The sequence below is a fragment of the Streptomyces sp. NPDC048671 genome, from assembly GCF_055587045.1.
Map to the genome: position 1 here is coordinate 112201 of NZ_JBVJHB010000003.1, position 113234 is coordinate 225434.

Here is a 113234-nt window from a genome sequence, read left to right on the forward strand (position 1 = left end):
GTCAGGGCCGCGCGGCCGGTGCCGACCCGGGTCAGGAACCGGTCGAGGCCGTTGGACGTGGTGCGGAACTGCACGTACATCCGGCTGGCCTTCCAGTTGTTCGTCTCGTAGTACTGGACCTCCACGGCGTCGCCTGGGATCGGTACCTCGAAGATCCGGCGCAGCATCCGGGACGGCCAGCCCTCGCGGAGCCCCTGGGCCGAGGCCTCGGCCGCCTTGTCCTGGCCGGAGCGGCGGCTCTGTCCCGCGGAGATCAGCAGATATCCGGCCGGGATGCCGATGAGCAGCACGATGATGGTCGCCGTGATCAGGCGCCGGCGGATCGTTCTGCGCCGGTCCTGCGGTGGCCGTCCGTCGCCCTGCTCGGGCGGCGGGGACTGACGCGGCACGACGGGGTGCTCGGCTGCGGTCATGGATCTGGGAGTCCCTAGGAAGTGCGGGTGTTGCGCGTATTACGGATGGTGCTCGCCGCCTGGTCGTAGATCTGCGCGTACCGCTCGTACCGCTCGACGCGGCGGCGGTTGGTACGGCGGAACCTGCGGGCCACCAGTCTGGCGAGGTCGGCGGCGCCGACCATACCCGCCTCGGGGCCGAGCTGCGCCTTCGCGATCCGTGCCTCGGGGCGGTAGCCGCGGCCGGTGAGGTGGCGTTTGAAGGCGTCCCTGGCAGGTCCGATCAGCAGGTCGTCGGCGGCGCTGACGCCTCCTCCGATGACGAAGCAGGAGGGGTCGAGCGCGGCGGCCAGATTCGCGATGCCGACGCCGAGCCACTGGCCGATGTCCTGGAGGAGCTCGACGCACATCGCATCGCCCTCGCGGGCCAGTTCGGTGATGAGCGGTCCGGTGATGTCGGGGATGTTGCCCTTGACCCGCTCGATGAGTCCGTGGGCCACCGGGGAGTCCGCCGCGGCCAGCTCCCTGGCCTCCCGGACGAGTGCGTTCCCGGAGCTGTACTGCTCCCAGCAGCCGCGGTTGCCGCAGGGGCAGCGGTGGCCGCCGGGCACCACCTGCATGTGGCCGAACTCACCGGCGACGCCGTACTTGCCGCGCTTGACCTGACCGTCCTCCAGGATCGCGCCGCCGATGCCGGTACCGAGGGTGATCATGACGAGGTGGTCCTCGCCGCGCCCCGCGCCGAAGCGCCATTCGGCCCAGGCGGCGGTGTTGGCGTCGTTGTCGACCATGACCGGGACGACCAGCCGGGAGGCGATGGCGTCGCGCAGGGGTTCGTCGCGCCAGGCGAGGTGCGGGGCGAACAGGACCTTGGAGCGGTCCGCGTCGACCCAGCCGGCCGCGCCGATGCCCACCGCGTGGACGTCGTGCCGGTCGGAGAGGTCCAGGACCAGCTCGACGATGGTGTCCTCGATGACCCTGGGGCTCTTGGACTTGTCCGGCGTCTCGGTGCGCAGGGTCTCCAGGATGTTGCCGTCGGCGTCGACGACACCGGCCATCACCTTCGTCCCCCCGATGTCGATGCCGACGGTGGGGACCCGCGGCGCGGTGAGGTGCGAGCGCCGCTCCCGGGTGCCGACGGTCCGCAGGACGGTGGCGCGGGCGGAGCCGCGGTGTGTGAAGTCGCGGTACGTGCTCATCGTCCCTGGGGGGTCTGGAGTGGCCGGGGTCGAGGTGATCCCGGCGGCGGACGGCGCCCGTCGGCCCCGATTCTGCCACTGCCGGGCGGGCGGAGCCGCCGGACGGGGCGGCGGGGCGGCGGAGCTACGCGGTGCCGCCCTTCGCCGGACCCTCGCCCCGCAGGTCGGGGCCGGGGGTGCGCTCCAGCTCGTGGCTGAGCTCCTCCAGCTCGCTGCCGCCCGCCATCTGCCGGGTGAGCTCGTCGAGCGTGATGCTGCCCCTGGTGTGGCTGCCGGCCATGGCACCCCGCTTGAGCAGCACGAAGCGGTCACCGACGAGATACGCGTGGTGCGGGTTGTGCGTGATGAGGACCACGCCCAGCCCCGCGTCCCTGGCGGCCGCGACGTACTTGAGGACGACGCCGGACTGCTTGACGCCGAGCGCCGCGGTCGGCTCGTCCAGGACGAGCACCTTGGCGCCGAAGTGGACGGCCCGCGCGATGGCCACGCACTGGCGCTCGCCGCCGGACAGGGTGCCGATGGGCTGGTCGACGTCGCGCAGGTCGATCCCCATCCGCAGCAGCGCGGAGCGGGTCGTCTCGCGCATCAGCCGGACGTCGAGGCGCTTGAGGGGGCCCACGCCGGTCGTCGGCTCGGAGCCGAGGAAGAAGTTCCGCCAGACCGGCATCAGGGGGACGACCGCGAGATCCTGGTAGACCGTGGCGATGCCCCGGTTCAGGGCGTCGCGCGGGTTGGCGAGCGTGGTCTCCTCGCCGTCGATGAGGAAGCTTCCGGCGTCGTGCCGGTGCAGCCCCGAGATGATCTTGATGAGGGTGGACTTGCCGGCGCCGTTGTCGCCGAGGACGCAGGAGATCTCGCCCGCCCGCACCTCCAGCGAGACGTCCTGGAGCGCCTTGATGTTGCCGTAGAACTTGCTGACGTGGTCGAGCTCGACCAGCGCCCGCCGGCCGGTGTCCGCCGGCCCGTTCGCTGCCTGGGGGGCCGTCATTTCGTCGCCTCCGCGCGCTTGCGTACCCATGCGTTGAGCAGGGTGGCCAGGAGCAGCATGGCTCCGAGGAAGAATTTGAACCAGTCCGGGTTCCACTCCGCGTACACGATGCCCTTGCTGGTCATGCCGAAGATGAAGGCGCCGATCGCCGAGCCGATCGCGGAGCCGTAGCCGCCGGTGATCAGGCAGCCGCCGATGACGGCCGCGATGATGTAGATCAGCTCGTTGCCGACGCCCTCGCCGGACTGGACCACGTCGTAGCTGAACAGCAGGTGCTGCCCGGAGACCCAGGCGGCGAAGGCCACGCCGAGGTAGAGCCCGATCTTCGTGCGGATCACCGGGACACCGACCGCGCGGGCCGCGTCGGCGCCGCCGCCGACGGCGTAGATCCAGTTGCCGAAGCGGGTGCGGAGCAGGATCCAGGTCGCGATCGCGACGAGGACGGCCCACCACAGGATGGTCACCTTGAGCTCGACACCGCCGACGGTCCAGTACGAGGCGAAGAACTTGCGGGCCGAGTCGAAGCCCTCCATGTTGCCGATGGTCTTCGTCGACACGGTTGTGCTGATCAGCTTGGTGAAGCCCAGGTTCAGGCCGGTCAGCATCAGGAAGGTGCCGAGCGTGATGATGAAGCTGGGCAGTTTCGTACGCGTCAGCATGAAGCCGTTGAACGCGCCGAAGGCCAGGGTGACCAGCAGCGACACGAAGACGCCGACCCAGACGTTGGCCGTCATCTGATAGCTGAACATCGACGAGACCAGTGCCGAGCTGGTGACCATCACACCGGCCGAGAGGTCGAACTCGCCGCCGATCATCAGCAGCGCGACCGGAGCCGCCATGATCCCGATGGTGGAGGCCGCGTAGAGCACCGTGCCGAAGCTGGTGGCGCGCAGGAAGCTGTCGGCGATGATCGCGAAGAAGAGGAAGACGGCCAGGGCGCCGACGACCGAGCCGAGCTCGGGGCGGCCGAGCAGCTTGCGCAGCGGTGAGGTGCGCAGCAGCCGCTCGTCGGCCCCGGCGGGGGCGGGCTGCCCGGGGGCGGCGGTCATCGGGTTCCCCGGTCGGCGTACTCGGCGAGCTGGGCGGCGTCCTTGGAGGTGATGATCTGCGGGCCGGTGAGGACCGGCCGGCCGCCGCCGAGGACGTTGCGGTTGTAGCGGTAGAGCCAGAGCAGGTCGACGGCCTCGTACCCCTGGAGGTAGGGCTGCTGGTCGACGGCGAAGCCGAGGGTCTTGGCCTTGAGCGAGGCTGCGACCTTGGCGTTCAGGTCGAAGGTGTCGATCTCGGCCTTGCTGCCCGCGGTCTGCTTCGCCTTGACGGCGGCGTCCGCGAACGGCGCGCCGAGGGTGACGACCGCGTCGATGTCCTTGTCGGCCTGGAGCTTCGCCTCGATCGAGGCCTGGACGTCCGGCATGTTGGTGCCCTCGACGTACAGGTTCTGCAGCTGGCCGTCGAAGGTCTTCTTCGCCCCGGCGCAGCGCTGCTCATGGCCGACGTTGCCCTGTTCGTGCAGGATGCACAGGGCCTTCTTGCGGCCGCGCCGGTTGAGCTCGTCGCCGACGGCCTCGCCGGCGATGGACTCGTCCTGGCCGATGTGGGTGAGCGCGCCGTACCGCTTGGACTCCGCGGAGCCCGAGTTCACCGTGATCACCGGGATGCCGGCCCGGGTGGCCTTGGCGACGACGTCCTTCATGGCGTCGGGCTTGGCGAGCGTGACGATCAGCCCGTCGACCTTCTTGTCGATGGCGGCCTGGACGAGCTGGGCCTGCTGCTGCGCCTCGTCGTTGTGCGAGTACAGGAAGTTGATGTTGTCCTTGCCGGCCGCCATCTTGGCGCCCTTCTGGACGATGTCCCAGAAGGTGTCGCCGTCGCCCGAGTGGGTGACCATGGCGAAGGTCCAGCGGGGCGTGTTCACCGCGGACCGGCCCTCGGCGGCGGCCTGCGCCGCCCGGTCCTCCGCCCGCTTGCCACCGGTGCTGCTGCATCCCATGAGGGAGGCCCCGAGCACCGCCGCAAGCACGGCACCCATCGCACGTACCCCTGTCCGAACCCTTGCCACGACTCCGTGCCCTTCTCGTGCTGCTCGTTGTGCTGCTGGTGGAGCCGGGGCCCGTGCGGTCCCGGTCCGGCTGGGCAAGTATCCCCGAGCCCTCGGCGCCGTCACCCGGCAGGGCGTGGCGCGTGTGTCGGGTCGGGGCGCGTGCGGCGCCGGGGCGGCCGCGTGCCGCCGTCGTCACCGTACGAGAAGCCGGGAAGCCTCCGACACCGTACGGAAGTCGCGGGGCGCTGTCACCGTACGGGGAGGCGGAAACCGAAGGAGTGGCGCCGGGGCCGGCGGGGCGGGTGCGCGATTCGCCGGTCGCGGCAGCGGGCGGAAGCGGGCCCCGCCCCGACACAGAACGGGCTTTGTCAGGACATATAGTTGACAGCGTTGCCGGTGACCGGCACGTTGGGTCCATGCGCATCGGACTCATCGGCACCGGCCGGATCGGCTCCTTCCACGCGGGCGTGCTGTCCCGCCACCCCTCCGTGGACGCCCTGGTGGTGACGGACACCGACCCCGCCCGCGCGGCCGAGGTCGCGCACCGGACCGGGGCGGGCACGGCCGGCTCCGCCGCGGAGGTGTTCGGCGCGGGCGTGGACGCCGTGGTGATCGCCTCGGCCACCGCCGCGCACGCCGAGCTGATCGGCCGGGCGGCGCGGGCCGGACTGCCCGCGTTCTGCGAGAAGCCCGTCGCCCTCGACCTGGCGGGCACGCTGGACGCGCTGCGCGTGACCCAGGAGGCGGGGAGCGTGCTCCAGCTGGGGTTCATGCGCCGGTTCGACGCGGGGTACACGGCGGCGCGCGCCGCCGTGCGCGGCGGGACCCTCGGCCGGCTGCACACCGTCCGGACGGTGACCTCCGATCCGGCGCCGCCGCCCGCGGCCTATCTGCCGCTCTCCGGCGGGCTGTACCGGGACTGCCTGATCCATGACTTCGACATGGTGCGCTGGGTGACGGGCCGTGAGGTGGAGCGGGTGTACGCCACCGGCTCGGACGGCGGGCCGCCGATGTTCCGCGAGGCCGGCGACGTGGACACCGCGGCCGCGCTGCTGACCCTCGACGACGGCACCCTCGTCACGGCGACGGCGACCCGCTGCAACGGCGCCGGGTACGACGTGCGGATGGAGCTCGCCGGTGAGCTGGACCAGATCGCTGTCGGCCTGGACGACCGCACCCCGCTCACCTCCGCCGAGCCGCAGGGCCCCGGCGCCCCGGCCAAGCCCTGGCCGGGGTTCCTGGAGCGCTTCGCCCCGGCGTACGAGGCCGAACTCGACGCATTCGTCCGGCTGGTGCGGGGCGAGGCGGCCAATCCGTGCGACGGCCGGGAGGCCCTGCACGCCCTGCGGGTCGCCGAGGCGTGCGAGGTCTCGCGCCGGGAGCGCCGGACGGTGGAGCTGTCGGAGATCCCCGGGGCCTGAGGGCGTCCCGCGCGCGGCTCACCACCTGACCGGCAGCCCCTCCGGTCCCCGTATGAGCATCCCCGTACGCCAGGTCAGCGTGTCCGCAGCCGCGTCCAGCGCCAGCTCCGGGCAGCGCTCCAGCAGCGATCCGATCGCCACCGCCGCCTCGATGCGGGCCAGCGGCGCACCCAGGCAGTAGTGGATTCCGTGCCCGAAGGCGACATGTCCCCGGGCGTCCCTGGTGATGTCGAACCGGTCCGCGTCCGGGTAGCGGTCCGGGTCGCGGTTGGCGTCGGCCATCGCGATCAGGACCAGCTCGCCGCCGCCCGGGATCACCGTGCCGCCGATGTCGAGCGGGCAGGTGGTGAAGCGGTAGGTGGGTGTCTCGACCGGGCCCGCGTAACGGAGCGTCTCCTCCACCGCGTTGTCGATGAGAGCGGGGTTCGCCCGCAATGCTGCGAGCTGCTCCGGGTGGGTGAGCAGGGCGAGCACCCCGTTGGAGATGAGGTTCACCGTGGTCTCGTGGCCGGCGACGAGCAACAGCCAGGCCATGCCCATCAGTTCCTCGGCGGAGAGCCGGTCGCCCTCCTCGTCGGCCGTGTGGATCAGCGCGCTCATCAGGTCGTCGCCGGGCTGTTCGCGCTTGTCGTCGAGGAGCCCGGCCAGAAAGCCGGACATCTCGGCGGTCGCCGCCCGGCGCTCCGCGGCGTCGATGGAGGACACGGAGATGTTGGACCAGGCCCGGAAGTCCCGGCGGTCCAGGAAGGGCACCCCGAGCAGTTCACAGATGACGGACATCGGCAGCGGGAACGCCAGCGACTCGACGAGATCGGTGCCGCGGCCGGGCCCCGCCAGCATCGTGTCGAGCAGCTCGTCCGTCATCCGCTGTACGCGCGGGACGAGTTGCCGCATCCGGCGCTGGGTGAACTCCCGGGAGACCAGCTTGCGCAGCCGGGTGTGCACGGGTGCGTCCGTGCTGAGCATGGACGTCCCCGAGGCGACCTGGCTCACGCCGAGGGCGGGCGAGGCACTGCTCCACTGCTTGGAGAGCCGCTGGTCCGCGAGCGCGGCGCGGCCCTCCTCGTACCCGACGACGAGCCAGCCGGGTGTGCCCTCCGGGATGCGGATCCGGTGGACGGGGCCGCGGGCCCGTAACTCCGCGTACACGGGGTACGGATCGCGGACGTACCGCTCGCCGAACGCCCCGAGGTCGACGATCGCTTCAGTCGTCATGTCAGGCTCCTTCAGGATGACGCGGCGCTCAGCACGGTGCCCTGGGCGACCGCGCAGAGGCTTTCGGTGCCGTCCTCGCCCACGGCGAACAGATCGCAGCGCGCCACCGCCTGCCGCCGGCCGGTGTGGACGACGGCCGCCCGCGCGACGAGTGCGGTGCCGGTGGCGGGCCGCAGGTACTGGATCGAGAAGCCGCCGGTCAGCACGGCCGGGCCGAGTGTCGTTCCGGCGGCGAAGGTGAGCGCGTTGTCGGCGGCGTAGGCGAGCACCCCGCCGTGCAGGAATCCGTTCTGCTGCTGGAGTTCCTCGCGGCCGTCGATCTCCAGCGTGGCCGCGCCGCCGCCGAACTCGGTGATCCGTGCGCCGACGAGCCCGCTGAACGGCTGGCTGTCGAGCACTTTCTGCGCCGTCTCCAGGTCGAGTACGGTCATGACGTTCCTCTCTGTCTCACCAGCGCACGGGGAGCCGTCGTACCCCGCGGATCAGCATGCCGGGCAGCCAGTCCGGCTCCCCTGCCTCCGGATCGAGTACGAGTCCGGGGCACCGCTCCAGCAGCGACCGGATCGCGATGCGGCCCTCCATCCGGGCCAGCGGCGCGCCCATGCAGAAGTGCACGCCGTGCCCGAAGGCCAGGTGCCCCTGCGCGTCGCGGCGGATGTCGAACCTGTCCGGGTCCGGGTAGCGGCCGGGGTCGCGGCCGCCACCCGCCAGGGCGACCAGGACCGGATCACCGGCCGCGATGGCGGTGGAGCCGATCGTGACGGCCTCCCGGGCGAACCGGAAGGTGGCGGTCTCCACCGGCCCGTCGTAGCGGAGCATCTCCTCGACCGCCCCGTCGATCAGCCCGAAGTCGGACCGCAGGGCGGCCAGTTGCTCCGGGTGATCGAGCAGGGCCCGTACTCCGTTGGAGATCAGGTTGACCGTCGTCTCATGGCCCGCGACGAGCAACAGGAAGGCCATGCCGACCAGTTCGTCGTGCGACAGCGCGTCGCCGTCCTCGTCCCGCGCGGCGATCAGGGCGCTCAGCAGGTCGTCGCCCGGCGAGCGGCGCTTGTCCTCGATCAACTCGGTGAGGTAGCCGCCCATGGCGGCGACCGCGTCGCTCTCCTCCTGCTCACCGACCGGTGAGACGACATTGTTCGAGAGCTTGCGAAAGGCGTCCCGGTCCAGGTCGGGCACGCCGATGAGTTCGCAGATGACGGTCATGGGCAGCGGGAAGGCGAGGGCGTCGATGAGATCCGCCTGCCCGGCGGGCTGCATCGCGTCGAGCAGCCCGTCGGTGATCTGCTGCACGCGGGGCCGCAGCGCCTCGATCCGGCGCGCGGTGAACTCCCGCGCGACCAGCTTGCGCAGCCGGGTGTGGTCGGGTGCGTCCATCTCCAGCATGTTGGCGTTGATCGGGTCGCCCGTAGCCGTCTGGCCGGGCAGCGTCCGCCAGTCCTTGGCGAACCGCTGGTCGGCCAGGACGGCGCGCCCCTCGTCGTACCCGACGACGAGCCACAACCGCTCGAAGTCGTCGGTCCGGACGGTGTGCACCGGGCCCGCGGCACGCATCTTCGCGTAGTACGGGTACGGATTCGCGGTGAAGTCCGCGACCCCGCGGAGATCTGCCTCGACATCGGACATGGGCCCGCCCCTCCCGGTCTGATCGTTGGCCGGCCGCCAGGACCGGCCGGTTCAGCGTATGCCGCTGGGCCCGGTCCCGGCGAAGGGTTCAGGACAGGCCGTGTCCGTCGCCGTCGTCCAGAAGCCCCGCGTCGTGGACCAGCAGGGCGATCTGGACGCGGTTGTTGAAGTCGAACTTGGCGAGAATCCGCGACACCTGGGTCTTCACGGTGGCCACGCTCAGGTAGAGCGCCGCGGCGATCTCGGCGTTGGAGCGGCCGTGCCCGACGGCGACGGCCACCTCCCGTTCCCGTTCGGCGAGCGACGCGAGCAGCCGGCGGGCCCGTTGCACGCGGTCCGCCCGCTCCTCCCGGCCGGGGCCGGCGGCGCGGGCCATGAGCTGGCGGGTGACCGCGGGCGACAGGACCGGGTCACCGGCCGCCACGCGACGCACGGAGTCGACGATCTGTGCGGGCGGGGTGTCCTTGAGTACGAAGCCGGCCGCCCCGGCACGGATCGCGCGCAGCACCTGTTCGTCGGCGTGGAAGGTGGTCAGGACGATGATCTCGGGTGCGTCCGGGCGGCCGCGCAGCACTTCGGTGGCGGTCAGCCCGTCCATGACCGGCATCCGGATGTCCATCAGGACCACGTCCGGCCGGAGCCGTCCGACGAGTCCGGCCGCCTCGCTGCCGTCGGCCCCCTCCCCCACGATGTCGATGTCGTCGGCGCCGCCGAGCATCAGGGTGAGCCCGGCCCGTACGAGCGGGTCGTCGTCGACGATGAGCAGCCGGACGGGCCGGGCCGCGGGAGGGGTGGGAGTCGGGGTGGTCATGACGGCCACGGTAGCCAGGCCCGGACCCCGAACCCGCCACCAGGCTCCGGTCCGTGGTCGAGACGGCCCCCGGCGAGGGTGGCGCGTTCGGTGAGGCCGATGAGTCCCTGGCCGGATCCGGGCACCTGCTCAAAGGGTTCGGTGGGGGCCGGGTTGCGCACCTCGACGGTGATGCCCTGGCCGGGGCCGCCGCTGACCGTGACGGTGACCTCGGCACCCGGCGCGTGCTTCCGCGCGTTGGTCAGGCCCTCCTGGGCGATGCGGTAGACGGTGCGGCCGGTGGCGGCGGGCGCCGCGGCCGGGTCGGCGAGGTGGTTGTCGAGGGTGGCCTCCATCCCGGCCAGGCGGGATTCGGCGATCAGGGCGTCCAGCGTGGCGAGGGTGGGCTGCGGCCGGTCGCCCTCGCTGTCGCGGGGGCTGCGCAGCACCCCGATGATCTCGCGGAGGTCCTGGAGCGCCTCGTGCGCGCTGTCCCGGATGACTCCGGCGGCGCGGGCCACCTCGGCCGGGGGCGCGTCGGGCCGGAATTCCAGGGCTCCGGCGTGGACGCTGAGCAGGGTCAGCCGGTGGGCGAGGACGTCGTGCATCTCTCGGGCGATGTCCTCGCGGGCCAGCCGCTGGGCCTGTTCGGCGCGGAGTCCGGCCTCGGTCTCGGCGCGCCGGGCGCGCTCGCGCAGGGTGACGACGAGCTGGCGTCTGGACCGTACGACCATGCCCCAGCTGAGCACCAGCAGGACCAGCAGGACGCCGATGATCGTGGACGCGATGAAGGAGGTGTCCGGGTCGGGGCGCAGGTAGGGCTGGACGGGGGCCACGGCCAGGGCGCCCGCGCCGACGAGTGCGACGGGGCGGAACGGCCGGTGCACGGCCACACTGAACAGGGACACCAGCAGCGCTCCGGCCGCGACGGGCTCCACGACGGACAGCGCCGTCATCGCCACCGCGAGGCCGACCGGCCACCGGCGCCGGACCCACAGGGTGCAGCAGGCCACGGCGCCGACCAGCGAGTCGACGAAGATGACGCCCTCGGATGTGCTGGGGTCGGCCTCCATCGTGGCGACGGTCGCCAGCCCGAGGCCCGCCGCGCAGAGGAACGCCGTGATGTCGACGATCCAGTCGCGGACGGTACGGCGCGAACGGGCGTCCCGGTCGCCGGGCAGCTCGGGGTCGGCCATCGCCGAGGGCAGCAGCCAGGGGTACTCCGTACGCGTCATATCGACAAAGCTACGCAGTGGATTCGCGGCTTCCGGCGGTCGGGGCCCGGGAGCGACCAAAGTCGCGGAAGGGAAGACTTTCGGCGGAGCGGCGCAGCCGACCGGCCGACGCGGCGGCGGTGTCCGGCCCGCCAGGCTCGCTGCCATGAAGAAACTCTGCGAGACGGTCGGCTTCCTGGTCTTCGTCCAGGGTGCCGCGGGGCTGCTCCACGAATGGTTGGGCTGGTTCCATTTCTTCGGTCTGGTGCAGCGGCTGCCGTTCGTCGGCGGGTACTCGCTGTTCGTCAGCATCGTGCTGGTGGTGACGGGGATCGCCGTCATGGTCGCGTCGGACGCGATCAAGGAGTAGGCGCCCGCGCGCCGGGGCGGCCCGGTCAGGGAGAGGTCGCGGCCACGCTGCGTCGGCCCCAGGCCGTACCCGCCAGCACCAGGACCGCGCCCGCCGCTCCGAGGACGCCGAGGCGTTCACCGCCGATCGCGATGCCGACGGCGGCGGCCCAGAGGGGTTCCGTGCCGAGCAGCAGGCTGACCCGGGACGGCGAGGTGCGGCGTACGGACCACATCTGCACGAAGAACGCGAAGAGCGTGCAGAAGACCGACAGGAAGAGCAGCCCGCCCCACTCACGGACGCCGAATCCGGCGGCGACCGACCACGGCGACGCGCCGGTTCCGGGGACGGCGGCCAGCAGCGCGAAGACGGCGACCGCACTGCCGAGCTGGACGGTCGTCAGCGACAGCGAGTCCGCCGACCGGACGGACCTGATGCGCGCCATCAGAGTTACGTGGAGGGTGCGGGCGAGGGCGGCGACGAGCATCAGCAGATCGCCCGCCGAGGGGCTGGTGAATCCGCCGCCCTGGGTCAGCAGCACCACGCCGGCCACGGAGAGCGCGGCGGCGGCGAGGAAGGTCCCGGTCGGCCGGACGCGGGTCACCGCGGCCTCGGCGAGCGGGGTGAAGATCATGGTGAGGCTGATGATGAGCCCGGCGTTGGTCGCCGAGGTGTGCACGATGCCGTACGTCTCCACCAGGAAGATCCCGCTGAGCACCAGGCCCAGCAGCCCCGCGCCCCGCCACTGGGCCGAGCTCAGCGCCAGCAGGCGGCGCCGTCCGGCGACCACCAGGACGGGCAGCACGACGGCGAATCTGAGCACGAGCACGGCGATGACGGTCTGCGCCGTGGTGATGCCCTTCGCGGCCAGGTAGCTGGAACCCCAGACCACCGCGACCAGCAGGACGGGCAGATCGGTGAGCCACGCCCGGCGCGGCGGCGCGAGGGCGGGTACGGCGACTGAGGACACCGGGATCTCCTGGTTCTCCACCGGCACGATGTGGAGACCTCACTGGCTCGCACGCGGAACGACGGTCACGGTACCGGCCGCCCTCCTGCGCCGGCGAGCCCCGGGACCGGTCCGACGGCAGCCGCCCCGCCGGCCCGGTCCGCGGCGGTCCGGGCCGTTCCCACCGGGCCGGGGCGGATCCGGGAGCTGTACGGGCTCGCGGAGTCGGCACTCGGCCGTTCACCGGACTGGGGCCCGCCGCGCGGCAGTTGACCGCGCCGGCCGCTCACGTACCGTCCGCGACGGAACCGAACGAGGCCGGCCCGGTGGGCCGGTAGGTGTTGATCGCGATGCCGTTGGGGGTCATCCGGGCACCGGTCAGCTCGAAGGCGGTCGGCGGCCCGCCGTCCGTGAACAGCCGCCTGCCGCGGCCGAGCACGACCGGGTGGACCAGCAGGTTGTACTCGTCGATCAGGCCGTGCGGCATCAGGGACCGGGCGAGCTCGCCACTGCCCCAGATCTGCAGCTCGCCCCCTTGTGTGCGCTCCTTGATCCGGGCGACCTCCGCGGCTGCGTCGGTGGAGATCACGGTGGTGTTCTCCCAGTCGGCCTTCCGCAGCGTGGTCGAGACGACGTACTTGGGATACCGGTTGAGCCGGGCGGCGATCGGGTCGCCGGGGTCGGTGATCCCCGGCCAGTACCCCGCGAAGATGTCGTAGGTACGCCTGCCCAGCAGGAAGGCCGCCGAGCGGTCGAACACCTCCGTGATGAACCGCCCCAGGCCCTCGTCCATGACCGGGGCCTGCCAGCCGCCGTACTCGAACCCTCCGCTCGGGTCCTCCTCGGGGGCGCCGGGGGCCTGCATGACGCCGTCGAGCGTCAGAAAGGTGATGAGGGTCAGTTTCGCCATGATCCTGCTCCTTCGGGAATGGCCGCGGATTCCGCTTCCATCTGTTCTGACCCCCGCGCCGGCCGCAACTCATCGGCCGGCATCGGGCCGCCGTAGCGGAGTGGGCGTCCGTTTACCGCCGGTGTCCGGTCCGCCGAAGCGCTTTCCTCGTCGTTGTCGGCCAACCGGCGACACTCACGGCAACGGACAGGACCCCTGATGAACAACACCGGCAGCACCGGCTCGAACCGGGTCGCCCTCGTCACCGGCGGCAGCCGCGGCATCGGTGCGGCGACCGCCCTGCGGCTCGCCCGGGACGGCGCCGATGTGGCACTGACCTACGCGCGGGACGAGGCCGCCGCTCAGGAGACCGTGCGGAAGATCGAGGCGTGCGGCCGCCGCGCGGTCGCCCTGCGCGCCGACTCGGCCGACCCGGAGGCGGCCCCGGCGGCGGTGCACCGGACGGCGGAGACCTTCGGCAGGCTCGACATCCTGGTCAACAACGCGGGTATCGGCGTTCTCGGCCCCATCGACACCTTCACCACCGCCGATGTCGACCGGGTACTCGCCGTCAACGTGCGGGCCGTCTTCCTGGCCTGCCAAGCGGCGGCCGGGGTGATGGAGCGCGGCGGCCGCGTCATCTCCCTGGGGACGGCCCTGAGCCGGTTCGCGGGCGGGCCGGGCGGCACGCTCTACGCGATGAGCAAGTCGGCGCTCTCGGGACTCACCAAACCGCTCGCCCGCGAGCTCGGCCCGCGCGGGATCACCGTCAATCTGATCCAGCCCGGACCGGTGGACACCGACCTCAACCCGGCCGACGGCCCGTTCGCCGCCGGGCAGCGCGCCGCGACCGCGCTGGACCGGTTCGGCACGGCCGGTGAAGTGGCCGCGCTCATCTCCTACTTGGCCGGTGACGAGGCCGCGTACATCACCGGCACGGAGATCGTGGTGGACGGTGGCCACGCCGCCTGAGGTCCATGGCAGGCTTGGGCGGACCATTTCCGTCCGGAGGGGGGCACTCATGTTCGGCGCGTCACGCGGGAAGTACGAACCACCGCTGCACGAGGAGTTCGGATTCAGCATCGCCCGGCGCGGATATGACCGCGATCAGGTCGACGCCTACATCACCCGGCTCCGCGGCGGCTCCCCGCCGGCCGACGCCGTGGGCTTCGAGCTGGTCCGCCGCGGCTACGAACGGAGCCGGGTGGACGAGGTCATCGCCCAGTTGCACCGCGAGGCGGGCCAGGCGAAGTAACGACCTGGTGCGCGACAGGGAGCCCGCTCCTACCGCGCACCAGGTCGTAAGCCGCCGGGCTCTCCCCGCACTGCCCCTCGCCCCTGCCCGGCCTAGGCTGGCCAGGCAGGGCAGACAGCCGTCGGCGAGAGGAAAGATCATGTCCGAGACCCCGGTGCACGACCTGAACGACGGCCGTACCGTTCCCGCGGTCGGGCTCGGCACCTGGCCGCTGGACGACGACGCGGCGGAAGAGGCCGTCGCCGGGGCCCTGGGGCTCGGCTACCGGCTCGTCGACACCGCGCTGAACTACGGCAACGAGACCGGCACCGGGCGCGGGATCGCCCGCAGCGATGTGCCCAGGCAGGACGTCTTCGTCACCACCAAGGTGCCGGGACGCCACCACGGGTACGAGAAGACGCTGGCCTCGTTCGAGGAGTCCCGCCGCAACCTCGGCCTCTCCTATGTGGACCTCTACCTCATCCACTGGCCGCTGCCCCGCGTCGGTCTGTACGTGGACACCTGGAAGGCGATGATCCGGCTCCGCGAGGAGGGCCTCGTACGGTCGATCGGGGTGTCCAACTTCACCGCGGACCACCTCGGCCGGCTGGAACGGGAGACCGGGGTGCTGCCCGCCGTCAACCAGATCGAGATGCATCCGCGGTTGCCGCAGGAGGAACTGCGGGCCGTGCACGCCGCCAAGGGCATCGTCACGGAGAGCTGGAGCCCGCTGGGCCGGGGCCGCGATCTGCTGGCCGATCCCGGGCTCGTGGCCATCGCCGGGGCGCACGGCGTGACGCCGGGGCAGGCGGTGCTGCGCTGGCACACCCAGCTCGGGGCCGTACCGATCCCGAAGTCCGCCGACCCTGGACGCCAGCGCGAGAACCTGGACCTCTTCGGCTTCGAGTTGACGGCGGACGAGCTGGCCCGCATCTCGTCGGGACCGCGGGAGCGGTTCGGCGGGGACCCCGAGACGCACGAGGAGTTCTGAGCGGAACCCCGGCGGGCGGCACCCCGGCAGGCGGCACTGCGGCGGGCGGTACCTCTCAGCGTGTGCGCGGCTGAAGCTCCGCCATCCGGGACCAGCCCTCGCCCGGCACCTCGACGTTGATGATCTCGGGCGTCTGCGCCACCAGGTCCGCCATCCGGTCCATGGCCGCGGCGAAGTGCTCGGACTTCACATGGGCCGCACCCGCCTCGGCGGACGCGAACGCCTCCAGCAGCACGAACTGGTCCGGGTTCTCGACGCTGTGCGACCAGTCGAAGAACACATTGCCCGGCTCCTGCCGGGTGGCGACGGTGAAGTCCTCGACGGCCGGGAGCCACTTGTCGCGGTCCGCGCTGCGGACGGTGAACCTGACGGCGATAAAGATCATGACAACTCCTGCTCGGGACGTGCGGCAACCCGGACGGGGTCCCACATCGGTACCGTATCCCCCGAATACGGACAGGCCTCGGAGGGGTCCGGTCAGCCGCCCGGTCCGCCGAGTCGCCCTTCAGCGGTTCCTTTCGAGGAGGCGGCCGGTGGGCCCGGCCAGGATGCCGTCCGACGCGATCCGTTCGCCGCGCAGCCAGGTGGACCTGACGACACCGCGCAGGGTCCGGCCGGCGTAGGCGGTGACCTGGTTGCGGTGGAACAGTTCGGCCGGGTCGACGGTGAAGGTGGCGTCGGGTGCGAGGACGGCGAAGTCGGCGTCACGGCCGGCCTCGATCGCACCCTTGTCGCGCAGCCCGGCCAGTTCGGCGGGCGCCGCCGACATCCAGCGGGCGACGTCGTCGAGCGAGTGGCCGCGCCTGCGGGCCTCGGTCCAGATGGCGGGCAGTCCGAGCTGGAGGGAGGAGATGCCGCCCCACGCGGAGGCGAAGTCCGGCGTCTTGAGGTCGGTGGTGCAGGGCGAGTGGTCGGAGACGATGCAGTCGATGGTGCCGTCCGCGAGCCCCTCCCACAGCGCGTCCTGGTTGGCTGCCTCGCGGATGGGCGGGCAGCACTTGAACTCGGTCGCGCCGTCCGGGACTTCCTCGGCGGTGAGGGTGAGGAAGTGCGGGCAGGACTCGACCGTGACGCGTACGCCCTCGCGCTTGGCTGCGGCGATCAGCGGCAGTGCGTCGCTGGAGGACAGGTGCAGCACATGGACGCGGGCGTTCAGCCGCTTGGCGTGGGTGATCAGCCCCTCGATCGCGGTGTTCTCGGCGTCGCGCGGCCGGGAGGCGAGGAAGTCGGCGTAGGCGGGGCCGTCGCGCTGCGGTGCGGACGCCAGGTGGTGCGGGTCCTCGGCGTGCACGATCAGGAGCCCGCCGAAACCGGCGATCTCCGCCATCGACCGGGCCAGCTGCTCCTGGTCCAGCTCGGGGAACTCCTCCACGCCGGAGGGCGACAGGAAGCACTTGAAGCCGAAGACCCCGGCCTCGTACAGCGGGCGCAGGTCCTTGACGTTGGACGGGATCGCGCCGCCCCAGAAGCCGGTGTCGATGTGCGCCTTGGGGGCGGCCACCCGCCGCTTGACGCGCAGGTGCTCGACGGTGGTGGTCGGCGGGAGGGAGTTGAGCGGCATGTCGAGCAGGGTGGTGATCCCGCCGGCCGCGGCGGCCCGGGTGGCGGTGTGGAAGCCCTCCCACTCGGTGCGGCCGGGGTCGTTCACATGGACATGGGTGTCCACCAGGCCGGGCAGCAGGACGTCGTCGCCGAAGTCCTCCAGCCGGGCGCCCGCGGGCACCTCCGCGTCGTACGCCAGGACGGCGTCGATCTTCCCGCCGGCGACGGCGACCGCCGCGGGCCGCGTCCCCCCAGGGGTGACGACGCGCGTCGAGCGCAGTACCAGCTTCACGTCCGTACCGGACACCCGTGCTCCCCACTCCAAAAATTCAACGAACTGTTGAATGAGTCTTCACTCGCGAAAGCAACCCGTCAAGACCCCATTTTCCGCGCCGGCCACCCGGCGGACCACCCGGTGGACCACCCGGGACATCGGCTGGATATTTCCACGAAGTAAAAGACTGATTTCGGAGGGCGGAATGTAGAATAAGCCGGACGCGGTGTCGCGGAGCCTCCGGGCCACCGGCGGACACCCGGACAAACGGGCCCTGACCGGCCAGGACCCCGCCCTGGAACAGTGGGCCGGCCGGGAAGCGCCCGGTAGGCTGCTGCCTTGCTCTTCCGCTTCGAAAGGACCGTTGACGTGCCGCCGTCCCACGCCAGCACATCCGACTCCAAGCCCGCCGGATCCAGCGGGGGTGTGCAGTCCCTCGAGCGCGCCTTCGATCTGCTGGAGCGGATGGCCGATGCCGGGGGCGAGGTCGGTCTGAGCGAGCTCTCCGCGAGCAGCGGACTCCCGCTGCCCACCATTCACCGGCTGATGCGCACGCTCGTGGTCTGCGGATACGTACGCCAGCAGCCCAACCGGCGCTATGCGCTCGGCCCGCGGCTGATCCGGCTCGGCGAGTCCGCTTCCCGGCTGCTCGGCACCTGGGCCCGCCCGTATCTCGCGCGGCTGGTCGAGGAGACCGGCGAGACCGCGAACATGGCGCTGCTCGACGGCGACGAGGTCGTGTACGTGGCGCAGGTGCCGTCCAAGCACTCGATGCGCATGTTCACCGAGGTGGGCCGGCGGGTGCTGCCGCACTCCACCGGCGTCGGCAAGGCGCTGCTCGCGCACACCCCGCCGGACGAGGTACGGGCGCTGCTCGCGCGCACCGGGATGCCGGCCGCCACCGAGAAGACGATCACCACTCCCGACGGCTTCCTGGACGCGCTGGACCAGGTCCGCAGGGCCGGTTACGCGGTGGACGACAACGAGCAGGAGATAGGGGTCCGCTGCCTCGCGGTCCCGGTACCCAACTCGCCCACCTCGGCCGCGATCTCGATCTCGGGTCCGGCGGGCCGGGTGACCGAGGCGGCCACCGAGCGGATCGTGCCGATCCTCCAGCAGGCCGCCAAGGAGCTCTCCGAGGCGCTGGCCAGCAGTGGGACGTCCGGCTGAGACGGCTTGCCCGCACGACGGAGGGGTGGGGGGGGGGGGGGGGGCGCGGGGCCCCCCCCCCCCCCGCGGCGGCCCCCATCGGCCCGCGGGGGGGGGGGGCCAGGTGGGGGCGGGCCGGGCGGCGCGGCGGCCCCCCCCCGGGGGGGGGGGGGGGGGGCCGCCCCCCCCCCCCCCCCACCCCTCCGTCGTGGCGGCGCACCGCCGGCCTAGGTGAGTGCCGGGGCGGTCAGCCGGCCGTCCTGCATCGTGACCGTCATGTCCATCCGGTCCAGATGGTTCCTGTCGTGGGTGACCATGACGGTCGCCGTGGACCGCTCCCGGGTCAGCGTGACGAGCAGATCCAGCACGGCCGCGCCCCGTTCGTGGTCCAGTGCGCTGGTCGGTTCGTCGACGAGAAGCACCGCCGGGTCGTTCATCAGGGCCCGCGCGATGTTGATCCGCTGGCGCTGGCCGCCCGAGAGCTGGTGCGGCCTGCGGTCGGCCTTGTCGGCGAGACCGACCGCGTCGAGCAGTTCCAGCGCCCGGGTCCGGGCGGTCCGGGCGGGGGCGCCCGACAGGTGCGCCATGACCTGGAGCTGCTCGGCCGCGGTCAGCGAGGGCAGCAGGTTGGGCTGCTGGAAGACGATGCCGATCCGTTCGCGGCGCAGCGCCGCCTTGTCGGCGCGGCTGAGCCCCGCGGTGTCCGTCCCGGCGACGACGACGGCGCCCTCGTCCGGGGTGACCAGGGTGGCGGCCACGGCCAGCAGGCTCGACTTGCCCGAGCCCGAGGGGCCGACGACCGCGGTGAGGGTGCCCGCGGGCACATCGAGTCCGACCCGGTCCAGGGCGGTGAGCCGCCCGTCGCCGTCGGGGTAGGTGAGCGTGACGTCGGTGAGCGTGAGGGTCATCGGGCACTCCCGAGTGCGGTGAGCGGGTCTACGGCGGTGATCCGCCGGATGGACAGGGCCGCCCCGACTGCGCCGAGGACGATCATGACGGCGGCCGGGAAGAGGACGGTCGACGCCTCCAGAACGAAGGGCACGGCCCCGCCGCTGACCAGGGCGCCGATGCCGGAGGCGAGGGCGGTGCCGATCCCCGTACCGATGGCGAGCATCACCACGGCCTGGCCGAGTGCGTCCCGGAGCAGATAGGGGGTGGAGGCGCCGAGCGCCTTGAGGACGGCGACATCGCCGCTGCGCTGGATCGTCCAGACGGTGAAGAAGGCGCCGATGACCAGGGCGGAGATGGCGAAGAGGAAGCCGCGCATCAGCTGGAGCGAGCCGTTCTCGGCCTGGTAGGAGCCGATGGCGGTGAGGGAGCCGTCCAGGGTGAGCGTGCTGGTGCCGGCCGCGCGGTCGCCCGCCGCCAGATCGGCGCCGTCGGTGGTGGTCAGGGCGACCACGGTGGCGTTGGCCGCGCCGCCCGCGCCGTCGGCCCCGAGCCGCTGCCAGTCGGCCAGCGCGGTCCACACGACCGGCGTGTGGCTGTACGAGGCGTCGCCGGCGACCGAGGCGACGGTGACCTCGTCGCCGCCGAGGCGCAGCCGGTCACCGGTCCTGGCGGAGAGGTCATCGGCGGCCTGCGCGGAGAGCACGACCTTTCCGGGTCCCACCGGAGTGCCGGAGGGGGCGAGGCCGCCGTCCGGCTCGACGCCGAACGCCGAGACGGCCGCCGTCCGCTCCCCCGCCACCGCGGCGGCGTTGAGCGTGCGGATGCCGAGCGGCTGGGCCTTCTCGACACCGGGCTGCCGCGCCCAGCTCTGCCAGGCGGTCTCCTTGACGGTGGAATTGGTGAAGGACACCGACTGGCCGTCGGGCGGGGCGGCGAACGCCAGGTGGTCGGCGCTCAGCCCCGTGACGGCCGAGGTGTTCTCCCGGGCCAGTCCGGCCGTGAGACCGGACAGCAGACCCACGAGCAGCGTGATCAGCACCACGACCGTGCCCATGAGCGCGAACCGGCCCTTGGCGAACCGAAGATCTCTCCATGCAACGAACATGACTCCAGCTTCGGTCCGCGCGGCCGGGGAAACATCGCCCGCCGGCTGGGCCCGACATCAACCTTTTGATTGACCGGCCCCGGGCACCCCGCGCCTACGCTGGACGAATCATGGAAGAACGTGTCCACCCCCCGGTCGCCGCCGCGCTGCGGCTGTGTCTGCACGCCCTGCTGCTGGGACTGCTGGCGCTGGCGGCCGTCAAGGCCGTGAGCGACGGCGATCCGCACGCCACCGCCGTCGTCGTGGTGTCCTGCGTGCTGGCCGCGGTGTACGCGGCGGGTGCGCTCGCCCCTGTCGTACAGCCGGGGACCCGGGCGGGGGCGTGCTGGCTCGCCGTGCTCGGGGCGCTCTGGCTGGTGCTGCTGGCCCTCTCGCCGGACGGGCTGTGGGTGGCCTTCCCGCTGTACTTCCTCCAGCTGCATCTGCTGCCGATGCGCTGGGGCCTGCCCGCGGTCGTGGTCACCGCCGCCGCCGCCATCACCAGTTTCCTGGTGCACGGGCAGACGGTCTCGCCCGGCACCTTCATCGGCCCGCTGCTCGGCGCGGCGGTGGCCGTCGCCACGGTGCTCGGGTACGACGCGCTGTTCCGGGAGAGCGAGCGGCGCCGCGAACTCATCGAGGAGCTCGTCTCGACCCGGGCGGAGCTGGCGGCGGCCGAACGCACCGCCGGTACGCTCGCCGAACGCGAACGGCTGGCACGGGAGATCCACGACACGCTCGCGCAGGGCCTCTCCAGCATTCAGCTGCTGCTGCGCGCCGCCGAACGCACCCTGGAGCCGGACGCGCCCGCCGCCCCCCATGTCCGCCAGGCCCGCGAGGCCGCCCAGGACAATCTCGCCGAGGCCCGCCGCTTCGTCCGCGCCCTGACTCCGCCCGATCTGGAGAACGGCTCCCTCGCCGCCGCCCTGGAACGGCTCTCGGCCCGCACCACGGACTCCGCTCTCACGGTGCAGTTCGCCGTCAGCGGCACCCCGGTCGAGCTGCCCACTCCGTACGAGGTGGCGCTGCTGCGTACCGCGCAGTCGGCGCTGGCCAACACCGTGCGGCACGCCGAGGCGCGGCGGGCCGAGATCACACTGAGCTTCATGGACACCTCGGTGTCGCTGGACGTCGTCGACGACGGTCACGGATTCGCACCGGACACCGTCCCGGCCGGCGGCAGCGGCACCGGTGGCTTCGGGCTGCCCGCCATGCGGTCCCGGGCCCGCTCCCTGGGCGGCACGCTGAGCGTCGAGTCGGCGCCCGGCCAGGGCACGGCCGTCGCCCTCACCCTTCCGCTCCCCGCCGGCCCGAACGGACAGGACTCCGCATGACCACACCGATCAGGCTGCTGCTGGCCGACGACCACCCGGTGGTCCGGGCCGGGCTTCGGGCCGTCCTGGACACCGAGCCGGACTTTCATGTCGCCGCCGAGGCCGCCACCGCCGAGCAGGCCGTCGCGCTGGCCGCGACCGGCGAGTTCGACGTCGTCCTGATGGACCTGCAGTTCGGTGCGGGTCTGCACGGCTCCGAGGCCACCGCCGCGATCACCGCGGTGCCGGACGCGCCACGGGTGCTGATCCTCACCACGTACGACACGGACGCCGACATCCTCGCCGCGGTCGAGGCGGGCGCCGCCGGCTATCTGCTGAAGGACGCCCCGCCCGAGGAACTGGCCGCCGCGGTCCGTACGGCGGCGGCCGGCCGGTCCGCTCTCGCGCCGGCCGTCGCGCACCGGCTGATGGACCGGATGAGGACCCCGGCGGAGGCCCTCACCAAGCGCGAGCTGGAGGTTCTCCAACTGGTGGGCGAGGGCCTGTCCAACCTGCAGATCAGCAAGAAGCTGTTCCTGAGCCAGGCGACGGTGAAGTCCCATCTGGTGCACATCTACGCCAAGCTGGGCGTCGACTCGCGTACGGCCGCGGTCGCGGCGGCGACGGCCCGAAGGCTCATCCGCCGCTGAACCGCGGCCCTCCCCGGGCGCGCGAGCCGGCGGCCGGCCGCTCGGGTTCAGCGGCGCGGCGGTTCCCCGAAGAGGTCCACGGCGACCCGTACGTCCCTGAGCGCCGACGCCAGTGCGCTGACCGAGCCGATCGCCCCCGCGATCAGCAGCAGCGACCGGCGGAGCCGCGGAATCTCGGGCACGCCGCCGACCGCCATCGCGTCCAGTGCCGCCAGCTCGTCCTCGGCGATCGCCCGGTCCGGGAACTCCGCGGGATGTCCGGCCAGCTCCCTCCGGAGCCGGGAGACGGCCGTACGCAATTCCGTCACCCTCGGGTCCTCATTGCTGCTGGTCACCCGAGCCTGCCCCACGCTTTTCAACAAAGCACTCCCCCTCGCACATCCTTGTGCCGGTGTTTCTACCGAGTCCCGAACCGTGGTCAAGTGTCCGGGGGTGCGGGCAAGTTAACGCCATGACAGGTGCCGGGCGCCACTCCACGGACGGAACTCGGTGTGTCCCGGGTGATCACAGCCGGTTGCAGAAACGGTCCGCCTGTGCGGGAGCCGCCCGTCTGAGGTATCCAGTCCGCATGACAAGCACTCCGCTCCCCTCTTCCCCGTCCGCCGCCCCGGTCGTCGCCGGGCTGCTCCTCGCCGCGGGCGGAGGACGCCGGCTGGGCGGCCGCCCCAAGGCACTCCTCGAACACCGCGGCCGCCTCCTCGCCGACCACGCGGTGCGCGCCCTGCGGGACGGCGGCTGCGGCCCGGTCCATGTGGTGCTCGGCGCGGCGGCCGACGAGGTGCGGGCCAGGGCGGAGCTGCCCGGCTGCACCGTGACCGTCAACCCGGAGTGGACCGGGGGCATGGGCTCCTCGCTGCGCGCGGGCCTCGGCGCCCTCGCCGGCACGGGGGCGGACGCGGTGGTCGTCCTGCTGGTCGACCAGCCCGGCATCGGCGCGGAGGCGGTGGCGCGGGTCCGGTCGGCGTACCGCTCCCGGACGAGCCTCGCGGCGGCCTCGTACGCGGGGGAACGCGGCCATCCGGTGCTGTTCGGGGCCGGTCTGTGGGCGGACATCGCGGCGGGCGCGGTGGGCGACCAGGGGGCGCGCGCCTATCTGCGGGCGCACCGCGATGCGATCACGCTCGTCGAGTGTTCCGATGTGGCTCAGGCGTACGACATCGACACGGCGGAGGATCTGTCCCACCTTGAGTGAACACACTGGCACGCTGCGCCAGCAGGGGCCCATTTCTGTCGACCCTGAGAATCTCGACATCAACAAACCATTGAACTTCCACCATGAGGAAACTACTATCCACTGGTCAGAAGCCCTCTGCACCTCAGACGGCGGCCACGGCCAGACCCCGGAGCCATGGCACGCCGTGCCATTTCAGGCGACCCGGCGGCCGTGAGACGCCGTCCGCACCGCCCGCTGAAGGAGTGACAGCTCATGTCCGCACCAGCGCCGTCCTCGCTGGCCATCGTCGATGCCGAGCCCCTGCCCCGGCAGGACGAGGTCCTCACCCCCGCGGCTCTCGCGTTCGTGGCCGAGCTGCACCGCCGGTTCACCCCGCGCCGTGACGAGCTGCTCGCCCGCCGCGGCGAGCGCCGTGCCGAGATCGCCCGCACCTCCACGCTGGACTTCCTGCCGGAGACCGCGGCGATCCGCGCGGACGACTCCTGGAAGGTCGCCCCGGCCCCCGCCGCGCTCAACGACCGCCGGGTGGAGATCACCGGTCCCACCGACCGCAAGATGACCATCAACGCCCTGAACTCGGGCGCCAGGGTCTGGCTCGCCGACTTCGAGGACGCGTCCGCGCCCACGTGGGAGAACGTCATCCTCGGCCAGGTCAACCTGCTCGACGCCTACAACCGCGCGATCGACTTCACGGACCCGAAGTCCGGCAAGTCGTACGCCCTGAAGCCCGCCGACGAACTCGCCACCGTCGTCACCCGCCCCCGCGGCTGGCACCTGGACGAGCGCCACCTCCAGCTCGACGGCACCCCGGTGCCCGGCGCGCTGGTCGACTTCGGCCTCTACTTCTTCCACAACGCGCAGCGCCTCATCGGCCTCGGCAAGGGCCCGTACTTCTACCTGCCGAAGACGGAGTCGCACCTGGAGGCCCGCCTCTGGAACGACATCTTCGTCTTCGCCCAGGACTACACCGGCATCCCGCAGGGCACCGTCCGCGCGACGGTGCTGATCGAGACGATCACCGCCGCGTACGAGATGGAGGAGATCCTGTACGAGCTGCGCGACCACGCCTCCGGGCTGAACGCGGGCCGCTGGGACTACCTCTTCTCCATCATCAAGAACTTCCGTGACGGCGGCCCCAAGTTCGTCCTGCCGGACCGCAACGCGGTGACGATGACCGCCCCGTTCATGCGGGCGTACACCGAACTCCTCGTCCGCACCTGCCACAAGCGCGGCGCCCACGCGATCGGCGGCATGGCGGCCTTCATCCCGTCCCGCCGCGACGCCGAGGTCAACAAGGTCGCCTTCGAGAAGGTCAAGGCCGACAAGGACCGCGAGGCGCACGACGGCTTCGACGGCTCCTGGGTCGCCCACCCCGACCTGGTCCCGATCGCCATGGCCTCCTTCGACGCGGTCCTCGGCGAGAAGCCGAACCAGAAGGAGCGCCTGCGCGAGGACGTCTCGGTGGCCGCCGGCGATCTGATCGCCATCGACACCCTGCACGCCAAGCCCACCCACGACGGCCTGCGCAACGCCGTCGCGGTCGGTATCCGCTACATCGAGGCCTGGCTGCGCGGCATGGGCGCGGTCGCCATCTTCAACCTGATGGAGGACGCGGCCACCGCCGAGATCTCGCGCTCGCAGATCTGGCAGTGGATCAACGCGGACGTGGTCTTCGAGAACGGCGAGCACGCCACGGCGGAGCTGGCCCGCAAGATCGCGGCCGAGGAACTGGCCGCGATCCGCGCCGAGACCGGCGACGAGGCCTTCGCGGCCGGCAAGTGGCAGCAGGCCCACGACCTGCTGCTCCAGGTCTCCCTGGACCAGGACTACGCGGACTTCCTGACGCTGCCCGCGTACGAGCAGCTGCGCTGACGGCTCCAGTGCGCCTCTTCGCCCCCGGTGCCGCACGGCACCGGGGGCGAAGCCCTGTCCTGGCGGGCCCTACTTCAGCCCGGTATCGAGCGCGCCCAGCAGCGTCCCCTGCGGGGTGTCACCCGACATCTCCCAGACCATGACGCCCAGCAGCCCCTTGTCCTTCACATAGGCCGTCTTCTTGCCGATGGACCAGGTGTCGTCGAAGGACCACCACTGGTTCCCGGTGTAGCCGTACGTGGACACGGACTGCTCGTCGTGATGGACCGTCATCGTCGGGTAGGCGCCGATGAGGTTGGCGTATCCGCGGGTGCCGGCCTCCTCGGCGAACTGGCCCGGAGCGGCCCCGCCCGCGGACTGCCATTCGCCCGCCGCACCGCCGTCGGTGACGTTCTGCCAGCCCCGGCCGTAGAACGGGATGCCCAGGGTCAGCTTGCGGGGTTCGACGCCCGCGTCCGTGTACGCCTTGATCGCGGCGTCCGCGCTGAAGTGGAAGTCGTACGGGTCCTGGTCGTCGGTGTAGAGGTTGGCCTGGTGGCCGGTGCGGTTCGGTTCCCAGGAGTCGTCGCTGCCCGAGCCGTGGAAGTCGTAGCCCTGGACGTTGGCCACGTCGAGGGAGTCGAAGACCTTGCCCAGGTCCCAGCCGTCACCGATCTTCTGCGGGTCGGCGGGGGTGAAGGCGGTGAGGAGGCGGTGGCCGCCGCCGAGCGCGTCCAGCTGCTTGCGGAACTCGGCGAGCAGCAGGGTGAGGTTGTCCTTGTCGTCGGGCGAGTAGTGGTTGCCGGGGTGCCCGGTGCCGGTGCCCGGCCACTCCCAGTCGATGTCGAAGCCGTCGAAGATGCCGGCCGCGGTGCCGGGTCCGCCGGCGCCGCCGTACTCGGGCAGGTTGCCCTTGATGTACATGTCGATGCAGGAGGAGACGAACTTCTTGCGGGCCGCGTCGTTGGCCGCCACGTCGGAGAAGTACTTCGAGTACGTCCAGCCGCCGAGCGAGACCACGATCTTCAGGTCCGGGTGGAGCTTCTTCAGTTTCTTCAACTGGTTGAAGTTTCCGCGCAGTTTGCCCCAGCCGTCGTCCGCGACACCGTCCACAGACTGGGCGGCGCTGAACGGGCGGGTGTAGTCGGCGTCGGCGTCACCGGCGCCGGTGCCCTGCTCGGGGTCCTCGGGGTCGGCGGTGGTGCCCTTGGTGACGCCGTTCAGGCAGGTGAGGTTGTTGGGATCGATGTTGGCGAAGGCGTAGTTGACGACGTCGAGCTTGTCGGCGGCCCCGGAGTCCTGGAGGTTCTTCACGAAGTACTGGCGGCCGTAGATGCCCCACTGGACGAAGTAGCCGACCTTCGCGTAGTTGCCGGCGCCGACGATGTCGTCGGTCTTCACCGTGAGGGTGTTACTGGCCGGCGAGGAGTTGTCCGCCGGGTCGCGGGCCTTGACCGTGAAGGTGTACGAGGTCGAGGGGGACAGCCCGCCGATGGTCGCGGTGGTCGTGGTGCCGGAGACCGTGGTGGCCAGGGTGGTGCCCCGGTAGATGTCGTACGCGGCGACCCGCTGATTGTCCGTGGACGCGGTCCAGGCAAGGGTGACGGACGAGGAGTCCGTCGCGGTGGAGTGGAGTGTGCCGGGGGCCGTCGGCGGGGAGGTGTCGGTGGCCGGGTCGACGGTGGTGACGGCCAGCGGGGCGCTCTCGGCGGAGGTGTTGCCCCGGGTGTCCTTGGCCCGGACGGTGAAGGAGTAGGCGGTGGCGGGCGTCAGACCGGTGACCGTGGCGGAGGTCGTCGCGGTGGCCGAACCCACCACCTCGCCGCCCGCCAGGATGTCGTACGAGGCCACGGGGAAGTCGCCCGCCGTGGCGGCCGTCCAGGACAGCGAGGCGGTGCGGGCGGTGACATCGGTCTGCTTCAACGCGCCGGGCGCACCCGGCGGGGCGTCCGCGGAGCCGTCGCACTTGTCGCCGTTGATCCGGCAGCCGGTGGGCGCGGTGATCGGCCCGGTGGCGACGAACCAGAAGCTGTACGGCTCGGTGGTGCTGTGTGCGGCGACCGTGCCGTTGTAGTGGGCGTTGACCGCGGTGATGTGGCTGCCCTGGGTGGTGACGGTGCCGTTGTAGGAGGTGTCGATCGCGACCCCGGCCGGCAGGTCGAATTCGAGGCTCCAGCCGGTGACGGCCGTGTCGGTGTCGTTGTGCAGGATGTATGTCCCCATCCACCAGGAGCCGTTGTCGGCCGAGGTGAAGGTGGCCGTCAGCTTGCCCGCCGCGTGTGCGGGGGTGGCCTGGAGGGACAGCATGGCGAGTAGGAGTCCGAGGGCGGCGACCAGCGCGGTCACCGATCTCCGTCTGAGTGGCATGTGCTCGAACATGGTTCTCCCTTGTGGCGGGGACCCGTGAGGGGGTCCTTGGGGGGAGCGGGTGTCCTTCGTTCCATGGAGCACAGGGGAAACTAATTGGTCTAAACCAACTCGTCAATAGGTACAGACCACTTACGGTTCGCCGGCCGTCCGCACACCGGCCCCGCGGTCACGTCCACACCGCACCCAGCGCAACGAACCCGCAGATCAGCACGGCCAGCGCGGGCGAGATGAAGTCGGCGGCGCCCTGCACGACCGTCGCGCTGATCCGCTGTTCCTCGTCCAGGGTCCGCACCTCGGCCACGACCTCCGCGGCGCCGCGCAGGCCCGTGGTGAGGGTGGGGCCGCCGGGGCGGATGGTTCCCATGTCCGCGATGACCATCGCATCGCAGGCGAAGCGGGCGGGGTCGGTGGGCGGGTAGTCGTCGAAGGCGCTGCCGTACTCCTCCTGGCCCTCCAGGACGATTCTGGGGCCGGTCGGCGGCCTGCCCCCGTACGCCCTCAGCACGCCGAGGTGCACGATCAGGTTCGACTCGTCGTCCGCGATGCCCGGGCGCACAGCCCGCCCTCCACGGGGGTGGGTTCGAAGAGCGGTGAGAGCCACAGGCTCTCGTCGCCGTGTCGACGCGGGAGCCGAGATCCATCGCCCATCCCCTGTTCCTCGTGGAGTCCGTCAATGAGGTTCCGGGATCAAATGGATCATAGGGGGCGGCCCCCCGCACGCCTGAGGGCCGGTCAGCCGTCGAGCACCACCGTCCGCGCGGCGGAGAAGTCCCCCCACTTGCCGTCCGGGAGCTTGGCGCGGATCTTCATCGTGTAGCGGGTGCCGCGCGGGTCGCTGACGGTGAGCCGGTAGCTCGCCCGGCCCGTGGGCGGTTTGCCTCCCCAGACGATCGTGGTGGTCAGCCGGCCGTCCAGGTAGAGCTGGTAGGCCGGGATCTCGCCGCCGGTCACGGGCTGCTCCCAGTCCAGGTCGACGGCGTACTCCTTGCCCTGGGCGGTGCTGGTGATCCGCAGGTCGGTGGGTGCGGTGGCGGCGGGCGCGCCGGGGGCGGACGCGGTGGTGAGGTCGAAGGCGTTGCTGTCCTTCGACGAGGTGTCGGCCGCGTCGCGGGCGCGGACGGTGAAGGTGTAGACCGTGCCGGGCCGTAGCCCCGTCAGCCGCGCGGTGGTCTGCGTGCCGGGCACGCTGTGGATGCGCGAGCCCTCCTGGTAGATGTCGTACGAGGTGACGCCGACGTCGTCCGTGGAGCCGCCCCAGGACAGCGTGGCCGCCCGGCTGCCGTCGGCCTTGCCGCGCAGCTTCACCGGCCGGGTCGGGGCCTCATGGTCGGCGGGGGTCGGGGCCGGCGTGGTGACGGACGCGGCGGCGCTCGGCGCGGAGAGGTTCCCGGCCGCGTCGCGGGCGCGGACGGTGAAGGTGTAGGCGGTCGAGGCGGTCAGCCCGTCGATGTCGATCATCACCCTGGCCGCCGGGACGGTCTTGACCTTCTTGCCCTTGCGGTAGATCTCGTACGCGGTGACGGCCTTGTCGTCGGTGGCCGCCTCCCACATCACATGCGCGGAGGTGGCACTGCTGGCCTGCACGGTCACCCCGTGCGGCACCGTGGGGCTGCTGGTGTCGGCCTCGGCGCCGGAGCCGCCGCAGGCGGTGAGCGCGGCGATGAGCAGGGCGGCTGAGCAGGCCAACGCGGCGGGTGCGTGGGGGCGTTGCACGGTCTTGCCTTCCGTCCGGCAGCAATGGTCCAGACCTGTATCGCACGGTGTGGGGGTCGCCGACAAGAGGACGGAGCGGAACGTTCCGCAATGTGCCGGTGTGCACCGCGCCCGGACCGCGGACCCGGACCGGGAGTCCGGGCACCGGCGCGGCGCCGGGCGATGAGTCCGGGGCGCGCGGGGAGTCTGCACTGTATGGACGAGAACACGAAGACGGACAACGAGACGAAGACCGCTCCCCCGCAGGATCTGGAACCCGCGGCCCGGCAGATCACCGGGCTGCTCGACGCGGTCGATGACACCTGGCTGGCCGCGCCGACCCCGTGTCCCGGTGTCACGGTGAGCGCCCTGCTCGCCCACATCGGCGGGCTCGCCGTGGCCTTCCGCGATGCCGCGCGCAAGGAGCTGGGGCCGACGACGGACACGGCGCCCTCGGTGGCGGAGATGGTGCTGGAGGACGACTGGCGCGGCACACTGCCCAGGGCACTGGACGCCATGGTCGCCGCCTGGCGCTCCCCCGACGCCTGGCAGGGCATGAGCCGGGCGGGCAGCGTGGATCTGCCGGGCGAGGTGGCGGGCATGGTCGGGCTCAACGAGCTGGTGCTGCACGGCTGGGACCTGGCGAGGTCGACCGGGCAGCCGTTCCGGGCCGAGGAGGCACATCTGCACTCCACGCTGGCGCTGCTGGCCGCCCTGGGCGACAGCCCGCCGGCCGGATCACCGTTCGGCCCGCCGGTCCCGGTGCCGGACGACGCGCCGCTGCTGGACCGCGCGGTCGCCCGGAGCGGCCGGCGCCCCGACTGGCGGCCCGGCGGCTGACAGCCCGGCCGCGGGGGCGAGCGACCGCCTGACCAGCGGAGGAAGAACCCCGTGCATGGGCGAGGATCACTCCCGCGGCCTGGCAGGCTGGAGCGGTGAAGCTCAGCACACGTTCCCTGATCTCATCGGCCGCCGCCCTCGTCATGGCCGCGGCCGTGCTCTGCGGATGTTCGGCGGCCGGACCGGACACCGCGTACGGCAAGGAGTCCGCGGCGGCCGGTCTGGAGGATCCGGCGAAGAAGGACATCGCCATGCAACTGGTCTCCAGCGCGGAGAACTCCTCGCTGGACTGGAAGTCCCAGTACAAGTACATCGAGGACATCGACGACGGCCGCGGCTACACCGCGGGCATCATCGGCTTCTGCTCCGGCACCGGCGACATGCGACGCGTCGTCGAGCGGTACGCGAAGGCCCGGCCCGGAAACCCGCTGGAGCGATTCCGGCCGGCGCTGCGGGCGGTGGAGGGCACCGACGCCCACACCGGGCTCGGCCGCCCGTTCACCCGGGCATGGGCGCAGGCGGCCGGCGACGCGGCGTTCCGGTCGGCGCAGGACGCCGAGCGGGACGCGTCGTACTTCGGCCCCGCGGTCAGGCAGGCCAAGGCGGACGGGCTCGGCGCACTGGGCCAGTTCATCTACTACGACGCCTACGTGATGCACGGTTCCGGCGACGCGGACGGCACGGTCGGCTTCCGTACGATGCGCCGGCACGCGCTCGCGAAGGCCCGCGCCCCCTCGCGGGGCGGCGCCGAGGTGACCTATCTCAACGCGTTCCTGGACGCCAGGGTCGCGGCGATGCGCGAGGAGCCCTCGCACACCGACACCAGCAGGGTCGAGACGGCCCAGCGGGTGTTCGTGCGCGAGGGCAAACTCGGCCTGGAGACACCACTGCGGTGGAAGGTGTACGGCGACAGCTACCGGATCGAGGGTCCGTAGCCGGCCGGCCTCTCCGTGCCACGGCCCCGGGACGCCCCCAACTCATCTGCGTCACAGGGGTGTACGGCAGTCGTCCGACTCTGATAGGAAAGCTTCCTAACAGACGAATCGGAACGACGAACTCCTTTGGAGGACTGGTGAACGCTCCCCACAAGCGCACCGCACGTCGCAACACCCGTACCCTGCGTGTCGCGCTCGTCGCACTCGGGCTGACACTCACGGCTGTTCCCGCCACCGCTTTCGCCGGCACCACCCCCGCACCGCCGGCCGTTCACCACCAGGAGGCTGCCACGACCGGGCTCGACGATCCGGCGAAGAAGGACATCGCCATGCAACTGGTCTCCAGCGCGGAGAACTCCTCACTGGACTGGAAGTCCCAGTACCGGTACATCGAGGACATCGACGACGGCCGCGGCTACACCGCGGGCATCATCGGCTTCTGCTCCGGCACCGGCGACATGCTCGACCTCGTGGAGCTGTACACGCAGCGGGATCCGGGCAACCCGCTCGCGGAGTATCTGCCGGCCCTGCGCGATGTGGACGGCACCGACTCGCACGAGGGGCTCGACCCGGGCTTCACCCGGGCCTGGGAGACGGCGGCGGAGGATCCGGCGTTCCAGCAGGCGCAGAACGACGAGCGCGACCGGGTGTACTTCGACCCGGCGGTCAGCCGGGGCAAGAGCGACGGACTGGGCACACTCGGCCAGTTCGCGTACTACGACGCCATCGTCATGCACGGCGACGGCGGCGACAGCACGAGCTTCGGCAGCATCCGTGAGCGGGCCCTCGCGAAGGCGAAGCCGCCGGCCCAGGGCGGCAACGAGGTCACCTACCTCAACGCCTTCCTGGACGCGCGGGTCTGGGCCATGCAGCAGGAGGAGGCCCACTCGGACACCAGCCGGGTGGACACCGCCCAGCGGGTCTTCCTGAAGAACGGCAATCTGAACCTGGACCCGCCGCTGGACTGGAAGGTGTACGGCGACAGCTTCCACATCGGCTGACGGATCCTGGCACGGCTGTGGCGCGTACGGTCCCCCTCACGGGCGGGGCCGTACGCGCCACGGCACTGTGACGAACCGTCAGTGCACGCCCACCGGGGAGGCGTTGACCGGCTCCTGGTCCTCCACCCCCGCGTCAGCCTCGGTGTCCGGCTGCCGGCCCAGGTGGTTGAAGGCCAGGTTGAGGACGATCGCCACGACGCAGCCGGTGGATATCCCGGAGTCGAGCACGACGAGCATGTCCTTGGGGAACGCGTGGTAGAACTCCGGCGCGGCGATCGGTATCAGGCCTATGCCGACGGCGGCGGCCACTATCAGGGCGTTCTCGCCCTTCTCCAGAGCGGCGCTCGCCAGGGTCTGGATGCCGCTCGCGGCGACCGACCCGAAGAGCACGATGCCGGCGCCGCCGAGCACCGGCAGCGGTACCAGCGCGATGACGGAGGCGGCCACCGGGAACAGGCCGAGCAGGATGAGGATGCCGCCGCCCGCGGCGACGACGAAGCGGCTGCGGACCTTGGTCATCGCGACCAGCCCTATGTTCTGGGCGAAGGCGCTGCACATGAAGCCGTTGAACAGCGGGCTGATGGCGCTGCCCAGGGTGTCGGCGCGCAGGCCTCCCTCGATGGTCCGCTCGTCGGCCGGCCGGTCGACGATCTTGCCGAGGGCCAGCATGTCCGCGGTCGACTCGGTCATGCAGACCAGCATGACGATGCACATCGAGACGATCGCGGCGATCTCGAACTGCGGTGCCCCGAAGTGGAACGGGGTGGGGAAGCCGACCGCGTCGGCGTCCTTGATGGCGCCGAAGTCGGTGATGCCGACCGGGATCGCGATGAGTGTGCCGGCGATGAGTCCGAGCAGGATCGCGATCTGCTGGAGGAAGCCGCGGAGCAGTTTCCTCAGCGCGAGGACGATCACCAGGGTGACCGCCGCCATGATGATGTTGGTGGTGGAGCCGTAGTCGCCGGCCGTTGCGTTGCCGCCCTGGGACCAGTTGAAGGCGACCGGCAGCAGCGATACACCGATCAGGGTGATGACCGTGCCGGTGACGACGGGCGGGAAGAAGCGGACCAGTTTGCAGAAGTAGGGGGCGAGGACGAAGCCGAGGAGGCTCGCGACGATGATCGCGCCGAAGATGACGGCGATGCCGTCGTGTCCCCGGTCCTTGCCGATCGCCACCATGGGCGTCACCCCGGCGAACGAGACGCCGTTGACGAACGGCAGCCGGGCGCCGACGCGCCAGAAGCCGATGGTCTGGAGCAGGGTGGCTATGCCCGCGGTGAACAGGCTCGCCCCCATCAGGAAGGCGGTCTCCTTCGGGCTGAGGCCCACGGCGGGACCCACGATCATGGGCGGGGCCACCACACCCGCGTACATCGCGGCCACGTGCTGGAGGCCGCTGGTGAACATCTTCAGTGGGGGAAGTGTCTCGTCGACCGGATGAGTGCCGTCGGACCGGGCCGGCTCCGACGTGTCGTCGGGGCCGGGTGCTGCGTCTGCGTCATTGCGAAACCTGGGCGTGGCTGCCATGGCGGTTCCTCCGGTCGGGTACACGTCTGCGGCGACGTGGGTATCAGGGAGGTGGTGCGTCGGTGCAGGTCGTGCAGCTGGTGCGGCAGCTCGGTTCAGCGGTACGGGAGGCGCGTACGTCTGGGTGCGCGCCTCCCGTACCGGTTGCCGTGGGCCCCGCTCGGGTCCACGGCGGCCGGTCGAGGGCCGTCCCCCTCGGCCGGCCGGTTCAGGGGCGCCGGGCCGTCGGTCGTGTCCGCGAAGTCCCGTCGTACGCCCGGAGCGCCGGACGGGACTTCGCGGACAGGGACCGTCAGGCCCCGGCGGCGGTCTGCGCGAGGCGGCGGGCCTCGTCGCGGGTGGCACGGGCGATGGCGTCCTCGTCCACGGTGATCAGGTGGTCGCCCTCGACGACCGGCTTGCCGTTGACGAGGGAGAGGGTGACCGGGGCCGCGGCGCCGAGGACCAGGGCGATGACCGGGTCGGCGATGGAGGCGTGGGCGAGGGTGTCCAGCTTCCACAGGACCAGGTCGGCGAGCTTGCCGGGCTCCAGTGAGCCGATCTGCTCGGCCCGGCCGAGGACCTGGGCGCCGCCGTACGTGCCCAGGCGCAGGGCCTGACGGGCGGTCAGGGCGCGTTCGCGGTGCGGGCCGAGGCGGTTGATGAGGAGGGCGTTGCGCAGTTCGGTGTGGAGCTCGCCGGACTCGTTGGACGCGGTGCCGTCGACGCCGAGGCCGACCGGGACGCCCGCGGCGAGCATGTCCGGGACCCGGGCGATGCCGGCGGCGAGGCGGGCGTTGGAGGACGGGCAGTGCGCGACGCCGGTGCCGGTGCGGGCGAAGGCGGCGATGTCGGAGTCGTTCATGTGGACGCAGTGCGCCATCCACACGTCGTCACCGAGCCAGCCGGTCGACTCGAAGTAGTCGGTCGGGCCCATGCCGAACAGCTCGTGGCAGAACTTCTCCTCCTCCACGGTCTCCGAGCCGTGGGTGTGCAGCCGCACTCCGCGTCGGCGGGCCAACTCGGCACCCTGTCGCATCAGTTCGGTGGACACGGAGAACGGGGAGCAGGGTGCGACGGCGATCTGGGTCATCGCGTCGAAGGAGGCGTCGTGGTGCGCGTCGATGACCGCCTCGGTGCCGGCCAGGGCGCCGTCGAGGCTCTCCACGGCGAAGTCCGGCGGCAGTCCGCCGTCCTTCTCGCTGCGGTCCATGGAGCCGCGGGCGAGGGTGAACCGTACGCCCGTCTCACGGGCGGCGCCGATGATCGCGCCGGACAGGTCGCCGGAGCCCCGCGGGTACACGTAGTGGTGGTCCATGGCGGTGGTGACACCGCCGCGGGCCATCATGGCGAGCGAGCCCTGCGCGGCGGCGCGGACCATCGGCTCGTCGATGCGCGCCCAGGTCGGGTACAGCGCGACCAGCCACTCGAAGAGGTTGTGGTCGGTGGCCAGGCCACGGGTGATCCACTGGTAGAAGTGGTGGTGCGTGTTGATCAGACCGGGCGTGACGAGATGTCCCGTGCCGTCGATCCGGCGTACGACGTCCTCCAGGCCCTCCGGTGCCCGGCCGGCGCCGACGGACTCGATGCGGTTGCCCGCGACGACGACATGGCCCGAGGCGTACTCGGTGTCGTGGGCGTCGACGGTTGCGATCGAACAGTTCTCGATGACGATGCGTTCCACGCGCTCGGGCGCTGCCTGTGCTGCCATGGTGCTTCCTTCTCTCATCAGCGATGTGGGCACGGCAGGACCCTAGGAGGATTTGAGTGCCACGGCCGTGCGGCTGTGGGTGCCGAGATGGTGGAAGAAGAGATTGAGCAGGACCGCGACGCCCCCTCCGGCCCGGCCGGTCCCCGGCCGCTGTGGACGGACGAGGACGGGCACGGCGCCGCGTCAGAGGTTGGTCATGTCCACCGGGATCCGCGGCTCGATGCCGTCCCGCAGCACGGTGGCCTCGATGAGCCCGTACGGACGGTCGGCCGCGAAGTAGACCTCATTGTCGTTCTTGAGGCCGAACGGCTCCAGGTCCACCAGGAAGTGATGGTTGTTCGGCAGCGAGAAGCGGATCTCGTCGATCTCGCTGCGGCTGTTGATGATGCGCGAACCCATCTGGTACAGGGTCTGCTGGAGGGAGAGGGAGTACGTCTCCGCGAAGGCTTCGAGCATGTGCTTGCGCGCCTGCTCGTAGGACTTCTCCCAGTTCGGCATGCGAGCCTCGTCGCTGGTCCAGTTGTACCGCCACCTGGCGGACACATCGGTGGCCAGGACGCGGTCGTACGCCTCCTTGAGCGTCGTGTACTTGTCCTTGACGTAGCCCCAGAACTCGGAGTTGGTCGAGTTCAGCACCGTGAGTTCCTTGAGGCCGGAGATGACCTCCCACTTCTCACCGTCGTAGGTGATCTGGGTGGTGCGGGTCTCCTGGCCCTTGCGCACGAAGGAGTGCTTCACCTCGTCGGCGCCGATGAACCGGGAGTTGCCGCCGGAGGTCTCGATGCGCTCCCAGGAGTACTCCTCGATGCGGATCCGGGCGGTCTGGATCGGCTCCTGCGACGACACGAAGTGCCGGGCGAGGTGGATGCCGAACTGCTCGGCGGACTCGATGCCGTACTCCTTGGCGAACGCGAACACCGTGTTCTTGGTGGTGTCGGTCGGCAGGACGTTCGCGTTGGAGCCGGAGTAGTGGACGTCGCCCATGTCGCCGGAGAGGGCGACGGAGACGTTCAGGTCCTTGATGTGGTGGGTGTCGCCGTCCCGCGTGATCCTGACGACGCGGTTCTCCGCTTTGCCGTACTGGTTCTGGCCGAGAATCGTGGGCATGTGTCTGCTAGCTCCCTCGGTATACGGAGTAGCCGAACGGGTTGAGCAGCAGTGGTACGTGATAGTGCTCGCCCGGGGCGACGGCGAAAGTGATCGCCACCTCCGGGAAGAACGCACCGCTGTCCCTTACGCGGGGGGCGTCCTGCTGCGCCTCGGCTTGCTTCTTGGCTGTGAAGTACGACTCGGTCTGGAAGTCGAGCCGTACGTGGGTGGTGCCTTCCGGCAGGGCCGGCAGGTCCTTGCAGCGCCCGTCCGCATCGGTCGCGGAGCCGCCGAGCGCCACCCACCGCGCGTCGCTGCCCGTGCGGGCCGCGAGCGTGATGGCGACGTCCGCGGCGGGGCGGCCGATGCTGGTGTCCAGGATGTGGGTGGACACCGATGCGGTGGCGAAGGTGCTCAAGACCTTCACTCTCCTTCTGTGACGAGACGGGTCAGCCTGATGCGGTTGATCTTGCCCAGTTCGGTGCGCACGTGTCCGCGCTCCTGCTCGGGCGAGTTCCCGGACCGGGCCTTCACCGCGTCGCGCATCTGCTCACCGGTGGCCCCGGTGGCGCAGATCAGGAAGACGTGTCCGAACCGCTCCTGGTAGGCCAGGTTGAGTTCGAGCATCTCGGCCCTGAGCTCCTCGGTGGCGCCGGCCATCCCCCGCTGTTCGCGGGAGGAGGTCGGGTCCCCGGGCTTCGGGCGGCCGATGGGCGGGTGACCGGCCATGGCCTCGGCCAGGTCCTCCGCGTCGAGGGCCGCCGTGGCGGCGTCGCTCGCGGAGAACAGGGCTTCCGCCGTGGCGTAGGGGCGCCCGGAGAGGATCGCCCTTCCCCAGGCCGCACTGGCACACACCTCGTGCAGTGCGGCGGCCGCCTCACGGTCCGCCAGGGTGTTGAACCGGGCCGGGCCCGGTGTGGAGCTCGAAGTCACGGGAGCCTCCGTGGCTGTTTTTCGCTGTGCGTCGGTCGGGCTGCGGATAGCTAACGCCCTCCACAACACCACGTCAACACTTTGTTGAAATTACGTTCATGCAAAAGGCCGTCGCCCGATGAACCGGACGACGGCCTTCCATGACGCTGCGCGGACCGCACCCGTCCGCGGGCCCGACTACTCGCTCTTCGGCCCGATATCCCTGTTCAGGTAGTTGTAGACGGTGAACCGGCTGACCCCCAGGGCCCCCGCCACCGTCTCCACTCCATGGCGTACGGAGAAGGCACCGCGTGCCTCCAGGGACCGTACGACCGCCTGCTTGGTCCTGCGGTCCAGCTCGGCGAGCGGCATGCCGTGCCGGCGCTCCATGGCGGCCAGGATGTGATCCAGCGAGTCCGAGAGCTGCGGCAGCCGGACCGCTATGACGTCCAGCCCCTCCCAGGCCAGCACGACGTCGTCGGGCTGCGCCTGCTCGGGGCCGAGCAGCTGGGCGCCCATGGCGTCGACGAGCGGCTTGACCGCGGCGACGAGGGGGTGGTCCGCGGACTCGGTCACTTGGAGTCCTCCCCGATCACGTTGACCTGGAGGGAGACCCGGGTGGCACCTGATGCCAGGGCCTTGCGCAGGAGGGAGCCCACCGCGGTGAGCACCTCGTCGGAGCCGCCCTCGGCCGTATTGCCGAAGGGGCCGACGTCCACGGCGTCCAGGTCGGCCGACTGGACGACCTCACGGGCGACCACCGCGTGGGCGGGCGCCTCGTCGAGATCGAAGGGCTCGGTGGTGAACTCCACTCTCAAGCGCACGGTGCCTCCATGGTGCGTGTCACCGCGGCGGGGAACCCCGCGGCTCGGGCACGACACTAACGGACGGGCGCCACCGCGCGGCCCTCAGAGCGGCAGCACGCAGACCGCCGCCGGGGCGGCGAACGGCGTCCCCACGGACTCCAGTGCGCCGCTCTCCCCGTCCACCCGGAACACCGTGACCGTGCCGGACTTCTGGTTGGCGGCCAGGAGCAGCGCCTCGTCCGGGGAGAAGGCGATGTGCCGGGGGAAGTCGCCGCCCACCGGCACGGTGTCCAGCAGCCGCAGCGTGGCCCCGCCGTCCTCGACGGCGTACCTGGTGAGGCTGTTGTGCCCGCGGTTGGCGAGGTAGGCGAAGCGGCCGTCTCCGGTGACCAGGAACTGGGCGGGGTAGCTGGTGCCGCTGCCCGTTCCGGTGGGCTGCGGGGCGCCCGGGGTCAGCACGCCGGTCGCGGGGTCGTAGCCGCAGACCACGACCGTGTTGTCGACCTCGCAGGCCAGGTACGCGTAGTGGCCGCCGGGGTGGAAGGTGAGCGAGCGCGGTCCGGCGCCGGGGCGCAGCGCGGCGTACGAGAGCTGCTCCAGGGTGCCGCGGTTCTCGTCGAGCCGGTAGGTGTACACCGTGTCGTTGCCCAGGTCGACGGCGAGGATGTGGCCGCCGGGGGCGGTGATGATCTGGTGGGCGTGCGGGCCGTCCTGGCCGGGTCCGGGCGCGGGTGCGGTGTGGGCGACCAGGTCGGTGCGCTCCCCCGGTGTGCCGTCGGCGGCGAGGGGGTGCACGGCAACGCTGCCGGAGGTGTAGTTGGCGCTGAACAGCCACTTTCCGCCGGGATGGACGGAGAGATGGGCGGGTCCGGCGCCACCGGTGTCCCGCGTCGCCAGCACCCGGAAGGTCCCGTCGGCGGCGAGCGCCACCGCGGTGACGCCGCCCTGTTCCTGCTCGTCGACGGCGTAGAGCGTGCCGCCCGAGGGGTGCAGCGCGAGGTAGGAGGGGTTCTCGACGCCGGTGACGACGGTGCGGCCGGCGATGGTCCCGGCCGCCGGGTCGTAGGAGGCGACGCCGATACCGGTGCCTCCCGGTGTGGTCGAGGTGTACGTACCGAGGAAGAGCGTCGCGGTCCCGCGCGCCCGCTCTCCGGTGGTGCGCGGGGTCCGCGCCTGATGTCCGGAGCGGGGAAGCGAGGGGGCGGCGGCGAGGGCACCGCCCGCCAGGAGTGCTCCGAGAAGGGTGCGGCGGCTTGTGGGGGTGGTCATGCGAGGCACCTCGTGGGGTCGGCTGCGTCGGATGTGTCAGCCACAGTGACCTCCCCCGACGGCTGCCGCAAGAGGCGCACCGGCCATTGCGCAGGACGCAACAGCGGCCGCACCGACCGGCCTGACCAGCCTGACCGGCCTGACCGGCCCGAATTCCGGGCACCCCCCTTGACAGCCCGCCCACCCTCCGGGCAATCTTCCGTTAAGCAGAAACTAACTTCCGCAATATGGAAGGAGCGCCGAAACCCTCATGGGCTACCCGGACCAGCGCTTCGATGTAAACCTTTCGATCCTCTTCACGGAACTCCCGCTCCTGGAGCGCCCCGCGGCAGCGGCCGCGGCGGGCTTCACCGCGGTCGAGCTGTGGTGGCCCTGGATCGAGACCCCCACGCCTCCGCAGGCCGAACTCGACGCCCTCAAGAGGGCGCTCGACGACGCGGGCACCGACCTGGTGGGGCTGAACTTCTACGCCGGACAGCTGCCCGGCCCCGACCGCGGCGCGCTCTCCGTGCCCGGCACGGAGTCGGACCGCTTCCGCGCCAATATCGAGGTGGCGGCCGACTTCGCCGCCTCGACCGGCTGCAAGGCGCTCAACGCGCTCTACGGCAACCGCGTCGACGGCGTGGACCCGGCCGCGCAGGACGAACTCGCCCTGGAGAACCTGGTCCTGGCCGCCCGCGCGGCGGACCGGATCGGGGCGATCCTGCTGATCGAGACCTTGAACGCGCCGGAGTCGCCCCACTATCCGCTCGTCAGCGCACCGGCCGGGATCAAGGTCGTCGACCGGATCAACGCGGCGACCGGCCTCGGCAACGCGAAGTTCCTGATGGACCTGTACCACCTGTCGGTGAACGGCGAGGACCTCAGCCAGGTCATCACCGCGTACGCCGGCAGGACCGGTCACGTCCAGATCGCCGACAACCCGGGGCGCGGCGCGCCCGGCACCGGCTCGCTCCCCCTGGAGCAGCTCCTGGACGAGCTGACCAAGGCCGGTTACGACGGCTGGGTCGGCCTGGAGTACAAGCCCGGCGACCGGCCGAGCGCCGATTCCGTCGAGTGGCTCCCGGCCACCGCGCGGGCCGCCCGCCGATAGCGGCGGACTCCCCCTCGTACACACGCTTATCGGAAGGCACCCTCATGAGCAACAACCTCCCCAAGGTCGCGTGGATCGGCCTCGGGATCATGGGCTCGCCCATGTCCGAGAACCTGATCAAGGCCGGTTACGACGTCACCGGTTACACCCTGGAGCAGGACAAGGTCGACCGGCTGGCCGCGGCCGGCGGCACCGGCGCCTCCTCGATCGCCGAGGCGGTCGGGGACGCCGACGTGATCGTCACGATGGTGCCCGCCTCCCCGCAGGTCGAGGCCATCGCGTACGGCCCCGACGGCATCCTGGAGAACGCGAGGCGCGGCGCGCTGCTGGTCGACATGTCCTCGATCACCCCGCAGACCTCCGTGGACCTCGCCAGGAACGCCCGCGACAAGGGCATCCGCGTGCTGGACGCCCCGGTCTCCGGTGGCGAGGCCGGCGCGATCGAGGCCGTGCTGTCCATCATGGTCGGCGGCGAGCAGGCCGACTTCGACGCCGCCGGGCCGCTGCTCGAAGCGCTGGGCAGGACCATCGTGCTCTGCGGTCCGCACGGCTCCGGCCAGACGGTGAAGGCCGCGAACCAGCTCATCGTCGCGGTCAACATCCAGGCCTGTGCCGAGGCCGTCGTCTTCCTGGAGAAGTCCGGTGTCGACCTCGCCGCCGCGCTCGACGTCCTCAACGGCGGACTGGCCGGCTCGACCGTGCTGACCCGCAAGAAGGCCAACTTCCTGAACCGGGACTTCGCGCCCGGCTTCCGGATCGACCTGCACCACAAGGACATGGGCATCGTCACGGACGCCGCCCGCAACGTCGGTGCCGCGCTGCCCGTCGGCGCAGTCGTCGCCCAGCTCGTCGCCTCGCTGCGCGCGCAGGGCGACGGCGGCCTGGACCACTCGGCACTGCTCCGCTCGGTCGAGCGCCTCTCCGGTCAGCCCGTCTAGGGAGTGTTTTAGAAGTAGCGTCGGCCGCCCGGACCACGCGAGACAGACGGGACTTCTAAAACACGACCTAGACCCTGGGACTGATCCGTCGCGGCCGGGCCCCGTCGCGGGCCCGGCCGGCACCATCCCGCCGGGTGCTCACACCCCGGCCCACAGACTTCCGGACGGCGTCGGCGCTGACACCTGTCCTGTCGCGCCCAGGCGCCGGCGCCGTCCGGAACACCTCTCCACCACGAATTTCAACAAACTGTTGACGTCGGGTTCGGGGCGTACCTACGCTCCTGGAGCCCCCAGGACCTCGCAGTTCAGCAGCTCCCCGTACGGAAGGTCTCCCCGACACCATGACGCAGCGTGTGCTTACGACCGAGTCAGGCGCCCCGGTCGCCGACAACCAGAACTCCGCCACCGCCGGCGTCGGTGGCCCGATCCTCCTCCAGGACGGCCACCTCCTGGAGAAGCTCGCCCGCTTCAACCGGGAGCGCATCCCGGAGCGCGTGGTGCACGCCCGGGGCTCCGGCGCGTACGGCTACTTCGAGGTGACCGACGACGTCACCGGATTCACCCGCGCCGGCTTCCTCTCCGAGGTGGGCCGCCGCACCGAGACCTTCATACGGTTCTCCACGGTCGCCGACTCGCTCGGCGGCGCGGACGCGGTACGCGACCCGCGCGGTTTCGCCCTCAAGTTCTACACGGACGAGGGCAATTACGACCTGGTCGGCAACAACACCCCGGTGTTCTTCATCAAGGACCCGCTCAAGTTCCCCGACTTCATCCACTCGCAGAAGCGCGACCCGTTCACGGGCCGTCAGGAGCCGGACAACGTCTGGGACTTCTGGGCCCACGCCCCCGAGGCGACGCATCAGGTGACCTGGCTCATGGGCGACCGCGGCATCCCCGCCTCGTACCGCCACATGAACGGCTACGGCTCGCACACCTACCAGTGGACGAACGCCGCGGGCGAGGCCTTCTTCGTCAAGTACCACTTCAAGACCAACCAGGGCGTGCGCTCACTCTCCGCCGACCAGGCCTCGGAGCTCGTCGGGAAGGACGCCTCCTCGCACCAGACGGACCTGCTCCAGGCCATCGAGCGCGGCATGAACCCGTCCTGGACCCTGCACGTACAGGTGATGCCGGCCGCCGACGCCGCGGACTACCGGTTCAACCCGTTCGACCTGACCAAGGTGTGGCCGCACAGCGACTACCCGCTCCAGCGGGTGGGCCGGCTCGTGCTGAACCGCAACCCGGACAACGTCTTCGCCGAGGTCGAGCAGGCCGCGTTCTCCCCGAACAACTTCGTGCCCGGCATCGGTCCCTCCCCGGACAAGATGCTCCAGGGCCGGCTGTTCGCCTACGCGGACGCGCACCGCTACCGCCTGGGCGTCAACCACACCCAGCTGCCGGTGAACGCGCCGCGCACGGCCGTCGTCGACAACTACGGCCGCGACGGCCTGCACGCCACCCGGTACGGCGCACGGCACGACAAGAACTACGAGCCCAACTCGTACGCGGGCCCGGCCCAGACGGACTCGGCGCACTCCGCACCGCTGGCCGTCCGGGGCTGGACCGGCACCCACGAGGCGCCCGCCCACACCAAGGACGACGACTTCTTCCAGGCGGGCGAGCTGTACCGGCTGATGTCGGACGACGAGAAGGGCCGGCTGATCGCCAACATCGCGGGCGGCCTGTCCCAGGTCACCCGGGACGACGTGATCGAGAAGAACCTCGCCCACTTCCACGCCGCCGACACCGAGTACGGCAAGCGCGTGGAGGAGGCAGTTCGCGCCCTGCGCGAGGACTAGTCCTCGCCTCGGGCCCCCAAGCCCTGCTCGCGTCATCGCGCCCACCCGGATGAGGGGTTGCGCGCGGCGCGGGCAGGACGGGGGTGTCTGGCGGATACTCGCGGAAGAAGGAGCGGCGGCTGGTGCGTGTGATCGCAAGGCGCCGGGAAGTCCTCGTAGCGGAGCTACTAGGACTGTTCGGCAACGCCGCGAGCGCGCGTGCAAGCCGCCGCGACGCCGCGGGTATCCGCCAGACACCCCCGGGGCCGCGGCGGTTGTGCGATGCCAGTGCGGTGGTACGTGGGCGGGCGGCCCGGTCTCCTGACCTGAAGGCCCCGGGCGGCCCCCCTTCGCGCCTCCGCCGCGGCCCCTGTTCGTCCCCTGAACCAGGGCGTGGAGTGCGGATTACGGTCCCGCACTCCGCGCCCTTTTTCAGGACGCCGGTCATGGCTTTGTCAGTCGAACCACTCAACCGCGCTTTGCGGCGGCATCGCCTCCACGCTGCCACATTTCGTAGTTCCCACATTCTGCCGTGATCTCGGCCGCCGCCTGAGCCGCGGTGAAGAAGTCGTCGACCACCGGCGAGATGCGCGATGCCGGCACCGCGAGGCACACCTGGCCGGGCGCCAGATCCGGGACGGACACATAGATGACGTCCGGATGTGAGTAGAACACGGTCGCCGAACGGGGCAGGAACGAGATGCCCCGGCCCGCCCCGACATGCTCGAGCGTTTCGTCCACCCCGCGCGCCAGGTACCCGGCGTTGGGGTGCGGGTGCCTGGTGGGCTGCGTGCTCGCATCGGCATGCCAGACCAGCGGCTCACCGGCCAGGTCGGCCTCGGTGACTTCCTCCTTGCCGGCCAATCGGTGGCCGACGGGCAGCACCGCCACCCATGGCTCGGTGTAGAGCGGGGCGACACGCAGGCCGGCCTCGTCGACGGGCAGCCGCACATAGCCGATGTCGATGCGACCGTCGAGCAGCATCGGGGCCTGGTCGTCCCATTCGATCCGTTGCACGTCCACCAGAACGTCCGGGTGCCGGGTGGCGAACAGTTGTACCGCCGGGGCGACCGCGATGCCCGCCCGGAAGCCGACCGTTATCCGCCGCCCGCCCCGCGCGGCCACGGTCACCCGGCGGCGGGCCGCGTGCGCGGAGGCCAGCAGCGGGACGGCGTCGGTCAGCAGCTGCCTGCCGGCGTCGGTCAGCGAAACGCCGTGGCTGTCCCTTGTCAGCAGCGAGGTACCGAGATCCTTCTCCAGCGCGCGGATCTGCCGGCTGAGTACTGGCTGTGCGATGTGCAGCTCATCGGCGGCGCGGCCGAAGTGGAGCTTGTCGGCGACGGCCACGAAGTACCGCAACTTGCGCAGGTCCAGATCCATGGTGCCTCCCGATCCGGCGATGCCTCCAGGGTATCGCAGCCGCCGAAAGAGGTCTTGGACAGCCACTCAGGCCAATGGCAACCTCAGGAATCAAGCGCCTTCCAGGCTCGTCATCCGACGGCCTCGACCACGACCGTTGATGACAACGGGGTCGGCACGGCGTCCTGTCCAACTCCGGAAAGCAGCACACCATGAGCAGTATCAGCATCATCGGCCTGGGGGGCGTGGCCCGCGCCATAGCCACCCGCGCGATCGAGGGCGGCAACGCCGTCGAGGTCATCGGCCGCGACGCGGTCAAGGCCAAGGATTTGGCCGCCGCGCTCGGCGGCGGCGCCACGGCCGGGACATTCGGCACCACCCCGGCCGGCGACCTCGTCATCCTCGCCGTGCCGTATGCCAGCGCCGTGCCGGTCGTCGCCCAGTACGGGGAGGCGCTGGCCGGCAAGGTCGTCATCGACGTCTCCAACACCTCCAACGCCGACGCCACCGGGCTGGTCACCCCTGACGGAACTTCCGGCGCGCAGGAGATCGCCAAGGCCGTCCCGGCGAGCGCGCACGTCGTGAAGGCGTTCAATACCGTCTTCGGCCACATCCTGGTCCAGGGCGGCCCGTTGGACGTGCTCTTCGCCGGCGATGACGCGCGGGCCAAGGCGAGCGTGTCGGCGTTCATCGAGACCCTCGGGCTGCGCCCGCTGGATGCCGGCGGCCTGGAGGTGGCGCGCTGGCTGGAAGGGGCGGGCCTGCTGATGATCAGTCTGGCCCGCCATGGTGTGGGGAATTTCAACTTCTCCCTCGGCGTCGACCTTTCCGGCTGAGCGCGCCCGCACCACCACTTCTCGCGTCACATCACGCCAGTCGATCCAGGGCACGAGAAGAACAGCCCTCCACCTACCCTCACATGGAGCAGCAGTGCGCGTTTTCGTCACTGGCGGGACCGGCCATTCCGGTTCGTTCATCATCCCCGAGCTCGTCGCCGCCGGGCACGAGGTCACCGGTCTGGCCCGGTCGGACACGGCCGCGGCGGCGCTGTCCGCGCTCGGCGCGAAGGTGCGCCGCGGCGACCTCGAGGATCTCGACGGGCTCAAGGAGGCGGCCGCGGATTCCGACGGCGTCGTCCACGTCGCGCACCGGCAGGACCTGCTTCCGTCCGGCGGGCTCGACGCCGTGGCCGCCGCGGAGCTCCCGGTCATACTCGCGTACGGCGAGGCACTCGCGGGAACCGGAAAGCCGCTGGTCGCGGCGGGGAGCATAGGGTCGCCCGGGAACCTGGGCCGGCCGGCCACCGAGGCGGACCCGGCCCTTCCCGGCGGCGACGAGTACTCGGGCACCCTGCGGGTTCGCAACGTCGTGGAAACCGCCGTAATCGGTCTCGCCGAACGGGGAGTGCGGTCTTCGGTCGTGCGGATTGCCAACATCATGCACAGCACGGCTGATGCCGGCTTCCTCCCCATGCTGATCGCGCTCGCGAGGGAGAAGGGCTTCGCCGGCTACCCCGGAGACGGCGTGAACCTGTGGAACGCCGTGCACGTCCGCGATGTCGCCTCGTTGTTCCGCTTGGCGCTGGAGAAGGGGCCGGCCGGCGAATACTGGCACGCGGTCGAGGACGGGGGCATTCCGTTCCGCGAGATCGCCGAGGCCATTGGCGGCCGTCTTGGCCTGCCCGCGGTGAGCGTTCCCGCGGACGTGCTGATGGTGCCGGGACACTTCGGGTTCCTCGCGAACATAGTCACGCAGAACTACCCGGCGTCCAACCTCATCACCCGCCAGGCCCTCGGCTGGGAACCCGCTCAATCCAGCCTGCTCGCCGATCTGGACAACGGCCATTACTTTGGACTCGAATCGCAACAGGTCCGGCAGACGACAAGGACACGGCTCTTCCGGAGGGGCCTGAGAATATGACGACGACTGTGGGATTCATCGGAAGCGGCAACATCGGCAGTACCGTCGCGCGGCTCGCCATCGAGGCCGGGCACCGGGTCGTGCTCAGCAACTCGCGCGGTCCCGAAACGCTCGCGGATACTGTCGCAGAACTGGGGCCGCGGGCGTCCGCGGCGACGAGCGGGGAGGCTGCGGCGGCCGGTGACATCATCGTGGTCACGGTGCCGGTCAGGGCGTTCCCCGACTTGCCCGCCGCGCCACTGGCCGGGAAGACGGTCATCGACACGTGCAACTACGGCCCCGAGCGTGACGGGCACATCCCCGAGCTCGACAGCAAGTCGCTCACCTCGAGCGAACTGCTGCTGCGTTACCTCCCGGACGCCATGCTCGTGAAAGCGTTCAACAACATCTTCTTCAAGCACCTGCTGTCACTCGCCCGCCCGGCGGGGGCGGCCGACCGTTCCTACCTGCCGATCGCCGGGGACTCCGCGCAGGCGAAGGCGGCGGTGAGCGAGTTCATCGAATCCATCGGGTACAGCGTGGTGGACGCGGGACCGCTGGCCGACAGCTGGCGGCAGGCGACGGACACACCGGTGTGGGGGATCCCGTACGGGCCGGCCTCGAACGAGAAGGGCCGGCCGGTCGGCGAGGACGCCATCCGCGCGGCACTGGCCACCGCACATGCCGGCGGCTCCTGAGGAAGCGCCGTTGCGGCACCACCCGGATCACGGTGTCGCGGGTTCGGTTCCCGCCGGGGGCACAAGCGGAAAGAGCACCTACGGATCTCCGTAGGTGCTCTTCGGGAACGGGACCGGCCGGCCCGACGAACTCAGGCCTGCGCGTACGGCCGGATCGCAGTCGGGGCGTGCGACGGATCCGTCGCGACGTCCTCGAACTCGTTGACCGAGGCGATGTCCGTACCGCTCATCGAGATGTTCGTGATCCGCTCAAGGATCGCCTCGACGACCACCGGCACCCGGAACTCCGCCGCCAGCTTCTTGGCCTCCTCGAAGGCCGGCAGCAGCTGGTCCGGCTCGGTGACCCGGATCGCCTTGCAGCCCAGGCCCTCGACGACCTTGACGTGGTCCACGCCGTAGGCGCCCAGCTCCGGCGAGTTGATGTTCTCGAACTCCAGGTTGACCTGGAAGTCGATGTCGAAGTTGCGCTGCGCCTGGCGGATCAGCCCCAGGTAGGAGTTGTTCACCAGGACGTGCACGTACGGGATGTGGTGCTGCGCGCCGACCGCGAGCTCCTCCAGCATGAACTGGAAGTCGTAGTCGCCGGAGAGCGCGACGACGGAGGCCTCGGGGTCGGCCGTCGCGACGCCCAGCGCGGCCGGGATGGTCCAGCCGAGCGGGCCCGCCTGGCCGCAGTTGATCCAGTGGCGCGGCCGGTAGACGTGCAGCATCTGCGCGCCCGCGATCTGGGAGAGGCCGATCGTGGTGACGTACCGGGTCTCGGGGCCGAAGGCCCGGTTCATCTCCTCGTACACCCGCTGCGGCTTCAGCGGCACGTTGTCGAAGTGCGTGCGCCGCTGGAGGGTCGCCCTGCGCTCCTGCGTGGACGCGGCCCACCGCGAGCGGTCCTTCAGCGTGCCGGCCGCCTTCAGCTCGCGCGCCACCTCGACGAACAGCTCCAGCGCCGCCTTGGCGTCGGAGGCGATACCGAGGTCGGGGGCGAAGATCCTGCCCAGCTGGGTGGGCTCGATGTCGACGTGGACGAACTTCCGGCCCCGCGTGTAGACGTCCAGCTTGCCCGTGTGGCGGTTGGCCCAGCGGTTGCCGATGCCGAGGACGAAGTCGGACTCCAGGAAGTTCGCGTTGCCGTAGCGGTGCGAGGTCTGGAGGCCGACCATGCCGGCGTTCAGCTCGTGGTCGTCGGCGAGGATGCCCCAGCCCATCAGGGTCGGGACGACCGGGACGCCGGTCAGTTCGGCGAACTCCACCAGGAGTTCGGACGCGTCGGCGTTGATGATGCCGCCGCCCGCGACGAGCAGCGGCCGCTCGGACGCGTTCAGCATCTCCAGCGCGCGTTCGATCTGCTTGCGGCTCGCGGCGGGCTTGTGCACCGGCAGCGGCTCGTACAGATCGGGGTCGAACTCGATCTCGGTCATCTGCACGTCGATCGGCAGGTCGATGAGGACCGGACCGGGCCGGCCGGTGCGCATCAGGTGGAAGGCCTGCTGGAAGACGCCGGGGACCTGCGCGGCCTCCAGGACGGTGGTGGCCGCCTTGGTGACCGGCTTGGCGATCGACGCGATGTCGACGGCCTGGAAGTCCTCCTTGTGCAGGACGGCGGTCGGGGCCTGGCCGGTGACGCACAGGATCGGGATCGAGTCGGCGATGGCGGAGTAGAGGCCGGTGATCATGTCGGTGCCGGCGGGTCCCGACGTACCGATGCAGACACCGATGTTCCCCGGGCGGGCCCTGGTGTAGCCCTCCGCCATGTGGGAGGCGCCCTCGACGTGGCGGGCGAGCGTGTGATGAACCCCGCCGGAGGCCTTGAGGGCCGCGTAGAAGGGGTTGATCGCCGCGCCCGGCACACCGAACGCGTTGCTGACGCCTTCGCGCTTGAGGATCTCAACTGCCGCTCGGGCAGCGGTCATTCGAGGCATTGAGTGCTCCTGCTCGGACCTGGGTGGAGTCGGGCTCTGTCGCGCCACCTGAGAGCACCAATTCCGCATTACGGAAAATTGATTCTGCTATACGGAAGCAAATCTAAAGTGCGTCCGGACAGCCGTCAAGGGAGGGGGCTCAGTGCGGCCCGTGGACACGGGCCGGCGGAGGCGGTCCCGCGAAGTGGCTCAAGTCCCTCCCCAAGGCCTCGCTCTTGGTGGAGCATGGGGGTACGGAGCGGAGTCGGCCCGGAATCCGGGGAGCCCGCGGTCCGTGCGGCGGAAGGAGGCCACGGTGGAGTCAGTGCGGGTACGGTGCCCGGCCTGCCGCCGCGACCACATGTACGCCACACCCGCCTACCCCTGCCCGTGCGGCTCCCCGACCGCTCCGCCGCTGCTGCGCGGCGCCCCCGTCACGACGATCACCCACCGCACCTGGAACGACGACTGGGTGACGGTGCGCTGTCGCGCCTGCGGGCGGCACGACCAGTGGCCGCAGCCCGAGCTGTGCTGCCCGTGCGGCGCGGTGCTGCGGATCCCGGTCCGCCCGGTGGCGTCCGGCGGCTCGCGCCCGGCGCGCCCGTCGCACATCCCGCTGCCGCGTACGGCCGCGGCCCCGAGACCGGCGTTCCGGCCGCTGACGATCCGTACCGCGGGCGACGCGGTCGGCGCCGCCGCGCTGTATCTGAGGTGGCTCGGCTACCGGGATGTCGTCCAGCCCGCCGGACGCCCCTCGTCCCGGATCGCCCTGCGGGCGGCGGGGCTGATCGCCCAGGTCGACTCCACGACCAGGGCGACCGCGCTGCGCGATGTCGAATGCCTGTGGCTCAACGCGCTGAGCACCTCGGTCACCGCGGTGTTCTTCTCGCTCGCCGGATACACGCCGGACGCCCGGGAGCGCGCGGACGGGCTCGGCATCCCGCTGTTCGCCATGGATCTCACCGGGACCCCGCAGCCGGTGAACGGCCCGGCGGACGAACTGGTCGGCACGGGCGCCTGAGTGCCGGTCCCGTACCGCCGGGCGGGCGGCGCGCCCCATACTCGGGGTATGCGTATCCGCCCCGCCCGACGCTCGGATCTCCCACTGCTTCAGGACATCGAGCGTGCCGCGGGCGAGCCCTTCCGCACCGTCGGCATGTCCCGCGTGGCCGACGACGAGCCGCCGCCCCTGGACGTTCTGGACGAGTACCGCCGGGCCGGCCGCGCCTGGGTGACCGTCCGCCCCGACGACCGGCCGCTGGGCTACCTCGTCGCCGATCCGGTCGACGGCGCCGCCCACATCGAGCAGGTCTCGGTCCATCCGTCGGCCGCCCGGCGCGGACTGGGCGGCGGCCTCATCAGCCATACGGAGAGCTGGGCGGCGGCCGAGGGGCTGACCGCGCTCACCCTCACCACGTTCTCCCACGTTCCGTGGAACGCGCCGTACTACGCCCGGCTCGGCTTCCGCGTACTGACGGAGGCCGAACTCACCGACGGGCTGCGGAAGATCCGCGCCGAGGAGGCGGAACACGGCCTGGACCGGTGGCCGAGGGTCTGCATGCGCCGGGACGTGCCACACCTCACAGAAATCAACCGGCCACAGTGAGTGCTATCGGTCACGTTCGAGCCAGGGGCCACAGATGTTCGGTCGGTTGTCGGTGGCGGGCCTTACAGTGGGGCGCATGGTCTTAACTCCACGGCTTTCGCCACCCAATGCTCCGGCGCACGCCCCGCAGCCCGTACACCTCGCGCAGCCGGCCCACCCCGCCGCCGTCGAGGCGAACGAGGCGATCCGCGCGCTCGTCGACGCACGCGCCGGGCAGGACTGGTCCTCCGTGGAGTCCGCCGCGTACGAGGTGCTCCTGATCGAATGGGCGGACGCTACGCGGGACGCCGCCACGGGCGACATCATCGAAGCCGCCTGACAGTGCGCCCCTGCGCCTGCCTGTGCTCCGGCTCACGCGGGCCCGGTCCGGGCCCTACCGGCCGTAGTTCTCCCGCAGTTCGATCTTCCGGACCTTCCCGCTGACCGTCATCGGGAAGGTTTCGAGGATCTGCAGCAGGCGCGGCACCTTGTAGTGAGCCAGCTGTCCGCGGCAGAACGCCGTCACCTCCTCCAGGGTCGGCGGGTCCGCCGGGTCGCCGGGAATGACGCAGGCCAGGATCTCCTCGCCGTACCGCTCGTCCGGCACCCCCACGACCTGCACATCAGCGATCTTGGGGTGGCCGTAGAGGAACTCCTCGATCTCGCGCGGATACACGTTCTCACCACCGCGGATGATCATGTCCTTGATCCGGCCGACGATCTGTACGTAGCCGTCCTCGCGCATCACCGCGAGGTCCCCGGTGTGCATCCAGCGCCCCGCGTCGATCGCCTCGGCGGTCCGCTCGGGCTGGTCCCAGTAGCCGAGCATCACGCTGTAGCCACGGGTGCAGAGTTCGCCCGAGGCACCGCGCTCCAGCGTCACGCCCGTCGCCGGGTCGATGACCTTGACCTCGACGTGCGGCATCACGCGGCCGACGGTGCCGGTGCGGCGCTCCAGGTCGTCGTCACGGCGGGTCTGGGTGGAGACCGGGGAGGTCTCCGTCATCCCGTAGCAGATGGACACCTCGTCCATGTGCATCTCGGCGACGACCCGCTTCATCACCTCGACCGGGCAGGGTGATCCGGCCATGATGCCGGTCCGCAGCGAGGAGAGGTCGTACGAGGCGAAGCCGGGGAGGTTCAGCTCGGCGATGAACATGGTGGGGACGCCGTACAGCGAGGTGCAGCGCTCCTGCTGGACGGCGGCCAGCACGGCGGCGGCTTCGAAGGCGGGGGCCGGGATCACGATGCAGGCGCCGTGCGAGGTGATGCCGAGGTTGCCCATGACCATGCCGAAGCAGTGGTAGAAGGGGACCGGCAGACAGACCCGGTCCCGTTCGGTGTACGCGACCAGCTCCCCCACGAAGTAGCCGTTGTTGAGGATGTTGTGGTGGGAGAGGGTGGCCCCCTTGGGGAAGCCCGTGGTGCCCGAGGTGTACTGGATGTTGATCGGGTCGTCGCAGGACAACTCCGCCTCACGCGCCGCGAGTTGTGCCGGACTCACCGCCCCTCGGGCGGCCAGCAGCTCGTCCCAGGTGGGGTCGCCGATGTAGTGCACGGCGCGCAGCGCGGGGCAGTTCGCGCGGACCTCGTCCACCAGGGCCCGGTAGTCGCTGGTGCGGTGCGCGAGCGTGGCGACCAGGAGCGAGATCCCGGCCTGCTTCAGCACGTACTCCAGCTCGTGCGCCCGGTACGCGGGGTTGATGTTGACCATGACGGCGCCGATACGGGCGGTGGCGTACTGGACGAGCACCCACTCGGGGCAGTTGAGCGCCCAGATGCCGACCCGGTCCCCCTTGGCCACCCCGGACGCCATCAGCGCACGGGCCAGGTCATCGACGGCCGAGCCGAATTCCGCGTACGTCCAGCGTCGCCCGGAGGCCACGTCGACCAGCGCCTCGCGCTCGCCGAACGCGTCGATCGTCCGGTCGAGATTGCGTCCGATGGTGTCGCCCAGCAGGGCGGTGGTGCCGGTGCCGTGTGCGTAGGACAGCTCGGTCACGTCAGGTCCCCCTCGGCGTACTCGGCGCCGGTGCCCCGGGCCGTGGCCTCACGCAGCTCGATCCGGCGGATCTTGCCGGAGACGGTCTTGGGCAGCTCGGCGAACTCCAGCCGGCGGATCCGCTTGTACGGGGCGAGGACCGCACGGGAGTGGGCGAAGAGCACCTTGGCCGTGTCGGGGCCGGGCTCCCAGCCCTCGGCGAGCACGACGTACGCCTTCGGGACGGCGAGCCGTACCGGGTCGGGGGCCGGTACGACCGCGGCCTCGGCGACGGCCTCGTGCTCCAGCAGGGCGCTCTCCAGTTCGAACGGCGAGATCTTGTAGTCGGAGGCCTTGAAGACGTCGTCCGCGCGGCCGACGTAGGTGATGTAGCCGTCCTCGTCGCGGGAGCCGATGTCCCCGGTGCGGTAGTAGCCGCCGGCCATGGCCTCGGCGGTGCGGTCCGGGTCGCCGTGGTAGCCGGTCATCAGGCCGACCGGTTGGGCCGACAGATCGAGGGAGATCTCGCCCTCGACGGCGCCGGGCTCCCCGCTGACCGGGTCCAGGAGCACCACCTTGAAGCCGGGGCTCGGGCGCCCCATCGAGCCGGCCTTCAGCGTCTGGCCGGGGGTGTTGGCGACCTGGACGGCCGTCTCCGTCTGGCCGAAGCCGTCCCGGATGGTGACGCCCCACGCGCGCCGGACCGTTTCGATGACTTCCGGGTTGAGCGGTTCGCCCGCCGCGACGACCTCGCGCGGCGGGGTCTTCAGCTGGGAGAGGTCGGCCTGGATGAGCATCCGCCAGACGGTGGGCGGGGCGCAGAAGCTGGTGATCTCCGAGCGGTCCATCTCGGCCATCAGCCGGGCCGCGTCGAAGCGCGTGTAGTTGAAGATGAAGACGGTCGCCTCGGCGCTCCACGGGGCGAAGAGGTTGGACCAGGCGTGCTTGGCCCAGCCGGGCGAGGAGATGTTGAGGTGCACGTCGCCGGGCTTCAGCCCGATCCAGTACATCGTCGACAAGTGGCCCACGGGGTACGAGACATGGGTGTGCTCGACCAGCTTGGGGCTGGCGGTGGTGCCGGAGGTGAAGTAGAGCATCAGCGGTTCGTCGGCGTCGGTCTCCCGGTCCGCCGTGAAGGTCTCCGGCTGCTCGTCGGCCCCGCTGTAGGAGAGCCAGCCCGCGGTGTCCGCACCGACGACGATCCGGGTGTAGCGGCCGGGCACCTCTTCGAACTTGCCGGTGTCGGCGTCCCGGACCAGCACATGGCGGACCCGGCCGCGCTCCACCCGGTCGCGCAGGTCGGCCGCGCCCAGCAACGGGGTCGCGGGGATGACGACGGCGCGCAGCTTCATCGCGGCGAGGGCGGTCTCCCACAGCTCGACCTGGTTGCCGAGCATGACCAGGACGCGGTCGCCCTCCCGGACGCCCTGGGCGCGCAGCCAGTTCGCGGCCTGGTTGGAGCGGGCGGACATCCTGGCGAAGGACATCTCCGTGCGCCCGCCGTCCTCCTCCACGATGTGCAGGGCGGTGCGGTCGTTGTTCCGGGCGATGACGTCGAACCAGTCCAGGGCCCAGTTGAAGTGGTCGCTCCGGGGCCAGCGGAAGCCCTCGTAGGCCGCGCTGTAGTCCTCGCGGTGCTTCAGCAGGAAGTCCCGGGCGGCCCGGAACGTCTCCGTCGCACTGGATGCCGACATGTGCCCTCCTCATTGCGGACCGGACCGGTCTCTTAACATGATGTAAACAGTGACCCAGGTCTCACCACCCCCGAACGGGGGTGCTGCGCAGGCAGCCGAACCCCTGGGGCCGGGCAGAGAGGCGTCATCGTGCCGGAATCCGTCGATGCGGTGGAGATGCAGGCCGCGCTGCTGCGGCTGCGCCGGACGAGCGGGCTGCCCGTGGCGTTCGGGGGGCTGCTCTCCGACACCCGCCATGCCAGGATCGCCGAGCTGAACGGGGCGCACACCGCGGCGCTGCGCGGGCTGGTGATCTCGGCCGGCAGTGGGCTGGGCGGCAAGGCGATCGCCCTGTCCCGGCCGTGCGCGGTGACCGACTACCACTCCTCGCGCCACATCAGCCACGAGTACGACACGGCTGTGGCCGCGGAGGGCCTGCGCTCGGTGGTCGCGGTACCCGTCGTCGTACGGCGCAGGGTGCGGGGCGTGCTGTACGGGGCGCTGCGCGAACCCCTCGTGCTCGGGGACCGGACGTTCGACGCGGCGGTGGCGGCGGCCCGCGATGTGGAGCAGGCGCTCGCCGTCCGGGACGAGGTGCAGCTGCTGCTGGCCGTGACCCGCGAGGAGGTGACCGATCCGCGGGCCGCCCCGGAGGCGTGGGAGGGCGTCCGGGAGGCGCACCGGGAACTGCGCGCCCTGGTGCCGAAGGTCCTCGACCCGGCGCTGCGCGACGAGTTGCTCGCGGTGTGCGGGCGGCTCGCCTCGGCGGCCGGAACCCGGGTGCCGGGGTCCCGGGAGGTGCAGCTGGCGCCGCGCGAGCTCGACGTCCTCTCCTGTGTCGCGGCGGGTGCGACGAACGCGGTGGCGGCGGAGCGGCTCGGGCTGCGCCCGGAGACGGTGAAGGGCTATCTGCGCTCCGCGATGCGGAAGCTCGGCTCGCACACCCGGCTGGAGGCGGTCGTCGCGGCCCGGCGGGCGGGGCTGCTGCCGTAGTCGCGGGGCCGGAGCTGGTTTTCCGTCCCCGGCGCCCCGTTCACACGGTCCCGCCGTCACCCGTCGAAGTCGACGAACGGGGCGAACCTGATGTCGTACCCGCTGCCGTCCGTGGCCGCTTGCGTCATCACGGAGAGCAGGGCGACGGCCTCCTGCGTGACGGCGTCGCGCCCGGCCGCGCCGAGCCGCCGCAGCTCCTGCACGGTGACGGTGGCCGGCGCGCCGCCCCGTCCGGCGTCCAGCCGCCAGAGGGCCGCGAGGAAGCCGTCGGCCAGGACACTTCCGTAACTCTGGTTTCCCACTCCGTTGCGCCCCTTGAACCTCGGCGGGATGACGCGGGTGCGGTCCGCGTGGCCGAGCAGCACGTTGTCGAACTCGGGCAGGAAGCGTGGCGGGGCGGGGGTGTCCTCGTCGGGGCGCGGGGCGTCGGGCAGGTCGAAGAGCTCGACGCCGTTCTCGTCCCGGAAGGTGACGAGCCGCGGACGCAGCCGGTCGAAGACCTCCCCCAGCCGGGTCAGACCGGCCCATGTCTGCATGTCCCGCACCGACGCGGGCCCGAAGGCGCCGAGGTAGCGCAGCACGGTGGCGTCGGGCGCGGGCACCGGCTCGGAGGGCCTGTCGAGCCAGTGCTCGACGGTGGTCAGCGCCACCCGGCCGCTCTTTCCCCACACCCCGCGCGGGGTCACCTGGACCAGCGGCAGCACGCAGCGGGCCGCCGTGCTCAGGGCCTGCGGGTCCGCGTCGGGCCACTCGGTGAGCAGCCTCTCGCGGATCTCCTTCGGGGTGCGGGACGCCTCCTCGACGTACTCCCGGCTGATGTCGCGGAGCCGGTCCAGGTCCACGCCCACGAGCCGCTTCCGGAAGATCCTCAGCTCCCGCTCGCGGGCCTCCTGGACGAGGGGGCGCAGGGTGAGGGCGTCGTCGGCGGTGTGGGTGTGGATGGTGGAGCGCAGGGTGACGATGCGGACGGCCTCGCGCGACTCCATCAGTGCGGCGAGCTCGGCGGGGTCGAAGCCCTCGAGGCGGGCCAGCAGCTGGAAGTACGGCGGCCTGGTGTTCTGCGCCTGGAGGCCGACGAGGTGCCGGATCGCTTCCTCGGCCGTCATCCGGGCGCGGCGCAGCAGCAGTTGGCGTTCCAGGGTCGCGCGCCCCAGTGCCCGCGGCGAGAGCACCGCGGGGGCGGGGGCGGAGGTCTTCTTCTTCGGCACGGCCATGGGCGGCACGGTACGCGGCCATCAGGCCGGATTCCGTCCTGATGGCGTGGTTCTTCGTGCTCCGCCGTGCCGCCGGGCGTGGGACCCGGCTCCCGGGGGCGTCCGCCCGCATCATGGACCCGTGATCAGCGTCCTCTTCGCCGTCCTGACCGCGCTCAGCAACGGATCCGCCTCCGTTCTCCAGCGCCGAGCCGCCGCCAACGTCCCGGACCGGGAGGCGATGCACGTGTCGCTGATCGGTCATCTGCTGCGCCAGAAGGTGTGGCTCGCGGGGATCTCGCTGGTGATCGTCGCGGCCGTCTGCCAGGCCGTGGCGCTGGCCACCGGGCCGATCGCGGTGGTCCAGCCGATCTTCGTGATCGAGCTGCCGGCGACCCTGCTGCTGGCGGGGTTCGTGATGCGGGTGCGGGTGCCCCGGCCCGTCTGGTACGGGGCGGCCGCCGTCACGACCGGTCTGGCCCTCGGTATGGCATCGGCCGCTCCGGGCGGCGGGAGCACCACGGTGCACGGGGCGGCGTGGGTTCCGGCGCTGATCCTGACCGGCCTCTTCGAGGCGGCCCTGATCGCCGGGGCACGGGCCACCCGCGGCAACCCCCGGGCCGCCCTGCTCGGCCTGGCCGCCGCCTGCGGATACGCGCTCACCGCCGCCCTCATGAAGGACGCCATGGCGCGGCTCAGCGACGGCGACGGGGTGGTGGTGCTCTTCGAGTCCTGGCAGCTCTACGCCACCGCCGCGGCGGGCGTCGGCGCGCTGTTCCTCCTCCAGAACGCCCTCCAGGCGGGCACCCTGGTCGCGGTCCAGCCGTGCCTGACCCTGGGCGACGCCCTGATCAGCGTCCTGTACGGGGTGACCCTGTTCGGCGAGCAACTGCGCACCGGCTGGTGGCTGCTCCCCGAACTGCTGGCCCTGGTCCTGATCACCGCGGGCTGCGTCGAACTGGCACGGTCCCCGCTGGCCTCCGGAAACGCGACGTCCCCGTCCCGCACGCGCCGGGTGAACTGAACACCGGCGCGGTCGCGGAACGGGGACACCGTGTTCCAGGAACACGCCCCGGCTGTCTGCCGGCTACTTGCTCACGGCGAAGCGCATCAGGGCCTGCTCGTCGCCCTGCTTGATCTTCCCGGTCTCGTTGATCACCTCAAGCTTCCAGCTCCCGCCGACACGGAACGCCTTGGCCACGGCGCAGCCGTTGTCGTTGCTGAGCAGGCTCGGCCAGATGTCGGCGACCTGCTGGGTGGAGCCGCCCGTCGCGTCGTACACCTTGAAGCTGATGTTGCGCGCGTTCTGGAAGGAGCTGTGCTTCTTGTACGCCGCGGCGACGAAGACGATGGACGTGATATTGGCCGGCACCCTGGCGAAGTCGACGGTCACGGTCTCGTCGTCGCCGTCACCGCGCCCGGTCTGGTTGTCGCCGCTGTGCGCCAGCGAGCCGTTGCCCAGCGGGTCCAGCGAGTCCAGCCCGGCCAGCCGCACCGGCTCCGCGCCCTGCATCGCGATGGCGATGAGGTCGAGGTCGGTGCCCTTCTTCTGGCGGATCTTCCCGATCAGCCCGCCACTGCTGCCGACAGTGGGATCCCAGGACGCCCCGATGGACAGATGGGTCACCCCGTCCAGATCCGCGGGGCCGTCTTCCTTCTTCAACGTGATCATGCGTGATCCTCTTCGTGGCGAGATTCCTACAGCTTGAGTGTGCCTGGTGTCTCCCGCGCGCAGCCCACCAGGGGCAAAATTTCGACCAAGTGTTTGACGCCTCGGGGCGGATTGTCCTGCGTCGGCACGATGTCAGCGGACATGGGCACGTGATAAGGCTCCGCGATGTCCAGGGAGTCCCCGGGCGCTCCGCGCTCGGGGGAGGATCTGCTCGTCGCGCCGGCCGCCGCGGCGGTGGCGGGGCCGGCCCCGGCTCATCGGGCCGGTGTACGCACCACCAGCGGCGTCCCGAGGAGCTGGTGCCCGCCGCTGGCGAGCATGCGCACCTCCGCGCGCTCACTGATCTCCGCCCGGATGATCCCGGTCTCGTCCTCGTAGACCGGGTACCCACCGGCCCCGGACTGTGCGGTCCGCCGGACGGTCACCGTGTCGTCCTCCACCGCGGACGACTGAAATACCAGCTGGTAGCTCTCCGGGTAATCCATGACGGCCTTTCCGTGGCTGCGTCTGCGGACGGCCTCCGGACGCGGCTCTCCACGCGTCTCTCCGTGCCGGTCCCGCGCTGGGGGGCCGCTCGGGCCCACACTCTCCATCGTCCCGCACTCCGGCTGTCGCCGCCCACCCGCCGCCGCGCGACTGCGGGCCCGGCGCCGGGCGCCCTATCCTGAGGAGGTACGGGAAGTCCGAAGGCAATTGGGCCGCTGTGCCCCCCTTCTCCCGCGTCGTACGGTGGGCATGACCGGGATCCCCCTATATCGGGAAGGGACTCATCATGAAGGATGCCGACCGGGGCGACGAGGTCTACCAGCCCCAGCAGCCGGAGGCCTCCGACCCCGCCGATCTGCTCGACGCGGAAGACACCCTGGACCGCCACGATGTCCCTGACATCCTCGACGAGGGCTACTCCCCGCCCGAGCGGCCGTGGGCCGTGGAGGACCGGGGGACCACCGCGTCCGAGCAGCACAGCGGCGAGGCCCTGGAGGGGCGGCTCGCCCGGGAGCTGCCCGAGATCGCCGACGAGCCCGGTGACGGCGTGGGCGACAAGCCGGACGGGGACGGCGAGCCCTGGGACGACGAGGTCGGGACCGTACGTGCCGGGCGCCTCACCAGGGAGCTGGACCGCAACGACCCGGACACCACGGCGGGCGAGGACGTCGGGATCGACGGCGCGGCGGCATCGGCCGAGGAGGCCGCCATGCACGTCGTCCCGGACGGCCGGGTGTGACGATCCCGGCCCGGGAACCCGCCGCGCTCCCCCGCCACTTCGCCCGTCCGTCGCGGCACCGCCGTACCGAAGGAGAGTCAACATGCCGTACATCACCGTCGGCCGGGAGAACTCCGCCGACATCGAGCTGTACTACGAGGACCACGGCACGGGCAGGCCGGTCGTCCTGATCCACGGGTTCCCGCTGAGCGGCGCTTCGTGGGAGAAGCAGCTCCCGGTCCTGCTCGGCGCCGGGTACCGGGTGATCACCTACGACCGGCGCGGTTTCGGCCGGTCGAGCAGGCCCGTCACCGGGTACGACTACGACACGTTCGCCGAGGACCTGAACACCGTGATGGAGATGCTCGACCTCCAGGACGCGGTGCTGACGGGGTTCTCCATGGGTACCGGTGAGGTCACCCGCTACCTCGGCAACCACGGCTCGCGCCGGGTCGGCCTGGCGGTCCTGGTGGCGCCCGTGCCGCCGTTCCTGCTGAAGACGGACGACAACCCCGCAGGCGTCGACCAGAGCGTTTTCGACGGCATCATGAGCGCCGTCGTCGCGGACCGGCCCGCCTATCTGACGGAGTTCCTTGATGCCTTCAACAACACCGACAAGCTCGGGGGCACCCGGATCAGCGAACAGGCCCTGCGGATGCAGTGGAACGTGGCGGCGGACGCCTCGGCCCACGCCACGCTGGCGTGTGTGCCGGCCTGGCTGACGGACTTCCGCGACGACCTGCCGAAGAACGACGTGCCGACGCTGGTCGTGCAGGGCGACGAGGACCGTATCCTGCCCATCGACTCCACCGGGCGGCGGCTGTCGGACCTCATCCCTGACAGCCGCCTCGTGGAGATCTCGGGCGGTCCGCACAACATCGGCTGGACCCATGCCGAGGAGCTCAACACCGCGCTGATGGGCTTCCTGGACGAACACCGGCGCTGACCGGTCCGGTGCCCTCACGCTCGCCCGGCCCTCGCTTACCCCGGAGGTAATCGACCGGTTCCACGATGTCGGACATCGTGTTCCTCACGAGCACAACGCGCCCGGCGCACCCGCCGGAACCGACGAGAGGGCCCCACGATGACCGCGTACGACGACGCCGTCCAGCGCTACTTCACCGCCTGGAACGCCGCCACCCCCGAGGAGCTGGAGAAGGCCGTCGCCGCGGCGTTCACCGAGGACGCCACCTACACCGACCCGCTGGCCGCAGTGCGGGGACACGACGAGCTGGCGGCCGCGATCAGCGGCGCCCAGCAGCAGTTCCCCGGCTTCGCCTTCCGTCCGGCCGGGGCCGTCGACGGGCACCACTCGCTGGTCCGCTTCAGCTGGGAACTGGTCGCCGCGGCGGACGGCTCGGCGCCCGTCGCCGGTTCGGACGTGATCACTCTCGCCGACGACGGGCGGATCAGCTCGGTCAGCGGATTCCTGGACCGGGTACCGGCCGCCTGACTCCCGGTACCCGGCACGCCGCCCCGGCCTGCGGATTCACGGACTCCGTCATCCCGTGCTCCCCTCGGCGAGTTCCATGGCATTCAGCTGGTCGACCGGCGTCGCCGGGCCGGTTTCCCGGAAGGCGTCCCACAGCCGCCGGTAGGGGCCGTGGGCGGCGAGCAGTTCGGTGTGGGTGCCGGTCTCGACGACGGCTCCCGCGTCGAGCACCACCACCCTGTCGGCCCGGACCGCCGTGGTCAGCCGGTGGGCGACGACGACGGTGGTACGGCGACGGGACAGCACCTCGGTCGCCGCCGCCACTCCGCGTTCGGTGGCCAGGTCCAGTGAGGCGGTGGCCTCGTCGAGCAACAGGACGTCCGGGTCGACGAGTTCGGCGCGGGCCAGGGCCAGCAGCTGGCGCTGTCCGGCGGAGAGGTTCCGGCCGCGCTCCCCCACCTGCTGGAGGTAGCCGAGCCGCAGTCCGGCCACCATGTCGTGCGCGCCGACCGCGCGGGCCGCCTGCTCGACCTCGGCGTCGGTGGCTTCGGGTCGTCCGTAGGCGATGGCGTCGCGGACCGTGCCGCTGAACAGATGGGCCTCCTGCGGGACCACCCCGAGTCTGCGGCGGAAGCCGGGCAGGTCGAGCTCGCGCAGATCGTGCCCGTCCACGCGGACGGCGCCGGCGGAGGGGTCGTAGAACCGGGCGAGGAGCTTCACGACGGTCGACTTCCCGGCCCCGGTGGCACCGACCAGGGCGACGGTCTCGCCGGGCGCGATGCGCAGGGAGACCCCGTGCAGGACCTCCTGCCCGCCACCGCCCGCGTATCCGAAGGAGACCGAGTCGAACTCGACCTCGCCGCGCAGCGCGGGGACCGGCCGGGCGTCCTTCGCCGGCGGGGTGCCGGCGGGGGTGCGCATCAGGCCGCGCAGCCGGCCGAGGCCGACGACGGCCTGCTGATAGCCGTCGAAGACCTGGGAGAGCTGCTGGATCGGTGAGAAGAACAGCTCGACGTAGAGCAGGAACGCGATGAGCGTCCCCGCGCTCAGCTCCCCCGAGCGGACCTGTCCGGCACCGACCGTGAGCACGGCCGCCGAGGAGAGCGTGCCGAGGAATTCGACGAACGGGAAGAACGTGCCGATGTAGCGGTGGGCGCGCAGCCTGGAGTTCCGGAAGGACCAGGCGAGTCCGGCGAAGTCGGCGGCGTTGCGGTCCTCGCGGCGGAAGGCCTGGGTGACCCGGATCGCGGTGACGTTCTCCTGCAGACAGGCGTTGACGGCGCTGATCCGCTCCCGGGCCTCGCGGTACGCGGGCACCGAGTAGTGGCGGAAGACCGCGGTGGCCACGATGAGCAGCGGCAGCGCGGCGAGCAGCACGAGTGCCAGCTCCGCGTCGATCACCAGCAGGCTGGCCAGGACGCCGAGGACCGTCAGCAGGCTCACCACGGCGGTGATCAGGCCGGTCTGGAGGAAGTTCGACAGGGCGTCGACGTCGGTGGTCATCCGGGTCATGATCCGGCCGCCGAGCTCGCGCTCGTAGTAGTCGAGACCGAGGCGCTGGAGCTGCGCGAAGGTTTTCACGCGCAGGGTGTAGAGGAGACGTTCGCCGGTGCGTCCGGTGGTACGGACCTGGGCCACGGCGATCAGCCAGTTGGCGGCCACCACGACGCCCGCGGCCGCGGCGGCGGTCAGCAGGACGCTCCCGGACCGGTGGGCCACCCCCTGGTCCACTCCCTGCCGGACCAGGACCGGCACGGTGATCTGGGCGGCGGCGTCCAGGGCGACGAGCAGCAGGCCCAGGAGCAGCGGCAGCCGGAAGGGCCGCAGCAGGGTCGCGAGGCCGAAGTCGGCCTCGGCGGAGGTCGCCTGACGGGTGGACACCTCGGGGTCGGACGCGGAGAGCGGGAGCCGGGACAGGGCGGCCATGAGTTCGGGGCTCGGCGGGGCGGAGCCGAGCACCCCGGCGCCGGGGCCCGCGCGTCCGGGCCCGGATGCGGCAACGGCGAGTGCCTGGGCGGCCCGGACAGAGGTGCCCGCCGTCTGTTCGCCGCCCGTCCCCTCGGGGCGGAGCCAGAGGTGCGGGGTGGGGCAGCCGGGCGGAGTGGCTGGGGCGGGAACGGTAGTGGCGGGGGCGTCGGCATCGGCGTCGGCGTCGGCGTCGGCGATGAGCAGCTGCCGGAACAGGGCTGATCTGTCGCGGAGTTCGTCCGGTGTCCCGGTGTCGGTGATCCGGCCGCCGTCCAGGATCGCGACCCGGTCGGCGAGTTCCAGCGTCGATCTGCGGTGGGCGACGATCAAGGTGGTGCGGCGGCGGTCGTCCTCCCGCAGCCGGTGGTGGATCTCCGCCTCCACCCGGGCGTCGATGGCCGATGTGGCGTCGTCCAGGACGAGCACGGCCGGGTCACCGATCAGGGCGCGGGCCAGGGCCATCCGCTGGCGCTGGCCGCCGGAGAGCGTGAGGCCCTGCTCTCCCACGACGGTGTCGTACCCCTGCGGAAGCCGTTCGATGAACTCGTCGGCTCGGGCGATCCGGGCCGCGGCGCGGATCCGCTCCTCGGTGGCGTCCGGCACCCCGTAGGCGATGTTGGCGCGCACCGTGTCGGAGAGCAGCAGGCTCTCCTCGAAGACGTAACCGATTCTGGACCGGAGGGAGTTCAGGGTGAGGTCGCGGACGTCGCGGCCGCCCACCCGTACCGATCCGGACGGCACGCCGTAGAACCGGGGCAGCAGGGCGGCGGCGGTGGACTTGCCGGAGCCGGCCGGGCCGATCAGGGCGAGGGTCTCGCCGGGGCGGATGTCCAGGGTGAAGTCGTTCAGGAGCGGTTCGCCGTCCCCGTAGCCGAAGGTGACGTTCTCCCAGGCGATGGCGGGTGGTTCGTCCGGGAGTTCGCGGGCCCCCGGTGAGTCGGTGATCACCGGGGCCTCGTCCACGACCTCCAGGACCCGTTCCGCACCGGCCCGTGCCTGCTGCCAGACGGTGAGCAGCGTCGCCACCTGGCGCACCGGGGTGACGAAGGATCCGAGATAGGTGGTGAAGGCGAGAAAGGTCCCGAGCGAGATCCGGCCGTGCAGGGCCATCCAGCCGCCCAGCGCGAGCACGGCGACCTGGCCGAGCGCGGGGACCGCCTGGAGCGCCGGGTTGTAGCGGCTGGTGAACCGTACGACCCGCAGCCGCGAGGCGAACAGCCTGCGGACGCGCTGTTCGAGCCCGGCGAGTTCGCGCTGCTCCTGGCCGAAGCCCTTCACCACCCGGACGCCGGTGACGGCCGCCTCGACGGTGGAGGCGACCTCGGCGGCCTCCTGCTGGGCGTGCCAGTTGGCGGGGAAGAGGTCGCGGCGGCTGCGCAGCGCGATCACCCAGAGCAGCGGGCCGACGACCAGGGCCACCACGGTCAGCAGGGGCGACAGCACCGCCATGAAGACCAGCGAGAAGAGGAACATCAGCGCGTTGCCGGTGAGGTTCGGCAGGAACTGCAGCAGCGTCTGGATGAGGGTGATGTCGGAGATGGACCGGCTGACCACCTGTCCGGTGCGCAGATCGTCCTGCTGGGCGCCGCCGAGCCGGAGCAGGGCGGCGAAGGCGTCGTTGCGGAGGTCGTACTGCACCCCGAGCGACAGCCGGCCCGAACGGTAGCGGCGGGTGAAGCTCGCGCCGAAGCGGACGGCGCCGAGCGCGGCGAGCAGGACGGTCCAGGGGGCGAGCGAGGCGGAGGTGCCGGCCGCCACCCCGTCCACCACGTGCCGCAGCACGAGCGGCAGGGTGGCGGTGGCGGCGGCGCCGACCACGGCGGCGCCGAAGGCGAGGAGCAGATCGGTGCGGTGGAGCAGGCAGTAGCCCAGCAGCCGCCGGGCCCATCCGGGCGGCGGCTGCGTGGGCGTACCGGCTTCCGGGTTCGGACAGCCCGTCACCGGGCCTCCGCCAGAGCGATGCCGAAGTGGCCCTCACCGCTGTCGACGCTCTCGAACAGCCGGTTGGCGGGCCGGGGCAGTCCGTAGTGCCCGCGCAGGGTGCTCGCGGTGTACTCGGTGCGGAACAGGCCCCGCTCCTGGAGGATCGGCACCACCCGGTCGACGAAGACCTCCAGGCCGGAGGGGAGGACAGCGGGCATGATGTTGAAGCCGTCGGCGGCCCCGCTGTCGTACCAGTGCCCGATGGTGTCGGCGACCTGCTCGGCCGTGCCGGCGAACGTGCGGTGGCCGCGTCCGCCGCCGAGCCGGCCGATGAGCTGACGTACGGTCAGGTGCTCGCGCCTGGCCAGCTCCACGACGAGGGTGTAGCGGCTCTTGGCGCCCTCGATCTCGTCCTCGGTGGGAATGTCCTCGGGGAGTTCCGCGTCGAGTTCCAGGTCGTCGGGGGCGATCCTCAGCCGCTGGGCGAGCTGCCGCTTGGCGTACTCCGGGACGATGAGGTTCTCCAGCTCGGCGTCGAGCGCCAGGGCCTCGGCCTCGGTGTCACCGATGACGGGCACGATGCCGGGCAGGATCTTGATGCCGTCCGGGTTGCGGCCGATCGCCTCGGCGCGCTGCTTCACATCCTTGTAGAACGCGATGCCTTCCTCCAGGGTCTGCTGGGCGGTGAACACCGCCTCCGCGTACCGGGCGGCGAAGTCCTTGCCGTCCTCGCTGGACCCGGCCTGTACGAGCAAGGGATACCCCTGCGGGGGGCGTTGTACGTTCAGCGGGCCCTCTACGCGGAAGAACTCGCCACTGTGTTCGATCTTCCGCACCCGTTCCGCCAGGGCGTGGACGCCGCGTTCCTTGTCGGCGATCACGGCGTCGTCGGCCCAGCTGTCCCAGAGCTTGGTGGACACCTCGACGAACTCACCGGCGCGCCGGTAGCGGTCGTGGTGAAGCGGGGTGTCGTCGAGGCCGAAGTTGCGGGCCGCGTCCGCGCCCGCGGTCGTGACGATGTTCCAGCCGGCCCGGCCGCCCGAGACGTGGTCCAGCGAGGCGAACCGGCGGGCCAGGTTGTACGGCTCGTTGTAGCTGGTCGACGCGGTGGCGATGAGGCCGATGTGGCGGGTGGCCCCGGCGAGCGCGGTCAGCAGGACGGTGGGCTCCAGTTTGGCGGCGGGCCGCCGGCCGGGGTCGCCCATCAGGACCGGGCTGTCGGCGAGGAACAGCGAGTCCAGCCGGCCGCGTTCGGCGATCCGGGCCAGGTTCTTGTAGTGCTCGATGTCGGAGTCGGCCCCGGCCGGGCTCTCGGGCAGCCGCCAGGACGCCTCGTGGTGGCCGGTGGACATGAGGAAGGCGTTGAGGTGCAGCTGCTTGCGGTCAGGCGTGCGGGACATGGGATTCCTTCACTTCGGAGCGGGCCGGGGGCTGGGGCTGGGGCTGGGGCACGCCGAGGGCGTCGAGCAGCGTGTCGCGGTACTCCTGGAACCGGGGGTCGCGCCGGGAGCGCGGGGTGGGCAGGTCGACGGTGAGGTCGACGGAGATCCGGCCGTCCTCCAGGACGAGTACCCGGTCGGCCAGTTCGACGGCCTCGTCGACGTCATGGGTGACCAGCAGCACCGCGGGGCGGTGGCGCTCGTACAGTTCGCGCAGCAGACCGTGCATCCTGATCCGGGTGAGGGCGTCCAGCGCGCCGAACGGCTCGTCGGCCAGGAGCAGTTCGGGATCGCGGACCAGGGCGCGGGCCAGGGCCGCGCGCTGCTGTTCGCCGCCGGACAGCTCGTGCGGCCAGGACCGGTCGCGGCCCTCCAGCCCGACCTCGGCCAGTGCGGTGAGACCGCGTTCGCGGGCCCTCGGGCCGCGCAGCCCGAGGACGACGTTGTCGATCGCCCGGAGCCAGGGCAGCAGCCGGGAGTCCTGGAAGGAGAGCGAGACCCGGTCGGGGACGGTGAGTTCACCGGAGCCCTCCACGGCGTGGTCGAGCCGGGCGACGGCCCGCAGCAGGGTGGACTTCCCCGAGCCGCTGCGTCCGAGCAGCGCGGTGAACTCCCCCGGTGCGACGGTGAGATCGAGCTGCTTGAGGACGTCCCGGTCGCCGAACCGGCGAACCAGCCCCCGGGTGCGTACTGCGGGAACCTCCAGAGCCGTTCCGGCCGTGTCGCGGGTGTCTGTCAGCCCGCCAGAGTGCGTCGCCATGACAGGACCCTCCTCTCGACGGCGCGTACTGCCGCGTCCGATGCGAAGCCGAAGATCCCGTAGGCCACCAGGCCGACGATGATCACGTCGGACTGGGCGTACTGCTGGGCCTGGAACATCATGTAGCCGATGCCGCTGGTGGCGTTGATCTGCTCGACGACGATCAGCCCGAGCCAGGACGCGGTGACACCGAGGCGCAGTCCGACGAAGAAGCCGGGCAGCGAGCCGGGGCCGACGACCTTGCGGACGAACTGCGCGCGGCTCAGGTCGAGCCCCTCGGCGAGCTCGACGTACCGGCTGTCGATGCCGGTCAGCGAGGCGTACGTGTTGATGTACATATTCACCGCGACGCCGAGCGCGATCACGGTGACCTTCATCTGTTCGCCGATGCCGAGCCAGAGGATCAGCAGCGGGAGCATGGCCAGGGACGGGATGGCGCGCTTGATCTGGAGCGGGCCGTCCAGGAGGTACTCGCCGGTGCGGCTCAGTCCGGCCGCGACGGCGAGCACGACCCCCGTGGTCACTCCGAAGAACAGCCCGAGCCCGGCGCGTTGCAGCGAGATGAGGACGTTGTCCTGGAGCCGGCCACTGGAGATGAGGTCCGACGCGGTGGAGAGCACCGTGCCGGGGCCGGACAGGATCCGGGGGTCGAGGTAGCCGATGGCGGAGGCGAACCACCAGAGGGCGATGACCAGCACCGGTCCGATCAGCCTGCCGAAGGGCACGGCCCGGCCGGGGCCCAGCCGCCTGCGGGTGGACCGGGGCGGCGCGGACCTGGGCGCGGACTCCCGTCCGTCCGGCCGCTTCCCGGCCTCCTCGGGCGCGACGGCCGTGTTCACGCGGCCCGCGGTGCGGGCGTTCGTCAGCAGTTCGGTCATGACGTCTCCCGGTAGCGGGCCGCCACGGCCCCGGCCGCCAGCCCCTCGAAGCGGCGGTCGAACAGCCCGGTGACGTCCTGTTTCGGCACGAAGCCGCCCGCGGCCATCAGGTCGGCGGTCTCCTGCTCCCAGGCGATGGCCTTGTCCCAGCTCACCGGGAACTGCGGTTTGTGGAGGGAGGCGACGATGCGCTTGCCGTCCTCCCGGGAGACGCCCTGGTCCTTGACGTAGTACGTGTCGATCCATTCGTCGCTGTTCTCCCAGGCCCAGGCCAGGCCGCGGGCCCACAGCGGGACGAAGGAGCGGACCGCGGCGGCCTTGGCCCTGTCGTTCAGCACCTCGTTGGGCGCCCAGAGGACCGAGAGCAGGTCCACGACGTCGGTCTTCAGGCCGCGCGCCCCGTCCTTCCCGTACTGGGTCAGGTACTTGGTGAGCGTCGGCTCGCCCAGCGGGGCCACGTCGACCTGCCTGGACTGGAGGGCGGTGAGGAACTGGGTGCTGGGCAGGGCGACCAGTTCGACGTCCTTGTTGGCGAGGCCCGCCTGCTTCAGCGCGCGCAGTACGACGACACCCTGCGCCTGGCCCTGCGAGAAGCCGATCTTCTTACCGCGGAAGTCGGCCGCGGTCCTGATGTCGGAGCCGGGTGCGGTCGCGAAGACGTACGAGGGGTTGTTGCGCACCTGCACCGCGACGATCTTCGCGCCGACGCCGATCGCCTGGGCCTGGATCGGCGGAATTCCGGCATTGACCGCGAGGTCGATGGAATGGGCCCGGAATCCCTGGATGATATCGGGACCCGCGCTCAGATTGGGCCACTCGGAAACGGTGAACGGCAGGTCCTTCCGCAGTCCGGAAGGGCCCAGTTGGAGTTTGGTGGAGCGGACGGCTATGGACAGTTTCGTGCCGGGCGGCGGCGCTCCCGAGGGAAGCCTGCCGGCGGGTTCGGCGCTCGCCACCGTTTCGGCCCGGGGCGAGCAGGCGGCGAGAGTGCCGATGACCGTCGCACCGGTGAGCGCGAGAAACGATCTGCGGCCGACGGTCCGGTATGTGTCGTGGAAGGGCACGGTGGGTTCCTGATCAGTGGTCGGCGGGGAGCGCGGGCGCTCGGAGGGTGTGGTAGGTGCCGTCGTGGAAGAGGAGCGGGCCGCGTCCCTCGTCGAGCCGGGCGTCCACCACGCGGGCGATGACGACGCGGTGGTCACCGGCCGGGACGAGCTGTTCGATCTCCAGCCGCAGCCACCCGGCCACCCCGTCGAGCACCGGCTCCCCCTCCGGCAGCCGCCGCCAGCGGGTGGGCGCGGCGAAGCGGTCGATGCCGCTGGTGGCGAAGGTGGTGGCCAGTCCCCGCTGTTCGGCGCCGAGGAAGTTCACGACGGCTGTGCGGGCCCGTTCGATGTGCGGCCAGGACGAGGTGGTGGTGCCGATACCGAACGACACCAGTGGCGGGTCCAGCGAGAGCGAGCTGAGCGAGGTCGCGGTGAAACCTATGGGGCCGTGGCCCGCGTCGGCGGTGACGACGACGACCCCGGCTGGATGGCGGCGGAACGCCTGCTTGAAACGGTCCGGGGCGATGCCGGGTGCGGCCGGTGCGACGGGTGCGACGGGTGCGGCCGGTGCCGGATATGAGGACATGGTGACGGTCAACGTCTCTCCCGTGATGGAAAGTCGGAAAGGTGCGAGAAATCGAGAAAGGGGGTGGGGGCGCACGGAAAGGCCATGAAGCGAATGAAGGGCATGCCGAACAGAGCGAGGCGCGCGGCGGCGTGGAGCCTTCACCGAATGCGGCAGGTTTTACCGGAGGCCCGGACAGGGGCGACGACACAGGAGCCGGACGGAATCGAGAGCCGTCACGGACAGGCGGAAGGCGCGCGCCACCGAGGACGCGTTCCCCGAATTCCGCTGCCGACTGGTCATGATTCCATCATCCCGTCCGCATTCGCACCCGGTCAACAATGCAACTGCCTGAATTAAGTCGGATACGGAAACGGCCGCCGGAATTGATGTGACGTCAGGAGACCGCGGGCAGCGCGGGCCAGGGGCCGAGCGGATCCGCGTACAGCGCGCCGAGCGCCACCGCTCCCCCGGCCGTGGCCAGGACGGTGCCGGTGAAGCTGGTCGGCACCACGGCCCGCTCGGGGTCCTCGCAGACCCAGGAGCGCTCCGCCACCTCGGCCCGCAGATCGGCCAGACACTCCGGCATCCGGCCGGCCCCCGGCTCGACGACGACGAGCACCTCGGGGTCGAACATGTCCAGCAGGAGCGCCGCGGCCCGGCCCACCAGGCGCGCCCGGCGGCGGAAGAGCGCCACGGCCCGCGGATCACCGGCCAGCGCCCGGTCCAGCAGCTCCCGGAACGACTCCACGACCAGCCCCTGAGCGGCCGCGCGCCGCACCATGGCGCGCTCCGACACCTCCGACTGGAGGCAGCCGGTCCGTCCGCAGGAACAGGGGTCGGCACCGCCCCCGGCTCCGGCCTCGCTCGCTTCTCCGGCGCCGCCCGCCCCGCCCGTCCCTCCGGTGCCGAGCGGCAGATGCGCCACGCTGCCGGCTCCCGAGCGCGGGCCCCGGTGCATGGCGCCCTCGGTGGCGAAGGCCGCGTCCACGACCGCGCCGACGAAGAGCAGGACCGTACTGGTCCGGGTCGACTCCTCGCCGAACAGCTGCTCCGCCCGCGCCAGCGCCCGGGAGTGGCTGTCCACGTGGACCGGGAGCCCGGTCGCGGCGGAGAGGATGTCGCGTGCGGGGACATCGCGCCAGCCGAGCTGCGGATGCTCCACGATCACTCCGGCCACGGGGTCGACCCGGTGCCCGGTGGCGAGGCCCAGGGCGAGCACGGTGCGGCCGCCCGCGTGCGCGGCCGTCAACCGGGGCAGCCTGGCGGCGAGTTCACCGAGCATCCGGTGCGGGTCGGTGGTGCGGTGCGGCTGCCGGTCCTCGGCCACGATCCGGCCGCGCAGATCCATCAGGGACACCGTGGAGTGGGCGACGGCGATGTGCGCCCCGGCCACCAGGTAGCGGCCGGTGTCGATCTCGACGGGGATGTGCGGCCGCCCGATCCCTCTGGGGCCCGTGGTCTCCGCGCTCTCCCTGACCAGTCCGCGGGCCAGCAGCTGGGCGACGTGGCCGGTGACCGAGGCGGGCGAGAGGCCGGTGAGCCGGGCGACGGTGGAGCGGGCGACCGGTCCGTGGTCGAGGATCGCCCCGAACACCGAACCGGTGCCCGCGAGCCGGCGGGCGGGTACGGCGGCGGGTATGTCGGAGCGGCGCAGCGGATCGGGGCGACGGCGGGGCGCAGACAGACTCTTCACAGTGTCTTCCAGGTCCTCGATGGCAGCGGGTGGCGCGGTGCGTGCTCCGGTACGGAGCGCTGGCAGGCCCCCACCGGCACGGAGGCCGGGGAGACACCGCTCTGCGGTGGAGGAGAGACACCCTGCGGGGACCGGGGCACGGGGCGGGCGGTGGCGGGCCCTGCGGCCGGGTCGCGCGGGCGTGGTGCTCTCAGACCCGCTGACACACGGCGGAGCACACGCGCTTCAGGTCGATATGACCTCGCGTCGTCAGGTGTGCGGATCGCTGCATGCCGCGCAACGTAACCGGACCGGTGCAACCCGGTCAAACCATCGCCGCATCATGGACAGCGTTGCCCCTGACGGGTGTTGCCCCCGCATTGCCCCCGTATGGCGGGCGTACGGCGGGCGTACGGCGGGGGCGTGAACAGCGGCGCCGGGGCCCTTGGCGGGGCGGGTCCGGATCCCGGTCGGCGGCCGGCCTGGGCCGGATGGCGCAGCGTTTTCCGAAATTCACCTCTGGTGCCTTGTCATCACCCGTTCTACGCGCATAGCTTGTGCTCCCTCATCACACTCTGAGGGGCAGTTTCCGTGCGCATATCCAGACCACGTTCCGTCCTGTTGGCCGGCGCGGTCGCCGTGACCCTCTCGGCGACCGCGCTGCCCGCCGCCTTCGCGGCCCCGTCCTCGACCGCCGTGATCTCCGAGGTGTACGGGGGCGGCGGGAACTCGGGGGCGACGCTCACCCGCGACTTCGTCGAGCTGGCCAACGCCGGCTCCGCCGCGTACGACCTGTCCGGGTTCAGCGTCCAGTACCTTCCCGGGGCACCGTCCGCCGGTTCGCAGTGGCAGGTGTCCCCGCTCACCGGCGCCGTCGCGCCCGGCGGCCGCTATCTGGTGGCCCAGGCCGCGGGCACCGGCGGTACCGTCGACCTGCCCGCCCCGGACGCCACCGGCACCGTGGCGATGGCCGCCGCGAGCGGCACGGTCGCACTGGTCTCCGGCACCGCGCCGCTGACCTGCAAGACGGCGGCCGACTGCGCCTCGGACACCCGGGTCGTCGACCTGGTGGGCTACGGCTCCGCGGTCGTCCGGGAGGGCAGCGGACCGGCCACGGGCGCCTCCGCCACCGCCTCCGTGGCGCGGGCTGCCTCGCTGGCGGACACCGACGACAACGCCGCCGACCTGTCCGCGGCCGCCCCCACACCGGTGAACGCGGCCGGTGAGACGTCGGGCGGCGGCGAGGACCCCGGCGACCCGGACAACCCCACCGAGCCCGGCACCGTGCGCGTGCACGACATCCAGGGCACCACCCGGGTCTCCCCGCTGGACGGCCAGGCGGTGACCGGGGTCCCCGGCGTCGTCACGGCGGTACGCACCACGGGTTCGCGCGGCTTCTGGATCCAGGACCCCTCGCCGGACGCGGACCCCCGCACCTCCGACGGCGTCCTCGTCTACACCGGTTCCGCCGCCCCGACGGTCTCGGTGGGCGACTCGGTCCTGGTGAGCGGCGTGGTGGACGAGTACTACCCGTCGTCCACCACGCAGTCCGTCACCGAGATCACCGCCCCCAGGACCACAGTCCTCTCCTCGGGCAACGCGCTGCCGGCGCCGGTGGTTCTCGACGCGGCCTCGGTGCCCGGCGGCTACCTCCCCTCGGCGGGCGGCGGCTCGATCGACGCGCTGCCCCTCGAACCGGCGAAGTACGCGCTCGATCTCTACGAGTCCCTGGAGGGCACCCGGGTCGAGACCGCCGACACCCGGGTCACGGGCGCCACGAGCTCGTACGGCGAGGTCTGGGTGACCGTCGAGCCGAAGCAGAACCCGACCCGGCGCGGCGGCACGCTGTACTCCTCGTACACCGACCAGAACACCGGCCGGATCAAGGTGATGTCGCTCGACAGCGCCCGGCCCCTCCCGGTCGCGAACGTGGGCGACGTGCTGTCCGGCTCGACCACCGGGGTGCTGGACTACGACTCCTTCGGCGGCTACAGCCTCCAGGCCACCCGGCTCGGCACGCTCACCGACCGGCACCTGAAGCGCGAGGTCACCAGGAAGCAGAAGCGCGACGAACTCGCCGTCTCCACGTACAACGTGGAGAACCTCGACGCGCTCGACGAACAGGGCAAGTTCGACACCCTCGCCAAGGGCGTCGCGGTCAACCTGGCCTCCCCCGACATCGTGTCGCTGGAGGAGATCCAGGACGACAACGGTGCGGTCAACGACGGCACGGTCGGCTCCGAGGCGACCCTGAAGCGGTTCACCGACGCGATCGTCGCGGCGGGCGGCCCGCGGTACTCCTGGCGCTATGTCGCTCCGCAGGACGGCAAGGACGGCGGCGAGCCCGGCGGCAACATCCGTAACGTCTTCCTCTTCAACCCCGCGCGGGTCTCCTTCGTGGACCGCGCAGGCGGCGACGCGACCACCGCGGTGAAGGCCGTACGGACGAAGAGGGGCGTCACCCTGTCGGCCTCGCCCGCCCGGATCAGCCCGCTGAACGAGTCCTGGTCCGACAGCCGCAAGCCCCTGGTCGGTGAGTTCCGCTTCCGCGGGGAGCCGGTGTTCGTCATCGGCAACCACTTCACCTCCAAGGGCGGCGACCAGCCGCTGCACGGCCGCTACCAGGCGCCGGCCCGCAGCTCGGAGACGAAGCGGGTCAAGCAGGCGGCGGAGGTCAACACCTTCGTCAAGTCGCTGCTGGCGGCGGACAAGTCGGCGCGGGTCATCACGCTGGGCGACCTGAACGACTTCGCGTTCTCGCCGACGATGTCCGCGCTGACCGCCGGGAAGGCGCTCAAGCCGCTGATCAGCACGCTGCCGGCGAACGAGCGGTACAGCTATGTGTACGAGGGCAACTCGCAGACGCTGGACCACATCCTGACGAGCCCCGGCATCCGGCGCTTCGACTACGACGTGGTGCACATCAACGCGGAGTTCGCGGACCAGGCGAGCGACCACGACCCGCAGATCGTGCGGGTGCGGGCCGACGGTTCCGGCCACGGGCACCACGGGCACCACTGATCCAGCGCGGGCGGGCGGCTCAGCCGCCCGTCCGCGGCAGGGCCGCTCCCGCCGCGCCCGCACGCGGGCGCGGCAGCGCGAGGGGTTCCAGGGCGGGCGCCGTCTCCAGCGGGCGGTCGGTGAAGAAGCGGGCGACCAGGTCCGCGACATCGTCGGGGCGTTCCAGGACGACCCAGTGGTCGGAGTCGCTGATGGTCAGGAACCGGCTGCCCTCGATCGTCGCCGCGAAGGCCCGCTGCCGTTCGGGCGAGGTCACCGTGTCGTGCTCGCCCGCGAAGACCAGCGCGGGCACGCCGCTCAGCCCGCCGGAGAAGTCCGGCCGGTGGCCCAGCGCCCGGCGCAGCGACTGCGCGGCGTGCGGGGAGTGGGTGAGCGCGTGCAGGAACGAGCGCCGGACGTAGCGCAGGGCGAGCTCCCTGCGGTGCACGGTGCGGTCCGGGTCCAGGCACATCAGGGCCTCGGCGGTCAGCGTGGCGAGCCCCACCATGTCACCGGTGGCCAGCCGGTCGACGGCCCGGCCCCACTGGGTCCGCTGGGCTTCGCTGATGTGGGCCGGTACGCCGCCGAGCGCCAGCCGGGCGATGCGGCCGGGGTTCTGCCGGGCGCAGCCGAACGCGATCGACGTGCCGTAGGAGAAGCCGAAGAGGTTGACGCGGGGTACGCCCAGGTCGTCGATGATGCCGGTGACGGCCGCGTACAGGATGTCGTCGCCGGTGCCGGGCGGCAGTGGGTCGGCGCCGCCCATGCCGGGCAGGTCGGCGGTGACGACGTGGGCCCGCGGTCCGAGGTGCTCGTCCATCTGCGGCCAGCCGTACATCCCCTGGAGCGCGCCGCCGAGGACGATGACCGGCTCGGTGCGGGGCGAGGGCTGCGTCAGGGTCCGGTAGCTGTAGCGCAGCCCGTGCACCGACAGGTTCCGGATGATCTCGTCGGGCATGGTGACCGTCCTTAGAAGGTCCGGCGATTGGGGGTGCGCTGCGTGGTCAGGCCCTGGTGAGGACGAGTGCGGCGTTGTGCCCGCCGAAGCCGAGCGAGGTCTTGACGGCCGCGTCGAACGCTCCGGTCCTGGCCTCCTTGCTCACCACTTCGAGCGGGATCTCCGGGTCGGGGGCGTCCAGGTTGACGGTGGGCGGGACCAGTTGGTGCTGGAGGGCCAGCACGGTCAGCGCGGTCTCGATGCCGCCCGCCGCTCCGAGGGTGTGTCCGGTCATCGCCTTCGTGGACGTGACGAGGGGGTGCTCGCCGAGCACCCGGCGCAGCATCGTCGCCTCGATCAGGTCGTTCGCCACGGTCGAGGTGCCGTGGGCGTTGACGTGTCCGATGTCCGCCGCGCCGAGTCCGGCGTCCGCGAGGGCGGCGCGCAGGGCCCGTTCGATGCCGAGGCCCTCGGGGTCCGGTGCGACGGCGGAGTACGCGTCGCTGGACGCGCCGTATCCGGCGAGGTGCGCGCGGACGGTGGCGCCGCGGGCGCGGGCGTGTTCGGGGCGTTCCAGTACGAGGAGTCCGGCGCCCTCGCCGACGACGAAGCCGTCGCGGTGGGTGTCGAACGGGCGGCAGGCCGACTCGGGGTCGTCCCGGCGGGTGGAGACGGCCTTCAGCTGGCAGGCGCTGGCGATCAGGAGCCGGGAGCAGACCGATTCGGCGCCGCCGGCGACGACGATGTCGCAGGCCCCGGTGCGCAGCATCTGGTGGGCGGTGCCGATGGCGACGGTGCCGGACGAGCAGGCGGTGGAGACGGCCTGGCTGGGGCCGTGCGCGCCGAGGTCGGTGGCGACGCTGCTGGCGGCGCCGTTGACGACGGTGAGCGGGGCGAGTTTGGGCGAGACCCGGCGGGCGCCGCGCTCGGTGAGGGCGGTGTGCTGCGCGTCGTAGAAGGGCAGACCGCCGTGGGCGGAGCCGATGACGACGGCGACGCGGGAGCTGTCCCAGACCGAGGGGTCGAGCCCGGCGTCCGCGACGGCCTCGCGGGCGGCGATGACGGCGAGCTGCGAGAAGCGGTCCATGAGGCGCTGGGCCGCCACCCCGAGGACCGCCCTCGTGTCGAGGCCCGTGATGGTGTACATGAAGTCGCAGGGCAGGTCGTGGAGTTCGGGCCGGTGCGGGACGGAGGGTGCGGTGGCGGCCTCGGACACCCCGCGCCAGGTGGCCTCGGTGCCGACGCCCGCCGCGGTGACGAGACCGATCCCGGTGACGGCGGCGGCGAACGGCTCGGGGCGGAACCGGGCGGTCACGCCGCGGCCTTGCGGTGCACGGCGTCGATCAACTGGGCGACGGTGTCGCGCGAGGTCAGCTGCACGTCCTCCAGGTCGACGCCCATCCGGTCCTCGATGAGGAGCCGCAGTTCTTCCAGGGCCAGGGAATCCAGCCTGAGCTGACGGAGCGACGCTTCGGGGCGGATCGCCACGGGATCGGTTCCGAAGTTCGCCACCAGCAAGGTGCTGATCTCGTCTGCCGTGCTCATGGGCACTCCTCCGCTGTCGTACGCGGTGACGCCTTGCCGCGTGAGAGGTCACTGCCATCGGGGGACGCCGGCCGGTCCGGAGGCACCCTTTATACGCCCTGCCGGCAGCGGCTCAGGTCCGCGTTCCCCCGTGCGGTGGGGGGGTTGGGCAGGTGTACGAATCCCGGGGACGCGGGCCGGGGAGAACCGTCGGGGGCGGAACGGGGCCGCCCGCCGCCAGGAGCCGGCCGCTCGCCGAGGGCTCCTGCGTCTGTCCGGGGGTGCAGAACCCGCTGCCCGCCGCCCGCGCGCCGGGGCTCGCGGCGAACGTCACCGTCTGGCACCTGACGCTGGAGCAGGAGTGGAAGGAGGCCCTCGGTATCCCCGAGGACATGGAGACCTTCGCCACCGTTCCGGCCGGGTGGCCGCAGGGCAACTTCGGTCCGGTCCGGCGCACGTCAACCCCATTGGAGTGAAAGGGAGTTCGACACGCAGCCCGATAATTGTCATGCACTGGACAGATCGATACCCTGAGCGGGCTCGGCGGCCCCTCGGCCCACCCCACTCGGGCCCGGGGGCCGCCTCTTCTCCCCCCACAGAGCAGGAGCAGGTATGCCCAGCCGCCCCGCAGCCCACACGAAGGCCCGCGCATCCGTGCTGGCGGCCCTCACCGCCACCGTCCTGGCCCTCACCGGCACCCCGGCCCTCGCCGCCCCGGACGCCGGCCACCCGATGAACCAGGCCTTCGAGCGGGCGGCGAGCCGGTTCGGCGTGCCGCGCGATCTGCTCGCCGCCGTCGGGTACGGCGAGACCCGCCTCGACGGCCACTCCGGGCAACCCAGCCAGGCGAACGGCTTCGGCGTGATGCACCTCGCCAGCAACCCCGAGAACCGGACCCTGGAGCGGGCCGCCGACCTCACCGGCGAGTCCCTGGCGGACCTGCGCACCGACACCGGGGCCAACATCCTGGGCGGCGCGGCGGTACTGCGCGGTTTCGCGGACAAGCTGGGCCTGGACGCCCGGGACCGGGCCGACATCGATGCCTGGTACCCGGCCGTCGCCCGGTACAGCGGCACCGGCGGCCCGGCCGCCGCCCTGTACGCCGACACGGTCTACACCTTCCTGGCGGACGGGCTCGACGCGCTCGCCCCGGACGGCGAGCGGGTCTCGGTGACGGGCCGCCCGGTCTCCCCGCACAAGGGCTCGCTCGCCGGCACGGAGCCGGGCACCCGCAGCGCCGACTACCCGGCCGCGCTCTGGGTCCCGGCCAACGCGAACAACTTCGCGGCGGGCCGCTCGGCAGCGATCGACAAGGTGATCATCCACGTCACGCAGGGCTCGTACGCGGGCTCGATCAGCTGGTTCCAGGACCCGGCGTCCGAGGTGAGCTCGCACTACGTGGTGCGCTCGTCCGACGGCCAGATCACCCAGATGGTCCGCGACAGCGACACCGCCTACCACGCGCGCAGCGCCAACTCCTCGGCGCTCGGTATCGAGCACGAGGGATTCGTCGACGACCCGTCCTGGTTCACGGACACGATGTACCGGTCGTCGGCGGCCCTGACCGCGTACCTGTGCGACCGGTACGGGATCCCGAAGGACCGGGCGCACATCATCGGCCACAGCGAGGCGCCGGGCAACGACCACACCGACCCCGGCCCGAACTGGGACTGGACCCGCTACATGCAGCTGGTGAGCGGGAACACCGGGGGCGGCACCACCCCCGACGGGCTGAGCTTCACCGCGTACGCCACCCAGCGCAGCGGCTCGACGGGCGCCCAGGTCAAGGCCGTCCAGCGACTTCTGAACGAGCAGGGCCAGGCGGCCGGCGCGTCCGACGGCGACTTCGGCCCGGCCACAACGGGCGCGGTGGCCGCCTACCAGGCGGCGCACGGGCTGGACCCGGACGGCGTCGTGGGAGCCAGGACCTGGACCGCCCTGCTGTCGGCGGGCACCACGGCGACGCTCCGGGAGGGCGCGACGGGCGACGGCGTGAAGCGGCTCCAGCGCGCACTGATCGCGACACTCGGCTCGGCCGTCGGCATCGACGGGAGCTTCGGCCCGGCGACGACGACGGCGGTGCGCGGCTACCAGACGAGCCGGGGCCTGACGGCCGACGGCGTCGTGGGACCGGACACCTGGGCGGCGCTGCAGGCGGGCCGCTGACGGACGCGGTCACGGGCGGGGCGCTCCACCCCGCCCGTGACGTGCGGGAACGCCCGGACGTCACGTTTGGGTAACCTGCCGGAAACCCTTGACGTTTCTCCTGAGGTCTTCCTAATCTCCTCGTGTAGTCGCACTTCACGTGCTGCGGCGCTTTCCGCAGTGTTTTGACAGGCACAGACATAGACCACCTGTCGGTGGTTTCGTCATGCCTGTTTTTTTTGTGCTCCCCGTGCCGCCGATGGGTCTTCCTCGAAGGCGGATTCATGGCACAACGTCCGAGCGTCAAAGGCGTCGCTGACGTCGTTGCGCTCATCGATGGGCTGGGAAAGATCACCGGCCGGGCGCAAGTCATCTGGTTTCTCGTGTTCGGCGGGCTGTTCCTCGACGCCTACTCGAACGCGGCGCTGAGCGCCGGTCTGGGACCGATGACGTCCCAGATGGAGCTGACCAGCACGCAGGTCTCGATCCTCACGGCCACCGCTCCGGCCCTGGCGATCATCTTCAACCCCATCGGCGGCTGGCTCGCCACCCGGATCGGCCGGGTCCCCCCGCTGCTCATCGCCAAGGTCTTCGCCATCGCGGGCGCCCTGCTCGCCGCGTTCGCCGGTGACTTCACCGTCGTCTGGCTCGGCCGGGTCCTGGTGGGTGTCGCGTACGGCATCGACTTCGCCGTCGCCATGGCCCTGCTCGCCGAGTACACCCCCGCCAAGCTCGCCGGCCGGCTGAACCTGTGGCAGGCCGTCTGGTACGTCGCCACCACCAGCAACCTCGCGCTCGCCCTGTTCTTCTTCAACATGGACGTCGGCGCGGACATCTGGCGCTGGTCGGTGGGGTCCGCCGCGGTCGTGGCCCTCGCGCTGCTGGTGGGCCAGTGGCTGATGCTCAGGGAGAGTCCGACCTGGCTCGCCAGCAAGGGCCGGCTGGACGAGGCCGTCCTCAACCTGGACCGGATCTACCGGATCAAGGCCGTCGCCGGGAAGCCCGACGCGGCGACCCGCGCCGCGACCGAGGCACCCGCCATCGGCTTCCGCCAGGCCGGGCTGCTCTTCAAGGGCGAGTACCTGCCGCGCACCATCCTCTCCTCGGTGATCTCGCTCGGGCAGTCGATGCAGTACTTCGCGGTCGGCTGGTACCTCCCGCTGATCAGCCTGACGATCTTCGGCGAGAGCTTCGAGAAGGCCACGATCGGCTCGATGGTGTTCAACGCCTTCGGCATCGCGGGCGGGCTGCTGTCCGCGTACTTCGGCCGCCGGCTCGGGCTGCGGCTCAGCTCCGCCGCCGGTTTCGGCGGGGTCTTCGTCGCCCTGATCGCGATGGGGCTCACCTTCGAGAAGGTCCCGACCGCGGTGGCGTTCCTGCTGCCTGTGCTGTTCATCCTGTGCCACTCCGCGGGCCCCGGCGCCAACGGCAAGTCCATCGCGGCGCTCTCGTACAGCAGTGACGTGCGCGCGCTCGGCACCGGTGTCACCGGGATGGTCGGCAGTTTCGGAAGTGTCGCCGGGCTGTACCTCTTCCCGCAGATCAAGGAGTCGCTCGGCCTGGCCGACACCTTCCTGGTCCTCGCCGTCGTACCGCTGCTCGGCATGATCACCTGCCTGGCCATCAAGTGGGACCCGATGAAGGCCGCGTCGCCCGACGAGGCGGCGCCGACGCGCACCGCCCCGGCGGACGAGCAGGAATCCGCGGAGTCCGCGACCGCGCGCTGACCGTCCGCCGCGCCTGCCGCACCACACGATGGTCCCTCTCCCCCTCCGTACAGCTCGCGATGCTCGCAATGAAAGGGCTGCAATGACGCAGACGCTCCCCGGCGCCGCCCCACGGCGCGGTGTGCTGGCCATCGACGAGGGCACCACCGGCACCAGGGCCGGAGTCGTCCTCGACTCCGGCGCCGCGCACGAGGTGTTCTACCGGTCGATCAAGGTCAGCCACCCGGACGACCTCTCGGTCGAGCAGGACCCGATGGAGATCTGGACCGCCACCCTTGAGGTGGCACGCCGGGCCGTCGGCGCCGCACGGGCGGAGGGCATCGCGATCACCGCGGTCGCGCTCTCCACCCAGCGGGCCACCGCGATGCTCTGGGACCGGGTCACCGGGCGGCCGCTGCTGCCCGCCGTGGTGTGGCAGGACCGGCGGTACGCCGCCGAGCTCACCGCTCACGAGGCGGAGTGGGACGCCGCCCTCACCGCCCGCCAGGGCCGGCCGGTCGGCGCCCGCGCACCGTTCCTCTGGGCCGCCCGGCAGATCGTCGCGCACCCGGAGGTGGCCGCCGCCCACCGCGAGGGCCGGCTGCTCTTCGGCACCGTCGACACCTGGCTGATCTGGCGGCTGACCGGGGGCGCGGTGCACGCCACCACCCCGACCAACGCCGCCTCCAGCGGGGGCTACCTGCTGGAGCGGCACGCCTGGGACGAGGAGTGGATCAGCCACCTGGGCTTCCCCCTCGACCTGCTTCCGGAACTCCGCTCGGACGACGCCGGATTCGGTACCACCGACCCGGCGGCCCTCGGCATCGCCGTCCCGCTGGCCGCCTCGATGGGCGACCAGCACGCCGCGCTGATCGCGCTCGGCGGCCTGGCCGCCGGGCAGGGCATGTGCGTGTACGGGACCGGCGCGTTCGTCGACGCGGCGACCGGCACCACGCCCGCCCTGCCCCGGCCGGACATCTCCGGGGTGCTCGCCCAGCCCGGCCGGCGGCAGGGCGACATCAGCCACTACAGCCTGGAGGCCTACACCTCCACGGCGGGTTCGGCGCTGCGCTGGCTCTGTGACGACCTGGGCCTGTTCGCCTCGCCGAAGGAGCTCGGTGAGGAGGCCGGCCGGGTCCCCACCCGGCCGGGCCGCACCCCGCGTTTCGTCCCGGCACTCGCCGGGGTCCGTACGCCGGTCTGGCATCCGGAGGCCACCGCCGCCCTCACCGGGCTCACCCTCGCCACCACCCGGGCCGATCTGGCCCGCGCCGTCCTGGACGGCATCGCGCACTCGGTGTGCGACCTCGTCGACGGGGTCGCCGCCACGATGGGCGCCCCGTTCACCCGGCTCCGGGTCGGCGGCGGGGTCGCGGGCAGCGACCCGCTGCTGCGCATCCAGGCCGACCTGACCGGCCTGCCGCTGGAGCGGGTCGCCGACTCGGCCACCGCGAGCCTGCGCGGCACCGCCTATCTGGCCGGGGTCGCCCAGGGCCTGTGGGGCTCGCTCGAAGAGGTCGTCGAGGCGCAGCCGCACGGCCGGTTCTTCGAGCCGTCACTCGGCGCGGACGAACGGACCGCCCAGCGGGCCGCCTGGCGCGACGTGCTGATCGCCCACCTCAAGGACCCCGCACTCACCCCCCTCACCCCCCACTGACGGCCCCTCACCCGTCAGCCGGCGGCCGGTACCCGACCATGCGGCCGCCGCACCGAAACACCAGGAGTTGATGTTGTGATCACCATGCCCGCCCGGAAGCCGCGGCGCAGTGCCGCGGCCACCCGCCGGACGCCCCTGCTGCTGGACCGCGCGGCGGCCAAGCGCCGGCTGGCCGACGACACGTACGACGTGCTCGTCATCGGCGGCGGCATCACCGGCGCGTACGCCGTGCTCGACGCGGCCTCGCGCGGGCTGCGCGCGGCGCTGGTCGAGAAGGACGACTTCGCCTCCGGCACGTCGTCGAAGTCCTCGAAGATGGTCCACGGCGGCCTGCGCTACATCGAGCAGGGCAACGTCAACCTGGTACGCCACTCGCTGCTGGAGCGGCACCGTTTCCGCAAGAACGCCCCGCACCTGGTGCACCGGCTGCCGTTCCTCTTCCCGATCCTGGAGAAGGAGGGCATCTTCGACGCCCGCCTCGCCAAGGGCTTCGAGGGACTGCTGTGGACGTACGACCTGGTCGGCGGCTGGCGGATCGGCAAGCTCCACCAGCGGCTCACCGTGCCGGAGGTCCTCGCGCAGGCGCCGACGCTGCGCTCGGAGAACCTCCAGGGCGGGCTGATGTACTTCGACGCCCGCACGGACGACGCCCGCCTCGTCCTCACCATCGTGCGGACCGCGGCGGCGCTGGGGGCCACGGTCCTCAACGGTGCCAAGGCCGAGGGTCTGCTGATGCAGTCCGGCAAGGTCGCCGGAGCCAGGGTCGAGGTGGACGGCGACAGCGTCGACATCCGGGCGAACGCCGTCGTCAACGCCACCGGGGTGTGGACCGACGAGCTGGACGCGAAGGCCGTCGACGGCCACAAGCCGCAGGTACGGCCCGCCAAGGGCGTTCACATCGTGGTGCCCTGGGACAAGGTGCGGATCAACTGCACGGTCACCGTGCCGATCCCGGGCCGCGCCCGCCGCGCGACCTGCACCCGCTGGGGCAACAGCGTCGTGCTCGGCACCACGGACGAGGACTACCAGGGCTCCCCCGACGACGTGCACTGCACCCGTCAGGAGATGGACTTCCTGCTGGAGGGCGCCAACACCGCCTTCGAGGGGAAGCTCACCCCGGACGACGTGGTCGGCTCCATCGGCGGGCTGCGCCCGCTGGTCGGCGGCAAGGAGGGCGCGACGCTCGACATGCGCCGCGACCACCACATCAGCGTCGGCCGCACCGGCATGGTCACCGTGACCGGCGGCAAGCTCACCACCAGCCGGCACATGGGCGAACTCGTCATCGACAAGGTGATGACGGTCCTGGGCCGCAAGGGCAGAAGCCGTACGAGCGACCTCCCGCTGCTCGGCGGCTCCGGGTACGACGCCGAGGCCGTGGCCGCCTCCGGCGGTATCGCCGCCCACCTGGGCGAGCGCTTCGGCACCGAGGCCCGCTTCGTCGGCGACCTGATCCAGGAGGACCCGACGCTGGCCCGGCCGATCGTCGAGGGACTCCCGTACACCAGGGCCGAGGTCGTGTACGCGGCCCGTGCCGAGCTGGCCCGCTCGGTCGACGACGTCCTCTCCCGCCGGCTGCGCGCCCGGCTCTTCGCCCGGGACGCCTCCGCCGAGGCGGCGGGCGAGGTCGGCGCGATCCTCGGCCGGGAACTGAACCTCACGGAGGCCGAGGTGGACCGCTCGGTCTCCGAGTACCTCGCAGCCGTCCGTCACGAAAAGTCCGTACTCCTCGAAGGGGCAGCAGCATGATCAGCCGTCAGACCATCACCCACCCGTTCAACCGGGGCAACTACACGATCGGCGCCCCCAGCTTCGCCAAGTGGGCGCAGAACACCCCCATCGGGGACGGCGAGGCCGCGCTCCAGGTCGACCCGGTGCGGGTTCCCGAGACCGTGATCGAGGCGCTGCGCGAGGCCGCGCACGCCGTGCACGTGGAGCGCGACGAGGTCGTCACCCGGACCCGTGACTGGTGGGCCGGTTCGATGATCGGCGAGACCGAGGGCCGTCCCGCGACGCCGGACGCCGTGATCGTCGAGGCCGCCGACGCGGACCAGATCGCGGCCGTGCTGCGGATCTGCAACGAGGCGGGCATCCCGGTCACCCCGTCCGCCGGCCGCTCGAACGTCACGGGCGCCGCGCTGCCGGTCTTCGGCGGTGTCGTCCTGGACGTGTGCGCACTCAACCGGATCACCGGCTTCGACGCCGGGTCGAACGTGGTGGACGTCGAGGCGGGCATGTTCGGCGACCTCTTCGAGAAGCAGCTCCAGGAGGAGTACGGCGTCACGACCGGCCACTGGCCGTCCGCCTTCGCCGTCTCCACGGTCGGCGGCTGGATCGCCTGCCGCGGCGCCGGTCAGCTCTCCACGCGCTACGGCAAGATCGAGGACATGGTCGTCGGTGTGGACGTGATCCACGCGGACGGCACCCGGGCCACGTACGGCGACTACGCCCGCGCGGCGGTCGGCCCGGACCTGCGCCAGCTGTTCATCGGTTCCGAGGGCACCCTCGGGGTCATCGTCTCGGCCCGGCTGCGCGTCCACCCGCTGCCTGACTACGCGAACGCCGTCGCGTTCGGCTTCAAGACCTTCGCGGAGGGCCTGGACGCCTGCCGCGAGATCATGCAGCGCGGTGCGACCCCGGCCGTGCTGCGGCTGTACGACACCCTGGAGTCGGGTACGCACTTCGGCCACCCGGAGACCAACCTCCTGCTGATCGCGGACGAGGGCGACCCGGCGATCGTGGACGCCTCGATCAAGGTGGCGGCCGAGGTCTGCTCGGCGTACGGGCCCGAGCTGGACTCCAAGGCGGTCTTCGAGCGCTGGCTGGACGAACGGATGATCGTCGGCAAGTCCGCGGACGGCTTCACGCCGGGTCCGGGCTTCGTCGCCGACACCCTGGAGATGGCCGCGTCCTGGACCGACCTCCCGGTGATCTACGACGAGGTCGTCGCCGCGATCCAGTCGGTGCCCGGCACCCTGGCCGCCTCCGCGCACCAGTCGCACGCCTACACCGACGGCGCCTGTGTCTACTTCTCGCTGCGCGGTGACGTGGCTCCCGAGTCCCGGCGCGACTGGTACCGCTCGGTGTGGGACGCCGCCAACGCCGTCCTCATCCGCCACGCTGCGGCCCTCAGCCACCACCACGGCTGCGGACTGCTGCGCGGCCCCTACCTGGAGGAATCCCTGGGTGCGGGCTTCGCGACGTTCGTCGCGGTGAAGGCGGCCCTGGACCCGGCCGGCATTCTCAACCCTGGCAAACTGGGCCTTCCCAGCCGATTCGGTACGTCTCCGCTGAACTGACCCGGTAGCCGCGAACCCATCCCAGGCAGGCAAGGTCTTCCGTCTGGATCATGCCGGATCAGAGTGCCGGGCCCGCGAACCCGGCACGATCCAACGAAAGGCCTGACCATGTCCCCCTCCCCGTCCCGGTCCGGCGCCCCGCTCGACCCCCGGCTCACCGCGGCGTTCGCCGAGGTGCCGGTCGTCGCGTCGGTCGTCGGCACCCAGCCGCTGCGGCAGTTCCTCACCGCACCGGCCAAGGTGTGCATCCTCGCCTCGTTCGCGGTGGGGCAGCTGCCCCAGGTCGTACCGGCGCTGGGCCGGGCGGGGAAGACCGTGTTCGTGAACGTCGACAGCAGCCCCGGTCTGGCACAGGACCGGGGCGCGCTGGAGTTCATCAAGAACATGGGCGCGCACGGAGTGGTCAGCACCCGGCTCTCGCTCATAGAGAAGGGCCGCCCGCTCGGCCTGCTGACGATGATGAAGGTGTTCGTCACCGACCGGTCCAACCTGCGCCGCTCCACCGACGCGATCTCGCGCGGGGCGCCGGACCTGGTCGAGATCATGCCCGCCCCGATCGTCGCCCGGATGACCCCGCAGGCCCAGCGCGCGATGTCCCCGTCGGTCGCCGCGGGCTTCGTGGAATCCGCCGCCGACGTGGCGCTCGCCCTGGCCCTCGGGTCGGCCGCGGCCGCCACGTCCGACCCCCGCCTCTGGCATCTGCGCCGCGACCAGCTGCCGCCGGTCCCGCCCGCCGCCCTCAAGAGGCCCGCACCACTTCAGGAGTAACCCGTGACGTACGTAGTAGTGGCCAGGTACCGCACCAGGCCCGGCGAGCAGGACACCGTCCTCCCGCTCCTCGACACCATGGCCGCCGCCTCCCGCCGGGAGCCCGGCAACCTCGGCTACCGGGTCCACCAGGGCACCGAGGACCCGCGGGCGATCGTGCTCTACGAGGAGTACGCGACCGAGGCCGACTTCACCGCGCACTGCGCGACCCCGCACTTCCGGGAGATCGTGCTCGGCAAGGTCGTCCCGCTGCTGGAGAGCCGCGACGTGCTGCGCTGCTCGCCCCGTGACGAGGTGGGCGCGTGAAGACCCGGGCCGTGGTCCTGCGCGCGATATCGACGGCCCGGCCCTACTCGGGGACCCGGCCGGTCGAGGTGGAGGAGCTGAACCTCGGCGCCCCGCGCGAGGGCGAGGTACTGGTCCGGGTCGCCGCCGCGTCCCTGTGCCACTCGGACCTCTCGGTCGTCAACGGCGACCGGGTCCGGCCGCTCCCGATGGCCCTCGGGCACGAGGCGGTCGGAGTGGTCGAGGAGACCGGCCCCGGCGTGCACCGGATCGCACCCGGTGACCATGTCGCCCTGGTCTACGTGCCGAGCTGCGGATTCTGCGCCGACTGCGCCGCGGGCCGCCCGGCCCTGTGCGCGCAGGCCGCCGCGGCGAACGGCTCGGGCGCCCTGCTGCACGGCCCGTCCCTGCTGACGGACGCCTCCGGCGCCACGGTCCACCACCAGCTGGGCGTCTCCGCGTTCTCCAGTTACGCGGTGGTGGCGCAGGAGTCCGTGGTGCCGATCGCCCGGGACATCCCGTTCACCGTGGCCTCGATGTTCGGCTGCGCGGTCCTGACGGGCGCCGGCGCGGTCATCAACACGGCGGCCCTGCGCCCCGGCCAGTCGGCGGTGGTCTACGGGCTGGGCGGGGTGGGCCTGTCGGCGGTGCTGGGTGCGCGGGCGGCCGGCGCGTACCCGATCGTCGCCGTGGACCCGGTGGCGGAGAAGCGCGAACTGGCGCTGCGCCTGGGCGCGACCCACACGTACGCGCCCGACGAGGCGATCGAAGCGATCCGCGAGCTGACGTCCGGTGGCGCGGAGGTCGCGGTGGAGGCCGTGGGCAGCCCGAAGGTGATGGCCGAGTGCCTCACCGCCGTGGCCAGGGGCGGCAAGGTCGTCTCGGTGGGCCTGCCCGCCCCCGACCGGGTGCTGGAGGTCCCGGCCCTGGCCTTCGCGGGCGAGGGCAAGTCCCTGCTGGGCTCGTACATGGGCGACGCGGTCCCCCGCCGCGACATCCCGCGCTTCCTTGACCTGTGGCGGGCCGGGCTGATGCCGGTGGAGGAGATGCACACCGGGACCCTCGCGCTGGACGAGGTCAACCACGCGATGGAGGAGCTGGCGTCGGGCCGGGCGATCCGTCAGGTGCTGGACACGTCGGGGCTGCTGGCGGTCGCCGCCGGCGGGCCGACCAGCTGACAGCGGTGCTGTGACAGGGATGCTGTGACAGGGGCGCTGTGACAGGGGCGCTCACCGTAGGGAGAATGCTCACCGTACGAGAATCAGACCGCAGCTGTAGGCCCGTGCGTGACCGACTCCCTGGGTGAGAGCGGTCACGAAGGTCCTGGGGTCGGTCACGGTGAGCATGCCCTTGATCTCCGCACGCGCGATGCGCAGACCCTTGTGCGGTGCGGGACTTGAGACGCTCGGCAGCATGCGAAGGGCGAGGCGCTCGGCGTCCGCGTCCGCGCCGAGACGGACCACACCCGTGGGAGCGACCGAGGGTTCGCCGGCCGGCTGCAGCCGGTCGGCGAACCACTTCTTGACGTGCTCGGGCCGGGTGTGGGGGACACGGGCACCGCGTGTCTTCTGCGGTGAGCCGGGCGCGGGCCGGAGATTGCGCATCGGGTTGACGACGGTCCGGAAGTCGACGCGGTCACCGCTACGGAATGTGCGGTCCACGGTGAGGATCTCGGGCCTTTCGGCCAGGGCCGCCTGGGGAACGCCGCTCCAGTCGGCGGGGACCGAGGACTGGACCACCAGGTTGAGGCACGCCTGCTTGAGGTCGACCGTCCAGGTGGACAGGATGCCCATCTGGGCGCGCGGGTCGGGGCTGCCGTCGTCCACCCAGCCCGGAAAGCCGCTCATCACGGTGCGGTGCATGTCCTGCGCGTCGATGAGCGATTTCGCCACGAACGGGTGCCGGGCGTCGAGGGTCAGCAGGGTCTGCGTGGCGACGAACCGGGCGGCGCTGCCGGGACCGGTCGGCGCGTGCGAGGCGGCGGCTGTCGAGTTCACAGGATGATGTCCCAACCGTGGGCGTTCGGGCTGATGGTGATCCGGTGGCGGGTCTCCCAGCGGAGGCTGTGGACGCCTCCGTCCGCGCCGAACCGCACCGGCTGGTCCGGCAGCGGGCCGACGCCGGGCAGCGGGCGCGGGCTCTCGATCCAGGCCCAGGGGCGCACAATTTCTGCCGGCGCGGGGGCCGCGCCTTTCCTCGGGGCGACGCCGTCGGGAAGCAGGGCATGCGATGCGAACGCCTCCCGGACCTGACCGGGCACGACGCCGAGGGCCAGATCCCCCGAAGGCGGACAGGCCTTGCGCCCGAGCCAGAGGAGGCGCTTGGGGTGTTCCAGGGCGTGCGCGATCCGCGCCAGAAGGGCCGCGTCCGGGTGTTCGAGCCCGACGAGAAAGGCCGCGTCGGAGAGGTACCAGCGCTCCGTGATCAGGGCGTGCCGGCGGACCTCCTTGGAGACGAGGGCCCCCGACACCGGATCGGCGGTGACGTACTTCGGTGAGCCGTACCAGGCTTCCAGTTCCGCACGGCCGAAGGAGCCGGGCTCCGAGCTGCCCGACGCGGCTTCTGCCACGGCCTTCGCGGCCCGTTGGTGGTCGGTGAGGAGGTCACGCGGACGCAGCGGGTAGGTCCCGCCGCCCACGGTGTGGTAGTCCCGGAGCGGGGTGCCGGGCCGGTCGGCCCTCACCCCGTAGAGCACTTCGGCGAGTTCCCCGAGCGGTTCATCGCGATCGAGGCCGAGAGCCGCGGCGCAGAGGCCGATCACGCCCGACTTCGTCGGCCGGCCGTGCGTGTCACGGCGGGCGAACCTGCCGTTGATCCCCCAGGACTGCAGGGGCCCGGCCAGCCGGATGAGCAGAACGTGGTTGTCGCTCACGGGGTGAGGTCCTCGGACCGGACCACCACGGACACCGAATCGGGCAGCCCCAGCTCCCCGAGCAGTACGTCGATCTCGGGGTCGTAGGTGAGCACCTTCGCGGCGCGCAGATCCTCGCGGCGAGCGCTGACGAAGGTGTGGTGGCGCAGCAGCCTCCGTACGGCGGCAGGTCCCGCCGGCCCCTCTCCGCCCGCCTGGGCAGGGCCTTCGTCCACCGCCCGCTGGAATGCGGACGCGTAGTTGTACGGGCGCTCGCCCTCGAAGGCCAGAACGAGCGCGGGCAGCGACCCGGTGGACGCGGTGGAGTTCTTCTTCGCCTCCGGGAACGCTTCCACGAAGGAGTTCACGAACTCCCTCTCGGCCTCGGACCCGGCCTGCTCGGCTTCGTCCTCCGCCATTCCGGCCGCCCGCAGATTGGTGCGCAGCTGAACGCGGTCGAGGACGGCGTGCCGGTAGAAGGTGCCGGAGATCAGGGACTGGTAGCCGGTCATGCCGGCGCCCGAGTCGTCGGCGGTGTCGAGGAAGCTGAGGGCGTTGCGCTTGCGGTCGAGCTTGGCGTCGTCCGCGGCGGCGTAGAAGTCCTCGATCTGCTCCGACTCGTGCACGGTGAAGGCGTGCCCGGTCTGCACGGCCCCGTCGACATTGGGGGAATCGGGGATCTCGGCGAGAAAACGGCCGTACAGAGCGATGTCCACGGCGTCGCGGGGAGCCAGGGCGAGCAGGACGGCGTCACGCGTGGCCCTGGGCAGCGACTGCGGAGTGACGGCCTCGTCGGCAACGGCGGCCCCGGCGGGGTTGTCCTCCGGTTCCGCTTCCGGTGCCGTCGTGGCCTTCTTCCTTGCCGCGCCGCGGGCCTTCTTCTGCGCTTCGGCGCGGGCCTTCGCTCGGGCCTGGGCCTCCAGGTACGTGTCGCGCCACCCCTCGATCTCCGCCGCCTGTCCGGCGATGTGGTCCGCGATCCTGGTACCGGCGTCGGAGGGCGCGAAGACGAGCACCTTCGTCAGGTTGGCCACGGTCTTCTTCTGCGGGTCGCCGAACTTGAGGCCGCAGCCCTCCAGCACCGCGCGGGTCGTGGCCAGGGCCCGTTCCCGGTCCCAGCCGTGAGCGGACTCCAGTTCCCTGGCTGCCAGCAGCGCCCACTCCCTGGTACGCACGCCCATGCTCCGTCCGCTGAGGGCCCCGCGACCGGCGTTGGCACGGTTGCGGGCGTGGACGCGCTCGGCACGCCTGCGGGCCTGGCTGGTGATCATGTGGCGCTCCACACCACCGAAGACGAGGGTCTTCGGCTGCCCGTTCTCGTCGCGCACCGGGAGGACGGCTGCCAGCGTCTCGATGAGATGGAGGGAGAGGAACTGGCTCCGGGTTGGCTCGGTCACGAGGTGGTGTCCTTCCGTGCGGTCGGTTCGTCGGGCGCTTTCCGGCCCTGCGCCGGAGGGGTGTGGAATTCGACCGACCAGCGGTAGGCGACACGTGCCCTGCGGTCGTTCCACTTGATGAGGTCCTCGGTCAGTCCGGTCCAGGACGGCGGGGGCTGTTCGCAGGACCGCAGCCGGATGACCGCGTGCTGGAGGTGCCGCCAGGGAACGCGCCGGCTCGCGACGACACGGTCCAGAAGTCGCTGGGCGCCGGGATTGTCCGGCCCGCGGCCCGTCCCGTCCCCGATCCGGCGCGCCGCCGCGCCGAGACTGCCGCGGCCGTACGAGGGCACGGGGTGCCCCTGGTGGTAGACCGCGAACAGGAACGCCACCTGCTCGAAGAGATCGCGTTGGTCGTCGCCTCCGTACCAGCCGGCCCGGATGTGGGCGTTGGTACGGATTCTCGCCCGGCGCAGTTGGGCCAGTGTCCCGTACTCGCGGTTGCGCACCAGGGTGGTGAGCCAGTCGGTGAGTGCCAGGCTGTCGTGCGGGAGCCTGGGCCGCTGCGGGTGTGTTCCGGCCGGGTCGCCGTGCTCAGTCATGGTCGATCTCCCCTCGGAGTTCGGCAGGGGCCCGGCCGCCGGCGACGGCGTCCTCGAAGAGCCGCACGGCCCGTGCTCGCGCCCGGTGGTTGCGGTCGGTGGGGGGCAGGGCGTCGAGGCGCTGGAGCAGCTGGGTCCTGGCGGTCGTCGTCAGCCCCGCCGCGTACTCGATCAGCGGCTCGGACACCGGGTCGTCGTCCTCGGGCCCACGGTCGATCACCTCGTCCAGGAGCTCGTGGAAGGGGTCCTCCGCCGAGGGCCAGAAGGCCCACCTGGCGTCGAGCCGCGCCACCTGACCGGCCTCGTCCGCGGCACGCATGGCCGGGAAGGCGGTCTCGGCGGCGACGGTGGCGGCCTTCTTCAGGGTCCACGCGAGATATTCGGCGATGTCGGAGCCCCTGCGGGAGGCACGGTAGAGGTGCGCGACCATGCCGGGGGCATAGGGGTAGGCGCCATGCGTCCAGATGACCGGGAGAGTCTTGTTCGCGAGCAGCCCCACGGCCCACAGCTGGTACGGGGCTCCCGGCCCTCTCCGCTCGCGCCGGAGGGTGCGCAGCCGGGCGTACAGTCCCGTCTCGTCGTCCCTGACCGCGCTGTAGAGGGCGTGCGCCTGCTGCCAGAGCGCCCGGCTGGGGGACGGCCACAGCGGCTTGCGCACACCGCTCGTCGTCACGCTGAACACGGCGTCCTGGAGATGGAGTCCGGGGTCGAGTGCCAGGAGTTCACCGGCGCCGATCAGGACCCGGTCGACGGTGATCTCCCCCTGCGGTCCACGCGCCGGTCGCAGCAGAACGGAACGCCCCAGCGCGCTGTGGAGGTCGGCGGGGCCTTGCGGCACGCGGGCCCGGACCGGGCCGTCGAACGTACGGCGCTCGGCCCCGCTCTCCGTGGTCCAGGACGTGTTGAGCGAACCCGTCGGGCCTTCGGGCGGGTAGAGGTTCAGGCGCAAGGTCTCGCCGAGCGTCCGCCCCAGAGCGACGACGCGAATCCTGCCCGTGAGCCTGCCCGCGGCGAGGTTAGTCACCTTGGGGCCGAGGTTCTTCCCGGACATCCGGGCCCGCCCGTACGGACCGTAGACGTGCTGGGTGAGCGTGGCGCGGAAGGCGTCCGCCGCCGGGAGAGGGTTGTTCAGTTCCAGATGGTGGTGGTCGAAGTGCTGGTTGTAGTCGCCGGCGTGCTCGATGACCAGTTGGGCGGTGCCGGTGCCGCTTGTGCGGAGGTCGTCCGCAAGGTCCCTGTTCTGGGCCAGGGGGTGTTCCGGGTGGAACAGGTCCCAGAAGTCGTCCGGTTGGCGGCCCAGCCAGTCGGCGACGGGTGAAAGGTCTCGTTCGCCGACAATCCAGTCGCGCCATTCGTCCTGCGAGGACGGACAGGTTCCGGAGGCGAAACAGATGGCGAGCAGGTATTCGATGACGGCGACGCCCTCGCCCGGTGACGTCCAGTCGACGGCGGCCAGTTCATCGGCCTGCTCGAAGAGCGCGCGCAGGGAGTGGCAGGCCACGTAGCCGTCGAGGGTGACCGTGGGGATGCAGGGGCTGCGACGGGGATCCCAGCTGTGGCGTAGGGGTTCAGGGACGGACGTCGAAGGTGACGGGCGAGCTTCAGGCATTCCTCTTCGCCATTGTTCCTTTGCGCGTGAGCAGCGGACTCGGAGGGGGTCTCCTCCGGGCGGAACATCCCCGCGTGCGCGGGGAGGAACTCGGACCAGGCTCTTGAGGCCATCGAAGGGCCATCCCCGCATGCGCGGGACGGTGGTGCGTTGTGTACTGCCCCGACCCCTTGGTGTGCTGAGAGACCGTGTTGAGACTCCGGCGCCTGGTGTATGGCAACCCATACACTCAGGGATGCCGGATGTATCGGCGGTCTCGGCATGCCCTACCGGTGATCCGGTCAGGCATTGAGTGGTTCCCGTCCCGTTCCAGCGGAACGGGAACCACTCATGGCCGAGACAGGCCGTTCTTGGCGCGTGCGCTGCGCCAAGAACGGCCACCTAGAGGTGGTCGATCACCTTGCCGACCACCGCGGCCGTCACGATGAGGAACAGATCACCTCCATGGCGTTGTAACCATTCGAGTGCAGGCCTACCCATACGCGCCCTCCGTGTCGTGACCTCCGGCCCCGCTCCTGCGGAGCCGGGGGATGTCGCCGCGATCGGCCGCGTTCTGCTGCACAGAGAATTTGTACCCCATCTCGCCTTCCTCACGGGGCAGTTCCGGCAACATATCCTCGACTTTTCCTCGGATCCAAGCTCTCCGAGGCAATCGAGTTGTCTCAATCCACCGCACCGCTTGAAAACCCCGCCCTCACCGCCCCCGCCGTCGTACAAGGATGCCGAGGGTGGCGCGCGCGTCCTTGCGGCGCTCCGGGGTGGACGCCAGGACGGAGACGAGGGCCACCACGAACAGGACGCCCGTGTACAGAAGTCCGGCGCAGCCGCTCACGGCTGCGGTGTAATAGAGAAGTCGGGGGATCTCGGACACGGGCCATCCTTCTGTCGGAGCCGGATTCGGCTGCTGCGGTATGGCTTCAGAGTCGAGGAGACCAGTGGTGTGCGGCGAGCAACGACCTGCACGGTGACGCGATTTGTGCAGGTCAACCGGTGTGAAACCGCACGACGTCGGCCGGGTTTTCAGAAGCCGGGCAGGAAGCGGTGGAAGATGCCCGATGCGCAGCGCGGCGCGCACGACCGGCTCGGCGTCGAGCTGGCGAAGCTGTGGGACGCCGCAGGGCTGACCAACCGGGCGGTGGAGCGGGCACTCGGGATCAGCTCCTCCACCTTCAGGGGTTGGCGTGAGGGCCTGACAGCCCCGGATCCGGCTGACGAGGAGAAGTTCTGGACCTTCGTGCACTTCTTGCGGGCGGCTGCCGACGGGCCGGTGCCGGGGGACGCCGAACTGGCCGTCCTCCTGTGCGCCGCTCAGGCGGAAGGGAAGAAGGGGCAGGGGAAGCAGAGCCCGAGGGCACGACGCAATGACCCTGATCGGCATTTCATCCGGGTACACGGGGCGGCTCTCGAAACGTCGGCGGCCGAGTTGCGTGGTCGGACGAGTGAGCGCTCGGACATGAACTCGTTCTTGGAGGACCGAAGTCCACGGGCGCTCAGGTATCTGTGCTGGCAGGCCGACGCCCCCGTCGGCAAGACCGCGCTGCTCGCCGACTACGTCCGGCACCGGCCACCGCCCGACGTCGACATCCTCACCTACTTCGTGTCCTCGGCCCATGGCGACGACAGCCGAGCCGGCTTCGAAGAGGAAATGGCGGGGCAGATCGGGGAGTTACTGGACCACACGATGGAACCCGGCCCGAGCACGGTCCGCGAGTGGAAGCGCCGCTTCTCGCTGGCCGCCAAGAAGAGCATCGCGCGCAACCGGACGCTTCTGCTCGTGGTCGACGGGCTCGACGACGACGTGGCCTGGACCGGCGTCGCCGCCGCCGCGGATCGCAGGCCGGCGCACGGAAGCATTGCCGCACTCCTCCCGGCCCCGCCTCCTCCCGCGATGAGGGTCATCGTCTCCGTCCGGCAGCGCGTGCGCTTCCCTGACGATCTTCCGCCGCACCACCCCCTGCGCCGGAAGGCCCGCACGCACACCCTCCTGCCGGTCGCAGGAGTCCCCCTGCTTCGGACGCCACCGCCGGACGCCGCTGCTCTGAGCGGTCCGGTGGCCGGACTGCTCGCCGTGTCGGGCGGCGGACTGCGTACGGCGGACCTGGCGGAGTTGACCGGGCTGCCCGCCGACCGGATCGACCGGCTCGTCCACGGGCCCGCCGGGCGCACCCTCGTCCTCGACAACCCGGTGCTCCGGACGTACAGCCTGGCCGAGCCGGGCCTGATCCTGGCCGTCCGTGAGGACTTGGGAGAGGACGGTGTCGCGCGGCACGACCGCGCGCTACGGGCGTGGACCCAGCGGTGGAGTGCGGCGGGGTGGCCGCACGACACGCCCCCGTACCCCCTGGCACTCCGGCTTCGCACGTTGACGGACACGGCCGAACGCGCTGCCTACGTCCTCGATATGCCCCGGCTCCGTCGCCTCGCACACACAGCCGGTCCGGCCGTCGCGCTGGCCCAACTGGACACGCTGGACGAGGAGATCCCCCAGGAGCGGCCCGTCACGGCCGATGCGCTGGCAACACTCGTACCCCTCGCCGCCGCACGGGACCTCCTGCGCGGGGAGGCGCGGGAGGTGTCCGACGGGGCTCCCGCTCTTCTGGTCCGGCTGGGTGAGGCAGAGCGCGCACGTGGTCTCGCGCGCTCCGCGCCGACGCCCGCCGCGTGCGCCGTCCACCTGGCGGAGGTGGCGGTGGAGACGGCGTACGCAGGACGGGAGGACGTCGACGCCGTCGTACTGGAGGCGGTGGCACTGCTGGCGCGCGACCGCGCCGGCCAGGGCTCTCCGGGCGGGTATGTGGCCCCGGAGGCGTACGCACGGCTCCTGGGTGCTGCCCGCGCACTCGCCGGGCTCAACCGGCCGGGCGCCGCCCGGTCACTGGTCCGGGCCGTGGTTCACCATCCCGCTGTCGGCGTCGACTCGCTCATCGAGGCGGCGGGGATGCTGGACGTGGTTCGGGATGCCGATGTCGCGGAGGTACTGCATGACCGTGCGGAGATGTTGAGCGCCGGTGGCACGCTCGCCCGGACGGCCTCGGTCGAGCTCTGGGCAGTCCTGGCACGGGCCGTCCCCTCGTTCGGCCCGTGCGCCGGTGATCGCATCGAGGCCGTCTGCCAGGAGATCGGCCCGGCGGACGGGCTGGGTGCGGTCGACGTGCTGGCCGGTGCCGCGTCGGCCCTCGCCCGCCTCCCCGCCAAGCGGCCCAACGCGGCCGCCGCTCGGCTGCGGGAGGCGCTGGCCCGGACGGCCAGGGTCGTCGCGACGCCGGAGGACGCGGACGGCCGGCCCCCGTCCGAGGACGACCAGGCGCACCTGCGACGCGAGCTGGCCGGGACGCTGGCTCGTCTCGCACGGGCTGTGGTCGACACCGGGGCGACCGGCAGCGACCTCGACGACTTCGGCAGGCTCCTCGATTCCCTGCCGGAGTACCTGCGCATCGGCGTGCTCGGGGACTCCGTACGGGAACGCGCGCGGTGGTTCGTCGAATCGGCCAGGGAGCGTATCGGGCGGGAGGAGCGGGAGGCGTCGGCCACCGCCAAGGAGATGGTGAACGCACGGCGCAGGAGCGCGGAAGCGGGGAACGCCGCGTACAACGAGGAGCTGAAGTCGAAGCACGGTGCCGGCGGAAAGCAGGCACGGGCGGCCGTGGAAGCAAGCCTTCGGCCGAGAAGGCATCGCAGGTCCACTGGTCTGCCCGCGCCGGACACCGCCCCGCAAGCCGCTCCCCCACATCTGCTTCTGCTCCAGGAAGCGGACGACCGGTTGAGTGCGGGTGATCATCTGCATGGCCGGGAACTGCTGGAGTCCGCTCTCCAGTGTTCCCCCGTCTCCCGGGCATCGTCGAACACCTCCCGGGATCCCGGCTCGGAGCACTGGACCGCGGATCTGTGCCAAGCCCTCGGCTCGATGGGCGAGTTCGACGAAGGGGCGGCGCTCGCGGCGTGCCAGGCCGGTCCGGAGGACCGTGCACGACATCTGGCGGCCCTCTCCAAGGGCTGCTCTCTCGGCGGTCACGACGCCGCCGGTTCCCGGTACGCCGACGAGGCACGCGTTCTGGTGCCGGAGGGCGGCGATCCCGGCCTCGCCAACCTCGTCGCCCAGGCCCTGGCCCATGCCGGGGACGCAAGCGCGGCCTCCGCCATGGCATCGGGGGCCACCGCTGCCCAGAGGAGGCAGGCACGCACGGCCGTCGCCGCCGGGCTCGTCCGGCACCGTCCCGAAGAGGCGGCCCGTATCGCCGAGCCACTCGTCGAAGCCCTCGCTCGCCGCATCGGGGAACCCGGCCGGCCGGCCCCGCTTCCCGTGCTCCCCGAGCCGGCGGCTCTGCTCCTCGCCTTTCCGGACGTGCGGCAACCGGACCCGCGGCTGCGGGACGCGCTGCGCCAAGTCGCACTGCGGATGGCCGGCGCACCCGTGCCGGACAGTGCGCCGGCGATGGCCGTGCTCGCCCTGCTGGAGCGACTCGGCTGCCTCCCGGACGAGGCAGCAAACGCCGTCACGGCCGTGACCGACAGGTGGCGGCGCTCGCTCCGGCCAGGGCAGGACTCATGTGCGGAAGTCGCCCTGCTGGCCGCCGTGGAGGGTGACATCACTACCGCGTGGCACCTTGCCGAGGCGCTGCGGACACCGGACGAGCGCTCGCTCGCACTCGCTGCCGTCGCTGCCCACCTCAGCGGCGCCCCGGTCGCCTTGAGCACCCGTCATCGGGCCGACGACCGAGTCGTCCGAATCTGCCTGGCACTCGCCCGCAGGTGTGCCGACAGCAGCCCTCGTACGGAAACACCCGCGCGGGAGGCCGTACGAAAGCTACTGGAATCGGGTGCGTGGGCTCGCGCTGTCCCCGTGCTCCCCCGGCTCGCCCCCGGAGCGCTGACCCACCTGAGCACGATCGCGCGCGACCTCGCCCGCCCGTAGGGCCGCCACCGGACAGCGGTGCGCTGACGCGGGCCCCGGAGGCACCGCTTGACGAACGGTGGGCGCACCCCGTAGGTGTCGGGGAAGGCACGGCACCGGAGCCCGCCCCCGCCGGGCCCACCCCCGAGGAGTCGCGCACGTGAGAGTCGGAGCGGCACGCGCCGCCGCAGTCCGCTGGGTGGCCGCACACGGCCGGCGCACCCCCGGTTACCGCGGGGCGTACTACAGCGGGTCGACCGTGGGCAGGCCGGACGACGCCGAGTTGGCGCCCTCGTCCGACGTCGACGTCATGGTCGTCACGGAGGAGGGCGACCCGCCCGCCAAGCCCGGCAAACTCCGTTACGAGGGCGCCCTGCTGGAGATCACCTACGTGCCCTGGGCCGAGCTCGGCGATCCGGAGAACGTGCTCTCCTCGTACCACCTGGCGGGCAGCTTCCGTACGGACACGGTCATCGACGATCCCACCGGCCGGCTGCGCGCCCTGTACGCGGAGGTCTCGCCCCGCTTCGCCGAGCGGAGCCGAGTACGCCGGCGGTGCTTGGACGCCCGGCACCGCGTCGAGAGCCGCCTCGCCGCGTTCGACGCCCGCGCCCCCTTCCACGAGCAGGTGCCGGCCTGGATGTTCCCCACCGGGGTCACCACGCATGTCCTGCTGGTCGCCGCCCTGCGCAACCCCACCGTCCGGCTGCGCTATCCGGCCGTGCGCGACGTCCTGACCGCGTACGGGCGGCCGGAGCTCTACCCGGAGCTGCTGGGACTGCTCGGCTGCGCGGACGTCTCCGAGCGGCGGGTGCGGCACCATGTGGCCGAGCTGACCCGGACGTTCGACGCCACGGTCCCGGTCGCGCGCACACCGTTCTTCTTCAGCGGCGACCTCAGCGCACAGGCGCGTCCGATCGCCGTCGACGGCAGTCTGGAGCTCCTGGACCGGGGCGACCACCGCGAGGCGGTCTTCTGGATCATCGCGACGTTCGCCCGCTGCCACACGGTGCTGGCCGCGGACGCACCCGCGCTGCACGCCGCCCGGCTGCCCGCGTTCGAGGCGGCCGCCGCCGAGCTCACCGGGATCACCGGCACCGCGGACATCCTGGCCCGCCGGGAGGAGGTCACCCGGTTCCTGCCCCGGCTGTGGGCGGCCGCCGAGGACATCATGGCGGCCAATGCGGACATCACCGAGAAGTCCGGCGGCCCCCTGCCGGAGCGGCGCCCGCTCTGCTAACTTGCCCGCATGACTCCTCCTCGTGTGTAGGACCCCGCACTGACCGCACCCGTCACCCCGGGTGCGGCACTCCGGTGTTCCCGCACACTCGCGGCGCCGTGTTCCCCGCGTCGCCCTCACGAGGAATGTCATCGTGCTCACCTCTTCTTCCGCGCCCTCGCGCGCGCCTTCGTACGCCACTGTCCTGCGCACCCCCCATGCCGTACGCACCTTCGGCGCCGCGCTGCTCGGGCGGCTCTCGTACGGGGTGGTCCCGCTCGCCCTGCTGCTGGCGATCAAGGACGCCACCGGTTCGTACTCCGTCGCCGGCGGCGCCATGGCCCTGTTCGGGGCCGCCAGTGTCTTCCTCTCCCCCGCCCGTGCCGCGCTGATCGACCGGTACGGGCCGCGTCGCGTCCTGCCGCCGATGGCGGGGCTGTACGCGGCGGTGCTCGGCGTACTCGCCCTGGCCACCTGGCGGCCGGGCGCCCCGCCCCTCGCCCTGGGGGCGCTCGCCGTGGCGGCGGGTGTCTGCACTCCGCCGCTGGGTCCGGTCATGCGGACGCTGTGGAGCGCACTCGTCCCGGACCGGGAGCTGTTGCAGCGCGCGTACAGCCTGGACGGTGTCGCCGAGGAACTGCTCTATGTCTCGGGCCCGTTGCTGGTGGGCCTGATCGTGCGGGCGGGCCGGCCCGCGGCCGGTGTGCTGGCCGGTGCCCTGCTGGTGTTCGTGGGGGCGCTGGCGCTGGTGTCGTCACCGGCGGTGCCCCGTGAGCACGCGCGCCCCGAACCGCCCCCCACCGGCTCCACCGACGCTCCCGCCGCTCCCCGGCTTCGGCTGTTCGGCATCCCCGCGCTGCGTCACACGGTGCTGGTGACGGCCGCCGTGGGGCTCTGCCTCGGGGCGCTCGAACTGCTGGTGGTGGCGTTCACCGAGCAGCGCGGCCAGGCGGCGGCGGTGTCCTGGGTGCTGGCCGCCCTCTCGGCCGGGAGCGCCGTCGGCGGTCTGGCGTACGGGGCGGTCCGGTGGAAGCTGTCGAGCCGGGTGCGGCTGGTGGTCGCGGCCGCGGGGATGGGGGCGGCGCTGATGGCGGCCGGTCTCTCGCCGCGCCTGTACGTGCTGGTCGCCGTCGTCGCGGTCGCCGGGCTGTTCGTCGCCCCGGTCCTCACGACCGCGTATCTGATCGCGGACGAGTCCGTGGACGCCGCCCGGCGCACCCAGGCGGGCGCCTGGGTCAACACCGCGTTCAACGCCGGGGCCTCGGGCGGCACCGCGGCGGTCGGGCTGCTCGTCGGGCGGCTGCCGCTCGCCCTGTGCTTCGCCCTGGCGGCGGCGCCCGCGCTGCTGTGCGCGGCGGCGCTGGTGCGCCCCCGCTCCGGGCGCGCGGGAGCGGGGGCCGGGGGCCGGGTCAGCGGAGCTTGATCGCGCCGCCGTCGGCCATCAGGGTCTGACCGGTGATGTAACGGGCGTCGTCGCTCGCCAGGAACGCGACGACGGGGGCGACGTCCGTGCGCGGGTCACCGAAGCGGCCGAGCGGGACCTTGGCGGCGGAGAGGGCGTACTGCTCGGGGTTGGCCTCGGCCCAGGCGGCGACGCCCGCGGTCCTCGCCATCGGCGCGACGACGTTGACCCGGATCTGGTCGGCGGCCCACTCGTTGGCGACGACCCGGCTCAGTCCCCGGATCGCCTCCTTGCCCGCGGCGTACGACGCCTGGTTGGGCTGGCCGTCGATGCCCGCGCCCGAGGCGAAGTTGATCACCGCGCCCTGGTTCCTGCGGAGCTCGGGGTACGCGGCGAGCATGAAGTTGCGGGTGGCGAAGAGTCCGGTGTCCAGGGCGAGTTTCCAGTCGTCCTCGGTCTGCTCGGTGAAGGGCCGCACCCGTGAGGCGCTGGCGTTGTTCACCAGGATGTCCAGGGCGCCGAAGCGCTCGACGGCCGTGGCCACCGCCCGGTCGGCGACCGCGCGGTCGGAGACGTCACCCCGGATGAACGCCACCGCGTCGCCGAGATCTGCCACGAGGCCGTCGCCGGCCTCCTGCTGGAGGTCGACGACCACGACCCGCGCGCCCCGCTCGACGAAGACCCGGGTGACGGCCTCGCCGATGCCCGAGGCTCCTCCGGTGACGACGGCGACCTTGTTCTCCAGTGTCATTGCGCTGTTCCTCCGACTCGCTGTGCCCGGCGCCGTGCCCCCGCCCCGGCGCCCTGTCTATGCACCATACATCTTATATGTATGGTGCATATCAACTGGTGAGCCAGGACTCCCAGACGGCGGTCAGCTCCGCGTCCACGGCCGGTGCCACCGTGTCCAGCAGCCGCACCTGCGCCCCCGGCCCGGCCAGGTCCATCCGGTAGGGGTGCGGCGGTCCCGGCGGCGCCGCGCCGAACGCGGCGACCGAGCCGATGACGCGGTTCGGGCCCAGGATGCCGGGGAGCTCGCGCAGATCCGGGTCGGTGAGGTCGAGGTCCTCGACCAGGAGGTCCCGGCCCTCGTACGTCACCCGGGTCGTGGCCCGGACCCGCCCGCCGCGCTCCCCGGAGCGGCCGAGGACCAGGGTGTCACGCCACAGCATCCGGGCCCCGGACGCGAGCCGGGCGTCCATGACGCGTTCGACGTCCGCCCCGGTGGACACCACGAACGGCAGTCCGTGCCAGGTGAGTTCGCCGCCCTCGGCGATATCGACGCGGGCCCGCCAGCGGGCCGAGCCGCCCCGGTGGTCGTAGGCGACGAGTCCGGCCGGCTCGACCAGTTCGAGGTGTGCGCCCGGACCGACCGAGATCTTCAGGTTCAGCTCGTCACCGGCGAGCAGTCCGGCCCGGATGCCGACCAGGGCGACCCGGGTGCGGCCGGGGCACGGCAGCAGCGGGCGGGGGGCGAGAAAGGCGCCGGGGCGCAGTTCGCGGACGAGATGGCGGCCCGATCCGTCGCACTCCGCGGCGACGACGGTCGGATCGGTCACGGGTGGGTGTGGCTGTGCGGCGCCATCGGGCCGGGGTCGGTGGGGACGTGGGTGCCCGAGCGGTGGCGCCGCAGCAGCGACCGTACCCAGTCCGCGAGTTCGGCGATGGCGGCCGGGTCGTCCTTGGAGAGGGCGAGGACGGGCAGCCCGCCGCGGGCCTCCTCGGCGTCGGCGACCATGGCGGGCACGTCGACCTCCACGTAGGGGGCCAGATCGGTCTTGTTGACGATCAGGAGGTCGGCGCCGGTGATGCCGGGGCCGCCCTTGCGTGCGACGTCGCCGCCGCCCGCCACGTCGATGCAGAAGAGCTGCGCGTCGGCGAGGGCCGGGCTGAAGGTGGCGGTGAGGTTGTCGCCGCCGCTCTCGATGAGCACCAGGTCCAGCGGGCCGTACGTCTCCTCCAGGTCCTCGACGGCGTCGAGGTTGGCGCTGACGTCGTCGCGGATCGCGGTGTGCGGGCAGGCACCGGTCTCGACCGCGCGGATGCGTTCGGTGGGCAGCACGCCCGCCGAGCGCAGGAAGCGGGCGTCCTCGTCGGTGTAGATGTCGTTGGTGACCACCGCCATGGAGAGCTCGCCGGCCAGCTCACGGCACAGGGTGGCCAGGATCGAGCTCTTTCCGGTGCCGACCGGTCCCGCGACGCCCAGGCGCAGGGCCCGGGGCTGGTTCAGCGGCTCGTGGAAGTGGGGGTTGGGCTGCGGCTCGGGGGTGGTGTCGTTGTCAGGCAAGGAAGAGTCTCCGTTCGCGTCGTGCGTGTTCGAGCGCCCACTGTTCGGTGAGCGCCGCGGTACGGGCGGGCAGTCCGTCCGGGGTCCGTACGGCGAGGGCGGCGGCCACCGCCGCCGCCGCGTCGGGTTCGGCGGCGAGGATCCAGGCGACCGAGTCGAGCGGGTCGCCGGGCAGGAGTTTCAACGCGGCGGACGCGACGGTTTGCAGCTCGTCGTAGACGACGCCGTGCGCCAACTCCTCCTCGGAGACGTTCAGTACGGCTCCGAGTGCGCCGAGCGCGACCGGCCGCAGGGGCCGGGGACGCATGCCGGCCAGCGCGGTGACCGCCGGGTGGTCCGGGGCGAGGCGCCGGGCCAGCCGGTGCACGCCCCGGCCGAGCGCCGCCGACGTCTCGCGCTGGGGTGCGGCCGGGGTCCGCGCCGCGAGGGCCTGCTGCACGGGCCCGTAGTCCACCGGGTCGCGCCCCGCGGCCCGCAGCGCGAGGACGGCCGCGGCCGCCTCGGTGAGGGCGGTGGTGTGCAGCCGGGCCCTCAGCAGTGCGGGGATCCGGTCGCGGGTGAGGCCCGCGACGACGGCCGGCTCCAGCCCGGCGCTGTAGGTGTACGCGCCGACCGGGAGCCGTCCGTCGCCGAGCAGGAGGGGTGCCAGTGCGCCCATCAGAACATGGAGTACCGCTGGGCCAGCGGCAGTCGGGTGGCGGGTGACGGTTCGACGAGCTCCCCGTCGATGTGGATGACGAAGGTCTCCGGGTCCACCTCGATCTCCGGGAGCGCGGTGTTGTTCGGCAGGTCCGCCTTGGTGAGGTGGCGGGTAGGGCGTACGGCGACGAGTTCGCGTTCGAGCCCGAGGCGTTCGGCGAGGCCGTCGGCCAGGGCGGCCGGGGCGACGAAGCTGACCGAGAGGTGCGGGGCGGCCCCGGCGGCGGCGGTGGGGCGCAGCAGGACGGGCTGGGTGGTGGGGATCGCCGCGTTGGCGTCACCGAGGGGGGCGTACACCACCATGCCGCCCTTGATCACGGCGGCGGGCCGGATGCCGAAGAACGCGGGGTCCCAGAGCACCAGGTCGGCGAGCTTGCCGGGTTCGACGGAGCCGACGACATGGTCGATGCCGTGGGCGACGGCCGGGCAGATCGTGTACTTGGCGACGTAGCGGCGGGCCCGTTCGTTGTCGGCGGGCAGCTCGCTGCCGCGGTCGCCGAAGCGCTGCTTCATCACGTGGGCGACCTGCCAGGTGCGGCAGATGACCTCACCGATGCGGCCCATGGCCTGGGCGTCGGACGAGGTGATGGAGAAGGCCCCTATGTCGTGCAGGATGTCCTCGGCCGCGATGGTACTGGCCCGGATGCGGGATTCCGCGAAGGCGAGGTCCTCGGGGACGCGCGGGTTGAGGTGGTGGCAGACCATCAGCATGTCGAGGTGTTCGTCGACGGTGTTGACGGTGTGCGGGAGCGTCGGGTTGGTGGACGCCGGGAGGATGTTGGGCTGCGAGGCGACCGTGATGATGTCGGGCGCGTGGCCGCCGCCGGCGCCCTCGGCGTGGAAGACGTGGATGCCGCGGCCTGCGATGGCTTCGAGCGTCCCCTCGACGTAGCCGGCCTCGTTGAGGCTGTCGCCGTGCAGGGCGACCTGGAGGCCGTAGGCGTCGGCGGCCTTCAGTGCCGCGTCGATGGCGGCGGGGGTGGCGCCCCAGTCCTCGTGGACCTTGTAGCCGCCCGCGCCGCCGAGCGCGGCCTCGCGCAGGGCCTCCTCGCCGACGGTGGAGCCCTTGCCGAACAGCATGATGTTGAGCGGGACGCGGTCCAGGGAGCGGTGCATCATCGCGAGGTTCCAGGAGCCGGGGGTGACCGTGGTGGCCTTGGATCCCTCGGTGGCTCCGGTGCCGCCGCCGATGACGGTCGTGGTGCCGGTGGCGAGGGCCTCGTGGAGGGTCTCCGGCATCAGGAAGTGGACGTGGCTGTCGACGGCTCCGGCGGTCAGGATGCGCCCCTCGCCGGAGACGACGTCGGTGCCGGGGCCGATCACCAGCTCGGGGTGGATGCCGTCACCGATGTCGGGGTTGCCGGAGCGGCCGAGGGCGACGATCCGGCCGGCCCGGACGCCGATGTCGGTCTTGACGATGCCCCAGTGGTCCAGGACCACGACGTTGGTGATGACGAGGTCGAGGGCGCCGTCGGCGCGTGATGTGGTGGCCTGGCCCATCGACTCGCGGATGGACTTGCCGCCGCCGAAGACCGCCTCGTCGCCGCCGAAGCAGCGGTCCTCCTCCACCTCGATCCAGAGGTCGGTGTCGGCGAGCCGGATGCGGTCGCCGGTGGTGGGGCCGTAGAACGCCGCATAGGCGGCGCGGGTCAGTTGTGCCATGTCACACGCCCTCCTGTTCCGCGGCGTCCGGTGCGGTGCCCGCCGCTGTGCCTCGCGCGCCCCGGGACCAGGGCGCGGTGCGGACGACGATGCCGGGCACCGTTCCGCGTCCGCCGAGCTCGACGAGGGTGACCTCCGAGCCGACGCCGGGCTCGAAGCGCAGCGAGGCGCCGGACGGGATATCGAGCCGGAATCCTTCGGCCTGCGACCGGTCGAAGGAAAGCGCGGAATTAACGTTGAAGAAATGGAAATGCGATCCGACCTGAATGGGTCGGTCCCCGTCGTTCACCACGGTGAGCCGCGTTTTGCGGCGGTCGGAATTTATGTGCACCACGCCGGCCCCGGTGCGGACCTCGCCGGGGATCACGGGATCGGCGAGGTGATCGTGACGAGCTTGCGCCCGTCGGGGAAGGTCGCTTCGACCTGGACGTCGTGCAGCATCTCCGGAACACCTTCGAGCACGTCAGAGCGGGTGAGTACGGACCGCCCCCTGGCCATGAGGTCGGCGACCCCGGCACCTTCCCGGGCTCGTTCCATCGCCCAGCAGGCGAGCAGAGCAACGGCCTCGGGGTAGTTGAGGAGCACGCCCCGCTCCCGCCGGTCGCGGGCGACCATTCCGGCAACACTCAGCAGCAATTTCTCCGTGTCGGACGGAGTGAGAAACATGGGAAACCTCCATGGCCGCAGTTCACGGAATTCCCGGAATCGCCTTGGCCACCTTCCTCTTATAAGCCTCCGGGAGGCGCCGTGGCAACTCACGCCACACCGCAAAAAGTCCCTTTCTTGCATCATGACCCACTATATACGGGCAAGGCGGACAAATTTTGGTCATCGCGGGACCATGCGAGAGGCGGCCGCCCACCCCGGTCCAGGGGTGGACGGCCGCCTCAAGAGGGGCACTCAGCAGGTCACTTCAGACCGAAGGCCCGGATGATCTCCTGGTCCACGGTGAAACCGCTGCCGGCCTCGGCGTGCGCCTTGAGCGAAACCGCGGTGGCACCCTTCTTCGGGGTCTTGAACCGGGCGGTCCAGGAACCGGCCGAGTCCTTCTTCAGCCGCACCGCGCTCCAGGTCTCCCCGTCGTCGTAGCTGACCGACAGCGAGGCCTTCGTCGCCTTCACGGCACCGTCCAGCCACTCCTGTGTGGTGGACGAGAGACCGATCTCGGTCGTCTTCCCGGCCTTCACGTCACCGGCCAGGTCGGTGGCGACGTCGTAGTCCAGCTGGAGCAGCGGGATGTCGGCCTGCTCCGGTCCGGCCGGGTCGAGCGCGCCCGAGAGGAAGTTCCACTCGGTGTGCGTGCGGATGGAGGTCTTCCAGATCCCCTCGTCGCGCTGGGCGTCGAGCGCCAGACGGTACGGAAGCCTCTCCGGCGAGAGGTCGAAGGCGTAGCCGGCACGGCCCGCCGACTTGCTGAGCTGCGTGTCGCCCTGGAAGAAGGCGATGGTGCCGTTGTCGTACTCGTTCTCCATGGAGCCGGAGTGGCCGGCACCCGAGTCCGTCCACGGCGTGATGTTGAACTGGATGTCGTTGTACGAGGAGCGGAAGGGGCCCCAGTAGCCGGTGCCCAGACGCGGGTGGCTGACCGGTGCGAACCACGTGTCCCGATAGCTGCGGCCGCCCTGGTAGTCCATGGTGCCGCCGCGCTCCTCCAGCGCGTTGTCCGTGCCCTCGTCGTTGAAGACCGAGTGGTCCTCGTACCAGAACGAGTCGCCGGGCAGCGGGGTGACCCACTCCGTGCGGGTGCCGGGGAACTTCTCGTACTCCTGGAAGCCGATGCCGGGTCCGTAGTCCGGGATGTCGTAGCGGAAGCCGCCGCCGACGGCGTCGCGGGTGCCGTAGAAGGTGTTCTCCACCTTCGCCAGCCGGCGGGCGGCCGGGGCGAAGGCCAGCGAGCGGTCCGGGATCGTGCCGTCGTGGCGGTCGACCAGGTCGTACATGTAGCGCGCGAACCTGCGCTGTTCGACGGTCACCTTCTTGCCGCGCCGGGCGGCCTTGACGAGTCCCTCGCCGGCCAGGCGCCGCACGGCGGCGACCGGGATGGCCGCCGTGGTGCCGTAGTCGGTGTACGTCTCCATCAGCACGCCGTCGCCCTGGTTGACGACGAAGAGCGCCTTGGCCCCGGCGGCGACCGCGGCCGCGAGCCGGTCGGCCGGGGGCACCGCGGCGCTGCCGCGGATCACGACGGCCTTGCCCCTGGCGTCGATGCCCCGGTAGTCGGCGGCGGCGCCGTCACCGGCGAAGACGCTGCCGAGCTTCTTGTCGCTGTCCTCCGCGACGGGCGATCCGCCCTGCACGGCCACCGGCACGTCACGGCCGTCGGCCGTCAGGTCGATCAGCTTCTCGCCCTGCCGCCAGCGGGTCAGGAAGGAGAAGCTGCCCTTGGTGACCTTCTTGGTCGGGCTCGCCCACAGCTGGTCGTACGTCATCGGGATCTGGTACGCGTCGCGCTGGACGGTGCCGTCCGGTGCGGTGCGCGCCATGTCGTAGCGCAGCTGGCGGTTCTCGGTCTCCTTCGGCGTCTTCACGGCGATCTTGTGGGCCTTCGAGGCGTCGAGGGAGACCGTCCTCGACTTGTCGAGAATGATCTCGGGGGCCGCCAGGAAGGCGAGGGCCTGCGAGTCGGCGGTGTCGCCCTTGATGTCGGCGGCGGTCCAGGCGGTGTAGTCGCCCGGCGGCAGCCGGAGCGTGGTCTCGCCCGCCACCCCGACGACGCCGATGTTCTCGTCTCCGAGGGCGGCGAGGACGACCTGCCCGTCCATCGGCTTGCCCGCGCGGTCGCCCAGCTCGATCCTCAGGTCGTAGAGCTCCTGCTCCTTGTTGAGCGCGAAGCCGGTGTGCGCGACGGTGGCGCCCGTGGCGTCCTTCGCGATCACCTGTCCGGAGAAGGTGGTGTTGTTCGCGACCTTGGACGGGTCGAGCGAGAGCACGGCCTCGGCGGTCGAACCGGCGGGCACGGTCAGCTGCTTCACCGACAGCGTGTAGGCATCGATGTCCGTGTCGGTCGCCAGGTCCAGCGTCACGTCCTTGTCACCGGTGTTGCGGTAGGTGATGGTCCGCTCGGTGACCGGTTCGGAGTCGGAGTGCGGCCAGTTGTAGGTCGCGACCGCGACGGAGCCGGTGGCCTCGACCGTGGTGTCGATCGCCGCCTTCACATCGAGCCGGCCGGTGCCCTGCTCGTACGGCGTGTAGTCCGCCAGCTCCTTCGACGAGGTCATCAGCGCGTCCTTGATGCGCTGACCGGACCAGTCGGGGTGACGCTGCTTCACGATGGCGGCGGCGCCCGCGACATGCGGCGTCGCCATCGACGTACCGGACATCGACTGGTACATGCCCTCGATGCCGGGGACCGACTGCGAGGCGGCGGCGTTGATGTCGACGCCCGGCGCGGAGAGGTCGGGCTTCAGACCGTAGCTGCGGGTCAGCGGGCCCATGGAGGAGAAGTCCGCGCGGTTGTCCTGCTTGTCGACGGCGGCGACGGTGAGCGCCTTGTCCGCCGAGCCGGGCGAGCCGATGGTGCCCGCGCCGTAGGCGTTGCCCGCCGCGATCACGAAGAGCGGACCGCCGTCGGCCGAGAGGCTGTCGACCGCCTGCGACATCGGGTCCGAGCCGTCGTCCGGGATGCTGGAGCCCAGGCTCATGGAGACGACGTCGGCGCCCTGCGCCTTGGCCCACTCCATCGCCTCGATGATGCCGGAGTCCGCGCCGTTGCCCTCGTTGTCCAGCACCTTGCCGACGATCAGGTCCGCGGCGGGCGCGACGCCCTTGTTGACGCCGTCCGACGCGGCGCCGGAGCCCGCGATCGTGGAGGCGACGTGCGTACCGTGGCCGTGCTTGTCGTCGGCCTCCTCGCCGGGCACGAAGCTCTTCGACTCCAGGACACGGTCCTTGACGTCCGGGTGGGTGGCGTCGATGCCGGTGTCCAGGACGGCGACCTTGGAGCCCTTGCCGTCGTAGCCGGCGGCCCAGGCCTGCGGGGCGTTGACCTGCGGGACGGAGTCCTTCAGCGCGGCCTCGACCCGGCCGTCGAGCCAGAGCTTCGTGATGCCGTTGTCGAGCGAACGGGCCTTGGGCGTGGCGGCGATGTCGTCCCAGAAGGCGCGGGTGGTGGCCTTCGCCGCCTTCAGCGCCGCGCCGTGGATGCTCTCCAGCCGGCGGACCGTCTTGCTGCCCCGGGGTGCGGAGGGCAGCGAACGGGCCTTGCTCGCCGGGTAGGTGGCGATCAGCGGGATGCCGCCGGACGTCTTGTCGTCGTACCCCATCTTCGCGAGCGCGGTGACGTTGAAGAGCCGGCGGTCCAGCTTGCCGGCGGCGATCAGGCCCGCCGCCTCGTCGGGCAGGACGTAGATGTCGTCACCCGCCTGCTGGACGTGCACTCCGCCGGCCGAGCCGTCGGGGCGGTCCACGGTGACGGTGTCCTGCTTTCCGGCCCCGTCGGCGTAGTGGACGACGTCACCGGTGAGCAGGGTGATGTCGTACCGCTCGACGGGGGCGGCCGGGTGGCCGGCGGACGGGAGGTGACCGGTGGCCGCGGAGGCGGAGCCCGTGGCGGGGAGCAGTGCGCCGCTCACCAGGGCGACGGAGGTCGCTATGAGGAGGGCCCTGCGCCCCGCACGAGCGGGTCTCGCCCGGCCGGAGACAGTGGAGGGGGTGAATGTCATGCAGCTGATCTACCGGTAAATCGGCGGCCGCGGTGGAGTTCATCCCTGGCGTGAACGCGCCGTGGCGGCAACCCGCCGGTCGGCGCGGGCGCCGGCGAGGGGCCTGTTCAGGCCACGGAGGCCATGTGCCCGGTGGGCGGCACGGAGCCGCTGTGATGGATCGGGGTGTGCGCGCCGGTCAGTGGAACACCGCTGCCGCCGCGCCGGTCCGCGACGATCTCGGCGGCTATCGACAGGGCCGTCTCCTCGGGCGTACGGGCGCCCAGGTCGAGGCCGATCGGCGAGCGCAGCCGGGCCAGTTCGAGCTCGGAGACCCCGGCCTCGCGCAGCCGGTCGTTGCGCTGGAGATGGGTGCGGCGCGAGCCCATCGCGCCGACGTACGCGACCGGCAGCCTCAACGCGGTCTCCAGCAGCGGGACATCGAACTTGGCGTCATGGGTGAGCACGCACAGGACGGTGCGGGCGTCCACACAGGTCCCGGCCAGATAGCGGTGCGGCCAGTCGACGACGAGTTCGTCCGCGTCCGGGAACCTGGCCTTCGTCGCGAAGACCGGTCGGGCGTCGCACACCGTGACGTGGTAGCCGAGGAACTTCCCGGCCCGCACCAGCGCGGCGGCGAAGTCGATGGCCCCGAACACGATCATCCGGGGCGGCGGGACGCTGGACTCGACGAGCAGGGTGAGGGGTTCCCCGCAGAGCGAGCCCTCGGCGCCGATGGTGAGGGCGCCGGTGCGGCCCGCGTCCAGCATCGCGCGGGCCTCGGCGGCGGCGGTGCGGTCGAGCTCCGGGTGTCCCCCGAGCCCGCCCTCGTGAGCGCCGTCCGGCCGGACCAGCAGGGGCCGGCCGAGGAGTCCGGCGGGCCCGTCGGTGATCCGGACGACCGCCACCGCCTCCCCACGGGCGGCGGTGGCGAGCGCGGCGGCGTACACCGGGCGGGCGGCGTCGTCCGCCCGGACCGGTGCCACCAGGATGTCGATGACGCCGCCGCAGGTCAGACCGACCGCGAAGGCGTCCTCGTCGCTGTAGCCGAACCGCTCCCGTACGGTGATGCCGTCATCGAGGGCCTGTTGGCACAGTTCGTACACCGCGCCCTCCACACACCCGCCGGAGACCGATCCGATCACCGTGCCGTCGCGGTCGACGGCCAGTGCGGCGCCCGGCTGCCGGGGAGCGCTGCCCCCGACGGCCACCACCGTGGCCACCGCGAACTCACGTCCCTGCCCGGCCCACCGGTCGAGCTCCTCGGCGATGTCCAGCATCTCGGTCTCCTTGACGGATGTGTGGAGGGGCGGGCGTCAGCTGACGCCCAGCCAGCTTTCGAGCGGGTGGAGCGCGAAGTAGACGATGAAGATCACCGTCAGCCCCCACATGAAGGCCCCGATCTCGCGGGCCCGGCCCTGGGCGACCTTGATCGCGACCCAGGAGATGACACCTGCCGCCACACCGGTGGTGATGGTGTACGTGAACGGCATCAGGACCACGGTGAGGAAGACCGGGATGGCGACAGCACGGTCGCTCCAGTCCACGTGGCGGGCGTTCTGCATCATCATGGCGCCGATGACGACCAGGGCGGCGGACGCCACCTCGGCCGGCACGATCGCCGTGAGCGGGGTGAAGAAGAGACAGGCCGCGAAGAAGAGGCCGGTGACGACGGAGGCGAGTCCGGTACGGGCTCCCTCCCCGACTCCGGTCGCCGACTCCACGAAGACCGTCTGCCCGGAGCCACCGGCGATGCCGCCGATCGCACCGCCGGCGCCGTCGATGAACAGCGCCTTGGACAGGCCCGGCATCCGCCCCTTGTCGTCGGCGAGCTTGGCCTCCGTACCGACACCGATGATGGTGGCCATCGCGTCGAAGAAGCCGGCCAGCACGAGGGTGAAGACGATGAAGCCGACGGTCATCGCGCCGACGTCGCCCCAGCCGCCGAACTGGACGTCCCCGAAGAGCGAGAAGTCCGGCGAGGAGACCGCGGAACCGTTGAGCTCGGGCGGGCCGCTGCTCCAGATCTTCGGGTCGACGTCGGCGAGCTTGTTGATCACGATGGCGACCACGGTGCCGACGACGATGCCGATCAGGATCGCGCCGGGGATGTTGCGGGCCTGGAGCATGAAGATGAGCAGCAGCGTCACGGCGAAGACGAGGACGGGCCAGCCGGCGAGTTCACCGGCCGGGCCGAGGGTCACCGGGGTTCCGGCGCCCTTGCCCACGAATCCGGCCTTGTAGAGGCCGATGAGCGCGATGAACAGTCCGATGCCCATGGTGATGCCGTGCTTCAGCGCGAGCGGGATCGCGTTCATGATCAGCTCACGCAGACCGGTGACCACCAGGAGGCAGATCACCAGGCCGTACATCACGCACATGCCCATGGCCTGCGGCCAGGTCATTTCGGGGGCGACCTGTGAGGACAGGACACCGGAGACGCTGAGCCCCGCGGCGAGCGCGAGGGGAACCTTGCCGACGAACCCCATCAGCAGGGTCGCCGCCGCCGCCGCGAGCGCGGTGGCGGTGATCAGGCCCGGCTGGCTCAGGAGGTTGCCGTCCACGTCCTTGCCGCCGAGGACGAGTGGATTGAGCAGCAGGATGTACGCCATGGCCATGAAGGTCGTGACACCGCCGCGCACTTCGCGTGCGACGGTCGATCCGCGCTCGGATATGTGAAAGTACCGGTCGAGCCACGATCTGCCGGCGGGGACGCGCGAGCCGGGGCCCGCTTCCTCCGCGGTGGTCGTGGGCTCCACTGACTGCTGGGTCATGATGCCTGACTCCCAAGGTTCACAGGGGCACCCGCGATGGAGAATCGAGATGCGGGATTTGGGATGACTGCGCGGGCGGCACGACCCGGGGGACGGCCCGAGGCGAACTGTTCATGCAGAGTGGATGTACGGGTACTGCTTCTCCGGTGGTTCCGGTCAGGAGCCGCGAGCGGTGCGGAGCTCGGTTTCTCCGGGCGGTGCGGGCGGAGGAAGTGTGACGTTCCCTGGAGGCGCGCACCGCCCGGAGAGCTGTGGAGGAGCCCGGGTCAGCTGCCGGTGATGTGTTCGGGTCGCACCGGCGTCCGGTTGAGCTCCAGTCCCGTCGCGTTCCGGATCGCCGCGAGGACGGCCGGGGTGGACGACAGGGTGGGGGCCTCGCCGACGCCACGGAGCCCGTACGGGGCGTGGTCGTCGGCCAGTTCGAGCACGTCGACCGGGATGGTCGGGGTGTCGAGGATGGTGGGCAGCAGGTAGTCCGTGAAGGACGGGTTGCGCACCTTCGCGGTCTTCGGGTCGACGATGATCTCCTCCATGACGGCGACGCCCATGCCCTGGAGGGTGCCGCCCTGGATCTGCCCGAGGACCGACAGCGGGTTGAGCGCCTTGCCGACGTCCTGGGCGCAGGCCAGTTCGATGACCTTGACCAGGCCGAGTTCGGTGTCGACCTCGACGACGGCGCGGTGGGCGGCGAATGAGTACTGGACGTGGCCGTTGCCCTGTCCGGTGCGCAGGTCGAAGGCCTCGGTGGGCCGGTGGCGCCACTCCAGCTCGACGTCGACCGCCTCGTCCTCCAGCACATCGGCCAGATCGGCCAGCACCTCGCCGCCGTCGGTGACGACCTTGCCGCCCTCCAGGAGGAGTTCGGCGGTGGCCCAGGCGGGGTGGTACGTCCCGAAC

The 113234-nt window shown here is 71.7% G+C and carries 101 protein-coding genes and 1 pseudogene (2 of these 102 only partly in view); 40 read left to right on the forward strand and 62 right to left on the reverse strand.

The window, feature by feature from the left end; all coding sequences use genetic code 11:
• From ACZ6S6_RS07430 to ACZ6S6_RS07450, 5 genes are all read right to left on the reverse strand, one after another.
• Nucleotides 1-413, reverse strand: partial view of a hypothetical protein gene (locus tag ACZ6S6_RS07430; RefSeq protein WP_362957958.1) — the 5' portion only. 184 nt of this gene lie to the left of the window's left edge; 413 of the gene's 597 nt are visible here — the first part of the coding sequence; the start codon lies at nt 411-413; its stop codon lies off the left edge, out of view.
• A gap of 14 nt (nt 414-427) precedes the next feature.
• A complete protein-coding gene (locus tag ACZ6S6_RS07435; RefSeq protein WP_362957955.1) occupies nt 428-1591 on the reverse strand; it encodes an ROK family glucokinase in 1164 nt (387 codons plus the stop codon).
• Between the two features lie 124 nt (nt 1592-1715).
• Nucleotides 1716-2579 (reverse strand): ATP-binding cassette domain-containing protein, encoded by an 864-nt coding sequence (locus tag ACZ6S6_RS07440; RefSeq protein WP_362957952.1) that lies wholly within the window; start codon nt 2577-2579, stop codon nt 1716-1718.
• Entirely contained in the window at nt 2576-3628 is a 1053-nt protein-coding gene (locus ACZ6S6_RS07445; RefSeq protein WP_362957950.1) for an ABC transporter permease, read from the reverse strand. Before ACZ6S6_RS07445 ends, ACZ6S6_RS07440 begins: the two co-directional genes overlap by 4 nt.
• Complete coding sequence (locus ACZ6S6_RS07450) at nt 3625-4638, reverse strand: sugar ABC transporter substrate-binding protein (RefSeq protein ID WP_469704312.1); 1014 nt, start codon at nt 4636-4638, stop codon at nt 3625-3627. The genes ACZ6S6_RS07445 and ACZ6S6_RS07450 overlap by 4 nt, the downstream gene beginning before the upstream one ends.
• Before the next feature lie 398 nt (nt 4639-5036).
• On the opposite strand from ACZ6S6_RS07450, the gene ACZ6S6_RS07455 reads away from it, so the two are divergent.
• The gene (locus ACZ6S6_RS07455) at nt 5037-6041 is read left to right on the forward strand and encodes a Gfo/Idh/MocA family protein (RefSeq protein WP_362957944.1); all 1005 of its coding nucleotides are present in this window, start codon (nt 5037-5039) and stop codon (nt 6039-6041) included.
• 18 nt (nt 6042-6059) lie between these two features.
• On the opposite strand, the gene ACZ6S6_RS07460 is transcribed toward ACZ6S6_RS07455, so the two are convergent.
• The 5 genes from ACZ6S6_RS07460 to ACZ6S6_RS07480 form a co-directional block, all read right to left on the reverse strand.
• A complete protein-coding gene (locus tag ACZ6S6_RS07460) occupies nt 6060-7256 on the reverse strand; it encodes a cytochrome P450 family protein (protein WP_469704313.1) in 1197 nt (398 codons plus the stop codon).
• A gap of 11 nt (nt 7257-7267) precedes the next feature.
• The gene (locus tag ACZ6S6_RS07465) at nt 7268-7687 is read right to left on the reverse strand and encodes a PaaI family thioesterase (protein ID WP_469704314.1); all 420 of its coding nucleotides are present in this window, start codon (nt 7685-7687) and stop codon (nt 7268-7270) included.
• Nucleotides 7688-7703: 16 nt separating this feature from the next.
• Entirely contained in the window at nt 7704-8882 is a 1179-nt protein-coding gene (locus tag ACZ6S6_RS07470; RefSeq protein ID WP_469704315.1) for a cytochrome P450 family protein, read from the reverse strand.
• An 88-nt stretch (nt 8883-8970) separates the two neighbouring features.
• On the reverse strand, nt 8971-9693 hold the full coding sequence (locus ACZ6S6_RS07475) for a response regulator (protein ID WP_469704316.1): 723 nt from the start codon (nt 9691-9693) through the stop codon (nt 8971-8973).
• Nucleotides 9690-10907 carry a sensor histidine kinase gene (locus ACZ6S6_RS07480; protein ID WP_362957931.1) on the reverse strand — a complete coding sequence of 406 codons (1218 nt, stop codon included), beginning with the start codon at nt 10905-10907 and terminating at the stop codon, nt 9690-9692. The genes ACZ6S6_RS07475 and ACZ6S6_RS07480 overlap by 4 nt, the downstream gene beginning before the upstream one ends.
• A gap of 145 nt (nt 10908-11052) precedes the next feature.
• Between ACZ6S6_RS07480 and ACZ6S6_RS07485 the strand changes: the two genes are divergently transcribed.
• Nucleotides 11053-11256, forward strand: coding sequence for a hypothetical protein (locus ACZ6S6_RS07485; RefSeq protein ID WP_362957928.1), 204 nt, complete (start codon nt 11053-11055; stop codon nt 11254-11256).
• Nucleotides 11257-11281: 25 nt separating this feature from the next.
• On the opposite strand, the gene ACZ6S6_RS07490 is transcribed toward ACZ6S6_RS07485, so the two are convergent.
• Together ACZ6S6_RS07490 and ACZ6S6_RS07495 are read right to left on the reverse strand one after the other, a co-directional pair.
• Entirely contained in the window at nt 11282-12205 is a 924-nt protein-coding gene (locus tag ACZ6S6_RS07490) for a DMT family transporter (protein WP_469704317.1), read from the reverse strand.
• A gap of 265 nt (nt 12206-12470) precedes the next feature.
• On the reverse strand, nt 12471-13094 hold the full coding sequence (locus tag ACZ6S6_RS07495) for a dihydrofolate reductase family protein (protein WP_469704318.1): 624 nt from the start codon (nt 13092-13094) through the stop codon (nt 12471-12473).
• Between the two features lie 198 nt (nt 13095-13292).
• On the opposite strand from ACZ6S6_RS07495, the gene ACZ6S6_RS07500 reads away from it, so the two are divergent.
• From ACZ6S6_RS07500 to ACZ6S6_RS07510, 3 genes are all read left to right on the forward strand, one after another.
• Nucleotides 13293-14045 (forward strand): 3-oxoacyl-ACP reductase family protein, encoded by a 753-nt coding sequence (locus ACZ6S6_RS07500; RefSeq protein WP_362957919.1) that lies wholly within the window; start codon nt 13293-13295, stop codon nt 14043-14045.
• A gap of 49 nt (nt 14046-14094) precedes the next feature.
• A complete protein-coding gene (locus ACZ6S6_RS07505; RefSeq protein WP_362957916.1) occupies nt 14095-14328 on the forward strand; it encodes a hypothetical protein in 234 nt (77 codons plus the stop codon).
• A gap of 139 nt (nt 14329-14467) precedes the next feature.
• Entirely contained in the window at nt 14468-15298 is an 831-nt protein-coding gene (locus tag ACZ6S6_RS07510; protein WP_469704319.1) for an aldo/keto reductase, read from the forward strand.
• Between the two features lie 55 nt (nt 15299-15353).
• On the opposite strand, the gene ACZ6S6_RS07515 is transcribed toward ACZ6S6_RS07510, so the two are convergent.
• Nucleotides 15354-15683: a putative quinol monooxygenase gene (locus ACZ6S6_RS07515; RefSeq protein ID WP_362957911.1), complete on the reverse strand. Its 330-nt coding sequence runs from the start codon at nt 15681-15683 to the stop codon at nt 15354-15356.
• 120 nt (nt 15684-15803) lie between these two features.
• Nucleotides 15804-17147, reverse strand: coding sequence for an allantoinase AllB (gene allB / locus ACZ6S6_RS07520; protein ID WP_469704320.1), 1344 nt, complete (start codon nt 17145-17147; stop codon nt 15804-15806).
• A 336-nt stretch (nt 17148-17483) separates the two neighbouring features.
• On the opposite strand from allB, the gene ACZ6S6_RS07525 reads away from it, so the two are divergent.
• Entirely contained in the window at nt 17484-18284 is an 801-nt protein-coding gene (locus tag ACZ6S6_RS07525) for an IclR family transcriptional regulator (protein ID WP_469704321.1), read from the forward strand.
• A gap of 206 nt (nt 18285-18490) precedes the next feature.
• Here the strand turns inward: ACZ6S6_RS07525 and ACZ6S6_RS07530 are convergent, their stop codons facing one another.
• Nucleotides 18491-19171 (reverse strand): ABC transporter ATP-binding protein, encoded by a 681-nt coding sequence (locus tag ACZ6S6_RS07530; protein ID WP_469704322.1) that lies wholly within the window; start codon nt 19169-19171, stop codon nt 18491-18493.
• Complete coding sequence (locus tag ACZ6S6_RS07535) at nt 19168-20259, reverse strand: ABC transporter permease (RefSeq protein ID WP_469704323.1); 1092 nt, start codon at nt 20257-20259, stop codon at nt 19168-19170. Before ACZ6S6_RS07535 ends, ACZ6S6_RS07530 begins: the two co-directional genes overlap by 4 nt.
• 110 nt (nt 20260-20369) lie before the next feature.
• Between ACZ6S6_RS07535 and ACZ6S6_RS07540 the strand changes: the two genes are divergently transcribed.
• Nucleotides 20370-21572, forward strand: coding sequence for a sensor histidine kinase (locus ACZ6S6_RS07540; protein ID WP_469704324.1), 1203 nt, complete (start codon nt 20370-20372; stop codon nt 21570-21572).
• Nucleotides 21569-22201 (forward strand): response regulator transcription factor, encoded by a 633-nt coding sequence (locus tag ACZ6S6_RS07545; protein WP_362966966.1) that lies wholly within the window; start codon nt 21569-21571, stop codon nt 22199-22201. Before ACZ6S6_RS07540 ends, ACZ6S6_RS07545 begins: the two co-directional genes overlap by 4 nt.
• Before the next feature lie 47 nt (nt 22202-22248).
• Here ACZ6S6_RS07545 and ACZ6S6_RS07550 read toward each other — a convergent pair whose 3' ends face one another.
• Nucleotides 22249-22551, reverse strand: a complete 303-nt coding sequence (locus ACZ6S6_RS07550; RefSeq protein ID WP_362966968.1) for a DUF5955 family protein — start codon at nt 22549-22551, stop codon at nt 22249-22251.
• A 218-nt stretch (nt 22552-22769) separates the two neighbouring features.
• Between ACZ6S6_RS07550 and ACZ6S6_RS07555 the strand changes: the two genes are divergently transcribed.
• Together ACZ6S6_RS07555 and aceB are read left to right on the forward strand one after the other, a co-directional pair.
• Complete coding sequence (locus ACZ6S6_RS07555; protein ID WP_362966970.1) at nt 22770-23393, forward strand: nucleotidyltransferase family protein; 624 nt, start codon at nt 22770-22772, stop codon at nt 23391-23393.
• Nucleotides 23394-23627: 234 nt separating this feature from the next.
• Nucleotides 23628-25247: a malate synthase A gene (gene aceB, locus ACZ6S6_RS07560; RefSeq protein ID WP_469704325.1), complete on the forward strand. Its 1620-nt coding sequence runs from the start codon at nt 23628-23630 to the stop codon at nt 25245-25247.
• Between the two features lie 69 nt (nt 25248-25316).
• Here the strand turns inward: aceB and ACZ6S6_RS07565 are convergent, their stop codons facing one another.
• The 3 genes from ACZ6S6_RS07565 to ACZ6S6_RS07575 all read right to left on the reverse strand — a co-directional run bounded on the left by ACZ6S6_RS07565 (nt 25317) and on the right by ACZ6S6_RS07575 (nt 29309).
• Nucleotides 25317-27605 carry a glycosyl hydrolase family 18 protein gene (locus tag ACZ6S6_RS07565; RefSeq protein ID WP_469704326.1) on the reverse strand — a complete coding sequence of 763 codons (2289 nt, stop codon included), beginning with the start codon at nt 27603-27605 and terminating at the stop codon, nt 25317-25319.
• Nucleotides 27606-27762: 157 nt separating this feature from the next.
• Nucleotides 27763-28152, reverse strand: coding sequence for a hypothetical protein (locus ACZ6S6_RS07570; RefSeq protein WP_469704327.1), 390 nt, complete (start codon nt 28150-28152; stop codon nt 27763-27765).
• A 176-nt stretch (nt 28153-28328) separates the two neighbouring features.
• Nucleotides 28329-29309, reverse strand: coding sequence for a fibronectin type III domain-containing protein (locus ACZ6S6_RS07575; RefSeq protein ID WP_469704328.1), 981 nt, complete (start codon nt 29307-29309; stop codon nt 28329-28331).
• A gap of 195 nt (nt 29310-29504) precedes the next feature.
• On the opposite strand from ACZ6S6_RS07575, the gene ACZ6S6_RS07580 reads away from it, so the two are divergent.
• The 3 genes from ACZ6S6_RS07580 to ACZ6S6_RS07590 all read left to right on the forward strand — a co-directional run bounded on the left by ACZ6S6_RS07580 (nt 29505) and on the right by ACZ6S6_RS07590 (nt 32064).
• Nucleotides 29505-30128 (forward strand): TIGR03086 family metal-binding protein, encoded by a 624-nt coding sequence (locus ACZ6S6_RS07580; RefSeq protein ID WP_362966978.1) that lies wholly within the window; start codon nt 29505-29507, stop codon nt 30126-30128.
• A 143-nt stretch (nt 30129-30271) separates the two neighbouring features.
• Nucleotides 30272-31063 (forward strand): chitosanase, encoded by a 792-nt coding sequence (locus ACZ6S6_RS07585; RefSeq protein WP_469704506.1) that lies wholly within the window; start codon nt 30272-30274, stop codon nt 31061-31063.
• A gap of 137 nt (nt 31064-31200) precedes the next feature.
• Complete coding sequence (locus ACZ6S6_RS07590) at nt 31201-32064, forward strand: chitosanase (RefSeq protein ID WP_362966982.1); 864 nt, start codon at nt 31201-31203, stop codon at nt 32062-32064.
• A 78-nt stretch (nt 32065-32142) separates the two neighbouring features.
• Here ACZ6S6_RS07590 and ACZ6S6_RS07595 read toward each other — a convergent pair whose 3' ends face one another.
• From ACZ6S6_RS07595 to ACZ6S6_RS07630, 8 genes are all read right to left on the reverse strand, one after another.
• Nucleotides 32143-33591 carry a nucleobase:cation symporter-2 family protein gene (locus ACZ6S6_RS07595; RefSeq protein WP_469704329.1) on the reverse strand — a complete coding sequence of 483 codons (1449 nt, stop codon included), beginning with the start codon at nt 33589-33591 and terminating at the stop codon, nt 32143-32145.
• 292 nt (nt 33592-33883) lie between these two features.
• Nucleotides 33884-35281 (reverse strand): 8-oxoguanine deaminase, encoded by a 1398-nt coding sequence (locus ACZ6S6_RS07600; protein WP_469704330.1) that lies wholly within the window; start codon nt 35279-35281, stop codon nt 33884-33886.
• Nucleotides 35282-35464: 183 nt separating this feature from the next.
• Entirely contained in the window at nt 35465-36388 is a 924-nt protein-coding gene (gene pucL, locus ACZ6S6_RS07605; protein ID WP_362966988.1) for a factor-independent urate hydroxylase, read from the reverse strand.
• 7 nt (nt 36389-36395) lie between these two features.
• Nucleotides 36396-36788 carry a hydroxyisourate hydrolase gene (gene uraH / locus ACZ6S6_RS07610; RefSeq protein WP_362966990.1) on the reverse strand — a complete coding sequence of 131 codons (393 nt, stop codon included), beginning with the start codon at nt 36786-36788 and terminating at the stop codon, nt 36396-36398.
• 5 nt (nt 36789-36793) lie between these two features.
• Nucleotides 36794-37303 (reverse strand): 2-oxo-4-hydroxy-4-carboxy-5-ureidoimidazoline decarboxylase, encoded by a 510-nt coding sequence (uraD, locus tag ACZ6S6_RS07615; protein ID WP_362966992.1) that lies wholly within the window; start codon nt 37301-37303, stop codon nt 36794-36796.
• Nucleotides 37304-37480: 177 nt separating this feature from the next.
• Entirely contained in the window at nt 37481-37858 is a 378-nt protein-coding gene (locus ACZ6S6_RS07620) for a helix-turn-helix domain-containing protein (RefSeq protein WP_362966994.1), read from the reverse strand.
• Nucleotides 37855-38106: a YkoF family thiamine-binding protein gene (locus tag ACZ6S6_RS07625; protein ID WP_469704331.1), complete on the reverse strand. Its 252-nt coding sequence runs from the start codon at nt 38104-38106 to the stop codon at nt 37855-37857. The genes ACZ6S6_RS07620 and ACZ6S6_RS07625 overlap by 4 nt, the downstream gene beginning before the upstream one ends.
• A gap of 84 nt (nt 38107-38190) precedes the next feature.
• On the reverse strand, nt 38191-39357 hold the full coding sequence (locus ACZ6S6_RS07630) for a lactonase family protein (RefSeq protein ID WP_362966998.1): 1167 nt from the start codon (nt 39355-39357) through the stop codon (nt 38191-38193).
• Between the two features lie 250 nt (nt 39358-39607).
• Here ACZ6S6_RS07630 and ACZ6S6_RS07635 point away from each other — a divergent pair, with 250 nt between their 5' ends.
• From ACZ6S6_RS07635 to ACZ6S6_RS07645, 3 genes are all read left to right on the forward strand, one after another.
• Nucleotides 39608-40450: a TIM barrel protein gene (locus tag ACZ6S6_RS07635; RefSeq protein ID WP_469704332.1), complete on the forward strand. Its 843-nt coding sequence runs from the start codon at nt 39608-39610 to the stop codon at nt 40448-40450.
• A gap of 44 nt (nt 40451-40494) precedes the next feature.
• A complete protein-coding gene (locus ACZ6S6_RS07640) occupies nt 40495-41388 on the forward strand; it encodes a 2-hydroxy-3-oxopropionate reductase (RefSeq protein WP_362967002.1) in 894 nt (297 codons plus the stop codon).
• A 341-nt stretch (nt 41389-41729) separates the two neighbouring features.
• Entirely contained in the window at nt 41730-43187 is a 1458-nt protein-coding gene (locus ACZ6S6_RS07645; protein WP_469704333.1) for a catalase, read from the forward strand.
• 447 nt (nt 43188-43634) lie between these two features.
• Here ACZ6S6_RS07645 and ACZ6S6_RS07650 read toward each other — a convergent pair whose 3' ends face one another.
• Nucleotides 43635-44546 (reverse strand): LysR family transcriptional regulator, encoded by a 912-nt coding sequence (locus ACZ6S6_RS07650; RefSeq protein WP_469704334.1) that lies wholly within the window; start codon nt 44544-44546, stop codon nt 43635-43637.
• Between the two features lie 191 nt (nt 44547-44737).
• Here ACZ6S6_RS07650 and ACZ6S6_RS07655 point away from each other — a divergent pair, with 191 nt between their 5' ends.
• The 3 genes from ACZ6S6_RS07655 (at nt 44738) to ACZ6S6_RS07665 (ending at nt 47122) form a co-directional block, all read left to right on the forward strand.
• Nucleotides 44738-45361: an NADPH-dependent F420 reductase gene (locus tag ACZ6S6_RS07655; protein WP_469704335.1), complete on the forward strand. Its 624-nt coding sequence runs from the start codon at nt 44738-44740 to the stop codon at nt 45359-45361.
• Nucleotides 45362-45455: 94 nt separating this feature from the next.
• A complete protein-coding gene (locus ACZ6S6_RS07660; protein WP_469704336.1) occupies nt 45456-46445 on the forward strand; it encodes an SDR family oxidoreductase in 990 nt (329 codons plus the stop codon).
• Nucleotides 46442-47122 (forward strand): NADPH-dependent F420 reductase, encoded by a 681-nt coding sequence (locus tag ACZ6S6_RS07665; RefSeq protein WP_469704337.1) that lies wholly within the window; start codon nt 46442-46444, stop codon nt 47120-47122. Before ACZ6S6_RS07660 ends, ACZ6S6_RS07665 begins: the two co-directional genes overlap by 4 nt.
• A gap of 131 nt (nt 47123-47253) precedes the next feature.
• Here ACZ6S6_RS07665 and gcl read toward each other — a convergent pair whose 3' ends face one another.
• Nucleotides 47254-49029 (reverse strand): glyoxylate carboligase, encoded by a 1776-nt coding sequence (gene gcl, locus ACZ6S6_RS07670; RefSeq protein ID WP_362954566.1) that lies wholly within the window; start codon nt 49027-49029, stop codon nt 47254-47256.
• Between the two features lie 304 nt (nt 49030-49333).
• Here gcl and ACZ6S6_RS07675 point away from each other — a divergent pair, with 304 nt between their 5' ends.
• The 3 genes from ACZ6S6_RS07675 to ACZ6S6_RS07685 all read left to right on the forward strand — a co-directional run bounded on the left by ACZ6S6_RS07675 (nt 49334) and on the right by ACZ6S6_RS07685 (nt 50942).
• Complete coding sequence (locus ACZ6S6_RS07675; RefSeq protein WP_469704338.1) at nt 49334-50038, forward strand: hypothetical protein; 705 nt, start codon at nt 49334-49336, stop codon at nt 50036-50038.
• Between the two features lie 48 nt (nt 50039-50086).
• On the forward strand, nt 50087-50623 hold the full coding sequence (locus ACZ6S6_RS07680; protein ID WP_362954569.1) for a GNAT family N-acetyltransferase: 537 nt from the start codon (nt 50087-50089) through the stop codon (nt 50621-50623).
• Nucleotides 50624-50699: 76 nt separating this feature from the next.
• Nucleotides 50700-50942 carry a hypothetical protein gene (locus tag ACZ6S6_RS07685; RefSeq protein WP_469704339.1) on the forward strand — a complete coding sequence of 81 codons (243 nt, stop codon included), beginning with the start codon at nt 50700-50702 and terminating at the stop codon, nt 50940-50942.
• Nucleotides 50943-50996: 54 nt separating this feature from the next.
• Here the strand turns inward: ACZ6S6_RS07685 and ACZ6S6_RS07690 are convergent, their stop codons facing one another.
• Both ACZ6S6_RS07690 and ACZ6S6_RS07695 read right to left on the reverse strand, forming a co-directional pair.
• Nucleotides 50997-52604 (reverse strand): AMP-binding protein, encoded by a 1608-nt coding sequence (locus ACZ6S6_RS07690; RefSeq protein ID WP_469704340.1) that lies wholly within the window; start codon nt 52602-52604, stop codon nt 50997-50999.
• Nucleotides 52601-54277 (reverse strand): AMP-binding protein, encoded by a 1677-nt coding sequence (locus ACZ6S6_RS07695; RefSeq protein WP_469704341.1) that lies wholly within the window; start codon nt 54275-54277, stop codon nt 52601-52603. The genes ACZ6S6_RS07690 and ACZ6S6_RS07695 overlap by 4 nt, the downstream gene beginning before the upstream one ends.
• A gap of 129 nt (nt 54278-54406) precedes the next feature.
• Between ACZ6S6_RS07695 and ACZ6S6_RS07700 the strand changes: the two genes are divergently transcribed.
• A complete protein-coding gene (locus ACZ6S6_RS07700) occupies nt 54407-55249 on the forward strand; it encodes a helix-turn-helix transcriptional regulator (protein ID WP_362954577.1) in 843 nt (280 codons plus the stop codon).
• A 56-nt stretch (nt 55250-55305) separates the two neighbouring features.
• On the opposite strand, the gene ACZ6S6_RS07705 is transcribed toward ACZ6S6_RS07700, so the two are convergent.
• A complete protein-coding gene (locus tag ACZ6S6_RS07705) occupies nt 55306-56463 on the reverse strand; it encodes a winged helix DNA-binding domain-containing protein (protein WP_362954579.1) in 1158 nt (385 codons plus the stop codon).
• A 121-nt stretch (nt 56464-56584) separates the two neighbouring features.
• Between ACZ6S6_RS07705 and ACZ6S6_RS07710 the strand changes: the two genes are divergently transcribed.
• On the forward strand, nt 56585-57466 hold the full coding sequence (locus ACZ6S6_RS07710; RefSeq protein ID WP_362954580.1) for a DMT family transporter: 882 nt from the start codon (nt 56585-56587) through the stop codon (nt 57464-57466).
• A gap of 63 nt (nt 57467-57529) precedes the next feature.
• On the opposite strand, the gene ACZ6S6_RS07715 is transcribed toward ACZ6S6_RS07710, so the two are convergent.
• Nucleotides 57530-58114, reverse strand: a complete 585-nt coding sequence (locus ACZ6S6_RS07715) for a TerD family protein (RefSeq protein WP_362954582.1) — start codon at nt 58112-58114, stop codon at nt 57530-57532.
• Nucleotides 58115-58368: 254 nt separating this feature from the next.
• Nucleotides 58369-58599 (reverse strand): DUF6296 family protein, encoded by a 231-nt coding sequence (locus tag ACZ6S6_RS07720; RefSeq protein WP_362954584.1) that lies wholly within the window; start codon nt 58597-58599, stop codon nt 58369-58371.
• Nucleotides 58600-58886: 287 nt separating this feature from the next.
• On the opposite strand from ACZ6S6_RS07720, the gene ACZ6S6_RS07725 reads away from it, so the two are divergent.
• The 3 genes from ACZ6S6_RS07725 (at nt 58887) to ACZ6S6_RS07735 (ending at nt 60771) form a co-directional block, all read left to right on the forward strand.
• A complete protein-coding gene (locus ACZ6S6_RS07725; protein ID WP_362954586.1) occupies nt 58887-59339 on the forward strand; it encodes a DUF5709 domain-containing protein in 453 nt (150 codons plus the stop codon).
• Between the two features lie 82 nt (nt 59340-59421).
• Nucleotides 59422-60264, forward strand: coding sequence for an alpha/beta fold hydrolase (locus ACZ6S6_RS07730; RefSeq protein ID WP_362954588.1), 843 nt, complete (start codon nt 59422-59424; stop codon nt 60262-60264).
• A gap of 138 nt (nt 60265-60402) precedes the next feature.
• Nucleotides 60403-60771, forward strand: coding sequence for a nuclear transport factor 2 family protein (locus ACZ6S6_RS07735; RefSeq protein ID WP_469704342.1), 369 nt, complete (start codon nt 60403-60405; stop codon nt 60769-60771).
• A 48-nt stretch (nt 60772-60819) separates the two neighbouring features.
• Here ACZ6S6_RS07735 and ACZ6S6_RS07740 read toward each other — a convergent pair whose 3' ends face one another.
• From ACZ6S6_RS07740 to ACZ6S6_RS07770, 7 genes are all read right to left on the reverse strand, one after another.
• Nucleotides 60820-64659, reverse strand: a complete 3840-nt coding sequence (locus ACZ6S6_RS07740) for an ABC transporter ATP-binding protein (RefSeq protein WP_469704343.1) — start codon at nt 64657-64659, stop codon at nt 60820-60822.
• Nucleotides 64656-66041 (reverse strand): LLM class flavin-dependent oxidoreductase, encoded by a 1386-nt coding sequence (locus ACZ6S6_RS07745; protein WP_362954592.1) that lies wholly within the window; start codon nt 66039-66041, stop codon nt 64656-64658. The genes ACZ6S6_RS07740 and ACZ6S6_RS07745 overlap by 4 nt, the downstream gene beginning before the upstream one ends.
• Nucleotides 66025-66840: an ABC transporter ATP-binding protein gene (locus tag ACZ6S6_RS07750; protein WP_469704344.1), complete on the reverse strand. Its 816-nt coding sequence runs from the start codon at nt 66838-66840 to the stop codon at nt 66025-66027. The genes ACZ6S6_RS07745 and ACZ6S6_RS07750 overlap by 17 nt, the downstream gene beginning before the upstream one ends.
• A complete protein-coding gene (locus ACZ6S6_RS07755; RefSeq protein WP_469704345.1) occupies nt 66816-67718 on the reverse strand; it encodes an ABC transporter permease in 903 nt (300 codons plus the stop codon). The genes ACZ6S6_RS07750 and ACZ6S6_RS07755 overlap by 25 nt, the downstream gene beginning before the upstream one ends.
• Entirely contained in the window at nt 67715-68782 is a 1068-nt protein-coding gene (locus ACZ6S6_RS07760) for an ABC transporter substrate-binding protein (RefSeq protein ID WP_362954597.1), read from the reverse strand. Before ACZ6S6_RS07760 ends, ACZ6S6_RS07755 begins: the two co-directional genes overlap by 4 nt.
• A 13-nt stretch (nt 68783-68795) precedes the next feature.
• Nucleotides 68796-69350 carry a flavin reductase family protein gene (locus ACZ6S6_RS07765; protein ID WP_469704346.1) on the reverse strand — a complete coding sequence of 185 codons (555 nt, stop codon included), beginning with the start codon at nt 69348-69350 and terminating at the stop codon, nt 68796-68798.
• Between the two features lie 376 nt (nt 69351-69726).
• Nucleotides 69727-71025 (reverse strand): ROK family protein, encoded by a 1299-nt coding sequence (locus ACZ6S6_RS07770; protein WP_469704347.1) that lies wholly within the window; start codon nt 71023-71025, stop codon nt 69727-69729.
• Between the two features lie 570 nt (nt 71026-71595).
• On the opposite strand from ACZ6S6_RS07770, the gene ACZ6S6_RS07775 reads away from it, so the two are divergent.
• On the forward strand, nt 71596-74025 hold the full coding sequence (locus tag ACZ6S6_RS07775; protein ID WP_469704348.1) for an endonuclease/exonuclease/phosphatase family protein: 2430 nt from the start codon (nt 71596-71598) through the stop codon (nt 74023-74025).
• A 19-nt stretch (nt 74026-74044) separates the two neighbouring features.
• Here the strand turns inward: ACZ6S6_RS07775 and ACZ6S6_RS07780 are convergent, their stop codons facing one another.
• Genes ACZ6S6_RS07780 through ACZ6S6_RS07790 form a run of 3 tightly spaced genes read right to left on the reverse strand, consistent with a single transcriptional unit; the run spans nt 74045 to nt 76486 of the window.
• A complete protein-coding gene (locus tag ACZ6S6_RS07780) occupies nt 74045-74962 on the reverse strand; it encodes an alpha/beta fold hydrolase (protein WP_469704349.1) in 918 nt (305 codons plus the stop codon).
• Nucleotides 74963-75008: 46 nt separating this feature from the next.
• Nucleotides 75009-76256, reverse strand: a complete 1248-nt coding sequence (locus ACZ6S6_RS07785) for a beta-ketoacyl-[acyl-carrier-protein] synthase family protein (protein WP_469704350.1) — start codon at nt 76254-76256, stop codon at nt 75009-75011.
• Nucleotides 76253-76486, reverse strand: a complete 234-nt coding sequence (locus tag ACZ6S6_RS07790; RefSeq protein ID WP_469704351.1) for an acyl carrier protein — start codon at nt 76484-76486, stop codon at nt 76253-76255. The genes ACZ6S6_RS07785 and ACZ6S6_RS07790 overlap by 4 nt, the downstream gene beginning before the upstream one ends.
• Nucleotides 76487-76704: 218 nt before the next feature.
• Between ACZ6S6_RS07790 and ACZ6S6_RS07795 the strand changes: the two are divergent.
• The 9 genes and pseudogenes from ACZ6S6_RS07795 to ACZ6S6_RS07835 all read left to right on the forward strand — a co-directional run.
• Nucleotides 76705-76941, forward strand: a pseudogene (locus tag ACZ6S6_RS07795) (nitroreductase family protein); the annotation flags it as partial.
• A gap of 136 nt (nt 76942-77077) precedes the next feature.
• The gene (locus ACZ6S6_RS07800) at nt 77078-78631 is read left to right on the forward strand and encodes a peptidoglycan-binding protein (protein WP_469704352.1); all 1554 of its coding nucleotides are present in this window, start codon (nt 77078-77080) and stop codon (nt 78629-78631) included.
• A 263-nt stretch (nt 78632-78894) separates the two neighbouring features.
• Nucleotides 78895-80337: an MFS transporter gene (locus tag ACZ6S6_RS07805; protein WP_469704353.1), complete on the forward strand. Its 1443-nt coding sequence runs from the start codon at nt 78895-78897 to the stop codon at nt 80335-80337.
• 82 nt (nt 80338-80419) lie between these two features.
• The gene (locus ACZ6S6_RS07810; protein ID WP_469704354.1) at nt 80420-81973 is read left to right on the forward strand and encodes an FGGY family carbohydrate kinase; all 1554 of its coding nucleotides are present in this window, start codon (nt 80420-80422) and stop codon (nt 81971-81973) included.
• 75 nt (nt 81974-82048) lie between these two features.
• Entirely contained in the window at nt 82049-83722 is a 1674-nt protein-coding gene (locus ACZ6S6_RS07815; protein ID WP_362954613.1) for a glycerol-3-phosphate dehydrogenase/oxidase, read from the forward strand.
• On the forward strand, nt 83719-85272 hold the full coding sequence (locus tag ACZ6S6_RS07820; RefSeq protein ID WP_362954615.1) for an FAD-binding oxidoreductase: 1554 nt from the start codon (nt 83719-83721) through the stop codon (nt 85270-85272). Before ACZ6S6_RS07815 ends, ACZ6S6_RS07820 begins: the two co-directional genes overlap by 4 nt.
• Before the next feature lie 108 nt (nt 85273-85380).
• The gene (locus tag ACZ6S6_RS07825) at nt 85381-86040 is read left to right on the forward strand and encodes a glycerol-3-phosphate responsive antiterminator (RefSeq protein ID WP_469704355.1); all 660 of its coding nucleotides are present in this window, start codon (nt 85381-85383) and stop codon (nt 86038-86040) included.
• A gap of 3 nt (nt 86041-86043) precedes the next feature.
• Entirely contained in the window at nt 86044-86346 is a 303-nt protein-coding gene (locus tag ACZ6S6_RS07830) for a putative quinol monooxygenase (RefSeq protein ID WP_362954619.1), read from the forward strand.
• Nucleotides 86343-87503 (forward strand): zinc-binding dehydrogenase, encoded by a 1161-nt coding sequence (locus ACZ6S6_RS07835; RefSeq protein WP_469704356.1) that lies wholly within the window; start codon nt 86343-86345, stop codon nt 87501-87503. The genes ACZ6S6_RS07830 and ACZ6S6_RS07835 overlap by 4 nt, the downstream gene beginning before the upstream one ends.
• A gap of 69 nt (nt 87504-87572) precedes the next feature.
• On the opposite strand, the gene ACZ6S6_RS07840 is transcribed toward ACZ6S6_RS07835, so the two are convergent.
• The 6 genes from ACZ6S6_RS07840 to ACZ6S6_RS07865 form a co-directional block, all read right to left on the reverse strand.
• Nucleotides 87573-88322, reverse strand: coding sequence for a type I-E CRISPR-associated protein Cas6/Cse3/CasE (locus ACZ6S6_RS07840; protein WP_469704357.1), 750 nt, complete (start codon nt 88320-88322; stop codon nt 87573-87575).
• The gene (gene cas5e / locus ACZ6S6_RS07845; RefSeq protein WP_469704358.1) at nt 88319-89197 is read right to left on the reverse strand and encodes a type I-E CRISPR-associated protein Cas5/CasD; all 879 of its coding nucleotides are present in this window, start codon (nt 89195-89197) and stop codon (nt 88319-88321) included. Before cas5e ends, ACZ6S6_RS07840 begins: the two co-directional genes overlap by 4 nt.
• On the reverse strand, nt 89194-90573 hold the full coding sequence (locus tag ACZ6S6_RS07850) for a type I-E CRISPR-associated protein Cas7/Cse4/CasC (protein ID WP_469704359.1): 1380 nt from the start codon (nt 90571-90573) through the stop codon (nt 89194-89196). The genes cas5e and ACZ6S6_RS07850 overlap by 4 nt, the downstream gene beginning before the upstream one ends.
• On the reverse strand, nt 90570-91154 hold the full coding sequence (casB, locus tag ACZ6S6_RS07855; protein ID WP_362954626.1) for a type I-E CRISPR-associated protein Cse2/CasB: 585 nt from the start codon (nt 91152-91154) through the stop codon (nt 90570-90572). The genes ACZ6S6_RS07850 and casB overlap by 4 nt, the downstream gene beginning before the upstream one ends.
• The gene (locus tag ACZ6S6_RS07860) at nt 91147-92763 is read right to left on the reverse strand and encodes a type I-E CRISPR-associated protein Cse1/CasA (RefSeq protein WP_469704360.1); all 1617 of its coding nucleotides are present in this window, start codon (nt 92761-92763) and stop codon (nt 91147-91149) included. The genes casB and ACZ6S6_RS07860 overlap by 8 nt, the downstream gene beginning before the upstream one ends.
• Before the next feature lie 694 nt (nt 92764-93457).
• On the reverse strand, nt 93458-93634 hold the full coding sequence (locus tag ACZ6S6_RS07865; RefSeq protein ID WP_469704361.1) for a hypothetical protein: 177 nt from the start codon (nt 93632-93634) through the stop codon (nt 93458-93460).
• Between the two features lie 177 nt (nt 93635-93811).
• Here ACZ6S6_RS07865 and ACZ6S6_RS07870 point away from each other — a divergent pair, with 177 nt between their 5' ends.
• The 3 genes from ACZ6S6_RS07870 (at nt 93812) to ACZ6S6_RS07880 (ending at nt 100296) form a co-directional block, all read left to right on the forward strand.
• The gene (locus tag ACZ6S6_RS07870; RefSeq protein WP_469704362.1) at nt 93812-97675 is read left to right on the forward strand and encodes a hypothetical protein; all 3864 of its coding nucleotides are present in this window, start codon (nt 93812-93814) and stop codon (nt 97673-97675) included.
• A 139-nt stretch (nt 97676-97814) separates the two neighbouring features.
• On the forward strand, nt 97815-98894 hold the full coding sequence (locus ACZ6S6_RS07875; RefSeq protein ID WP_362954632.1) for a hypothetical protein: 1080 nt from the start codon (nt 97815-97817) through the stop codon (nt 98892-98894).
• Between the two features lie 133 nt (nt 98895-99027).
• Nucleotides 99028-100296, forward strand: a complete 1269-nt coding sequence (locus ACZ6S6_RS07880) for an MFS transporter (protein ID WP_469704363.1) — start codon at nt 99028-99030, stop codon at nt 100294-100296.
• Here the strand turns inward: ACZ6S6_RS07880 and ACZ6S6_RS07885 are convergent.
• From ACZ6S6_RS07885 to ACZ6S6_RS07935, 11 genes are all read right to left on the reverse strand, one after another.
• Nucleotides 100283-101026, reverse strand: a complete 744-nt coding sequence (locus ACZ6S6_RS07885) for an SDR family NAD(P)-dependent oxidoreductase (RefSeq protein ID WP_362954636.1) — start codon at nt 101024-101026, stop codon at nt 100283-100285. The genes ACZ6S6_RS07880 and ACZ6S6_RS07885 overlap by 14 nt on opposite strands.
• 91 nt (nt 101027-101117) lie before the next feature.
• Nucleotides 101118-101834 carry an urease accessory protein UreD gene (locus ACZ6S6_RS07890; RefSeq protein ID WP_469704364.1) on the reverse strand — a complete coding sequence of 239 codons (717 nt, stop codon included), beginning with the start codon at nt 101832-101834 and terminating at the stop codon, nt 101118-101120.
• The gene (ureG, locus tag ACZ6S6_RS07895) at nt 101831-102505 is read right to left on the reverse strand and encodes an urease accessory protein UreG (protein WP_469704507.1); all 675 of its coding nucleotides are present in this window, start codon (nt 102503-102505) and stop codon (nt 101831-101833) included. The genes ACZ6S6_RS07890 and ureG overlap by 4 nt, the downstream gene beginning before the upstream one ends.
• A 49-nt stretch (nt 102506-102554) precedes the next feature.
• Nucleotides 102555-103220: an urease accessory protein UreF gene (locus ACZ6S6_RS07900; RefSeq protein ID WP_362954639.1), complete on the reverse strand. Its 666-nt coding sequence runs from the start codon at nt 103218-103220 to the stop codon at nt 102555-102557.
• Nucleotides 103220-104923, reverse strand: coding sequence for an urease subunit alpha (locus ACZ6S6_RS07905; protein WP_362954641.1), 1704 nt, complete (start codon nt 104921-104923; stop codon nt 103220-103222). Before ACZ6S6_RS07905 ends, ACZ6S6_RS07900 begins: the two co-directional genes overlap by 1 nt.
• A 1-nt stretch (nt 104924) precedes the next feature.
• Nucleotides 104925-105290 (reverse strand): urease subunit beta, encoded by a 366-nt coding sequence (locus ACZ6S6_RS07910; RefSeq protein WP_362954643.1) that lies wholly within the window; start codon nt 105288-105290, stop codon nt 104925-104927.
• The gene (locus ACZ6S6_RS07915) at nt 105287-105589 is read right to left on the reverse strand and encodes an urease subunit gamma (RefSeq protein WP_362954645.1); all 303 of its coding nucleotides are present in this window, start codon (nt 105587-105589) and stop codon (nt 105287-105289) included. Before ACZ6S6_RS07915 ends, ACZ6S6_RS07910 begins: the two co-directional genes overlap by 4 nt.
• Nucleotides 105590-105831: 242 nt before the next feature.
• On the reverse strand, nt 105832-109584 hold the full coding sequence (locus ACZ6S6_RS07920; protein ID WP_469704365.1) for a S8 family serine peptidase: 3753 nt from the start codon (nt 109582-109584) through the stop codon (nt 105832-105834).
• 107 nt (nt 109585-109691) lie between these two features.
• Entirely contained in the window at nt 109692-110843 is a 1152-nt protein-coding gene (locus tag ACZ6S6_RS07925) for an XdhC family protein (RefSeq protein ID WP_469704366.1), read from the reverse strand.
• Between the two features lie 36 nt (nt 110844-110879).
• On the reverse strand, nt 110880-112337 hold the full coding sequence (locus ACZ6S6_RS07930) for an NCS2 family permease (RefSeq protein WP_469704367.1): 1458 nt from the start codon (nt 112335-112337) through the stop codon (nt 110880-110882).
• 266 nt (nt 112338-112603) lie between these two features.
• Nucleotides 112604-113234, reverse strand: partial view of a xanthine dehydrogenase family protein molybdopterin-binding subunit gene (locus ACZ6S6_RS07935; protein ID WP_362954652.1) — the 3' end only. The gene runs 1754 nt beyond the window's last position; 631 of the gene's 2385 nt are visible here — the last part of the coding sequence; its start codon lies beyond the right edge, outside the window; it ends in the stop codon at nt 112604-112606.

What these genes read in the sequence shown, in the direction of transcription:
- ACZ6S6_RS07720 (WP_362954584.1), bottom strand. Translation starts at nt 58,599, where the DNA reads ATGGATTACCCGGAGAGCTACCAGCTGGTATTTCAGTCGTCCGCGGTG.
- ACZ6S6_RS07750 (WP_469704344.1), bottom strand. Translation starts at nt 66,840, where the DNA reads ATGGCGACGCACTCTGGCGGGCTGACAGACACCCGCGACACGGCCGGA.
- ACZ6S6_RS07485 (WP_362957928.1), top strand. Translation starts at nt 11,053, where the DNA reads ATGAAGAAACTCTGCGAGACGGTCGGCTTCCTGGTCTTCGTCCAGGGT.
- ACZ6S6_RS07565 (WP_469704326.1), bottom strand. Translation starts at nt 27,605, where the DNA reads ATGTTCGAGCACATGCCACTCAGACGGAGATCGGTGACCGCGCTGGTC.
- ACZ6S6_RS07470 (WP_469704315.1), bottom strand. Translation starts at nt 8,882, where the DNA reads ATGTCCGATGTCGAGGCAGATCTCCGCGGGGTCGCGGACTTCACCGCG.
- casB (WP_362954626.1), bottom strand. Translation starts at nt 91,154, where the DNA reads ATGACTGAGCACGGCGACCCGGCCGGAACACACCCGCAGCGGCCCAGG.
- ACZ6S6_RS07820 (WP_362954615.1), top strand. Translation starts at nt 83,719, where the DNA reads ATGATCAGCCGTCAGACCATCACCCACCCGTTCAACCGGGGCAACTAC.
- ACZ6S6_RS07725 (WP_362954586.1), top strand. Translation starts at nt 58,887, where the DNA reads ATGAAGGATGCCGACCGGGGCGACGAGGTCTACCAGCCCCAGCAGCCG.
- ACZ6S6_RS07510 (WP_469704319.1), top strand. Translation starts at nt 14,468, where the DNA reads ATGTCCGAGACCCCGGTGCACGACCTGAACGACGGCCGTACCGTTCCC.
- ACZ6S6_RS07730 (WP_362954588.1), top strand. Translation starts at nt 59,422, where the DNA reads ATGCCGTACATCACCGTCGGCCGGGAGAACTCCGCCGACATCGAGCTG.
- ACZ6S6_RS07780 (WP_469704349.1), bottom strand. Translation starts at nt 74,962, where the DNA reads ATGCCCGACGAGATCATCCGGAACCTGTCGGTGCACGGGCTGCGCTAC.
- ACZ6S6_RS07885 (WP_362954636.1), bottom strand. Translation starts at nt 101,026, where the DNA reads ATGACACTGGAGAACAAGGTCGCCGTCGTCACCGGAGGAGCCTCGGGC.
- ACZ6S6_RS07765 (WP_469704346.1), bottom strand. Translation starts at nt 69,350, where the DNA reads ATGTCCTCATATCCGGCACCGGCCGCACCCGTCGCACCCGTCGCACCG.
- ACZ6S6_RS07800 (WP_469704352.1), top strand. Translation starts at nt 77,078, where the DNA reads ATGCCCAGCCGCCCCGCAGCCCACACGAAGGCCCGCGCATCCGTGCTG.
- ACZ6S6_RS07515 (WP_362957911.1), bottom strand. Translation starts at nt 15,683, where the DNA reads ATGATCTTTATCGCCGTCAGGTTCACCGTCCGCAGCGCGGACCGCGAC.
- ACZ6S6_RS07870 (WP_469704362.1), top strand. Translation starts at nt 93,812, where the DNA reads ATGCCCGATGCGCAGCGCGGCGCGCACGACCGGCTCGGCGTCGAGCTG.
- ACZ6S6_RS07715 (WP_362954582.1), bottom strand. Translation starts at nt 58,114, where the DNA reads ATGATCACGTTGAAGAAGGAAGACGGCCCCGCGGATCTGGACGGGGTG.
- pucL (WP_362966988.1), bottom strand. Translation starts at nt 36,388, where the DNA reads ATGCCCACGATTCTCGGCCAGAACCAGTACGGCAAAGCGGAGAACCGC.
- ACZ6S6_RS07580 (WP_362966978.1), top strand. Translation starts at nt 29,505, where the DNA reads ATGGACGAGAACACGAAGACGGACAACGAGACGAAGACCGCTCCCCCG.
- ACZ6S6_RS07530 (WP_469704322.1), bottom strand. Translation starts at nt 19,171, where the DNA reads ATGACCCTCACGCTCACCGACGTCACGCTCACCTACCCCGACGGCGAC.
- ACZ6S6_RS07630 (WP_362966998.1), bottom strand. Translation starts at nt 39,357, where the DNA reads ATGACCACCCCCACAAGCCGCCGCACCCTTCTCGGAGCACTCCTGGCG.
- ACZ6S6_RS07440 (WP_362957952.1), bottom strand. Translation starts at nt 2,579, where the DNA reads ATGACGGCCCCCCAGGCAGCGAACGGGCCGGCGGACACCGGCCGGCGG.
- ACZ6S6_RS07755 (WP_469704345.1), bottom strand. Translation starts at nt 67,718, where the DNA reads ATGACCGAACTGCTGACGAACGCCCGCACCGCGGGCCGCGTGAACACG.
- ACZ6S6_RS07680 (WP_362954569.1), top strand. Translation starts at nt 50,087, where the DNA reads ATGCGTATCCGCCCCGCCCGACGCTCGGATCTCCCACTGCTTCAGGAC.
- ACZ6S6_RS07665 (WP_469704337.1), top strand. Translation starts at nt 46,442, where the DNA reads ATGACGACGACTGTGGGATTCATCGGAAGCGGCAACATCGGCAGTACC.
- ACZ6S6_RS07595 (WP_469704329.1), bottom strand. Translation starts at nt 33,591, where the DNA reads ATGGCAGCCACGCCCAGGTTTCGCAATGACGCAGACGCAGCACCCGGC.
- ACZ6S6_RS07735 (WP_469704342.1), top strand. Translation starts at nt 60,403, where the DNA reads ATGACCGCGTACGACGACGCCGTCCAGCGCTACTTCACCGCCTGGAAC.
- ACZ6S6_RS07745 (WP_362954592.1), bottom strand. Translation starts at nt 66,041, where the DNA reads ATGTCCCGCACGCCTGACCGCAAGCAGCTGCACCTCAACGCCTTCCTC.
- ACZ6S6_RS07600 (WP_469704330.1), bottom strand. Translation starts at nt 35,281, where the DNA reads ATGGCAGCACAGGCAGCGCCCGAGCGCGTGGAACGCATCGTCATCGAG.
- ACZ6S6_RS07900 (WP_362954639.1), bottom strand. Translation starts at nt 103,220, where the DNA reads ATGGGCGCACTGGCACCCCTCCTGCTCGGCGACGGACGGCTCCCGGTC.
- ACZ6S6_RS07695 (WP_469704341.1), bottom strand. Translation starts at nt 54,277, where the DNA reads ATGTCGGCATCCAGTGCGACGGAGACGTTCCGGGCCGCCCGGGACTTC.
- ACZ6S6_RS07545 (WP_362966966.1), top strand. Translation starts at nt 21,569, where the DNA reads ATGACCACACCGATCAGGCTGCTGCTGGCCGACGACCACCCGGTGGTC.
- ACZ6S6_RS07915 (WP_362954645.1), bottom strand. Translation starts at nt 105,589, where the DNA reads ATGTTTCTCACTCCGTCCGACACGGAGAAATTGCTGCTGAGTGTTGCC.
- ACZ6S6_RS07930 (WP_469704367.1), bottom strand. Translation starts at nt 112,337, where the DNA reads ATGACCCAGCAGTCAGTGGAGCCCACGACCACCGCGGAGGAAGCGGGC.
- ACZ6S6_RS07645 (WP_469704333.1), top strand. Translation starts at nt 41,730, where the DNA reads ATGACGCAGCGTGTGCTTACGACCGAGTCAGGCGCCCCGGTCGCCGAC.
- ACZ6S6_RS07480 (WP_362957931.1), bottom strand. Translation starts at nt 10,907, where the DNA reads ATGACGCGTACGGAGTACCCCTGGCTGCTGCCCTCGGCGATGGCCGAC.
- ACZ6S6_RS07685 (WP_469704339.1), top strand. Translation starts at nt 50,700, where the DNA reads ATGGTCTTAACTCCACGGCTTTCGCCACCCAATGCTCCGGCGCACGCC.
- ACZ6S6_RS07460 (WP_469704313.1), bottom strand. Translation starts at nt 7,256, where the DNA reads ATGACGACTGAAGCGATCGTCGACCTCGGGGCGTTCGGCGAGCGGTAC.
- ACZ6S6_RS07650 (WP_469704334.1), bottom strand. Translation starts at nt 44,546, where the DNA reads ATGGATCTGGACCTGCGCAAGTTGCGGTACTTCGTGGCCGTCGCCGAC.
- ACZ6S6_RS07810 (WP_469704354.1), top strand. Translation starts at nt 80,420, where the DNA reads ATGACGCAGACGCTCCCCGGCGCCGCCCCACGGCGCGGTGTGCTGGCC.
- ACZ6S6_RS07920 (WP_469704365.1), bottom strand. Translation starts at nt 109,584, where the DNA reads ATGACATTCACCCCCTCCACTGTCTCCGGCCGGGCGAGACCCGCTCGT.
- ACZ6S6_RS07825 (WP_469704355.1), top strand. Translation starts at nt 85,381, where the DNA reads ATGTCCCCCTCCCCGTCCCGGTCCGGCGCCCCGCTCGACCCCCGGCTC.
- ACZ6S6_RS07635 (WP_469704332.1), top strand. Translation starts at nt 39,608, where the DNA reads ATGGGCTACCCGGACCAGCGCTTCGATGTAAACCTTTCGATCCTCTTC.
- ACZ6S6_RS07655 (WP_469704335.1), top strand. Translation starts at nt 44,738, where the DNA reads ATGAGCAGTATCAGCATCATCGGCCTGGGGGGCGTGGCCCGCGCCATA.
- ACZ6S6_RS07500 (WP_362957919.1), top strand. Translation starts at nt 13,293, where the DNA reads ATGAACAACACCGGCAGCACCGGCTCGAACCGGGTCGCCCTCGTCACC.
- gcl (WP_362954566.1), bottom strand. Translation starts at nt 49,029, where the DNA reads ATGACCGCTGCCCGAGCGGCAGTTGAGATCCTCAAGCGCGAAGGCGTC.
- ACZ6S6_RS07495 (WP_469704318.1), bottom strand. Translation starts at nt 13,094, where the DNA reads ATGGCGAAACTGACCCTCATCACCTTTCTGACGCTCGACGGCGTCATG.
- ACZ6S6_RS07555 (WP_362966970.1), top strand. Translation starts at nt 22,770, where the DNA reads ATGACAAGCACTCCGCTCCCCTCTTCCCCGTCCGCCGCCCCGGTCGTC.
- ACZ6S6_RS07535 (WP_469704323.1), bottom strand. Translation starts at nt 20,259, where the DNA reads ATGTTCGTTGCATGGAGAGATCTTCGGTTCGCCAAGGGCCGGTTCGCG.
- ACZ6S6_RS07705 (WP_362954579.1), bottom strand. Translation starts at nt 56,463, where the DNA reads ATGGCCGTGCCGAAGAAGAAGACCTCCGCCCCCGCCCCCGCGGTGCTC.
- ACZ6S6_RS07505 (WP_362957916.1), top strand. Translation starts at nt 14,095, where the DNA reads ATGTTCGGCGCGTCACGCGGGAAGTACGAACCACCGCTGCACGAGGAG.
- ACZ6S6_RS07475 (WP_469704316.1), bottom strand. Translation starts at nt 9,693, where the DNA reads ATGACCACCCCGACTCCCACCCCTCCCGCGGCCCGGCCCGTCCGGCTG.
- ACZ6S6_RS07925 (WP_469704366.1), bottom strand. Translation starts at nt 110,843, where the DNA reads ATGCTGGACATCGCCGAGGAGCTCGACCGGTGGGCCGGGCAGGGACGT.
- ACZ6S6_RS07465 (WP_469704314.1), bottom strand. Translation starts at nt 7,687, where the DNA reads ATGACCGTACTCGACCTGGAGACGGCGCAGAAAGTGCTCGACAGCCAG.
- ACZ6S6_RS07540 (WP_469704324.1), top strand. Translation starts at nt 20,370, where the DNA reads ATGGAAGAACGTGTCCACCCCCCGGTCGCCGCCGCGCTGCGGCTGTGT.
- ACZ6S6_RS07455 (WP_362957944.1), top strand. Translation starts at nt 5,037, where the DNA reads ATGCGCATCGGACTCATCGGCACCGGCCGGATCGGCTCCTTCCACGCG.
- ACZ6S6_RS07860 (WP_469704360.1), bottom strand. Translation starts at nt 92,763, where the DNA reads ATGCCTGAAGCTCGCCCGTCACCTTCGACGTCCGTCCCTGAACCCCTA.
- ACZ6S6_RS07905 (WP_362954641.1), bottom strand. Translation starts at nt 104,923, where the DNA reads ATGGCACAACTGACCCGCGCCGCCTATGCGGCGTTCTACGGCCCCACC.
- ACZ6S6_RS07790 (WP_469704351.1), bottom strand. Translation starts at nt 76,486, where the DNA reads ATGAGCACGGCAGACGAGATCAGCACCTTGCTGGTGGCGAACTTCGGA.
- ACZ6S6_RS07445 (WP_362957950.1), bottom strand. Translation starts at nt 3,628, where the DNA reads ATGACCGCCGCCCCCGGGCAGCCCGCCCCCGCCGGGGCCGACGAGCGG.
- ACZ6S6_RS07585 (WP_469704506.1), top strand. Translation starts at nt 30,272, where the DNA reads ATGGCCGCGGCCGTGCTCTGCGGATGTTCGGCGGCCGGACCGGACACC.
- ACZ6S6_RS07805 (WP_469704353.1), top strand. Translation starts at nt 78,895, where the DNA reads ATGGCACAACGTCCGAGCGTCAAAGGCGTCGCTGACGTCGTTGCGCTC.
- ACZ6S6_RS07640 (WP_362967002.1), top strand. Translation starts at nt 40,495, where the DNA reads ATGAGCAACAACCTCCCCAAGGTCGCGTGGATCGGCCTCGGGATCATG.
- ACZ6S6_RS07435 (WP_362957955.1), bottom strand. Translation starts at nt 1,591, where the DNA reads ATGAGCACGTACCGCGACTTCACACACCGCGGCTCCGCCCGCGCCACC.
- aceB (WP_469704325.1), top strand. Translation starts at nt 23,628, where the DNA reads ATGTCCGCACCAGCGCCGTCCTCGCTGGCCATCGTCGATGCCGAGCCC.